The organism is Streptomyces sp. DH41, from assembly GCF_029813785.1.
Lineage (GTDB): Bacteria > Actinomycetota > Actinomycetes > Streptomycetales > Streptomycetaceae > Streptomyces.
In genome coordinates this window covers 57,672-172,343 of sequence record NZ_JARVKY010000002.1, presented here as the reverse complement: position 1 = coordinate 172,343, position 114,672 = coordinate 57,672, and the positions used below count along the sequence as shown (strand labels likewise).

102 protein-coding genes, 2 tRNA genes, 1 pseudogene and 1 riboswitch (2 of these 106 running past the window's edge) are annotated in these 114,672 nt (G+C 71.3%); of the genes and pseudogenes, 63 read left to right on the top strand and 42 right to left on the bottom strand.

Translation table 11 applies throughout. The annotated features are described in order from the left end of the window. Together QC283_RS03930 and QC283_RS03925 are read right to left on the bottom strand one after the other, a co-directional pair. A protein-coding gene (locus QC283_RS03930) for a TetR/AcrR family transcriptional regulator (RefSeq protein WP_279559910.1) crosses the window boundary here: on the bottom strand, positions 1 to 358 show its 5' portion. 284 nt of this gene lie to the left of the window's left edge; only the first 358 of its 642 coding nucleotides appear in the window; the start codon lies at positions 356 to 358; the stop codon falls past the left edge of the window. A gap of 205 nt (positions 359 to 563) precedes the next feature. Then, entirely contained in the window at positions 564 to 785 is a 222-nt protein-coding gene (locus tag QC283_RS03925) for a hypothetical protein (RefSeq protein WP_279559909.1), read from the bottom strand. Positions 786 to 1,034: 249 nt separating this feature from the next. Here QC283_RS03925 and QC283_RS03920 point away from each other — a divergent pair, with 249 nt between their 5' ends. From QC283_RS03920 to moeZ, 7 genes are all read left to right on the top strand, one after another. Continuing rightward, positions 1,035 to 2,057 carry an alpha/beta fold hydrolase gene (locus QC283_RS03920; protein ID WP_279559908.1) on the top strand — a complete coding sequence of 341 codons (1,023 nt, stop codon included), beginning with the start codon at positions 1,035 to 1,037 and terminating at the stop codon, positions 2,055 to 2,057. 8 nt (positions 2,058 to 2,065) lie between these two features. Beyond that, entirely contained in the window at positions 2,066 to 3,718 is a 1,653-nt protein-coding gene (locus QC283_RS03915; protein WP_279559907.1) for a DUF3152 domain-containing protein, read from the top strand. A 214-nt stretch (positions 3,719 to 3,932) separates the two neighbouring features. Beyond that, positions 3,933 to 5,645, top strand: a complete 1,713-nt coding sequence (locus QC283_RS03910) for a DUF3492 domain-containing protein (protein WP_279559906.1) — start codon at positions 3,933 to 3,935, stop codon at positions 5,643 to 5,645. Continuing rightward, the gene (locus QC283_RS03905) at positions 5,642 to 6,928 is read left to right on the top strand and encodes a hypothetical protein (RefSeq protein WP_279559905.1); all 1,287 of its coding nucleotides are present in this window, start codon (positions 5,642 to 5,644) and stop codon (positions 6,926 to 6,928) included. The genes QC283_RS03910 and QC283_RS03905 overlap by 4 nt, the downstream gene beginning before the upstream one ends. A gap of 99 nt (positions 6,929 to 7,027) precedes the next feature. Next, the gene (locus QC283_RS03900) at positions 7,028 to 8,086 is read left to right on the top strand and encodes an NAD-dependent epimerase/dehydratase family protein (protein WP_279559904.1); all 1,059 of its coding nucleotides are present in this window, start codon (positions 7,028 to 7,030) and stop codon (positions 8,084 to 8,086) included. Next, positions 8,074 to 8,823, top strand: coding sequence for a spherulation-specific family 4 protein (locus QC283_RS03895; RefSeq protein WP_279559903.1), 750 nt, complete (start codon positions 8,074 to 8,076; stop codon positions 8,821 to 8,823). The genes QC283_RS03900 and QC283_RS03895 overlap by 13 nt, the downstream gene beginning before the upstream one ends. Before the next feature lie 63 nt (positions 8,824 to 8,886). Next, positions 8,887 to 10,065, top strand: coding sequence for an adenylyltransferase/sulfurtransferase MoeZ (gene moeZ, locus QC283_RS03890; RefSeq protein WP_279559902.1), 1,179 nt, complete (start codon positions 8,887 to 8,889; stop codon positions 10,063 to 10,065). A 71-nt stretch (positions 10,066 to 10,136) separates the two neighbouring features. On the opposite strand, the gene QC283_RS03885 is transcribed toward moeZ, so the two are convergent. The 3 genes from QC283_RS03885 to QC283_RS03875 form a co-directional block, all read right to left on the bottom strand. Then, positions 10,137 to 11,681 (bottom strand): alpha/beta hydrolase, encoded by a 1,545-nt coding sequence (locus QC283_RS03885; RefSeq protein ID WP_279559901.1) that lies wholly within the window; start codon positions 11,679 to 11,681, stop codon positions 10,137 to 10,139. Between the two features lie 154 nt (positions 11,682 to 11,835). Then, positions 11,836 to 13,386, bottom strand: coding sequence for an alpha/beta hydrolase (locus tag QC283_RS03880; RefSeq protein WP_279559900.1), 1,551 nt, complete (start codon positions 13,384 to 13,386; stop codon positions 11,836 to 11,838). Positions 13,387 to 13,619: 233 nt separating this feature from the next. Further along, entirely contained in the window at positions 13,620 to 16,406 is a 2,787-nt protein-coding gene (locus QC283_RS03875) for a lysylphosphatidylglycerol synthase transmembrane domain-containing protein (protein ID WP_279559899.1), read from the bottom strand. A gap of 185 nt (positions 16,407 to 16,591) precedes the next feature. Here QC283_RS03875 and QC283_RS03870 point away from each other — a divergent pair, with 185 nt between their 5' ends. The 5 genes from QC283_RS03870 to nudC all read left to right on the top strand — a co-directional run bounded on the left by QC283_RS03870 (position 16,592) and on the right by nudC (position 26,955). Next, positions 16,592 to 16,978, top strand: coding sequence for an MGMT family protein (locus QC283_RS03870; protein ID WP_279559898.1), 387 nt, complete (start codon positions 16,592 to 16,594; stop codon positions 16,976 to 16,978). 257 nt (positions 16,979 to 17,235) lie between these two features. Next, positions 17,236 to 20,748: an ATP-dependent helicase gene (locus QC283_RS03865; RefSeq protein ID WP_279559897.1), complete on the top strand. Its 3,513-nt coding sequence runs from the start codon at positions 17,236 to 17,238 to the stop codon at positions 20,746 to 20,748. A 122-nt stretch (positions 20,749 to 20,870) separates the two neighbouring features. Then, a complete protein-coding gene (locus tag QC283_RS03860) occupies positions 20,871 to 24,422 on the top strand; it encodes an ATP-dependent DNA helicase (RefSeq protein ID WP_279559896.1) in 3,552 nt (1,183 codons plus the stop codon). A 10-nt stretch (positions 24,423 to 24,432) separates the two neighbouring features. Then, a complete protein-coding gene (locus tag QC283_RS03855) occupies positions 24,433 to 25,845 on the top strand; it encodes a dipeptidase (protein ID WP_279559895.1) in 1,413 nt (470 codons plus the stop codon). A 165-nt stretch (positions 25,846 to 26,010) separates the two neighbouring features. Then, the gene (gene nudC / locus QC283_RS03850) at positions 26,011 to 26,955 is read left to right on the top strand and encodes an NAD(+) diphosphatase (protein ID WP_279559894.1); all 945 of its coding nucleotides are present in this window, start codon (positions 26,011 to 26,013) and stop codon (positions 26,953 to 26,955) included. An 83-nt stretch (positions 26,956 to 27,038) separates the two neighbouring features. Here the strand turns inward: nudC and QC283_RS03845 are convergent, their stop codons facing one another. After that, positions 27,039 to 27,281 carry a mycoredoxin gene (locus QC283_RS03845; RefSeq protein ID WP_279559893.1) on the bottom strand — a complete coding sequence of 81 codons (243 nt, stop codon included), beginning with the start codon at positions 27,279 to 27,281 and terminating at the stop codon, positions 27,039 to 27,041. 187 nt (positions 27,282 to 27,468) lie between these two features. Between QC283_RS03845 and QC283_RS03840 the strand changes: the two genes are divergently transcribed. The 4 genes from QC283_RS03840 (at position 27,469) to QC283_RS03825 (ending at position 31,032) form a co-directional block, all read left to right on the top strand. Continuing rightward, the gene (locus QC283_RS03840) at positions 27,469 to 29,670 is read left to right on the top strand and encodes an ATP-dependent DNA helicase UvrD2 (protein WP_279559892.1); all 2,202 of its coding nucleotides are present in this window, start codon (positions 27,469 to 27,471) and stop codon (positions 29,668 to 29,670) included. A 165-nt stretch (positions 29,671 to 29,835) separates the two neighbouring features. After that, entirely contained in the window at positions 29,836 to 30,168 is a 333-nt protein-coding gene (locus tag QC283_RS03835; protein WP_279559891.1) for a hypothetical protein, read from the top strand. Between the two features lie 175 nt (positions 30,169 to 30,343). Beyond that, positions 30,344 to 30,712, top strand: a complete 369-nt coding sequence (locus QC283_RS03830) for a WhiB family transcriptional regulator (protein ID WP_279559890.1) — start codon at positions 30,344 to 30,346, stop codon at positions 30,710 to 30,712. Beyond that, positions 30,709 to 31,032 (top strand): hypothetical protein, encoded by a 324-nt coding sequence (locus QC283_RS03825; protein ID WP_279559889.1) that lies wholly within the window; start codon positions 30,709 to 30,711, stop codon positions 31,030 to 31,032. The genes QC283_RS03830 and QC283_RS03825 overlap by 4 nt, the downstream gene beginning before the upstream one ends. A 111-nt stretch (positions 31,033 to 31,143) precedes the next feature. On the opposite strand, the gene QC283_RS03820 is transcribed toward QC283_RS03825, so the two are convergent. Continuing rightward, the gene (locus tag QC283_RS03820) at positions 31,144 to 32,538 is read right to left on the bottom strand and encodes an ABC1 kinase family protein (protein WP_279559888.1); all 1,395 of its coding nucleotides are present in this window, start codon (positions 32,536 to 32,538) and stop codon (positions 31,144 to 31,146) included. Further along, the gene (locus QC283_RS03815) at positions 32,531 to 33,745 is read right to left on the bottom strand and encodes a TOMM precursor leader peptide-binding protein (protein WP_279559887.1); all 1,215 of its coding nucleotides are present in this window, start codon (positions 33,743 to 33,745) and stop codon (positions 32,531 to 32,533) included. Before QC283_RS03815 ends, QC283_RS03820 begins: the two co-directional genes overlap by 8 nt. A 290-nt stretch (positions 33,746 to 34,035) precedes the next feature. On the opposite strand from QC283_RS03815, the gene QC283_RS03810 reads away from it, so the two are divergent. The 4 genes from QC283_RS03810 (at position 34,036) to QC283_RS03795 (ending at position 38,084) form a co-directional block, all read left to right on the top strand. After that, positions 34,036 to 34,632 (top strand): M48 metallopeptidase family protein, encoded by a 597-nt coding sequence (locus QC283_RS03810; RefSeq protein ID WP_279559886.1) that lies wholly within the window; start codon positions 34,036 to 34,038, stop codon positions 34,630 to 34,632. Positions 34,633 to 34,778: 146 nt separating this feature from the next. Next, entirely contained in the window at positions 34,779 to 36,617 is a 1,839-nt protein-coding gene (locus tag QC283_RS03805; RefSeq protein ID WP_279559885.1) for a TerD family protein, read from the top strand. A gap of 13 nt (positions 36,618 to 36,630) precedes the next feature. Beyond that, positions 36,631 to 37,311 carry an AIM24 family protein gene (locus QC283_RS03800; protein WP_217246527.1) on the top strand — a complete coding sequence of 227 codons (681 nt, stop codon included), beginning with the start codon at positions 36,631 to 36,633 and terminating at the stop codon, positions 37,309 to 37,311. A 17-nt stretch (positions 37,312 to 37,328) separates the two neighbouring features. Continuing rightward, positions 37,329 to 38,084 carry an AIM24 family protein gene (locus QC283_RS03795; RefSeq protein ID WP_279559884.1) on the top strand — a complete coding sequence of 252 codons (756 nt, stop codon included), beginning with the start codon at positions 37,329 to 37,331 and terminating at the stop codon, positions 38,082 to 38,084. 62 nt (positions 38,085 to 38,146) lie between these two features. On the opposite strand, the gene QC283_RS03790 is transcribed toward QC283_RS03795, so the two are convergent. Together QC283_RS03790 and QC283_RS03785 are read right to left on the bottom strand one after the other, a co-directional pair. Then, on the bottom strand, positions 38,147 to 38,662 hold the full coding sequence (locus QC283_RS03790) for an NUDIX hydrolase (protein ID WP_279559883.1): 516 nt from the start codon (positions 38,660 to 38,662) through the stop codon (positions 38,147 to 38,149). Next, positions 38,659 to 40,128 carry a zinc-dependent metalloprotease gene (locus QC283_RS03785; RefSeq protein ID WP_279559882.1) on the bottom strand — a complete coding sequence of 490 codons (1,470 nt, stop codon included), beginning with the start codon at positions 40,126 to 40,128 and terminating at the stop codon, positions 38,659 to 38,661. The genes QC283_RS03790 and QC283_RS03785 overlap by 4 nt, the downstream gene beginning before the upstream one ends. 192 nt (positions 40,129 to 40,320) lie before the next feature. On the opposite strand from QC283_RS03785, the gene QC283_RS03780 reads away from it, so the two are divergent. The 4 genes from QC283_RS03780 to QC283_RS03765 all read left to right on the top strand — a co-directional run bounded on the left by QC283_RS03780 (position 40,321) and on the right by QC283_RS03765 (position 43,463). Further along, positions 40,321 to 41,442 (top strand): SDR family oxidoreductase, encoded by a 1,122-nt coding sequence (locus tag QC283_RS03780; RefSeq protein ID WP_279559881.1) that lies wholly within the window; start codon positions 40,321 to 40,323, stop codon positions 41,440 to 41,442. A 123-nt stretch (positions 41,443 to 41,565) separates the two neighbouring features. Beyond that, on the top strand, positions 41,566 to 42,027 hold the full coding sequence (locus tag QC283_RS03775; protein ID WP_279559880.1) for a molybdenum cofactor biosynthesis protein MoaE: 462 nt from the start codon (positions 41,566 to 41,568) through the stop codon (positions 42,025 to 42,027). Between the two features lie 121 nt (positions 42,028 to 42,148). Further along, entirely contained in the window at positions 42,149 to 42,313 is a 165-nt protein-coding gene (locus tag QC283_RS03770) for a hypothetical protein (RefSeq protein WP_007444545.1), read from the top strand. 55 nt (positions 42,314 to 42,368) lie between these two features. Beyond that, positions 42,369 to 43,463, top strand: a complete 1,095-nt coding sequence (locus QC283_RS03765) for a YlbL family protein (RefSeq protein WP_279559879.1) — start codon at positions 42,369 to 42,371, stop codon at positions 43,461 to 43,463. 56 nt (positions 43,464 to 43,519) lie between these two features. On the opposite strand, the gene QC283_RS03760 is transcribed toward QC283_RS03765, so the two are convergent. Further along, positions 43,520 to 44,062, bottom strand: coding sequence for a PPA1309 family protein (locus QC283_RS03760; RefSeq protein WP_279559878.1), 543 nt, complete (start codon positions 44,060 to 44,062; stop codon positions 43,520 to 43,522). Between the two features lie 164 nt (positions 44,063 to 44,226). Here QC283_RS03760 and QC283_RS03755 point away from each other — a divergent pair, with 164 nt between their 5' ends. From QC283_RS03755 to QC283_RS03740, 4 genes are all read left to right on the top strand, one after another. Further along, a complete protein-coding gene (locus tag QC283_RS03755; RefSeq protein WP_279560384.1) occupies positions 44,227 to 47,244 on the top strand; it encodes a UPF0182 family membrane protein in 3,018 nt (1,005 codons plus the stop codon). Between the two features lie 75 nt (positions 47,245 to 47,319). Beyond that, positions 47,320 to 47,393: transfer RNA gene (locus QC283_RS03750), tRNA-Met, on the top strand. Between the two features lie 238 nt (positions 47,394 to 47,631). Continuing rightward, entirely contained in the window at positions 47,632 to 49,458 is a 1,827-nt protein-coding gene (locus QC283_RS03745) for a tetratricopeptide repeat protein (RefSeq protein ID WP_279559877.1), read from the top strand. A 269-nt stretch (positions 49,459 to 49,727) separates the two neighbouring features. Continuing rightward, a tRNA-Met gene (locus QC283_RS03740) sits at positions 49,728 to 49,801 on the top strand. Positions 49,802 to 49,955: 154 nt separating this feature from the next. Here the strand turns inward: QC283_RS03740 and QC283_RS03735 are convergent. Beyond that, positions 49,956 to 50,372 (bottom strand): Fur family transcriptional regulator, encoded by a 417-nt coding sequence (locus QC283_RS03735; RefSeq protein ID WP_279559876.1) that lies wholly within the window; start codon positions 50,370 to 50,372, stop codon positions 49,956 to 49,958. 144 nt (positions 50,373 to 50,516) lie between these two features. On the opposite strand from QC283_RS03735, the gene QC283_RS03730 reads away from it, so the two are divergent. Further along, entirely contained in the window at positions 50,517 to 51,968 is a 1,452-nt protein-coding gene (locus QC283_RS03730) for a catalase (protein WP_279559875.1), read from the top strand. 174 nt (positions 51,969 to 52,142) lie between these two features. On the opposite strand, the gene QC283_RS03725 is transcribed toward QC283_RS03730, so the two are convergent. Then, positions 52,143 to 52,550: a CBS domain-containing protein gene (locus QC283_RS03725; RefSeq protein ID WP_279559874.1), complete on the bottom strand. Its 408-nt coding sequence runs from the start codon at positions 52,548 to 52,550 to the stop codon at positions 52,143 to 52,145. Positions 52,551 to 52,694: 144 nt separating this feature from the next. Continuing rightward, positions 52,695 to 53,495 carry a histidinol-phosphatase gene (gene hisN, locus QC283_RS03720; protein ID WP_279559873.1) on the bottom strand — a complete coding sequence of 267 codons (801 nt, stop codon included), beginning with the start codon at positions 53,493 to 53,495 and terminating at the stop codon, positions 52,695 to 52,697. A 281-nt stretch (positions 53,496 to 53,776) separates the two neighbouring features. Here hisN and QC283_RS03715 point away from each other — a divergent pair, with 281 nt between their 5' ends. After that, complete coding sequence (locus QC283_RS03715; RefSeq protein ID WP_279559872.1) at positions 53,777 to 54,385, top strand: TetR/AcrR family transcriptional regulator; 609 nt, start codon at positions 53,777 to 53,779, stop codon at positions 54,383 to 54,385. A gap of 110 nt (positions 54,386 to 54,495) precedes the next feature. Here the strand turns inward: QC283_RS03715 and QC283_RS03710 are convergent, their stop codons facing one another. The 4 genes from QC283_RS03710 to QC283_RS03695 form a co-directional block, all read right to left on the bottom strand. Next, positions 54,496 to 54,819 (bottom strand): DMT family transporter, encoded by a 324-nt coding sequence (locus tag QC283_RS03710; protein WP_279559871.1) that lies wholly within the window; start codon positions 54,817 to 54,819, stop codon positions 54,496 to 54,498. A gap of 148 nt (positions 54,820 to 54,967) precedes the next feature. Further along, complete coding sequence (rsgA, locus tag QC283_RS03705) at positions 54,968 to 55,981, bottom strand: ribosome small subunit-dependent GTPase A (RefSeq protein WP_279559870.1); 1,014 nt, start codon at positions 55,979 to 55,981, stop codon at positions 54,968 to 54,970. 12 nt (positions 55,982 to 55,993) lie between these two features. Then, a complete protein-coding gene (gene aroA, locus QC283_RS03700) occupies positions 55,994 to 57,310 on the bottom strand; it encodes a 3-phosphoshikimate 1-carboxyvinyltransferase (protein ID WP_279559869.1) in 1,317 nt (438 codons plus the stop codon). A 137-nt stretch (positions 57,311 to 57,447) separates the two neighbouring features. Continuing rightward, on the bottom strand, positions 57,448 to 58,170 hold the full coding sequence (locus QC283_RS03695) for a M50 family metallopeptidase (RefSeq protein WP_279559868.1): 723 nt from the start codon (positions 58,168 to 58,170) through the stop codon (positions 57,448 to 57,450). 111 nt (positions 58,171 to 58,281) lie between these two features. Between QC283_RS03695 and QC283_RS03690 the strand changes: the two genes are divergently transcribed. From QC283_RS03690 to QC283_RS03645, 10 genes and pseudogenes are all read left to right on the top strand, one after another. Then, entirely contained in the window at positions 58,282 to 59,097 is an 816-nt protein-coding gene (locus QC283_RS03690; RefSeq protein WP_279559867.1) for an SOS response-associated peptidase, read from the top strand. 1 nt (position 59,098) lies between these two features. Continuing rightward, the gene (locus QC283_RS03685) at positions 59,099 to 59,809 is read left to right on the top strand and encodes an alpha/beta hydrolase family protein (protein ID WP_383527246.1); all 711 of its coding nucleotides are present in this window, start codon (positions 59,099 to 59,101) and stop codon (positions 59,807 to 59,809) included. A gap of 257 nt (positions 59,810 to 60,066) precedes the next feature. Continuing rightward, positions 60,067 to 60,750 (top strand): RNA polymerase sigma factor SigR, encoded by a 684-nt coding sequence (gene sigR / locus QC283_RS03680; RefSeq protein ID WP_003973756.1) that lies wholly within the window; start codon positions 60,067 to 60,069, stop codon positions 60,748 to 60,750. Further along, complete coding sequence (gene rsrA / locus QC283_RS03675) at positions 60,747 to 61,058, top strand: mycothiol system anti-sigma-R factor (RefSeq protein ID WP_053136860.1); 312 nt, start codon at positions 60,747 to 60,749, stop codon at positions 61,056 to 61,058. Before sigR ends, rsrA begins: the two co-directional genes overlap by 4 nt. A gap of 133 nt (positions 61,059 to 61,191) precedes the next feature. Beyond that, the gene (locus tag QC283_RS03670) at positions 61,192 to 62,517 is read left to right on the top strand and encodes an HD-GYP domain-containing protein (protein ID WP_279559866.1); all 1,326 of its coding nucleotides are present in this window, start codon (positions 61,192 to 61,194) and stop codon (positions 62,515 to 62,517) included. A 268-nt stretch (positions 62,518 to 62,785) separates the two neighbouring features. Then, positions 62,786 to 64,011, top strand: a pseudogene (locus tag QC283_RS03665) (HD-GYP domain-containing protein); the annotation flags it as partial. A gap of 114 nt (positions 64,012 to 64,125) precedes the next feature. Next, entirely contained in the window at positions 64,126 to 65,106 is a 981-nt protein-coding gene (locus tag QC283_RS03660) for a tetratricopeptide repeat protein (RefSeq protein ID WP_279559865.1), read from the top strand. Between the two features lie 104 nt (positions 65,107 to 65,210). Beyond that, on the top strand, positions 65,211 to 65,861 hold the full coding sequence (gene def / locus QC283_RS03655; protein WP_279559864.1) for a peptide deformylase: 651 nt from the start codon (positions 65,211 to 65,213) through the stop codon (positions 65,859 to 65,861). A gap of 288 nt (positions 65,862 to 66,149) precedes the next feature. Continuing rightward, positions 66,150 to 67,241, top strand: a complete 1,092-nt coding sequence (gene cyc1 / locus QC283_RS03650; protein WP_279559863.1) for an epi-isozizaene synthase — start codon at positions 66,150 to 66,152, stop codon at positions 67,239 to 67,241. After that, the gene (locus QC283_RS03645; protein WP_279559862.1) at positions 67,238 to 68,614 is read left to right on the top strand and encodes a bifunctional albaflavenone monooxygenase/terpene synthase; all 1,377 of its coding nucleotides are present in this window, start codon (positions 67,238 to 67,240) and stop codon (positions 68,612 to 68,614) included. The genes cyc1 and QC283_RS03645 overlap by 4 nt, the downstream gene beginning before the upstream one ends. Here the strand turns inward: QC283_RS03645 and QC283_RS03640 are convergent. Next, positions 68,595 to 69,617, bottom strand: a complete 1,023-nt coding sequence (locus QC283_RS03640) for a GlxA family transcriptional regulator (protein WP_279559861.1) — start codon at positions 69,615 to 69,617, stop codon at positions 68,595 to 68,597. The two genes, QC283_RS03645 and QC283_RS03640, sit on opposite strands and share 20 nt — an antisense overlap. A 92-nt stretch (positions 69,618 to 69,709) precedes the next feature. Between QC283_RS03640 and QC283_RS03635 the strand changes: the two genes are divergently transcribed. Continuing rightward, positions 69,710 to 69,955 (top strand): hypothetical protein, encoded by a 246-nt coding sequence (locus QC283_RS03635; protein ID WP_279559860.1) that lies wholly within the window; start codon positions 69,710 to 69,712, stop codon positions 69,953 to 69,955. Here the strand turns inward: QC283_RS03635 and QC283_RS03630 are convergent. The 6 genes from QC283_RS03630 to QC283_RS03605 form a co-directional block, all read right to left on the bottom strand. Beyond that, positions 69,868 to 70,881: a ribonucleotide-diphosphate reductase subunit beta gene (locus tag QC283_RS03630; RefSeq protein ID WP_279559859.1), complete on the bottom strand. Its 1,014-nt coding sequence runs from the start codon at positions 70,879 to 70,881 to the stop codon at positions 69,868 to 69,870. The genes QC283_RS03635 and QC283_RS03630 overlap by 88 nt on opposite strands. After that, positions 70,881 to 73,286 carry a ribonucleoside-diphosphate reductase subunit alpha gene (locus QC283_RS03625; protein WP_279559858.1) on the bottom strand — a complete coding sequence of 802 codons (2,406 nt, stop codon included), beginning with the start codon at positions 73,284 to 73,286 and terminating at the stop codon, positions 70,881 to 70,883. Before QC283_RS03625 ends, QC283_RS03630 begins: the two co-directional genes overlap by 1 nt. A 125-nt stretch (positions 73,287 to 73,411) precedes the next feature. Beyond that, positions 73,412 to 73,535, bottom strand: a riboswitch (cobalamin riboswitch). Positions 73,536 to 73,609: 74 nt separating this feature from the next. After that, positions 73,610 to 74,116, bottom strand: a complete 507-nt coding sequence (locus QC283_RS03620; protein ID WP_279559857.1) for a GNAT family N-acetyltransferase — start codon at positions 74,114 to 74,116, stop codon at positions 73,610 to 73,612. A gap of 95 nt (positions 74,117 to 74,211) precedes the next feature. Beyond that, positions 74,212 to 75,822, bottom strand: coding sequence for a monocarboxylate uptake permease MctP (gene mctP / locus QC283_RS03615; RefSeq protein ID WP_279559856.1), 1,611 nt, complete (start codon positions 75,820 to 75,822; stop codon positions 74,212 to 74,214). Further along, a complete protein-coding gene (locus tag QC283_RS03610; RefSeq protein ID WP_279559855.1) occupies positions 75,819 to 76,076 on the bottom strand; it encodes a DUF3311 domain-containing protein in 258 nt (85 codons plus the stop codon). The genes mctP and QC283_RS03610 overlap by 4 nt, the downstream gene beginning before the upstream one ends. A 159-nt stretch (positions 76,077 to 76,235) precedes the next feature. Continuing rightward, positions 76,236 to 77,000: a GntR family transcriptional regulator gene (locus QC283_RS03605; RefSeq protein ID WP_279559854.1), complete on the bottom strand. Its 765-nt coding sequence runs from the start codon at positions 76,998 to 77,000 to the stop codon at positions 76,236 to 76,238. Positions 77,001 to 77,454: 454 nt separating this feature from the next. On the opposite strand from QC283_RS03605, the gene dasA reads away from it, so the two are divergent. The 4 genes from dasA (at position 77,455) to QC283_RS03585 (ending at position 82,217) form a co-directional block, all read left to right on the top strand. Continuing rightward, on the top strand, positions 77,455 to 78,732 hold the full coding sequence (gene dasA / locus QC283_RS03600) for a N,N'-diacetylchitobiose ABC transporter substrate-binding protein DasA (protein ID WP_279559853.1): 1,278 nt from the start codon (positions 77,455 to 77,457) through the stop codon (positions 78,730 to 78,732). A gap of 88 nt (positions 78,733 to 78,820) precedes the next feature. Next, positions 78,821 to 79,807 carry a carbohydrate ABC transporter permease gene (locus QC283_RS03595; protein WP_279559852.1) on the top strand — a complete coding sequence of 329 codons (987 nt, stop codon included), beginning with the start codon at positions 78,821 to 78,823 and terminating at the stop codon, positions 79,805 to 79,807. Beyond that, entirely contained in the window at positions 79,804 to 80,634 is an 831-nt protein-coding gene (locus QC283_RS03590) for a carbohydrate ABC transporter permease (protein ID WP_279559851.1), read from the top strand. Before QC283_RS03595 ends, QC283_RS03590 begins: the two co-directional genes overlap by 4 nt. A gap of 8 nt (positions 80,635 to 80,642) precedes the next feature. Further along, entirely contained in the window at positions 80,643 to 82,217 is a 1,575-nt protein-coding gene (locus QC283_RS03585) for a glycoside hydrolase family 3 protein (protein WP_279559850.1), read from the top strand. 295 nt (positions 82,218 to 82,512) lie between these two features. On the opposite strand, the gene nagB is transcribed toward QC283_RS03585, so the two are convergent. Further along, on the bottom strand, positions 82,513 to 83,298 hold the full coding sequence (gene nagB / locus QC283_RS03580; RefSeq protein WP_279559849.1) for a glucosamine-6-phosphate deaminase: 786 nt from the start codon (positions 83,296 to 83,298) through the stop codon (positions 82,513 to 82,515). 164 nt (positions 83,299 to 83,462) lie between these two features. Further along, entirely contained in the window at positions 83,463 to 84,224 is a 762-nt protein-coding gene (locus QC283_RS03575) for an SDR family oxidoreductase (RefSeq protein ID WP_279559848.1), read from the bottom strand. Positions 84,225 to 84,321: 97 nt separating this feature from the next. On the opposite strand from QC283_RS03575, the gene QC283_RS03570 reads away from it, so the two are divergent. Then, positions 84,322 to 84,981: a TetR/AcrR family transcriptional regulator gene (locus tag QC283_RS03570; protein WP_279559847.1), complete on the top strand. Its 660-nt coding sequence runs from the start codon at positions 84,322 to 84,324 to the stop codon at positions 84,979 to 84,981. A gap of 416 nt (positions 84,982 to 85,397) precedes the next feature. Continuing rightward, on the top strand, positions 85,398 to 86,873 hold the full coding sequence (locus QC283_RS03565) for a sensor histidine kinase (protein ID WP_279559846.1): 1,476 nt from the start codon (positions 85,398 to 85,400) through the stop codon (positions 86,871 to 86,873). A 190-nt stretch (positions 86,874 to 87,063) separates the two neighbouring features. On the opposite strand, the gene QC283_RS03560 is transcribed toward QC283_RS03565, so the two are convergent. Both QC283_RS03560 and QC283_RS03555 read right to left on the bottom strand, forming a co-directional pair. Continuing rightward, positions 87,064 to 87,321: a WhiB family transcriptional regulator gene (locus tag QC283_RS03560; protein WP_003973730.1), complete on the bottom strand. Its 258-nt coding sequence runs from the start codon at positions 87,319 to 87,321 to the stop codon at positions 87,064 to 87,066. A 320-nt stretch (positions 87,322 to 87,641) separates the two neighbouring features. Continuing rightward, entirely contained in the window at positions 87,642 to 88,610 is a 969-nt protein-coding gene (locus QC283_RS03555) for a diacylglycerol/lipid kinase family protein (protein ID WP_279559845.1), read from the bottom strand. Between the two features lie 206 nt (positions 88,611 to 88,816). Between QC283_RS03555 and QC283_RS03550 the strand changes: the two genes are divergently transcribed. Next, positions 88,817 to 89,263, top strand: a complete 447-nt coding sequence (locus QC283_RS03550) for a hypothetical protein (RefSeq protein WP_279559844.1) — start codon at positions 88,817 to 88,819, stop codon at positions 89,261 to 89,263. Between the two features lie 72 nt (positions 89,264 to 89,335). Here QC283_RS03550 and QC283_RS03545 read toward each other — a convergent pair whose 3' ends face one another. From QC283_RS03545 to QC283_RS03535, 3 genes are all read right to left on the bottom strand, one after another. Further along, entirely contained in the window at positions 89,336 to 90,400 is a 1,065-nt protein-coding gene (locus tag QC283_RS03545) for an RNA polymerase sigma factor SigF (protein ID WP_279559843.1), read from the bottom strand. A gap of 17 nt (positions 90,401 to 90,417) precedes the next feature. Further along, a complete protein-coding gene (locus QC283_RS03540; protein WP_279559842.1) occupies positions 90,418 to 90,831 on the bottom strand; it encodes an anti-sigma regulatory factor in 414 nt (137 codons plus the stop codon). 250 nt (positions 90,832 to 91,081) lie between these two features. Then, the gene (locus QC283_RS03535) at positions 91,082 to 91,342 is read right to left on the bottom strand and encodes a UBP-type zinc finger domain-containing protein (RefSeq protein WP_279559841.1); all 261 of its coding nucleotides are present in this window, start codon (positions 91,340 to 91,342) and stop codon (positions 91,082 to 91,084) included. A 59-nt stretch (positions 91,343 to 91,401) separates the two neighbouring features. Between QC283_RS03535 and QC283_RS03530 the strand changes: the two genes are divergently transcribed. Beyond that, complete coding sequence (locus QC283_RS03530; protein WP_279559840.1) at positions 91,402 to 92,994, top strand: Na+/H+ antiporter; 1,593 nt, start codon at positions 91,402 to 91,404, stop codon at positions 92,992 to 92,994. A gap of 177 nt (positions 92,995 to 93,171) precedes the next feature. On the opposite strand, the gene QC283_RS03525 is transcribed toward QC283_RS03530, so the two are convergent. Both QC283_RS03525 and QC283_RS03520 read right to left on the bottom strand, forming a co-directional pair. Further along, entirely contained in the window at positions 93,172 to 94,080 is a 909-nt protein-coding gene (locus QC283_RS03525) for a 1-aminocyclopropane-1-carboxylate deaminase/D-cysteine desulfhydrase (protein ID WP_279559839.1), read from the bottom strand. A gap of 37 nt (positions 94,081 to 94,117) precedes the next feature. After that, complete coding sequence (locus tag QC283_RS03520; protein WP_279560382.1) at positions 94,118 to 94,696, bottom strand: N-acetylmuramoyl-L-alanine amidase; 579 nt, start codon at positions 94,694 to 94,696, stop codon at positions 94,118 to 94,120. A 327-nt stretch (positions 94,697 to 95,023) separates the two neighbouring features. Here QC283_RS03520 and QC283_RS03515 point away from each other — a divergent pair, with 327 nt between their 5' ends. The 6 genes from QC283_RS03515 (at position 95,024) to QC283_RS03490 (ending at position 101,597) form a co-directional block, all read left to right on the top strand. Then, entirely contained in the window at positions 95,024 to 96,430 is a 1,407-nt protein-coding gene (locus tag QC283_RS03515) for a family 2B encapsulin nanocompartment shell protein (protein ID WP_279559838.1), read from the top strand. Between the two features lie 87 nt (positions 96,431 to 96,517). Continuing rightward, a complete protein-coding gene (locus QC283_RS03510) occupies positions 96,518 to 97,726 on the top strand; it encodes a family 2 encapsulin nanocompartment cargo protein polyprenyl transferase (protein ID WP_279559837.1) in 1,209 nt (402 codons plus the stop codon). Between the two features lie 239 nt (positions 97,727 to 97,965). Then, complete coding sequence (locus QC283_RS03505) at positions 97,966 to 98,601, top strand: GNAT family N-acetyltransferase (protein ID WP_279559836.1); 636 nt, start codon at positions 97,966 to 97,968, stop codon at positions 98,599 to 98,601. A 79-nt stretch (positions 98,602 to 98,680) separates the two neighbouring features. Then, entirely contained in the window at positions 98,681 to 99,265 is a 585-nt protein-coding gene (locus QC283_RS03500) for a dihydrofolate reductase family protein (protein ID WP_279559835.1), read from the top strand. Between the two features lie 158 nt (positions 99,266 to 99,423). Then, positions 99,424 to 100,056, top strand: a complete 633-nt coding sequence (locus QC283_RS03495; RefSeq protein WP_279559834.1) for an ABC transporter ATP-binding protein — start codon at positions 99,424 to 99,426, stop codon at positions 100,054 to 100,056. Continuing rightward, complete coding sequence (locus QC283_RS03490; protein ID WP_279559833.1) at positions 100,053 to 101,597, top strand: hypothetical protein; 1,545 nt, start codon at positions 100,053 to 100,055, stop codon at positions 101,595 to 101,597. Before QC283_RS03495 ends, QC283_RS03490 begins: the two co-directional genes overlap by 4 nt. Before the next feature lie 187 nt (positions 101,598 to 101,784). Here the strand turns inward: QC283_RS03490 and sodN are convergent, their stop codons facing one another. Then, positions 101,785 to 102,180 carry a superoxide dismutase, Ni gene (gene sodN / locus QC283_RS03485; RefSeq protein WP_064729779.1) on the bottom strand — a complete coding sequence of 132 codons (396 nt, stop codon included), beginning with the start codon at positions 102,178 to 102,180 and terminating at the stop codon, positions 101,785 to 101,787. A 146-nt stretch (positions 102,181 to 102,326) separates the two neighbouring features. On the opposite strand from sodN, the gene sodX reads away from it, so the two are divergent. After that, a complete protein-coding gene (gene sodX, locus QC283_RS03480; RefSeq protein WP_279559832.1) occupies positions 102,327 to 102,761 on the top strand; it encodes a nickel-type superoxide dismutase maturation protease in 435 nt (144 codons plus the stop codon). Here the strand turns inward: sodX and QC283_RS03475 are convergent. Further along, positions 102,668 to 103,294: a CGNR zinc finger domain-containing protein gene (locus QC283_RS03475; protein ID WP_279559831.1), complete on the bottom strand. Its 627-nt coding sequence runs from the start codon at positions 103,292 to 103,294 to the stop codon at positions 102,668 to 102,670. The genes sodX and QC283_RS03475 overlap by 94 nt on opposite strands. 100 nt (positions 103,295 to 103,394) lie before the next feature. Between QC283_RS03475 and QC283_RS03470 the strand changes: the two genes are divergently transcribed. Continuing rightward, positions 103,395 to 104,171, top strand: a complete 777-nt coding sequence (locus QC283_RS03470; RefSeq protein WP_279559830.1) for a class I SAM-dependent methyltransferase — start codon at positions 103,395 to 103,397, stop codon at positions 104,169 to 104,171. Positions 104,172 to 104,258: 87 nt separating this feature from the next. Here the strand turns inward: QC283_RS03470 and QC283_RS03465 are convergent, their stop codons facing one another. The 3 genes from QC283_RS03465 to QC283_RS03455 are packed head-to-tail and all read right to left on the bottom strand — an operon-like array spanning position 104,259 to position 106,960. Beyond that, positions 104,259 to 105,020: an amino acid ABC transporter ATP-binding protein gene (locus QC283_RS03465; protein WP_279559829.1), complete on the bottom strand. Its 762-nt coding sequence runs from the start codon at positions 105,018 to 105,020 to the stop codon at positions 104,259 to 104,261. Beyond that, entirely contained in the window at positions 105,017 to 105,967 is a 951-nt protein-coding gene (locus QC283_RS03460; RefSeq protein ID WP_279559828.1) for an amino acid ABC transporter permease, read from the bottom strand. Before QC283_RS03460 ends, QC283_RS03465 begins: the two co-directional genes overlap by 4 nt. A gap of 30 nt (positions 105,968 to 105,997) precedes the next feature. Beyond that, positions 105,998 to 106,960 carry an ABC transporter substrate-binding protein gene (locus QC283_RS03455; RefSeq protein ID WP_279559827.1) on the bottom strand — a complete coding sequence of 321 codons (963 nt, stop codon included), beginning with the start codon at positions 106,958 to 106,960 and terminating at the stop codon, positions 105,998 to 106,000. A gap of 641 nt (positions 106,961 to 107,601) precedes the next feature. On the opposite strand from QC283_RS03455, the gene QC283_RS03450 reads away from it, so the two are divergent. From QC283_RS03450 to QC283_RS03435, 4 genes are all read left to right on the top strand, one after another. Next, the gene (locus QC283_RS03450) at positions 107,602 to 108,831 is read left to right on the top strand and encodes an NAD(P)-dependent malic enzyme (RefSeq protein ID WP_279559826.1); all 1,230 of its coding nucleotides are present in this window, start codon (positions 107,602 to 107,604) and stop codon (positions 108,829 to 108,831) included. Between the two features lie 194 nt (positions 108,832 to 109,025). Next, positions 109,026 to 109,991: a zinc-binding dehydrogenase gene (locus QC283_RS03445; RefSeq protein WP_279559825.1), complete on the top strand. Its 966-nt coding sequence runs from the start codon at positions 109,026 to 109,028 to the stop codon at positions 109,989 to 109,991. Between the two features lie 123 nt (positions 109,992 to 110,114). Further along, entirely contained in the window at positions 110,115 to 110,324 is a 210-nt protein-coding gene (locus tag QC283_RS03440; protein ID WP_121749540.1) for a helix-turn-helix domain-containing protein, read from the top strand. Then, a complete protein-coding gene (locus QC283_RS03435) occupies positions 110,324 to 110,887 on the top strand; it encodes a Clp protease N-terminal domain-containing protein (protein ID WP_279559824.1) in 564 nt (187 codons plus the stop codon). Before QC283_RS03440 ends, QC283_RS03435 begins: the two co-directional genes overlap by 1 nt. A 56-nt stretch (positions 110,888 to 110,943) precedes the next feature. Here the strand turns inward: QC283_RS03435 and QC283_RS03430 are convergent, their stop codons facing one another. Both QC283_RS03430 and QC283_RS03425 read right to left on the bottom strand, forming a co-directional pair. Then, a complete protein-coding gene (locus QC283_RS03430) occupies positions 110,944 to 112,026 on the bottom strand; it encodes a PadR family transcriptional regulator (protein WP_279559823.1) in 1,083 nt (360 codons plus the stop codon). Position 112,027: 1 nt separating this feature from the next. Then, complete coding sequence (locus tag QC283_RS03425; RefSeq protein ID WP_279559822.1) at positions 112,028 to 112,978, bottom strand: DUF4097 family beta strand repeat-containing protein; 951 nt, start codon at positions 112,976 to 112,978, stop codon at positions 112,028 to 112,030. Between the two features lie 137 nt (positions 112,979 to 113,115). Here QC283_RS03425 and QC283_RS03420 point away from each other — a divergent pair, with 137 nt between their 5' ends. Continuing rightward, the gene (locus tag QC283_RS03420; RefSeq protein WP_279559821.1) at positions 113,116 to 113,925 is read left to right on the top strand and encodes a hypothetical protein; all 810 of its coding nucleotides are present in this window, start codon (positions 113,116 to 113,118) and stop codon (positions 113,923 to 113,925) included. A 112-nt stretch (positions 113,926 to 114,037) separates the two neighbouring features. On the opposite strand, the gene QC283_RS03415 is transcribed toward QC283_RS03420, so the two are convergent. Further along, a complete protein-coding gene (locus QC283_RS03415; RefSeq protein ID WP_003961784.1) occupies positions 114,038 to 114,220 on the bottom strand; it encodes a DUF6104 family protein in 183 nt (60 codons plus the stop codon). 171 nt (positions 114,221 to 114,391) lie between these two features. Here QC283_RS03415 and QC283_RS03410 point away from each other — a divergent pair, with 171 nt between their 5' ends. Further along, positions 114,392 to 114,672, top strand: partial view of a CU044_2847 family protein gene (locus QC283_RS03410; protein WP_279559820.1) — the 5' portion only. The gene runs 79 nt beyond the window's last position; 281 of the gene's 360 nt are visible here — the first part of the coding sequence; its start codon is at positions 114,392 to 114,394; the stop codon falls past the right edge of the window.

The window sequence follows — 114,672 nt, the reverse complement described above, 5'->3', positions numbered from 1 at the left end:
AGACCAGGCGGAAGGCGCCACCGTCGTCCTCGACGTACGCGAAGTAGGCGTCCATCGTCGCGCGGACGCGCTGCTTGTTGTCGGTCGTCGACGCGAGCGCGCTCCGTACGGACTGGATCAGGGACTCGCAGTGCTGGTCCAGCAGGGCGAGGTAGAGGTCGAGCTTGCCCGGGAAGTGCTGGTAGAGCACCGGCTTGCTCACGCCGGCGCGCTCGGCGATGTCGTCCATCGCGGCCGCGTGGTACCCCTGGGCCACGAACACTTCCTGTGCGGCGCCCAGCAACTGGTTGCGTCGGGCTCGGCGGGGAAGGCGTGTGCCCCGCGGGCGTACCGCCTCTGTCTGCTCGATGGCTGTCACGCCGCCTCCCATGTTCGTCCTCGTGCGGTGTGCGCCGCGTCGCCATCGTACTTTTCGGTAACCGTGGTGTGTGCGCTGCGAGCGTAGAATTTCACGGACCGGACGGTGGCGAAAGCCGCACAACAGGTTTCAAAAGGGTTCAGGTCGGGCAGAAATCGACCTCCGCTCTGCTCGGCGAGTTTCCGTCGCCTTCTGGCGCCCCGTCTCAGCGGTAGTCGTCCTCGTCGTGCGAGACGACCCGGGCCTGCTCCGCCAGGTCGGCCTCGTTGGCGCGGTCCGGTTCGATGCCGGTCAGCGGATCGTCGCGCTCCGGCGCGATGTCCGCCTGCTGCTCGGCGGCGTCGGCGGCGGGTGCCTCGACGTCGAATTCCTCCGGTTCCTGGGCCTCGTCGTCGAAGGTCTCGGGGTCGGTCGGGTCGACGGTCATGCTGGGCTCCCTTCCTACGAACGTCCCTGAAGATGCAGGGGCCACACGCGGGTGCCCACTCCACGAGCCTAGGAGACACCCGATCCGGACGCCATGCGTCGGCTCGCCCCCGCCCGTGCGCTGTCCCGTGTGTGTCGCGGCCCGTCCCCCTGTGCTGTGGGCATCCGTACCCGGCTGCCCACGCGCCGTACCGGCGCTTGTGACGGCGAACACATGAACCACTGCGTGATCGTCTCGTAACATTGCCGCATGCCTTCGACCGATCCGCCGTCCGTGCCGCCCGCCAACGTGCTGCCGAAGGTCGCAGCCGTCAAGGTCGCGGACGGCGAGCGGCTCAGGTCGGTACACGTGCCCGGCGCCACCCTGACGGTGCGCTCGAGGCCACCGGCCCGAGCGGGACTGCCGCCGGCGCTCTACGTCCACGGCCTCGGCGGCTCCTCGCAGAACTGGTCGGCGCTGATGCCGCTGCTGGACGGCCTCGTCGCCAGTGAGGCCGTCGACCTGCCGGGCTTCGGCGACTCCCCGCCGCCGGACGACGGCGACTACTCGATCACTGGTCACGCGCGCTCGGTCATCCGCTACCTCGACGCGGCCGGGCACGGCCCCGTGCACCTCTTCGGCAACTCGCTCGGCGGCGCCGTCGTCACCCGCGTGGCAGCGGCCCGGCCCGACCTGGTGCGGACGCTGACCCTCGTGTCGCCCGCGCTGCCGGAGATCCGTGTGCAGCGCAGCGCCGTGCCGACGGGGCTGCTGGCGTTGCCGGGGGTGGTGTCGCTGTTCACCCGGCTCACCCGGGAGTGGACCGCGGAGCAGCGGGTCCGCGGCGTGACGGCGCTCTGCTACGGCGACCCGGGGAGGGTGTCGCCGGAAGGCTTCCGCAACGCCGTGGAGGAGATGGAGCGGCGGCTGCGACTGCCGTACTTCTGGGACGCGATGGCCCGCTCCGCGCGCGGAATCGTCGACGCGTACACGCTGGGCGGCCAGCACGGACTGTGGCGGCAGGCCGAACGGGTTCTCGCACCGACGCTGCTGGTCTACGGTGGACGGGACCAACTCGTCGGATACCGCATGGCCCAGCGGGCTGCCCGCGCCTTCCGTGACTCCCGGCTGCTGACCCTGCCGGACGCGGGACACGTGGCGATGATGGAATATCCGGAGACCGTGGCCACGGCGTTCCGTGAACTCCTCGCGGACACCGGGGACCCGGTGACCGACGAGAGAACCGAAGAGGCCGTCGACGACGAGCCCGCCAACCAGAGCACAGGAGGCTGAGGCGCGACGTGGGACGCCACAGCCGCCGCGGGCCCGCCCCCAAGGCCGACGCCGCGGACACCGCCGCGGCGCGGGAGGACCGGCACGGCCTGCTGGGCCGCCGCCGGGCACCCGGTCCTCCGGCGGGGGAGCAGGCACCACCGGAGAGTGGAACGCCCGGCGCGACGCCCGGCCCTCAGGGACCTGAAGCCCCCCGAGGCTCCCGAGGCCCGCAAGCCCCTCAGAGAAGCGCGGGCCCGGGCCCGCGCTTCCCGGACGGGACACCGGCCCAGGGGTTTCCGAGGGTCGCGGACGGCACCCCGGCGCACGGTTTTCCGCGAGTGGCGGACGGTACGCCGAGCCGCGGTGTCCCCAGGTTTCCCGACGGCACCCCGGCGCACGGTGTGCCGCGTGCCCGCGGTGGCCATCCCGAGCAGCGTGAACCCGGCGGCGGCTGGGGCGAGCTGAGCGGGCGGACCGGTTCCGGGCCCGGCGCTCCGGCCGGGCCGCGCGCGGGGGGCCCCTCGCCTTCCGCTCCTCCTTCGCCCCCCTCCCATCCTTCGCACTCGGGGCCTCCCGGCCGGTCCGCGAGGCCCGGCCCGCCCTTCCCGCGGCAGCGGCAGCCGGAATCGGGAGCGCCGCGGCAGGAGTACCTGGACGCCTTCGGCGGGCACGACGACGTCTTCACGGCCCCTTCCCCGCGCCGTGCCCCCCTCTCCCCGCAGCCCGCCGACCCGTACTCCTCCGTGACCGACTGGAGCGCCACCGACTGGAGCGCCACCGACAGGGGCGGCGGCATCGCGGGTGGCGGCGGCATCGCGTCCGGCGCCGATTTCGACGACGCGTCGCCCACAGGTGAGCCCGCACCGGTCAAGGGCGGCAAGGGCAGGACCTTCACCGGCATCGCCGCGGCCGCCGTCACCACCGTGCTGGCGGTCGTCGTGGCCGGTCAGGTCGCCGACGGGGCGGACGGCGACGGCGCGCGTTCGCAGTCCGCCGCAGACCAGGCCCGCGACGTCGATGACTCCGCGTCGCGGAGGGACGGACGGCCGACGCCCTCCCCGTCGGAGACGGCGGCGCCGCTGACGTACGAGCAGAAGATGGAGAAGCTGTACCCGCTGAGCGCCACGCTCGAGGGTTCGGGGAAGTTCGACGCGATCCCCGGCATCGCCAAGGGGTCTGGCAAGGGGCAGCGGTACACCTACCGCGTGGACGTGGAACAAGGACTCGGCCTCGACGGAGAACTCTTCGCCGAGGCGGTGCGCAAGACGCTCAACGACGACCGGAGCTGGGCCCACAACGGCGCCCGCACCTTCGAGCGCATCCATTCCGGGAAGCCCGACTTCGTGATCACCCTGGCCAGCCCCGGCACCACCGCGGTCTGGTGCGCCAAGTCCGGCCTGGACACCACCGAGGACAACGTGTCCTGCGACTCGGCCGCCACCGAGCGCGTGATGATCAACGCCTACCGGTGGGCACAGGGCGCGGAAGCGTACGGCGACGACATCCACGGGTACCGGCAGATGCTGATCAACCACGAGATCGGCCACCGCATCGGCTTCAACCACGTCACCTGCGACAAGGACGGCGAACTCGCCCCGGTCATGCAGCAGCAGACCAAGTTCGTCGACCATGACGGAATCGACTGCCGCCCCAACCCCTGGGCCTACCCCAACAGCTGACCGCGAGGCATGGCCGTCGCGTCACACGTGGTGATGGCGTGATCCCTTAGCGCGACGGAACGCGCCCCGCACGAGAAAGTTACGCCCGTTCACCCCTTTTGGTGGCGCGACGGACAACCGTCCATCGCGCCACCGCCTTGTCCGCATACGTTCGTCCCGCTGCGAGCCGCCGGGCCAACGACGGCTCCCCAAACGGGAGATCGGGGGTGCGCGCGTGCGCATCGGACTGCTTACGGAGGGTGGTTATCCGTATGTGAGCGCTGAGGCCGGGCTCTGGTGCGACCGGCTTGTGCGCGGGCTCGAACAGCACGAGTTCGACGTCTACGCGCTCAGCCGCGGCGAGCGCCAGGAGGCCGAGGGGTGGGTCCCGCTGCCGCCGCAGGTCAGCCGGGTACGCACCGCGTCGCCGTGGGACGCCGTCGATGACGGGGTCGCCCACGGACGGCGCGCTCGCCGGCGCTTCGCCGAGTCCTACGGCGAACTGGCCGCGGCCCTGTGCGCGACGGCCCCCGGAGACCCGTCCGGGTTCTCCGAGGAGGCGTCGGCCGTTGAGGCGGACCGTTTCGCCAGCGCGCTGTACGGGCTCGCCGAACTCGCCCGCGACGAGGGCGGACTGCCCGGCGCGCTGCGCTCGGAGACCGCCGTACGCGCCCTGGAACGCGCCTGTCGTGCGCCCGGCGCCCACCGCTCCGCGCACGAGGCGCGCGTCCCCGATCTGCTCGCGGTCGCCGCACGCCTCGAACGCGCCCTGCGCCCCCTGTCGCTCGACTGGTACGAGGACGACGGCCTCGGCGCGGTCGACCTGTGCCACGCCGCCTCCGGGGGCGCGGCGGCGCTTGTGGGCCTGCTCGCCCGGCACTTCTGCGACGTGCCCCTGCTGGTGACCGAATACGGGGTACGGCTGCGGACGCACTACCTCACGGAGCCCGACTCGACACCCGCGATACGGTCCCTGCTGGCCGCCTTCCACGGCCGGCTGGCCGCCGAGACCTACCGGCGCGCGGCCGTGATCACGCCCGGCAACGCGCACGCGCGCCGGTGGCAGGAGCGCTGCGGTGCCGACCGCGCCAAACTCCGCACCGTCCACCCGGGCATGGACCCGGCCCCCTTCGCCGAGACGGGGGAGGCGCCGGAGTGCGCCGACCCGCACACCCTCGTCTGGACAGGCCGCGTCGAGCCCGCCAAGGACCTGGTCTCGCTGCTCCACGCCTTCGCGGAGATCCGCAAGGAGGTGCCGGGGGCGCGCCTTAGGATCGCCGGTGGCCCCTCGGGTCCCGAAGGCGCGGCCTACCTCGCCCACTGCAAGGGCCTGGCCGCCCAGCTGTTCCCCGACGAAGCCGACGGTCCGCACGCCGTCGGCCGCAATCCGGTGTCCTTCGAGGAGACCGGCGGTCCGGGACTGCCGTCCCGCGCCGACGTGTATGCCTCGGGCGCCCTGGTGGTCCTCTCCAGTGTCGTCGAGGGATTCCCGGTCGGCCTGGTCGAGGCCATGCTCTCCGGTCGCGCGACGGTGTCCACGGACGTCGGCGCGGTGGTGGAGGCCATCGGTGGCACCGGGCTCGTAGTGCCCCCGCGCAATCCCCGGGCGCTCGCCGAGGCGTGCGTCGCACTGTTGCGGGACCCCGAGCGCCGTGCGCGCCTGGGTGCCGCCGCGCGCGCCCGCGCACTGGAGCTGTTCACCGTCGAGCAGAATGTCGCGGCATTTCACGGCATTTACCTGGAGATCCTTTCGAGGACGCCCGTACGTCGCGTCGTCCTCGACGGCACCGGCGAGCCCCTGCCGTTCGCCGTTCCCGCCGAGGCGCACGTTCCCGGCCGCTGGGCCGACCCCGCGACTCGGGTCGTGGCTCGGGGCGGCCCCCGCTGGGCGACGGACGCCCCCGTCCGGGCCACGACCCCGGTCACCGCGACCGAGGCGGCCCGATGAGCGGCCTCGACGACCTGGACCGTCCCGAGACCCCGGGCGGCAACGCGGCTGCCGTCGGCAAGGTGGCCACTGTCGGCAAGGCGGCCTCATTCGGCAAGGCGGCTACTGTCGGCAAGGCGGCCTCACTCGGCAAGGCGGCTACTGTCGGCAACGCGGCCGAGCACGGTGGAGCGGGCGTCGCCGGTGATCGGCCGTCGTCCGCTGCTCGCCGCGCCGCAGCGGATCCGGTGAAGGCCCTGCTCCACCGGCACCGCGCCCTGTGCGAACGCGCCGTGGACCCGCTGGAGATCGCCGCGGGCCTGGAGGCGCACGGTGTCACCGACCGGACCGCCGCACGCTTCCGCCACCGGGACGTCTTCTCCCTCGCGGAGGAGATGTACGCCCGCGTCCCGCGCGACGCCGACGCCTCCCCTGGCCCCACGGACCAGCCGGCCCCCCGGGGCCACACCACCTGGATCCTCCTCGCCCTGCTGCCCGGCACGCTGTGCGCCACCGCCGTGGCCGGCCTGCGCCTCACCGACGGCCGACCGCGCCTGATCGCGGCCGTCGTCGGCGTCCTCGCGGTGACCCTGGCCCTGCGCGCGGCCCTGCGCCGGGGCCCGTTGAGCGCCGCGGCACGCGTCACCGGCGTCTGGACCTGCTGGCTCGTCGGCTACGCCCTTTTCGGTGACGGACTGCTCCACGCCGCGCTCGCCGGCGGCCCGGACGGCCTGCCCGACGGCACCGCCGACGGACCGTGGCCCGTCTCAGTCGCTCCTGTACTGGCCCTCGCCCTGGCCTGCGCGCCCGCGGCCGGAATCACCCACCTCTTCACCGTGCGAGCCCGCCGCAAACTGGCGGCCAGCCGGGGCCTGTCCGACTTCTCCGCCTCCGTACGCCCCCTTCTGCTGGGCACGTTCGCCCTCTTCATGGGCGTCCTGACAGCCCTGGTCGCGCTGACCGGCGCGGTCCTCGGGGAGCCCGCCGCTCACCCCCAGGCACTCACCCTGGGCGCCCTGCTCATGCTCGCCCGTCTGCTCACCGTGCATGGCTGTACCCGCGCCCCCACGCTGATCCTCGCCGCTTCGGCCGCCGCCCAGGCGGCCGCCCTGGCCACGCTCTTCGCCTGCCGCCTCCCCGGCTGCGGCTTCCTGGCCGCCCCCGTGGAGGCCGTGATCGCCGCCTGCGGCCCGGCCGGCGTTCCGACGGCGGTCTGCGGCATCGGTGCCCTGACCCTCCTGGCCCACGCGGCTCGCCGCCTGACCAGGGCCTCGGCCCACGCGTCGACGGAGCGGTCGCCATGACCGCGCCCCCGGGCAGCCCCCACCCGTCTACCCCACCCTCTGAAGGAGCCCCCAGATGACCACCTCCCGACCCGACGCCTCGGCACCGGGAGCCGCCCGATGAGAGTCCTGCTGATCGGAGCCAACGGCTACATCGGCCGCTTCGTCGCCGACCGTCTGCTCGCGGACCCGGCCGTCCAGCTCACCGCTCTCGGCCGTGGCGACGACGCCGACGTGCGCTTCGACCTCGCCACCGGCAGCCCCGGCGCCCTCACCCGCTTCCTCGACGCGGTCCACCCCGGCGTCGTCGTCAACTGCGCCGGTGCCACCCGGGGCGGCGCCCGCGAACTCACCCGGCACAACACCGTCGCCGTCGCCACCGTCTGCGAGGCCCTGCGCCGCAGCGGCTGCGGCGCCCGCCTGGTGCAGGTCGGCTGCAGCGCGGAGTACGGCCCCAGCCAGCCCGGCTCCTCCACCGCGGAGGACGCCGTGCCCCGCCCCGGCGGTCCCTACGGCGTCAGCAAACTCGCCGCGACCGAACTGGTCCTCGGCGCCGGTCTCGACGCCGTCGTCCTCCGCGTCTTCTCGCCCGCCGGCCCAGGCACCCCCGCCGGCTCACCGCTGGGCCGCCTCGCCGAGGCCATGCGCCGCGCGATGCAGTCCGGCGACGGCGAACTCCGGCTCGGCGGCCTCGGCGCCCAGCGCGACTTCATCGACGTCCGCGACGTCGCCCGCGCCGTCCACGCCGCCTCGCTCTCGGCGGCCCAGGGCGTCATCAACATCGGCTCCGGCCGCGCCGTGCGCCTTCGCGACGCCGCCGCCACCCTCGCCCGCGTCGCCGGCTACGGCGGCGCACTGCACGAACTCGACGGACCGCCCGGCGCACTGCGGCCCACCATCGGCCACCCCCGGACCGAATCCGTCGGCCACCGCGTCGACTCCCTCGGCCACCACCGCACCGACGGCCTCGGCCACCACCGCCCGGACCCCCTCGGGCACCGCGGCGACCGCGCCGACGCCGAGCACGCGCCCCCGGCCGCCCACCCCTACCCGGACGGCTGCGGCAGCTGGCAGCAGGCCGACGTGCGCACCGCGCGCGACCGGCTCGGCTGGCGGCCCCGGATCGGCCTCGAAGAGTCCCTCGCCGATATCTGGATGGAGGCGGCATGCCGTATCTGACCGGCACCGCGGCGGGCGCCGCGAGCACCGACGTCCGCACCGGTCTCGGTGTCCCGGGGCTGGCCCACCCCCTCGTCGCCCCCGCCGAGTGGGCCGACCTCACCTGTCCGGGCACACCCCTGCACTGGGTCGTCCTCAACGTCGCCGACGGCCCCGGTGCCCATCCCGACCCGCGCTGCCTGGAGGCCGCCGGCCACCTGCGCAACGCGGGCGTCCGCGTCCTCGGCCACCTCGACGCCGCTCACGGGGCACGGAGCTTCGGCGCACTGATCTCCGACGCGCACCGGTACCTCGACTGGTACCGGGTCGACGGCTTCGTCCTCGGCCGCTGCCCGTCCGAACGTGCGGACCTTCCCGAGGTCCGTCGCACCGTCACCACTCTCCGGGTGATCCGTGACGACGCCCACATCGTCCTCGGCCATGGCACCCACCCCCACCCCGGGTATGCCGAGAACGCCGACCAACTCGTCACCTTCTCGGGCTCCTGGAGCGACTACCGCTGGTCCCAGGCGGCCGAGTGGAGCGCCGACCATCCGCCCGAGCGCTTCTGCCACTTCGTCCACGGCGTCCCCCGCGGGCACCTGGAGGAGGCGCTGCGCATCGCCCGCTGGCAGGGCGCCGGCACGATCTACTTCACCGACCGTACGGACCGGGGCGGCCGAGTCGACCCCTGGGAGACGATGCCCGGCTACTGGGACGAGATTGTCTCGCGAGTCGGGACGGGTGTCTCGGAATGAAAAAGGCCGTGGCAGTGTTACGAGCAGAACAACCGTAATCACTGACCGACCAACGGAGTCCCCGTGTCGCTGCCACCCCTGGTCGAGCCGGCCCCCGAGCTCACCGTAGACGAGGTCCGCAGGTACTCCCGCCACCTGATCATCCCCGACGTGGGGATGGACGGGCAGAAGCGGCTGAAGAACGCGAAGGTGCTCGCCGTGGGCGCGGGCGGTCTCGGCTCGCCGGCCCTGATGTACATGGCGGCAGCCGGTGTCGGCACGCTCGGCATCGTGGAGTTCGACGAGGTCGACGAGTCGAACCTGCAGCGGCAGGTCATCCACAGCCAGTCCGACATCGGCCGCTCCAAGGCCGAGTCCGCCCGCGACACCATCAAGGGCATCAACCCGTACGTGGACGTGGTCCTTCACCAGGAGCGGCTCGAGGCCGACAACGTGATGGACATCTTCAGCCAGTACGACCTGATCGTCGACGGCACGGACAACTTCGCGACCCGCTACCTGGTCAACGACGCCTGCGTGCTGCTGAACAAGCCCTACGTCTGGGGCTCGATCTACCGATTCGACGGCCAGGCCTCCGTCTTCTGGTCCGAGCACGGTCCCTGCTACCGCTGCCTCTACCCGGAGCCCCCGCCCCCCGGCATGGTCCCCTCCTGCGCCGAGGGCGGCGTCCTGGGTGTGCTGTGCGCGTCCATCGGCTCCATCCAGACCAACGAGGCCATCAAGCTCCTCGCGGGCATCGGCGAGCCGCTGGTCGGCCGCCTGATGATCTACGACGCCCTGGAGATGCAGTACCGCCAGGTCAAGGTCCGCAAGGACCCCGACTGCGCGGTCTGCGGTGAGAACCCGACCGTCACCGAGCTCATCGACTACGAGGCCTTCTGCGGCGTCGTGTCCGAGGAGGCCCAGGCGGCGGCGGCCGACTCCACGATCACTCCCAAGCAGCTCAAGGAGTGGATCGACGACGGCGAGAGCATCGAGCTCATCGACGTCCGAGAGCCGAACGAGTTCGAGATCGTCTCCATTCCGGGCGCCCGGCTGATCCCGAAGAACGAGTTCCTCATGGGCTCGGCCCTGGAGAGCCTCCCGCAGGACAAGAAGATCGTCTTGAACTGCAAGACGGGTGTCCGCAGTGCGGAAGTCCTGGCGGTCCTGAAGTCCGCCGGCTTCTCGGACGCCGTCCACGTCGGCGGCGGCGTGATCGGCTGGGTCAACCAGATCGAGCCGGAGAAGCCCGTCTACTGACCAGGCCTCGGCCCCGCTTCCCGGACGGCGGGGGTTTCGCGCACCGCGGGTGCCCGAAACCCCCGCCGCCGTCATGAGCAGACCTTGCCGTCCTCGGGCACCGTCCCCTTCAGCAGGTAGGCGTCCACCGCGGAGTCGACACAGTCGCTCCCGCTCCCGTACGCCCCGTGCCCCTCGCCCTTCCAAGTGAGCATCACACCGACGTCCTTGCCCAGCTCGTCCGCCATCCTGCGGGCACCTTCGTAGGGCGTGGCCGGGTCGCCGGTGTTGCCGACCACCAGGATCGGAGCCGCGCCGGGAGCGCTCACCTCCGGGGTCTGGTGCTGACCGGCCACCGGCCATTCGTGGCACCACCCGGCCGTGTCCCAGCCGAGGAAGGCCCCGAACACGGGTGAGACCTTCTCGAACCTCGGCAGCAGCTTCCTCGTCTCCTCCAGGGTCGGCCGCTGCTTGTCGTCCAGGCACGAAATGACCCGCTGGGAGTGGGTCGTCGTGCCGTAGCGCCCCGAGGGGTCACGCTCGTTGTAGCCGTCCGCGAGCGCCAGCAGCTCCGAGCCGTCGCCCTCCTCGGCCGCCGCCAGCGCGCTGGTCAGGGCCGGCCACCCGTCCTTGCTGTAGAGCGGCAGCACGATGCCGGTGAGCGCCAGTGTCTGCGTCAGCTTCCGCCCGGGCGACGACGTCGGCAGTGGCTCCGCGTCGAGCCGCTCCAGCAGGTCCGCGATCTCCCGCGATCCCTGTTCCGGGTCCTTGCCGGTGGATTCCAGGTAGTCGTCCAGCGCGCGCTGGAAGCCCCTGGCCTGGTTCTCGGCGTGGCCCATCGTGTCGGCGCTCGGGTCCACGACCGCGTCGAGGATCACGCGCCCCACGCGCTGGGGGAACAGGTGGGCGTAGACGCCACCGAGCTCGGTGCCGTAGGAGATGCCGAAGTAGTGCGTCTTCTCGTCGCCCAGCACATGCCGCATCAGGTCCATGTCGCGGGCGGTGTCCGTGGTCGAGACGTGCGCCATCAGCTTTCCGGCGGCCTTCTCGCAGCCCTTGCCGAAGTCGGAGGCGTCCTTCAGGTACGCCTGTTCCTCGGTCGCGGTGTCCGGCGTGGAGTCCACCGACTCGGCGTCCTCGATCGCCTCGTCGCCGCGGCAGCGGATGCCCTCGCTGGCGGCCACTCCGCGCGGGTCCCAGCTCACCAGGTCGTACCGCTCGTGCAGGGAGGAGACGGTGCCGGCGTAGGAGGGCATCATGGAGACGCCCGAGCCGCCGGGGCCGCCGAAGTTGAACAGCAGGGAGCCGATGCGCTCGTCGCCGGTGGCCTTGGCGCGGATCAGCGCGAGGTCGATCGTCTCGCCGCCCGGCTCGGCCCAGTCGAGCGGCGCCTCGAGCGTGGCGCACTGCCAGTCGCCGTCCGGGGCGGGGGAGTCGGCGGTGCCCTTGCAGCGGTCCCAGTCGAGCGTCTGGGAGGCCAGCGACTCGGGCACCCCGGAGGGTGCCGCCGCCGACGGCCGCCCGCTGCCCGTCCTCCCGGCGTCCTTGTCCTCACCGGACGAGCCGCTGCTGCAGCCTGCCGTAGTCAGCAGTGCGGCGGCGGCCGTCAGAGCCGTCCACCGTACGAGACGCGCCATGTGCTCTCCCCCCTCGCAAGCCGTCCGCGCCGTGCGGCGGAAGGCGGTCATGCCATGGTAGGCGGATCACGTAAAGCCCGCCGAGCCCTGTGGATAACGCTCTGACCTGTGGGTTCGGTCGAGCTGTGGAGTTGTCGGAGGGGACGGGGGAGGGTCAGGAACAGACGGTTCCGGCTGCCGGTACCTTCCCGTCCAGCAGGTAGCCGTGCACCGCGTCCCGCACGCATTCGTTCTTGCTGTCGTAGGCACCGTGCCCCTGGCCCTTGTAGGTCAGCTCCACACCGACGCCCTTCCCCAGCGCGGCCGCCATCCTCCCCGCGCCCTCGTAGGGCGTCGCCGGGTCGCCGGTGTTGCCGATCACCAGGATCGGCGGAGCGCCCGGCGCGCGGACGTCGGGATGGTCGGCGGCACCGGGGACCGGCCAGTCGGCGCAGCTGAGCATGGACCAGGCGAGGTAGTCCCCGAACAGCGCGGAGGCGTCCCTGAACTCCGGCAGCCTGCGCTCCACGTACGCGGGGTCGTACCGCGGCTTGTCGTCGGCGCAGTTGATGGCGACGTTGGCCGCGGTGATGTTGCTGTACTGGCCGTTCTCGTTACGCCCGTTCAACGCGTCCGACAGCACCATGAGAACCCTGCCGTCACCGTCGTACGCCTGCTCCAGGCCTTCGGTGAGGTACTCCCAGAAGTCCTTCGAGTACAGCGACTGCGCGATGCCCCCGGTCGCGGCGGTCTGGGTCAGCTCGCGAGGGAAGACGCCGGGGATCGGTGTGCGGTCGAGGTCTTTCAGGAGCCGCGCGATACGGTCCTTGACGTTCTGGGCGCTGTCCCCGACGGGGCAGTCCTCGACCTTCGACACACAGTCCTCGGCGAAGTTGTCGAGCGCGAGCTGGAAGCCCTTCGCCTGCGCGAGCGAGCCCTCCTCCGGCGTCTGCGTCGGGTCGACGACCGCGTCGAAGACGGCCCGGCCCACCTTGTCGGGGAACAGGTGGGCGTAGACGCCGCCGAGTTCGGTGCCGTAGGAGACGCCGAAGTAACGCAGCTTGTCGTCGCCCAGTACCTGGCGCATCAGATCCATGTCGCGGGCCGCGTCGGTGGTGCGCACGTGCGGCAGGATCCTCTTCGAGTTCTTCTCGCAGGCCGCGTTGAACTCCTCGGTGTTGTCCAGCAACTCGGTGCGCTCGGCCGCGTCGTCGGGGGTGGCGTCCTGCTGGAAGTAGGTGTCGAGCCGCTTGTCGTCCAGGCACTCCACGGGGGCGCTGCGGCCGACGCCGCGCGGGTCGAAGCTGACCAGGTCGTAGCGGGTGCGCAGTTTCGCGTAGTCCTGGCCGAAGGCGGGCAGCGTGGTGACACCCGATCCGCCGGGGCCGCCGAAGTTGAAGAGGAGTGAGCCGATCCGCCGGTCCGCCTCCCCGCTGGCCTCGGCCCGGATCAGCGCCAGGCCGATCGTGTCGCCCTCGGGGTCGTCCCAGTCGAGCGGCGCCTTCATGGTGGCGCACTGCCACTCGTCGCCGTCCGGCAGCGGTGACGGGGCCGCGCCGCCGCCTTCGGCCTCGGACGGCGCCGGGCAGTCCTTCCATCCGAGCTTCTGAGCCGTCAGGTCCTCGTCGCCGCCGGAGTCGTCGCTGCAGCCGGTCAGCAGAGCGGACATGGCTACGGCGGTCGCGGCGGCCAGGGCGGCGGCGCGCAGCCGGAAGGAGTTCGGCATGTGACCATCGTGCGGGCGCGCGGGGCCGTGCGCTCGGGGCAGGGGCCGTACGAGGTACGGGGCTAGCAGCCGCCGGGACGTACGCGCGCGGGGCGACGCGTACGGACCCACGCGCGCGAGGCGGTGCGTACGGACCCACGCGCGCGAGGCGGTGCGTACGGACCCACGCGCGCGCGAGGCGACGCGTACGGGGCAACCTCGGTGTATGAGGCTGACCCCGGCGTACGACGTCGTTACAGCGCTTCTTTCCGTGTCAGGTGGTTGAAGACCAACCATCCCGGCAGCACCGGCAGCCACAGCGTGAGCAGCCGGTACAGCAGCACCGCGGGGGCGGCGACCTCCTTGGGCAGGCCGACGGCGATCAGGCCGACCGTCAGGGTCGCCTCCACCGCGCCCACACCACCCGGGGTCGGCGCCGCCGATCCCAGCGCGTTGCCGGCGAGGAAGACGACCGCGACGCTCGCCAGGCTGATCGACGTCGACTCGTCGCCGAAGGCGCGGATCGAAGCGTCCAGGCACATCACGAAGCATGCGGTGAGCAGCAGCATGCCGCCGATGCCGGTGACCAGCTTCTGCGGTCGTTGCAGCACGTCCAGCATGCGCGGCACGACACCGGCGAAGAGCGACCGCACGCGCGTGACGACGAATTTCCGCAGGAACGGCACCGACGTCACCACGAGCACGAGCACCGCCACCGTCAGCAGACCCGCGATGACCGTCCGGGACGGCGACAACGACGGTGTCTTCTCGGTGCCGGTCAGATAGCCGAAGGACAGCAGCATCAGGATGTGACAGCCGAGACCGAACAGCTGCGACGCGCCGACACTCGCCACCGCGAGCCCCGGCCGTACTCCCGCGCGCTGCAGGAAGCGGGTGTTCAGGGCGACGCCGCCGACCGCCGCGGGGGCGACGATCTTCACGAACGATCCGGCGACCTGCGCGGCCACGGTTCGCAGGAACGGCACCTTCTCGGGCACGAACCCCAGCAGGGCCATTGCCGCAGCGACATAACTCGCCGCCGAGAACAGCACCGCCGCGGCCACCCAGCCCCACTGGGCGTTCGAGATCAGCGGCCCGAACTCGATGTGGGTGAGCTGCGTCAGCAGGAAGTAGGCGCCGATCGCACCCGCGATGAAGCTGATCAGCGTGCGCGGTCGCACTCGCTCCAGGCGGGCCGGCTCGACGGGAGCCTGCGGTCGGATCCGCAGCACCGCGTGCCGGATCTGCGTGAGCAGGTCCTCCTCGCGCGCCTCCTCCAACGCCTCGTCCACGGCCCGCTTCTCCGCCCGCTGCTCGGCGCGTACGGCCTTCTTGTCGGGCTTCTCGGGCTTCTCGGGCTTGTCGGGCTTCTCGGCTGGCTCGGGTGCGGGGCCTGTGTCCTCGCCCGCGGCCGCCTCCGAGCGGGCCAGCTTGGCCTGCCGGGACGACTCCAGGACCGCCTCCCGCTCGCGCTCGGCCCGCTCCCGGGCCAGCTTGCGCAGCGTCGCGCGCGTGGAGCGGCTGAGCGCGATGGGCTGGAGCATCGGCAGGCAGTCCGCCACGGCGTCGGGGCCGAGCACCTCTACCGCCGAGGCGACCGCGCGTTCGGCGCCCACCCGCAGGCCCAGCGTCACCAGGAGCTGGGAGATGTCCATGCGCAGCAGCAGGTCACCGGCGGCGATCTCGCCGATGCGCAGGTCGGTGAGGATCACCGTGCCGGAACGATCCACCAGGATCGCGTCGCCCACCAGCCGGCGGTGCGCGATGCGCCGGGACTGCAGGGCCTGTACCTGCTCCCAGGTGCCGCGCAGCAGGTCGTCGGTGATCTCCTCGTCCGGCAGCGAGTCGAGAGTGCGCCCGCCGGTGTGCTCGTAGACGAGCATCACGGCGTCGGGGCCCAGCTCGGACGTCGCGATCAGCTTGGGGGCGTTGGCGCCGGCCCCGATCGCGGCGTAGGCGAGCAGCGCCTCCTGCTCCAGGGCCTGCCGCAGTGACGGGAGGCTGCTGCGGGTGGCGAAGCCGCGCAGCGTCAGATTGCGCCACGCGCGATAGAAGAAGCCCTGCGCCTGCTGCTCCCGGTCCACCACCGTCACGTCCAGCGGCCGGCCGTCCTCCAGGGTGACGAAGTAGCGGCGGCCGCGGTCACCGGTCTCCGCTGTGTCCGACGGCGCCTCCTCGCGGGCGGCGGTCACCGGGCGGAAGCCGACGTGCCGCAGTCCCGCCATCAGCGTCTGCCCGGTGGGGCGGACGTTGGGGGAGCCGACCGCGTACAGCGTTCCGTAGGCGACGGACCAGCCGATGAGTACCGTCAGGATGATCGAGAACGGCGTCGTGTAGCCGGTGACCAGCATCGAGAAGGCGTCGAGGAGCAGCACGATCCACAGCACCGCGCGCCAGCGGGGCCTGCGCGACATGCCGACGGCCGTCATGTAGGCGATGACCGGCGCCAGGTAGCCGTGCACTGGGTCGGTGAGAGCGTGGAGGTCGCCCGGCGACGGCTGGGTGAGCGCCTCCTGGATGGAGCCGGGGGCGGCCTTGGCGACCCACAGGTCGGTGGCGAGGGTCACGCCGTGCGCCAGGACCGCCGCCAGTACGCCGTCGGCGATCCGCAGGCCGTCCCGTTTGATCAGCCGCTCGATCGCGAACGCGACCGGCACCAGAAGGATCGCGATGCTGGAGGCCAGCCCCGCGATCTTGATCAGCAGGTCGGGCGCCTGCCCGGTGCCCTTGCTGATGTCCTGTTCGAGGCCCGAGGTGGTGCCGTGCGCGAAGGCGGCGATGGCGAGCAGAACGGCGACGGCGAGCACACCCACCAGGAGCCGCATCAGGTCGGACGGACGGTGCACGCGCGCGGGGAGCAGCGGTTCGTCGCCCTCCACCTCGTCGATGTGCGCGACGTCGTCGGGGTCGGCGGCGGTCGCCGTCCTGCCCGCGGCCGCCTGTCGGGTGGCCTTGTCGCCGTTTCCGTCCGCGGTGTCCGGGCGCGACGAAGAGTCAGAGGTGCCTTCGGCGTCCCCGGGGTGCGCACCCTGCTGCTTCATCGCCTCTTCTTGCTCTCGTATCACTGGTCACCGCCCGCACGATGGTGGCATGCCGCGTCGGCATCGGCGGGCATCAGGGTGCCTGTGCGGGCCGCACAGTCTGCCCGAAGCGCCGTTTCCGGGCGAGCCACGCGCACCGTCGGAAGCGCGTCGCGTTGTCGGTGGGGTGGGGCAGGATGGGTCGGATGAGCGAGCAGAGCTTTCCGGACGACGCGCGCCCGGAGTACGCGGACGCGCTGCCGGAGTATGCCGAGCGGGTCCTCGACGTGACCGAACTGATCCCGCCGGGCCGCGTCATGACGTATGGGGACATCGCCGAGTACCTGGGCGAGGGGGGACCCCGCCAGGTCGGACGGGTGATGTCCCTCTACGGGGGAGGCGTTCCGTGGTGGCGCGTCGTCCGCGCGGACGGCGCTCTCCTCGCCGGCCAGGAGCTGGAGGCGCTCGACCGCTACCGGGAAGAGGGCACCCCCTTGAAGGAGGCGAGCAGAGCCGCGGAGGGCCATCTGCCCCGCCTCGACCTGAAGCGGGCGCGGTGGGACGGCGGCGAACGCGCGCAGGATCACACCTGACAGCTTCCGCCATCGGGCCGACCGACGTGTGACCCGTACTCCGTATGAGGAAAAAGGGACACTTCGGGTACGTCCGTGACATGACGTACGTTCGTGGGGCGGGGGACACCGGCGCCACGCGTGACCCGAGGGAAGAAGAGGAAGCCCTGCTTCCGCCCTATTCGTCGGCGTAGCGTCGGCCGCACGTGTCCCCCTCACCCCGCGGCCCCCGCAGCGCGGACGGCCCACCAGCACACCCACCAGGACCGGCGAACCACGTGAGCTCCTTCTCCTCCACCAGACACCCGTCGCACCCCCAGGCGCGACGGGGGAGCCGTGGCGCTTACCGACTGGTGCGTACCCCGCCGGAGCGAATGGATCCCCCTCGTCTGGACGCCGCGCAACGCGCCGTGGTTGACCACGGGACCGGACCGCTGCTCGTCCTCGCGGGCCCGGGCACCGGCAAGACCACCACACTCGTCGAGTCCGTGGCGGACCGGATCGCCCGGGGCGGGGACCCCGAGCGCATCCTGGTGCTGACCTTCAGCCGCAAGGCGGCCCTCGAACTGCGCGACCGGATGGCGCTGCGCATGGGAGCCACCCGTGCTCCCCGGGCGACGACCTTTCACTCCTTCGGTTACGCCTTGGTCCGCGCCCACCAGGACAGCGACCTGTTCGTGGAACCCCTGCGGCTGCTGTCCGGCCCGGAGCAGGACGTGACGGTACGCGAGCTGCTCGCCGGGCAGGTCGACCTGGAGCGGCTCGGCCTGGCCCATGTGCGCTGGCCCGACGAGCTGCGCGCCTGCCTGACCACCCGGGGCTTCGCCGACGAGGTCCGCGCGGTCCTCGCCCGCAGCCGGGAACTGGGTCTCGGCCCGGACGCCCTGGGGGCCTTCGCCCGGCGCATCGGCCGCCCCGACTGGCGGGCCGCCGCCGTCTTCCTCGCCGAGTACCTCGACGTGCTCGACCTCCAGGGAGTGCTCGACTACGCGGAACTCGTCCACCGCGCGGTGCTCCTCGCCCGCCGCCCCGAGGTCGCCGCACACCTGGCCGCGCAGTACGACGCGGTCTACGTCGACGAGTACCAGGACACCGACCCGGCCCAGGTACGGCTGCTGCAGGCCCTGGCCGGGGGCGGGCGCTGCCTTGTCGCCTTCGGCGACCCCGACCAGTCGATCTACGCCTTCCGGGGCGCGGACGTGAACGGCATCCTCGACTTCCCCACCGCCTTCCCGCGCGCGGACGGCCGCCCGGCGCCGGTCGAGGTGCTGCGGACCTCACGCCGGTCCGGGGCCGCCCTGCTGGCCGCGACCCGGCTGGTGACCCAGCGCATGCCGCTGACCCGGCTCCCGGTCGGCAAGGTGCGTGCTCACCGTGAGCTCGCTCCGGTGCGGGACGGGGGGCGCGTCGAGGTGTTCACGTACCCGACGTCCGGCACCGAGCTGGACAACATCGCCGACATCCTGCGCAGGGCCCACCTGGAGGACGGTGTCCCCTGGGGCGACATGGCCGTCCTGGTGCGCGCCGGCTCACGCACCATTCCCACGGCCCGCCGGGCCCTCACCGCGGCCGGCGTTCCCCTGGACATCGACGGCGACGACCTTCCCCTGCGCCACGAGCCGGCGGTGGCGCCCTTGCTGACGGCACTGCGAGCGGTGGCGGAGGCGGAGGCGGGGGAGCGGTCCGCGACGGGCCCTGGCGATGTTGCGGAGGCGGAGGGGCGGTCCGCGACGGGCCCTGGCGCTGTTGCGGAGGCGGGGGAGCGGCTCGCGGCGAACCCCGACGCTGTTGCGGAGGGGCGGTCCGCGGCGGGCCCTGGTGATGTCCCGGAGGCGGAGGGCGGGGCGGCCGGCGATACGTCGGTGAAGCCCGCGCCCGGTGAACGCGCGGACCGCGCGGAGGGGCCGTGCTGGCTCCCTACCGAGACCGCCCTCACCCTGCTCACCTCTCCGCTCGCCGGCATGGACGCCGCCGACCTGCGCCGCCTCGGCCGTGCCCTGCGTGAGGAGGAGCGCGCCGCGGGCGACCCGCTGCCGCCGCCCTCGGACGAACTGCTCGCACGGGCGCTGGCCGAGCCGGAGCGGCTGGCGGTGCACGACCCCGCGTACGCGCGTGGCGCCCAGCGACTCGGCGCGCTGCTCCGCAAGGCCCGCGAGCGCCTGGCGGGCGGCGGCAGCGCCGAGGAGGCGCTGTGGGACCTGTGGGAGGGCACGCCGTGGCCCACCCGTCTGGAACGCTCCGCCCGGCGCGGCGGCGCGGCCGGCCGCAACGCCGACCGCGACCTCGACGCCGTGTGCGCGCTCTTCGCGACGGCCGCCCGCGCGGAGGAGCGCACCGGCGGCCGGGGTGCCCTGAACTTCCTGGAGGAGATCGACGCCGAGGACATCGCCGCCGACACCCTCACGCGGCGTGCCGCCCGCCCCGACGCCGTCCGCCTGATGACCGCCCACCGTTCCAAGGGGCTGGAATGGCGGCTGGTCGTCGTCGCGGGCGTCCAGGAGGGGCTGTGGCCGGACCTGCGCCGCCGCGGCTCCCTGCTGGAGGCCGACCGGATCGGCCGGGACGGCCTCGCCGAACCGCTCACGCCCGGCGCGCTGCTCGCCGAGGAGCGCCGCCTGTTCTACGTGGCAGCCACGCGCGCCCGGGAACGGCTCGTCGTGACCGCCGTGAAGGCGCCGGCCGACGACGGCGACCAGCCCTCCCGGTTCCTGACCGAACTCGGCGTCGAACCCGCCGACGTCACGGGCCGCCCGCGTCGCCCGCTGGCCGTCTCGGCGCTCGTCGCCGAGCTGCGCGCCACCACGGTCGATCCCCGCGTCTCCGAACCGCTGAGGGAGGCCGCCGCCCGCCGCCTGGCCCGCCTCGCCGCCCTCGCCGACGAGGACGGCCGCCCCCTGGTGCCGTCCGCCCACCCCTACCGGTGGTGGGGCATGTGGGACCCGACCGAGAGCAAGGTGCCCCTGCGCGACCGCGACCAGCCCGTCACGCTCTCCGGCAGCGCCCTGGACCAGCTGGCCAACACCTGCGCCCTGCAATGGTTCCTCGGCCGTGAGGTGAAGGCCGACGCGCCCGCGACCGCCGCCCAGGGCTTCGGCAACGTGGTGCACGTCCTCGCCGACGAGGTCGCCTCCGGGCACACCCCGGCCGACCTCGCCGTCCTCATGGAGCGCCTGGAATCGGTGTGGAACGCGCTCGCCTTCGACGCCCCGTGGAAGTCGGCGCAGGAGAAGGCCAACGCGCGCGTGGCGCTCGAACGCTTCCTGAAGTGGCACGTCATGGACCGCGCCGGACGCACACCGGTGGCCAGCGAGCACGACTTCGACGTGACCCTGGGCGCGGGCGACTACGAGGTGCGCATCCGTGGCCAGATGGACCGGGTCGAGACCGACGGCGACGGCCGCGCCTACGTCGTCGACTTCAAGACCGGCAAACAGGCGCCCACCTCCGCCGAGGTGGCCCGCCACCCCCAGCTCGCCGTCTACCAGCTCGCCGTCCGCGAGGGCGCCGTCGACGACGCCTTCGACGGCGCCCGCCCCGAACCGGGCGGCGCGGAACTCGTCCAGCTGAGGCAGGGCGCTCCCAAGCGGGACGGCGGCGAGAGCCTCCCCAAGGTGCAGGCACAGGACTCCCTGGAAGGGCCGGCGGGCGAGTGGGTCGGGGACCTGCTCGCCACGGCCGCCGGCAAGGTCCTCGACGAACGGTTCACGCCGACCGCGGGCCAGCACTGCGCCCACTGCGCCTTCCGCGCGTCGTGCAGCGCACGACCCGAGGGCCGGCACGTCGTGGAGTGACTGGCCAAAGCCGACCGGCCGCCCGGTGTGATGAGACGCACCACAGGTGCTGACCTGCGCCTTCCTCCACTCCGAAGGCGATCCGGCGCCCGCTGTCAGTACCCGCCGCTAGCCTCTGAGACGTGCCCGCCCATCTCACCGATCCCGAGCAGCTCAAGGAGCTCCTCGGCATCCCCTTCACCCCGGAGCAGACGGCCTGCATCATCGCGCCGCCCGCCCCGCAGGTGATCGTGGCCGGAGCCGGGTCGGGCAAGACGACGGTGATGGCCGCGCGCGTGGTGTGGCTGGTCGGCACCGGCCAGGTCGCCCCGGAACAGGTCCTCGGTCTCACCTTCACCAACAAGGCGGCCGGAGAACTCGCCGAACGCGTCCGCAAGGCACTGATCAGGGCCGGCGTCACCGACCCGGACGTGATCGACCCGGACAACCCGCCGGGTGAACCGGTGATCTCGACCTACCACGCCTTCGCGGGCCGTCTCCTGACCGACCACGGCCTGCGCCTCGGCCTGGAACCGACCTCCCGTCTGCTCGCCGACGCCACCCGCTACCAGCTCGCCGCGCGCGTGCTGCGCGAGGCCCCCGGCCCCTACCCGGCGCTCACCCGCTCCTTCGCCGACCTGGTCAGCGACCTCCTCGCCCTCGACGCCGAGCTCGCCGAGCACCTCGTACAACCCGAGGAACTGCGCGCCTGGGACGCCGGCCTCCTGGACTCCCTGCAGAGCGTCAAGCTCTCCAACGCCGATCTGCGCAAGGTCCCCGAGGCCGCCACCGCGCGCCGGGCCCTCGCCGACCTGGTGACCCGCTACCGGGCCGCCAAGCGCGAACGCGACCTGCTCGACTTCGGCGACCAGATCGCCCTGTCCGCACAGCTCGCCGGGCTCCCGGAGGTGGGCCGCGTCCTGCGCGACGAGTTCCGGGTGGTGCTGCTCGACGAGTACCAGGACACCTCGGTGGCGCAGCGCATCCTCCTGGCGGGCCTGTTCGGCGGTGGCACCGGCCACCCCGTGACCGCCGTGGGCGACCCCTGCCAGGCCATCTACGGCTGGCGCGGAGCCTCCGTCGCCAACCTCGACGACTTCCCGGAGCACTTCGCACACGCGGACGGCCGCTCCGCCACCCGACAGGCGCTCAGCGAGAACCGCCGCAGCGGCGGCCGCCTCCTCGACCTCGCCAACGGCCTCGCCGACCCACTGCGCGCCATGCACGCGGGCGTGGAGGCCCTGCGCCCCGCCCCCGGCGCCGAACGCGACGGCATGGTCCGCTGCGCCCTGCTGCGCACCCACGCCGAGGAGATCGACTGGATCGCCGACTCCGTCGCCCACCTCGTGCGCACGGGCAAGGCGCCCGGTGAGATCGCCGTCCTGTGCCGCACGGCGACCGACTTCGGCGAGATCCAGGGTGCGCTGGTGGCCCGCGACGTCCCCGTGGAGGTGGTGGGCCTTTCCGGACTGCTCCACCTGCCCGAGGTGGCCGACCTGGTCGCCGTCTGCGAAGTCCTCCAGGACCCCGGCGCCAACGCCTCCCTGGTCCGCCTGCTCACCGGCCCGCGCTGGCGCGTCGGCCCGCGCGACCTCGCCCTCCTCGGCCGCCGCGCCCGGAACCTGGTGAGCCACGCGCGCGTGGACGGCGACGACGACCCCGACCGACGACTCGCCGAGGCCGTCGAGGGCGTCGACCCGTCCGAGGTGATATCGCTCGCGGACGCCCTCGACACCTTCCTGGAGACGCCGCTGGACGGCACCGGGGACGACGACGGACTGCCCTTCTCGCCGGACGCGCGCGTGCGGTTCGCACGGCTGGCCACCGAACTGCGCGACCTACGGCGAGCCCTGGCCGACCCGCTCATGGACGTCCTGCACCGGGTCCTCGCGGTCACCGGTCTGGAGGTCGAGCTGTCGGCGTCCCCGCACGCCCTGGCAGCCCGCCGCCGCGAGACCCTGTCGAACTTCCTGGACGTCGCCGCGTCCTTCGCCGCGAGCGACGGCGAGGCCTCCCTGCTCGCCTTCCTCGGCTTCCTGCGCACCGCCGCCCAGTACGAGAAGGGCCTCGACAACGCCCTGCCCGGCGGCGAGAACACCGTCAAGGTGCTCACCGCGCACAAGTCCAAGGGCCTGGAGTGGGACGTCGTCGCCGTACCCGGTCTGGTCACCGGCACCTTCCCCAGCGGGCAGGGCCGGGAGAAGTGGACCGCCCAGGGCAAGGTGCTGCCGCACGGCCTGCGCGGCGACGCGGACACCCTGCCCGACGTCGGGTCCTGGGACTCCCGGGGCCTGAAGGCCTTCCACGAGTCCATGAAGGACCACCAGCACACCGAGGAACTCCGCCTCGGCTACGTCACCTTCACCCGCCCCCGGTCCCTGCTGCTGGGCTCCGGTCACTGGTGGGGGCCCAGCCAGAAGAAGCCCCGCGGACCGTCCGACTTCCTCACGGCACTCCACGAGCACTGCGCCGCCGGCTACGGCGAGACCGAGGTCTGGGCGGACGAACCCGCCGAGGACGAGGAGAACCCCGCCCTGCACCTGGCGACCGCCGAGCAGGCCTGGCCCCTGCCTCTGGACGACGAGGCACTCGCCCGACGCCGGGCCGCCGCCGAGACGGTCCTCGCCCATCTGGACAGCCTCGCCTCCCACGAGGCCGCCCACCCGGCCGCCGCGCACGACCCGGACACCTACGACGACCCGGACTGGCCGCCGCCCCCTGAAGACGACGAGGCACTCGGGGAGCAAGAGATCCTCGGCGACCCCGGCTGGACGGACGAAGACCCGGCCGACTGGGACTCCTGGGCCGGGGGCCGGCCAACCGCCCCGCCGGACCTCACCGTCCCACCGGACAGCAGCCCCACCATCCCGCACCAGGCGACGCCTCCGGGACAGCCCGGCAACACCGACCGGCCCCGCCCTCACTACGAGGAACCACGGTCCGGGCAGACCGGCCCCGCCCGCCTCAGCCCGGAGGAGGCCCGCACCGTCGCCTCCTGGGACCGCGACCTCGACGCCCTCACCGGGGAGCTCCTGCGCGCCCGCGAGAGCGTCACCGAGGTGCGTCTACCGGCGTCGCTGACCGCCACCCAGTTGCTGAGCCTGGCCGCCGACCCGGACGGCTTCGCGCAGGAGCTGGCCCGGCCCATGCCCCGCCCGCCCCAGCCCGCCGCGCGCCGGGGCACCCGTTTCCACGCCTGGGTCGAGGCCCGTTTCGAGCCACTGACGCTGCCCCTGCTCGAACCCGAGGAGCTTCCCGGCAGTGAGGCCGAGATCGCCGACGAACGCGATCTGGAACTCCTCAAGGACGCCTTCGAACGCACCGAGTACGCCCGGCGCACCCCGTACCGCGTCGAGGCCCCCTTCCAGCTCCCGCTCGCCGGCCGTGTCGTACGCGGCCGCATCGACGCCGTCTACAAGGAGGGCGACGGGAAGACGGCGACGTACGAGATCGTCGACTGGAAGACGAACCGATCCGGCACCGCCGACCCGCTCCAGCTCGCGCTCTACCGTCTCGCCTGGGCCGAGCAGCAGCACGTACCGCTGGAGTCGGTGACGGCCGCCTTCCTGTACGTACGCACCGGCGAGGTCGTACGGCCCGAAGGGCTGCCGGACCGCCCCGCGCTGGAGAAGTTGCTGCTGGCCGAGCCGGTCGGTGACGAACCGCACGATCAGGGTGCCCGTGCGGGCCGATAGGCTCGTGAGTATGAGCCACCCCGTTGACAATGCTGTCAGCGCTGTCCGTACGTACATCGAGCAGCACCGCGCCGCCTTCCTCGACGACCTCGTCGAATGGCTGCGTATCCCGTCCGTGTCGGCCCAGCCCGACCACGCGACCGATGTGCGCCGCAGCGCCGACTGGCTCGCAGCCAAGCTGAAGGAGACCGGTTTCCCGACGGCCGAGGTCTGGCCGACCCCGGGCGCCCCCGCCGTCTACGCGGAGTGGCCCTCCGGCGACCCGGAAGCACCGACGGTCCTCGTCTACGGCCACCACGACGTGCAGCCCGCCGCCCGCGAGGACGGCTGGAGCAGCGAGCCCTTCGACCCCGTCGTCCGCGGGAACCGCCTCTACGCGCGCGGTGCGGCCGACGACAAGGGACAGGTGTTCTTCCACACACTCGGCGTCCGTGCCCACCTCGCCGCCACCGGCCGCACGGCCCCCGCGGTGAACCTCAAGCTGCTGATCGAGGGCGAGGAGGAATCCGGCTCCCCGCACTTCCGCGCCCTGGTCGAGGAGCGCGCCGAGCGGCTCACCGCCGACGCGGTGGTCGTCTCCGACACCGGTATGTGGTCCGAGGACACCCCCACGGTCTGCACCGGCATGCGCGGTCTCGCCGAGTGCGAGATCCGGCTGCACGGACCCGACCAGGACATCCACTCGGGCTCCTTCGGCGGCGCGGTCCCCAACCCGGCCACCGCCGTCGCCCGCCTCGTCGCCGCCCTGCACGACGAGCACGCGCGCGTGGCGATCCCGGGCTTCTACGACGGCGTGATCGAACTCACCGACCACGAGCGTGACCTCTTCGCCGAACTCCCCTTCGACGAGCGGCAGTGGCTGCGTACGGCCAAGTCGTACGCGGCCCACGGCGAAGCCGGGCTCACCACCCTGGAGCGCGTCTGGGCCCGCCCCACCGCCGAGGTCAACGGCATCGGCGGCGGCTACCAGGGCCCGGGCAGCAAGACGATCATCCCGTCGTCCGCCATGGTGAAGCTCTCCTTCCGGCTGGTCGCCGGCCAGGACCCCGGCCACGTCGAGAAGGCCGTCCGCGCCTGGGCCGCCGAGCAGGTGCCCGCCGGGATCCGCTGCGAGATCACCTTCGGCGCGGCCACCCGCCCGTGCCTGACACCGCTGGACCACCCGGCGCTGCGGTCCGTGGTCCGCGCCATGGGCCGGGCCTTCGAGAAACCCGTCCGCTTCACCCGAGAGGGCGGCTCCGGACCGGCCGCCGACCTCCAGGAGGTCCTTGGCACACCGGTGCTCTTCCTCGGCATCTCCGTCCCGTCCGACGGCTGGCACGCCCCCGACGAGAAGGTCGAACTGGACCTGCTCCTCAAGGGCGTCGAAACCTCCGCCCACCTGTGGGGCGACCTGGCGGAGCACTGGCGCCACGCGCCCTGAACGCCCCGCACGCTCGCGGTCCGGACCGGCATCGTGCGCGCGGCACACTGGAAAGGCCGCCCCGCACCGCCGAGCCCTCCCGGACCCGGTCGCCACCCGCCCGCCGTACGACCCGCCGAACCGCCTGCCGCACCGAACCGCTCACCGGGGGAGTTGGAAGCACCCGTGACCACCTGGACCGACCACACAGCCGACCGTCCCATCTCGCTCACCGCCCCGAGCGGCATCGACCGTGCCGCCCACCATCGCCTCGACGAGGCCTGGCTCGCGGCGGCGTGGAGCCACCCCTCGACGCGCTGCTTCGTGGTCTCCGGCGGCCAGGCCCTCATCGACGAGACGCCCGACGGGCGCACCGAACTCGTCATGACCCCGTCCTTCGAGGCCCCGCTCACCGAGGCACACCGCTACTTCCTGGGCACCGACGAGGACGGCATCAGCTACTTCGCCCTCCAGAAGGACTCCCTGCCCGGCCGCATGGACCAGTCGGCCCGCGCGGCGGGCCTGCGCGAGGCCGGCCTGCTCCTGTCGCCCCGCGACGCGGGCCTGCTCGCCCACGCGGTCGCCCTGGAGAACTGGCAGCGCCTGCACCGGTTCTGCTCCCGCTGCGGCGAGCGCACCGTCATCGCCGCGGCCGGCCACATCCGCCGCTGCCCCGCCTGCGGCGCCGAGCACTACCCGCGCACCGACCCCGCGGTGATCATGGCGGTCACGGACGGGGAGGACCGCATCCTGCTCGGCCGCCAGGTCCACTGGCCCGAGGGCCGCTTCTCGACGCTCGCCGGTTTCGTGGAGCCCGGCGAGTCCATCGAGCAGTCGGTCCGCCGCGAGGTCTACGAGGAAGCCGGCATCACCATCGGCTCCGTCGAGTACGTCGCCAGCCAGCCCTGGCCCTTCCCGTCCAGCCTCATGCTGGGCTTCATGGCCCAGGCCACCTCGACCGACATCAACGTCGACGGCGACGAGATCCACGAGGCCCGCTGGTTCTCCCGCGACGATCTGGGCGCGGCCTTCGAGTCCGGTGAGGTGCTCCCGCCCTACGGCATCTCGATCGCGGCCCGCCTCATCGAGCTCTGGTACGGCAAGCCCCTGCCGACGCGCGGCTCCTTCTGACACCGGACGCCGTAGAGGGGTGGCCCTTCCCCGCGGGGAAGGGCCACCCCTCTACAGCGTTCTGAGCGCTTCCGCGCTATCGCTTACGCGCCGACCTTCTGCTTCACCTGCGCCAGCGACGGATTCGTCAGCGTCGAGCCGTCCGGGAAGAGCACAGTCGGCACCGTCTGGTTTCCGCCATTCGCCTTCTCCACGAACGCGGCGGACTCCGGGTCCTGCTCGATGTTGATCTCGGTGTACGCGATGCCCTCGCGGTCCATCTGGCCCTTCAGCCGACGGCAGTAGCCGCACCATGTGGTGCTGTACATCGTCACAGTGCCCGGCATGTCTATCGCGCTCCTTAGGCGGCTCGGGGATGAGGTCGCATCGAGGCAACGTCCGCGAAGGCGGCACCATTCCCGGCGAGCACAGACGCGACCGCGACGCGTGATACCTGTCGCATCGGTACGACTATCGGTGCGTGCCTGTGGACAACCGACTCACGCGTCTCCCACGACCTGGCAGCATGGCAGTGTGACAGCAGCAACGCACTCCACCCTCTTCCCGCAGGTACCGGACTCGGCCGACGCGGTGCTCGACGGGCTCGACCCCGAGCAGCGCGAGGTGGCGACCGCCCTGCGCGGCCCGGTGTGCGTGCTGGCCGGTGCCGGTACCGGCAAGACCCGGGCGATCACCCACCGCATCGCCTACGGGGTACGCGCCGGGATCCTCCAGCCCTCCAGCGTGCTCGCCGTCACCTTCACCAACCGTGCCGCCGGGGAGATGAGAGGCCGGCTGCGCCAGCTCGGGGCCGCGGGCGTCCAGGCCCGCACCTTCCACTCGGCGGCGCTGCGCCAGCTCCAGTACTTCTGGCCGAAAGCGATCGGCGGCTCCCTGCCCCGGCTCGTCGACCGCAAGATCCAACTCGTCGCCGACGCGGCCGCCGCCTGCCGCATCCGCCTCGACCGGGGCGAGCTGCGCGACGCCACCGCCGAGATCGAGTGGTCCAAGGTGACCCAGACCGTCCCCGCCGACTACGCCCTGGCGGCGGCCAGGGCCGGCCGTGAGGTGCCCCGCGACCCGGCCGAGATCGCCCAGCTCTACGCCGCCTACGAGGACCTCAAGCGCGGGCGGGGTGTCATCGACTTCGAGGACGTGCTGCTGCTGACGGTGGCCGTCCTCCAGGACCGCCACGATGTCGCCGAGCAGGTCCGGGCCCAGTACCAGCACTTCGTGGTCGACGAGTACCAGGACGTCAGCCCCTTGCAGCAGCGACTGCTGGAGCTGTGGCTCGGCGACCGCGACGACCTGTGCGTGGTCGGCGACGCCAGCCAGACGATCTACTCGTTCACGGGAGCAACCCCCGACCATCTGCTCGACTTCCGCGGTCGTCACCCCGGCGCCACTGTCGTCAAGCTGGTCCGCGACTACCGCTCCACCCCGCAGGTGGTCCACCTCGCCAACGGTCTGCTCGCCCAGGCCCGGGGCCGGGCCGCCGACCACCGGCTGGAACTCGTCTCCCAGCGTTCCGCGGGCCCCGAGCCCGTCTACACCGAGTACTCGGACGAACCGGCCGAGGCCGAGGGCGCCGCCCGCCACATCCGCGAGCTCATGGACTCGGGCGTCCCGGCCGCCGAGATCGCGGTCCTGTTCCGCACGAATTCCCAGTCGGAGACCTACGAACAGGCCCTCGCCGACGCCGGCGTCCCCTACCAGCTGCGGGGCGCGGAGCGCTTCTTCGACCGCCCGGAGGTGCGCAAGGCCATCAGTTCCCTGAGGGCCGCGGCGCGCTTCGGCGGCAACGACTCCCTGCTCGACGACGTCGTCGACCTGCCCTCCCAGGTGCGCGCGGTGCTGTCCGGGGAGGGGTGGACCACGCAGCCCCCGGCCGGTTCGGGAGCGGTCCGCGAGCGCTGGGAGTCGCTGGCCGCCCTGGCCAACCTCGCCCAGGACTTCGCCGCCGCCCGAGCGGGCGCCACGCTGAGCGACCTCGTCACGGAGCTCGACGAGCGGGCGGGCGCCCAGCACGCCCCGACGGTGCAGGGCGTCACCCTCGCCTCCCTGCACTCGGCCAAGGGCCTGGAGTGGGACGTCGTCTTCCTGGTGGGCGTCACCGAGGGCATGATGCCGATCGCCTACGCAAAGACCGACGAGCAGATCGAGGAGGAACGCCGCCTCCTCTACGTCGGCGTCACCCGTGCGCGCGAACGGCTCCATCTTTCCTGGGCGCTCGCCCGCTCGCCCGGCGGACGGCCGAACCGCCGTCCCAGTCGCTTCCTGAAGGGGCTGCGGCCCGGTTCGGGGACGACAGGCGGGCGTACGGCCGCGGGTGGCTCGGGCGGCGTCGAGCGCGGCTTCGGGGGCGGCGGCACAGCGGCCGCCGTATCCAGACGGACGCAGCGGACCCCGGCCCGCTGCCGGGTCTGCGGACGCACGCTCACCGACGCCGGTGAGATGAAGCTGATGCGCTGCGAGGACTGCCCGTCCGACATGGACGAGGGTGTCTACGAGCGGCTGCGCGAGTGGCGGGCGATCCAGGCGGGAAGCAGCGGGCAGCCCGCGTTCTGCGTCTTCACCGACAAGACGCTGATGGCGATCGCCGAGTCCGTCCCGGAGGACGAGCGCGAGCTGGCACGGATCCCGGGTGTCGGGGCGCGGAAGCTCAACCGTTACGGGGCGGACGTCCTGGCCATCTGCGCAGGCCGGGACGGAGCGCGGCTTGACGGAGACGGCTGAAACGAACTCGTCGAAAAAATAGTTTGCGCATGCCCCAGGAATCCCCATAGGTTCTTGGTCACGGGAGCAGCGGCCTTCCCGAAGGCCCTGAATCCGTGTTGTACTTGCATATCCGCGGACTGGTTCGTCCCAGTCCCCCCGAGACGCCGAGAGGAGGCGAGTTCAGTGATCAGCATCGACTTCAGCTCCACCATCAGCTCCACCGCCAAAATGACCGATCGCTCGGCCGTCTCCCTGTGCATGCTCGGCGCTTCCAACCCGGGCACCGGTCTGTCCGGCATTCGTGCCGTGCGTCCGGCCGCCGCCTCCGTTGCTCCCGCCGGCCTTCCCGTCCGCGAGCGCAATGAGCGACCGACCAAGGCACTGGAAGCAGCAGTAGAGGCACAGGCGCATGCCTATGCCTTTACCGCGACCGGTGCCGGATTCCGGAAGCAGACGACGCAGCACCACCTGATGTGGGCCTTCCGTGGGCCAGAACCCTGGAGTGATCCAGCCTGATCGCCGATCAGGCAGGCGCCTTCAGGGCCGCGGAACCCCATCCGGGATCCGCGGCCCTTTTGTTTGTCCCCGAACGGGGGCGACAGCACGAAGGAGCCTCGGGACAAGAAAAGAACCCGGTACCAAGCCGCCACCCGGCCGACCGGCCGGAACGACCAGACGAGGAAGAAACCCCGTGCAACTCGAAGCGCACGCCCCGTCCGTACCGCCTTCCGACACGATCCCCAAGCCCGTCCCCACGGAGGACCCCACCTTGACCCCGCTCACCGCGCTCACCGCGCTCGACGACGCCATCGAGAACCTCGGCGTGCCCGTTCCCTGCCGCTCCTACGACCCGGAGGTCTTCTTCGCCGAGTCGCCGGCGGACGTCGAGTACGCCAAGTCCCTCTGCCGCACCTGCCCGCTGATCGAGGCCTGCCTCGCCGGTGCCAAGGAGCGGCGTGAGCCCTGGGGCGTCTGGGGTGGCGAGCTGTTCGTGCAGGGTGTCGTCGTCGCCCGGAAGCGGCCCCGTGGCCGCCCGCGCAAGAACCCGGTCTCGGCATGAACACCGCAGGAACGATCGATCGCCCCCTCACGTACGACCCCAAGAAGCAGGCCCCGATGAAGCCGTCCACCCACGACATCGCAGGCTCCACGCCTGAGGACTTCACCACCAGCGACGCGAAGGACTCGCGTCAGAACAGGACCCGCGAGATGCAACTCATCCCAGAAGCCCTGGCTCGTGCGCATATGCACGACCGCCTGCAGGAGGCGGAGCGGGAACGCCGGGCGCTGCGCCTGGCGACCGCTCGCCGGATGCAGCGCCGGGCCGAGCGCGCCTCGATGCGTGCCCGGCGCGCGCTCGCCATGGCGGTCATGCAGTAACAGGCCACACCCGAAGCGATGGCCTCCCGGTCGGGGAGGCGACGCTCTGCCCGTGGGGGCCGGTCCGTCCGAACGGGCCGGCCCCCACGGCGCGTTCAGCGCGCCGGAGGCTCACGCCTCCGCCGCCGTCTCCTCCACCTCGTACCCGTCCTCCGCTTCGTACCCGTCCTCCTCCTCGGGGAGGAACCCGACCAGCCAGTCCTCCAGCTCGTCACGCAGCCGCACCGTCGCTCCCAACTGGCACAGCACCCCGATGGTGCTCAAGGTCACCCGGTGGATCAGGAGGTAGGCCGGCGGCAGGTTGAGCTGCTTGGCCAGCTGGTACGCGGGGGAGCGTGGATCGCCGATGCGGGCCGCCTGGCTCCGCATCCAGCCGCGGGTGAAGGTGAACTCGTCCACCCGGGCCGGTTCGATGATCGGCAGGAGGTAGTCGAGGACGGCGTCGGGGTCCAGCTCTATCGACTCCTTGACGAAGCCCTCCGAGCAGAGCATCTCGTAGACGGCGTCCGCCTCGCCGTCCAGCGTCATGCGCAGGGCCGCCCCGATGGGCTCGGGCAGGCCGCCCGGGAGACGGTCGACCGTGCCGAAGTCCAGGACGCCCAGACGCCAGTCGTCCTCGCCGTCCGGCCCGCCGGGCAGCAGACGGAAATTGCCCGGGTGCGGGTCGGCGTGCAGAAGGCCGGTGCGGGCCGGGCCCGAGAAGAGGAAGTGGGCCAGGAGCTGGCCCGCACGATCGCGCTGCCCCGGTGTGCCGTCCGCGATGATCTCCGCCATCGGAATGCCGTCGATCCACTCGGTGACCAGTACCTGCTCGCACTGGTGGACGACGTCCGGCACCACGATGTCCGGGTCGTCCGCGAACTCCTCGGCGTGGGTTTGCTGGGCCTGTGCCTCCAGGTCGTAGTCCAGTTCCTCCGAGACCCGGTCCTTCAGCTCTGTGATCAGCGGTTTGATGTCCATGCCGGGGACCAGCGGGCCCAGCAGGCGGGCGAAACGGCTGAGCTGGTTCAGGTCGGACAGCAGGGCCTCGCCGGCGCCCGGGTACTGCACCTTGACCGCCACTTCGCGGCCGTCGTGCCACACCGCCCGGTGCACCTGACCGATGGAGGCGGCCGCGGCGGGCTTGTCCTCGAATTCCAGGAACAGGTCGTGCCAGTCCTCGCCGAGCCGCTCCGCGAGCACGGAGTGCACCGTGCGTGTCGGCATCGGCGGTGCCGCTTCCTGCAGCTTGGTCAGCGCTGCCCGATAGGGGCCGGCGACCTCCTCGGGCAGCGCCGACTCGAAGACGGACAGGGCCTGCCCGAATTTCATCGCCCCGCCCTTGAGCTCGCCCAGCACCTTGAACAGCTGCTCCGCGGTGCGCTGCTGCAGCTGCTGGCCGACGATCTCCGCGGACTCGCCCACGATTCGCTTGCCGAGCCCCCAGGTCGCCCGCCCGGCGAAGCCGAGCGGGAGCGCGGCGAGCTTGGCGGTTCGGGTGACCGCCTTGCGCGGAAGATCAGACATGCGCCCTCCAAGTCCCAGCCGGCCGCGCCGGTTCTGCCTCATGGCGTACGTCCGTCGACGGCCCTTGCCCAGCCATTGTCGCGCGCCGCTCCCCATACTCGGGGGTGTGTTCCTGCCCACCTTTTCCGGCGGCTCCGCACGGGCACGCGGGGTGCGCTCGGACCGGCCGTGTGTGCCACCGCAGTCCGGGCAGCGAGACCTCCCAGCGTGCGCCGACGCTCGAGGGTGTCCGGCCGTCCAGGAAAGCGAGCGCGTGGGCGGCGGCCAGGCCGGCGACTGTCGTGGCCAGGGTGAGGTCACAGGGCCGTACCTGCCGCTGCCTGCCGGAGCGCCACTGTGCGACCAGACGGGGCCAGGCCGGGTCCCGGTCGGCGCGGTCGGCGTACAGACATCCCGCGCACCCCGTCTCGCCGGGCAGGACGAGAGGGCCGACGACACCGGTCCCCTCCACGACACCGGCGTACAGGTGGGGCGTGCCGGACGCCATGAGGGATTCCGCGGAGGCGGGGTCGGGGGTGTGCACCGCGACGTCGTCGCGCGGGGCGACGACCACCAGGGAGAAGCCCGGTGCGCCCTCCTCGGGCGGCGTGGTGGGACCGCGGCGCGGCGGACGGTCCGGCGCGGCCCGGCGGACGACACGACGGGCCGTCTCGTCCCGGCGGTCACCGACGGACTCGGCGGGGAGCCCGCCCGGGGCGACGTCCCACGGTTCGACACGTCCGCCGTCGAGCACGTCGATCTCGCCGACGCCCGCGCCCGACAGGAGGCCGGACAGCACCGCGCCCACCCGCCCCGCACCCCTCACACGCACCCGCAGGGCACGCCGGGCGGCCAGCTGCCTCATCGCGGCCCCCGGTTCGGAGGTGGTCAGGGACAGGGAGGCCAGGTCGGGGCGGAGCCGGTCGAGGACGTCCTTCTTCTCCCGCAGCGCGTCGGTGTCCGGTCCGCCGCCCCGGGAGTCGTCGAGGAGCCCGGCCCGCGCCAGCCCTTCCACGACCCGGTCGACATGTCCTTCCGGCAGGTCCATGCGATGCCCCTCCTCGCGCAGGAGCGCCGGCCCGCGGGTGCCGTTGAGCAGCTCGAGGAAGCTGCCCGTGGCCGTGTCCACCGGTCCGAGCGTCAGCGCATGCGCCGGCGTCATTCCGAACTGCACGGTGTTCAGATCACGCCAGCCGCGCCTGAGCGCGGGTTTCACCATCGGATGCATGCCAGATCCCCCGTAAGAATCCGAAAGTCGTCGAACGTCCTCTGTGTCCGGCGGTGGTCGGTCGCGTGCTGATTCATGTGGTCGGCCGCGAATCCGCCGGCGAGTGCCAGCATGCCCGGATATACGACCGGGCGTCGAAAGTTGTCCACAGGCGGTGGGTATTCGTCGTACCGGTCAGTCATACAAACCAGTCGTACACATCAGTCGGGGATCGAAAGGTGTGGTGGCGGATCGGCACCGAACCATCCCGGAGCCGGGACTTCCCCGTGTGCAACGGGTAACGTCGTGGCGTGTCCGCCGACCCACTGCACCGCGCCGGGGCGCCCCAGCACGCACCGACGAATCCGCCGCCGAACGGCTCGGGGACGAGCGCGATCGAGGTCCGCAGGAGCAGCCGGCGACGCCGGACGGTCTCCGCGTACCGCGAGGGCGATCGCACCGTCGTACTGATCCCCGCCCGGATGTCCGAGGCGGAGGAGCAACGCTGGGTGAGCGTCATGCTGGACAAGCTGGCCGCCCAGGAGAGCAAGCGAGTCCTCGGCGACGCCGAGCTGGCCGAGCGCGCGGAGCGCCTGTCGGGCCAGTACTTCGACGGGCGGGCACGGCCCACCTCGGTCCGCTGGGTCACCAACCAGAACACGCGCTGGGGCTCGTGCACGCCGTCCGAGGGAAGCATCCGGCTGTCGCACCGCCTCCAGGGCATGCCCGAGTACGTCGTCGACTACGTCCTCCTCCACGAACTGGCGCATCTGCTCGTCCCCGGGCACGGGCCCCGGTTCTGGCGGCTGCTGGAGGCGTACCCGAGGACCGAGCGGGCCCGGGGCTACCTCGAGGGCGTGGTCGCCGCCGACCGGCTGCCCCACGTGCCCGGCGCCCGCAGCGAGTAGCGCGCCCCCGAGTGTGCCCCGGTGGGGTGTTCGGCACAGCCGCGCACGGGTTCTGTACCGGGTCGGTACCGACTTCCTCCGGTGTCCGGGTTAGCCGTTAGCCTGACGCGACGCACTCGTATTCGGATGGGGGACGGTCGTAACGCATGGCCAGGGAATTCCAACGCGGCCACAAGGCCAGGATCAGTGACCTCACCTCGGGCACGGATCTGTACGTAGGCGTGCAGATCTCCGGCCCCGGGCTGAGCTTCGACATCAGCTGCTTCGGTCTCGACGCCGACGAGCGGCTCTCCGACGACCAGTACTTCGTGTTCTTCAACCAACCGAAGACCCCTGAGGAGTCCATCCAGCTCCTGGGTGCGCAGGCGGGTGACACGGAGTCCTTCCGGGTCACCCTCGACAGGATCCCGTCGCGGATCCAGAAGCTTTCCTTCACGGCCACGATCGACGGCGCCGGGCAGATGTCGCAGGTCGGCCCCGGGTACATCAGGATCGTCGCGGGCGGCGAGGAGGTGGCCCGGTACCCGTTCAACGGCTCCGAGTTCTCCACCGAGCGCGCTGTGATGCTGGGTGACTTCTATCTGAAGGACGTGTGGCGGTTCGCCGCCATCGGGCAGGGCTTCGACGGCGGGCTGGACGCGCTGCTGAGGAACTTCGGCGGCGAGGTCGCCGAAGAGGAGGCGCCCGAGGCGCAGCAGCCGCAGACCGGCGCCGCCCCCGGCTTCGCCCCGCCCGCCCAGGCCTCGGCGCCGCCGGCGTTCGGCGCCCCGGCTCCAGCTCCCGCCCCCGCGCCGCAGCACGCGCAGCCGGCCCCGCAGGGCTTCGCCCCTCCGCCCGGCGCCACGCCACCCCAGGCTCCCGCCCCGGCGCCCGAGCCCGACGTGCACGCCGCGCAGACCATCGTCGCGCCCGTGAACACGCCGCCCGGCGGCTCCCCGGTGCCGCCCCCGGCCCCGGCGCCCGCGCCGTACGGCCAGCCGGGCCAGCCCGGGCAGCAGCCGCCGTACGGGCAGATCCCCGGCCAGACCGCCCCGCCGCCTCCCGGCTACGGCCAGCCCCAGACCCCCCAGGCCCCGGTCCCGCCGCCCGGTTACGGCCAGCCGACTCCGCCGCCCGGTTACGGCCAGCCGACTCCGCCGCCCGGTTACGGCCAGCCGACCCCGCCCCAGGGCTACGGCCAGCCCACTGCGCCGCAGGGTTACGGGCAGCCCGCCCCGCCTCCCGGCTACGGCCAGCCCCAGGCGCCCCACGGCGCCCCGCAGGGCATGCCCCAAGGGGCTCCGCAGGGCATGCCCCAAGGGGCTCCGCAGGGCGCGCCGCAGGGCGCCGGGGTCATGGCCGCGCTCCAGCAGTTCAAGGAGACGGCGACCGGACAGCGCTGGACGCAGCAGAACAAGAAGATGGTCCGCGTCGACCTCGGCGCGGAAGGCCAGCCCGTACTCGCCCGGCAGGGCAGCATGGTGCTCTACCAGGGCAAGGTCGACTTCAGCTACAAGGGCGCCGGATTCGCCGGCCGGGTCGTGGGCAACGCCACCGGCCAGGAGATGCAGCTGATGCGCTGCACCGGCAAGGGGCAGGTGTTCCTCGCCGACAACAGCGCGATGCTGCACCCCATCGAGCTCCAGGGCGACGCCGTGTGCGTCTCCGCGGAGAACGTCCTGGCCTTCGACGAGAGCCTCCAGTACGAGGTCCGCCGCATCGAGGGGCACGGCATCCCCGGTGGCGCGCTGTTCACGATGCAGTTCCAGGGCACCGGCACGATCGTCGTCAAGACGCACGGCGTGCCCGTGGTGCTGCCGGTCACGCCCACCACGTTCGCCGACTGCAACGCCGTGGTCGCCTGGTCGGCCGCCGCCCAGGTGGTCGTCTCCAGCCAGGTGCGGATGCGCCGCAACTCCTACGCGGGTGACACGGGCGAGAGCGTCAACCTGCAGTTCCGGGCGGCGCCCGGCAACTTCGTCGTCGTCCAGCCGTACGAGATCTGAGGGAGAGCCCGACATGAACCAGCCGCTCGCGGGCTACGCTCCCGCACCGGTCACCGCCCGCATGGAGAACCACGGCAACCACATGCTGAAGGTCGCCATGCAGACCGGAAACGACCTCCTCGCGCGCGTGGGCTCGATGACCGCCTACGAGGGCTTTGTCCAGTACGAGCCCAACCCGCCGGCCGTCCGCCAGATCGCCAAGGACTGGATGACCGGCGAGGGCGCGCCCCTGATGAAGTGCTCCGGCGACGGCCTGCTCTACCTCGCCGACTACGGCGCGAACGTCGTCGTCATCAACCTCAACGGCGACGGAATCTCCGTCAACGCCACCAACCTGCTCGCCTTCGACGCCCATCTCACCTGGGGCGTGGAGCGGGTCAAGGGCCTGGCGAAGTTCGCCGGGCAGGGTCTGTGGAACACCAAGATCTCCGGCCAGGGCTGGGTCGCGCTGACCTCCCGGGGCAAGCCGATCGTGGTCGACTGCGGCGGTGGCGAGGACGAGACGTACGTCGACCCGGACGCGCTCGTCGCCTGGTCGCCGAACCTGAAGGTGAAGGGCAAGCGCAGCTTCAAGGCGCAGTCGCTGATCGGCCGCGGGAGCGGCGAGGCCTACCAGATGGCCTTCTCCGGTCAGGGCATCGTCGTCGTCCAGCCCAGTGAGGACAGCACCGACCGCCTCCGGGTCCGGGGCTGAGGGGGAGCCAGAACATCATGCAGAGCCCGCTTTTCGCCTACAACGACCAGCAGACCCAGGAAGCCTGGAGTCTGCAGAACAAGCACATGCTCCGCGTCGCCCTGGAAGGCCACGACGACGTGCTCGCCCGCAAGGGCACGATGGTCGCCTACCAGGGGCTCGTCGAGTTCGACGCCGAGTACCAGAGCAACAACCAGTCACGCTCGCGCGCGCACACGGGTGAGGGCCTCGACCTGATGCGCTGCCACGGGCAGGGCACGGTCTTCTTCGCCAACCTCGCCCAGCACATCCACGTGATGGAGGTCGACCAGGACGGTCTCACTGTCGACAGCAGCTACGTGCTGGCGATGGACTCGTCCCTGCACCACGAGGTCATCGCGGTCGACAGCCTGTACGGCATCTCCGGCTCGGGGAAGTACCAGCTCAACATCACCGGCCGGGGCAAGGTCGCCCTGATGACCTCGGGCGCCCCGCTGCTGATGCAGGTGACACCCGACAAGTACGTCAACTGCGACGCCGACGCGATCGTGGCCTGGTCCACCGGCCTGCGCGTGCAGATGCAGGCCCAGACGCACTCCTCCGGTGTGTGGCGGCGCCGCGGCAGCACCGGCGAGGGCTGGGAGCTCAGCTTCATGGGCAGCGGCTTCGCGCTCGTCCAGCCCAGCGAGCTGCTGCCGCCGCAGAACGCCCAGATCGGCCAGGGCGTCGCCGCGCAGTACGGCATGGGTCAGCAGGGAGCCCGCGGTCAGAACCAGGGGAACGTCTGGAGCTGAGCGCGGCCCGGTGGGCACGGTCCGGTAAGGGGTGATCGCACAGGCGGTCACCCCTTACGGGTTCAGAGCCGGGCCCGAGTTGCCTCGAGCAGGCGTACGACCGAGTCGTCGGCCACGTCCGCGACCTCCGCGTACGGGAACCAGCGCAGGTCGAGGGACTCGTCACTGATCGCCTCCACGGCCCCCTCGGGAGCCACCGCCGCGTACTGGACGTCCAGGTGCCAGGCGCACGGCGTGTGGTGGCGGTCCAGCCGCACGGGGCCGCCGGGCAGCAGGGTGAGTCCGGCGACGCCCGACTCCTCCGTGCCCTCGCGCAGGGCCGCCCTCGCCAGGGTCTCGTCGACCGGCTCGCAGTGGCCGCCCATCTGCAGCCACATGCGCAGCTTCTTGTGGAGGGTCAGCAGGACCCGCTCGCGCGACGGGTCGATCACGAGGGCGCTCGCCGTGAGGTGCCCGTCCCCGCAGGCCTTCCACAGGCCGTCCGGGTGCGCGGCGAGGTGGTCCAGGTAGACCTGGCGCAGCTCGTCCTGGCCCTCGTAGCCCTTCAGGACCAGGACCGCGTCGTCGTGGAGGCTCACTCGGCGTCGTCGCCCTTGCCCTCGCCCTTGCCGTCGGTCTCGTCCTGCCCCTTCCCGTCCTTCTCCTTCGGATCGGGCTTCTTCAGGTCGGGCTTGCCCGCCGCCTCGCCGAGCATCTTGTCCAGCTCGGAGAAGTCGAGCTGCTCACGGTGTACGAAACCGTCCGGGTCGTCCAGGTCGGACGCGGTCGGCAGCATGTCCGGGTGGGCCCACAGGCCGTCCCGGCCGTCGACGCCGTGCGCGTCCGTCAGGGACGCCCACAGACGCGAGGCGTCGCGCAGGCGGCGTGGACGCAGCTCCAGGCCGATCAGCGTGGCGAACGTCTGCTCCGCCGGGCCGCCCGAGGCGCGTCGGCGACGCAGCGTCTCGCGCAGCGCGTCGGCGGAGGACAGGCGCGGCTTGGCGGCGGCGTGCACCACCGCGTCCACCCAGCCCTCGACGAGCGCCAGAGCCGTCTCCAGACGGGCCAGGGCGGTCTTCTGTTCCGGGGTGTCCTCCGGCTGGAACATGCCCTGCTGGAGAGCTTCCTGCAGCTGCTCGGGATTCTGCGGGTCGAACTGGCCGACCACGTCCTCCAGCTTGGCGGTGTCGACCTTGATCCCGCGGGCGTAGCCGTCGACCGCGCCGAACAGGTGCGAGCGCAGCCACGGCACGTGCGCGAAGAGGCGCTGGTGGGCGGCCTCGCGCAGGGCGAGATACAGCCGCACCTCCTCCTGGGACACGCCGAGGTCCTTGCCGAACGCCTCGATGTTCGCCGGCAGCAGCGCGGCCTTGCCGGCCGGGCCGAGCGGCAGGCCCACGTCGGTCGAGCCGACGACCTCGCCGGCGAGCACGCCGACGGCCTGCCCGATCTGCGTGCCGAACATGGCGCCGCCCATGGAGCGCATCATGCCGATCAGCGGGCCGGCCATGGCCTGCATCTCCTCGGGCAGCACGTCGCCCATGGCGGTGCCGACGCGCTCGGCGACCGGGTCGACGAGCTCCCGCCAGGCGGGCAGGGTCGCCTCGACCCACTCCGCCCGGCTCCAGGCCACCGCGGTGCCCGCGCCGGAGGGCAGGGCGGTCGCGTCGTCCAGCCACAGGTCGGCCAGGCGTACGGCCTCCTGGACGGCGGTGCGCTCGGCGGGACCGATGCTGGCGTCCTTCGTGCCGTCCGGCGTGCCCTGGGAGACCGTCTGGCGGGCGATCTGCTTGGCCATGTCCCAGTTCACCGGGCCGCCCTCGTAGGAGAGCATCTGGCCCAGCTGCTGGAACGCGGCGCCCAGGTCGTTGGGGTTCATGGAACCGAACATGGCAGCGAACGGGTTGTCCGCACCGGGGCCGCCGAGGCCGCCGGCTCCGGGCCCGAATCCGAACGGGTTGGCCGGTCCCTGACCACCGCCGCCCTGCTGGTCCTTCTTCTTGCCCTCGTCGCCGTCGTCCGGCTCCTCCGGCGGAAGGCCGAATCCGAATGGGGTGTCACTCACGGGGTTCCTCGGCTGGTAGGGCCGCCGGTTCTTTCCGGCGGCACGGCTGCCCGACTTCACCACCCAGCGTAGACACCCGGGGCGGTTCGGGCCTCGGTGCTTCGCCGACTGACGGCCTGCGGCAGGATGGATGCCACCTGGTACGTACGCGTCGCTCGCGCCCGTACTGAAGACAACCGCTGGAGACGCCCGGTGAGTTCCCCAGATCCGCAGGTTCGCGCAGCGCGAAACCAGTCAACCAGTTCCCCCCGCCCCGGCGCGCGCGGACCCGTCGTCGCGGTCACCGGTGCCGCGTCCGGTGTCGGGGCACTGCTCGCCGCGCGGCTCGCCGCGTCCGACGAGGTCAGACAGGTCGTGGCCATCGATGAACGGCGTGGTGAGTGCACGGCGGCACAGTGGCAGATCCTGGACGTACGGGACCCTGCCATCGCCGAGAAACTGCGCGGCGTGGACGTGGTCGTGCACCTGGCGCTCGACCTCGATCTGGAGACCGACGCGGCCGCCCGGACGGCTTACAACGTCCGGGGGACACAGACCGTCCTGACCGCCGCGGCGGCGGCCGGCGTACGCCGTGTCGTGCTGTGCACCTCCGCGATGGTCTACGGCGCCCTGCCGGAGAACGAGCTGCCGCTGTCCGAGGACGCGGAGCTGCGCGCCACGGCCGAGGCCACCGGGGTCGGGGACCTGCTGGAGATCGAGCGGCTCGCACGTCGCGCACCGCGCGCGCACCCCGGCCTCAATGTGACCGTCGTCCGGCCGGCGGTGCTGGTCGGAGGTATGGACACTGCGCTGACCAGGTATTTCGAGTCTCCTCGGCTGCTTGTCGTGGCCGGGTCGCGGCCGGCCTGGCAGTTCTGCCACATCGACGACCTGTGCAGTGCGCTGGAGTACGCCGTGCTGGAGAAGGCCGACGGGGAACTGGCCGTCGGCTGCGACGGCTGGCTGGAGCAGGAGGAGGTCGAGGAGCTCAGCGGCATCCGGCGGATGGAGCTGCCGTCGGCGGTCGCGCTGGGCGCGGCGGCCCGGCTGCACCGCATCGGCCTGACCCCGTCCCCGGCCGGGGACCTGGCGTACACGATGTACCCCTGGGTGGTGAGCGGCAGCCGGCTGCACGACGCCGGATGGCGGCCGAAGTACACCAACGAGGAGGTGCTCGCGGAGCTGCTGGAGGAGGTCGCCGGGCGGCACACGGTCGCCGGGCGGCGGCTCGGGCGCAAGGACGCGACCGCGGCGGGAGCCGCCGGAGCGACCGTGGCGCTGCTGGGCGCGGCCGCGGTGGTGCGGCGGGCGCGAAAGGTCCGGCGACGGATCTGAGGCCCGGCGACGGATCTGAGGCGGGCGACCGCGAGGCCCTGTAGGAGGCTCCAAAGCGGTACGCGTGCGTGCGGGGCGATAGCGCTATTCCGCGCCGTCCGTGGCGTGGGGCACGATGGGCGTATGGCAACCACGAACGACCACCCCGGTGAGCTGGCCGCCCCGGATCCCGTCAAGCTGATCGGCATCCGGGAGACGCGCCTGTCCGTGGACGAGGTGTTCCGGGCCGTAGGAGACGACGCGGCCGGCGGGACCGCGCTGTTCGTCGGGACGGTCCGCGACCACGACGGGGGGAGTGACGTCGACCGGCTGGGGTACTCGTGCCACCCCAGTGCCGAGGCCGAGATGCGGCGGATCGCCGAGAAGGTCGTCGCGGAGTACCCCGTACGGGCGCTCGCGGCGGTGCACCGGGTGGGGGACCTCGAGGTCGGGGATCTCGCCGTGGTCGTCGCCGTGTCCTGCCCGCACCGGGGCGAGGCCTTCGACGCCTGCCGGAAGCTGATCGACGACCTGAAGCACGAGGTGCCCATCTGGAAGCACCAGTCCTTCTCGGACGGGACCGAGGAGTGGGTCGGCGCGTGCTGACGACCGCGCCGCTCCCGTGACTCCGGTTGCGTAACCGACCCCCCGGCGTGAGCGTTGTCACTGCGGATGGTTAATCTGCTGATCAGTCAGTCGCGGACGCTCATGGGGTTGGGAGGTCGGCATGGCAGCGCTTGCCTGGTTGCTGATTCCGCTTGTGGCCGCCGTCGGCGCGGGTCTGTGGGGCAGTTGGGCCAACCGGACCCGCAAGGCACGGAGCGACGGGCCCGAGCTGGACGGCTACGCCCGCTTCCGTGAGGCCATGGAGAAGCCCCGCACCGGAGCCTGATCGTACGGCGCATCCCTGACGGTGTTCTGACAGCCCCGTCCCGTACTGTCGTGCCATGCCACGCCGCACCGCGACGATGCTCGCCTCCACCCTGATGCTGATCGCGCTCCTGTGCGCGGGTGTGTTCATCCCCGTGCCGTACGCGGAGATGTCCCCGGGGCCGACGGTGAACACCCTTGGCGACCACGACGGCGAGCCGGTGCTGCGGATCGACGGGCGCGAGACCTATGAGGCGAGCGGCCATCTGAACATGACCACCGTCCGGGTCACCAGCGCCGAGTACAAGATGAACCTCGTGGAGGCCGTCTACGGCTGGCTGGCGCACGACAACCGCGTGGTGCCGCACGAGACCCTCTACCCGGACGGAAAGACCGAGGAAGAGGCCACCCAGGAGAACGCCGAGGAGTTCAGCCAGTCCCAGGAGAGCGCCAAGGTCGCCGCCCTCAAGGCACTCGACATCCCGGTGAAGTCCTGGGTGGTCGTCTCCACGGTCGTCAAGGACTCACCGTCCGAGGGCAGGCTGCACGCCGGAGACGTGATCAAAGCGGTGGACGGCAAGACCGTCAAGAAGCCGGCGGACGTCGCCGAGCTGGTGACCGAGCACAAGCCCGGACAGGACGTCGTCTTCACGATCGTGCCCGCCAAGGAGCAGGCCGCCGCGGAGAAGGAGGGCCGGACGCCCACCGACACGCAGGAGGTCACGATCGCCACCGCGGCCTCGGACGACGCCGGTGAGAAGCGCGCCATCGTGGGGATCGCCGCCGGGACCGATCACACGTTCCCGTTCTCCATCGACATCAAGCTGGCCGACGTCGGCGGCCCGAGCGCCGGTCTGATGTTCGCCCTCGGCATCTACGACAAGCTCACGCCGGGCGACCTGACCGGCGGCAAGTTCGTCGCCGGCACCGGAACGATCGACGACAACGGCAAGGTCGGCCCGATCGGCGGCATCGGGATGAAGACCATCGGCGCACGCGAGAAGGGCGCCCAGTACTTCCTGACGCCCGCCGACAACTGCGCGGCCGCCGCCGAGGACATCCCCGACGGGCTCACCCTCGTGAAGGTGGACACCATCGACGACGCCCTCGGCGCGCTGGAGGACATCCGCTCGGGAAAGACCTCGGACCTGCCGAAGTGCACGACCGGATGACGGACGCGGTGACGGACCCGGTGACGGACCGGGCAGCCGCGTAGCGCCCCGCGGAGCTACTCCTCGAAGGTAGCCGTCAGCGCCTGGGCCAGCCCCGGCACCAGGTCGGAGCCCGTGAGGACCTCCGTGGCGGCGTCCTTCTCCCGCAGCCGCAGGGCCGAGTCGCGGGCGCCGTCGCGCAGGACCGCGACCGTCATGCGGACCTCCTGGCGCTCGGGGTGCTCCGCCACCCACTGCGCCAGCTTCGTCTCGTTCAGGCCCTCGGGGACCTGGGCCTCGGCGGACGGCGGCAGCATCAGGCGCTCCACGGCGAGGGCGCAGCCGACCACCGCGTCGGGCCAGGCGATGGTGCCCAGGAACTCGTCGAGCGGCTGGTCCGTTGGAATCTCGTCCTGCTCGATCGGGGTCAGGCCGGAGCTCTCCGACTCGTCCCGCAGACCGAGCCGGTCCGCGAGCGAGGGCTGGTCGGCCCTCAGACGTGCGGTGTCGACAAGTGCGAAGAGGCGTGCGGGCTGGTCCCAGCCGAGGCCGGAGACGTACTCGTCGATCTCGAGTACGGCCCGGGTGAGGGGGTTCGCTGCCATGGGGGTGTTGGACATGGTCACAATCCTGCCTCGTTGGTAGCCCGAATCGGGAACCGAGTAAACGATGAGTAAGTTGCATAGGTGTGGGCCCACGATCACGGGGGCGCACGGGGGGCCCACGAACCCGAGGGCCTGACGGATCAACAGCGAACTTCGAGGTGCGCACCTTGGCTTTCCAGATGCCGGACCGCGGCGGAGGCCCCCCGACGGGGCCGCGGATCAGAGTGGGCCGCCCGTCCCGGCGTGTCCGAACCCTGCTGATGACACTTGGTGTCCTCGCCGTGCTCGCCATGGCGTTCACCATGTTCGCGGGATTCTGGACGGACTGGTTGTGGTATCGGTCGGTCCACTACTCGTCGGTGTTCACGACGACCCTGTGGACCAAGATCGGACTCTTCTTCGTCTTCGGTCTGCTGATGGCACTCGCCGTCGGGTTCAACATCTGGCTGGCCCACCGGCTGCGGCCGCCGCTGAGCGCCATGTCGATGGAGCAGCAGAACCTCGACCGGTACCGGATGGGCATCGCCCCGTACAAGAAGTGGCTGCTGCTCGGTATCACCGCCCTGGTCGGTCTGATCGCGGGCGCCTCGGCGTCCGGTCAGTGGCGGACCTGGCTGATGTGGGTCAACGGCGTGCCCTTCGGGCAGAAGGACCCCCAGTTCAAGCTGGACGTCGCCTTCTACGCCTTCGACCTGCCCTGGTACCGGTTCCTGCTGGGCTTCGGCTTCGCCGCCGTGGTCATCTCCGTGATCGCCGCCGCGCTCACCCACTACCTGTACGGCGGGCTCCGCGTCACCAGCCCGGGTGCGCGCGCCACGGCCGCGGCCACCGGGCACCTGTCGGTGCTCATCGGCGTCTTCGTCGCCCTCAAGGCGGTCGCCTACTGGCTCGACCGGTACGGGCTGGCGGTGAAGTCCAGCGACTTCAAGGCGACCGACAGCTGGACGGGCCTGAGGTACGTCGACGCCAACGCCTACCTGCCGGCCAAGACGATCCTGTTCTGCATCGCCGTCATCTGCGCGCTGCTGTTCTTCGCCACCCTGTGGCGTCGCACCTGGCAGCTGCCCGTGATCGGCTTCGGCCTGATGGTGCTCTCCGCGATCCTCATCGGCGGCCTGTACCCGGCGCTGGTCCAGAAGTTCCAGGTCCAGCCGAACGAGCAGGCCAAGGAGGCGCCGTACGTCCAGAAGAACCTCAAGGCGACGCGCGAGGCCTACGGCATCGAGGGCACCCAGGTCACCGAGTACCCGGGTGTGAGCGAGACCAAGGACAAGACCAAGCTCCGTGACGACGTGGATGCCGCGGCGTCCATCCGGATCATGGACCCGAACGTCATCTCGCCGACGTTCCAGCAGCTCCAGCAGATGCGGAACTACTACGCGTTCCCGAACAACCTGGACGTCGACCGCTACGCCAAGGACGGCAAGGACCAGGACACGGTCATCGGCCTGCGCGAGCTGAACCTGGCCGGCATCCCGAAGAAGAACTGGATCAACAACCACTTCCGCTACACCCACGGCTACGGCGTGGTCGCGGCCAAGGGCACCGAGGTCGACTCCGAGGGCCGCCCGGTCTTCACCGAGTCCAACCTGCCGTCCGAGGGCGACCTCGGCACGTACGAGCAGCGGATCTACTACGGCGAGAAGACCACCACGTACTCGATCGTCGGCGGTCCCCAGAAGGAGATCGACTACTCCGACGACACCGGGGAGAAGACGTTCAGCTACAAGGGTGACGGCGGGGTCGACCTGTCCAACCCGGTCAACCGGGCGGCATACGCGGCCGCGTTCGGCGAGCCGCAGATCCTCTACTCCGGCGCGATCGGAGAGGGCTCGCGGATCCTGTACAACCGCACGCCCAAGGAGCGACTCGAGGCCGTCGCCCCGTGGCTGACCATCGACGGCGACGCCTACCCGGCGGTGGTGGACGGCCGTATCCAGTGGATCGTCGACGCGTACACGACGACGAACGGCTACCCGTACGCCTCCCGTACGACGCTGGGCGACACGACCGCCGACTCCCTGACCGCGGCCAACGACCAGCGCGCGGTGGTGGCCCAGCAGAACCAGGTCAACTACATCCGCAACTCCGTGAAGGCGACCGTCGACGCGTACAGCGGTGACGTGAAGCTCTACCAGTGGGACACCAAGGATCCGGTCCTCAAGACCTGGATGAAGGCGTTCCCGGACACGGTGCAGGACAAGGACGAGATCTCCGACGAGCTGATGGCGCATCTGCGCTATCCGCAGGACCTGTTCAAGGTCCAGCGCGAGCTGCTCACGCGCTACCACGTGAAGGACGCCAACACGTTCCTCAGCGGCAGCGAGGTGTGGCAGGTTCCGGACGACCCGACCAACAAGTCGGGCGACGCGGTACCGCCGTACTACCTGAGCATGAAGATGCCCGACCAGGACAAGCAGGCGTTCTCGCTCACGACGACGTTCACACCCAACGGACGTGACAACCTCAGCGCGTTCATGGCGGTCGACGCCGAGGCGGGGACAGACGGCTACGGCAAGATCAGAATCCTGAAACTGCCCACCAGTACGACCGTCGACGGGCCCAAACAGGTCCAGAGCCAGTTCAACTCCGAACAGGACATCGCCGAGTCCATCAGGCTGCTGAGAGGCGGCGACTCGGAGGTCGAGTACGGCAACCTGCTGACGGTGCCGTTGGACGGCGGGCTGCTGTACGTGGAGCCGGTCTACGTGCGCGGTGGCGACCTCAAGTACCCGCTGCTGCGCAAGGTGCTGGTCAGCTACGGGGGTGCCACAGCCTTCGAGAACACCCTCGACGAGGCGCTCGCCAAGGTCTTCGGGGAGGCGACGGGGGAGGGCACGACCGAGCCACCACCGGACGAGGGCGAGGACACGACCAAGCCGCCACCGACGTCCACCAACCCGACGGTGCGGGAAGCGCTGGGCGACGCGCAGGAGGCCTTCGACGCCGGCCAGAAGGCCCTGGAACAGAAGGACCTGGCCGCGTACGCGGAGGCCCAGAAGGACCTGGAGGAGGCCCTGCGGCGCGCCGAGGATGCGCAGGCCAAGGTCGACGAGAGCGCCGGCGGCAAGAACGGGGACGGTAAGAACGGGGACGGCAAGACCGGGGAACAGGCCGGGGACAAGGCCGGGGACGGCAAGTCCGGTCCGAGTCCCACCCCGACCGGAGACTCCGGTGGAGGTTCGGACAGCGGCTGACCCTGCTGCTTCGAGCCGGGCGTTCGAGCTGGTCAAAGCCCATCCCGCGCCGTGCTAGGGTTGTGAACACAACGGCGCGGGGTGGAGCAGCTCGGTAGCTCGCTGGGCTCATAACCCAGAGGTCGCAGGTTCAAATCCTGTCCCCGCTACTGAAGTCGTGAGCTACGTGCGAACGACCACAAAGGCCCGGATTCCAAAAGGAATCCGGGCCTTTGTGATGTGCGAACGCATGTGCCGGTGAGGCTACGGCCGCGCCGCCAGGGGGAGTTGGGCAGATCTGTGTTTGACTTGTCTCCCTGTGGGCATGTCGACAAAACGCTGAAGTGACCTCACTGGCTGCGGTATACCGGATGTACCCAGGTTGCAGGTGGTGCGACGATGGACGTTATGGGGGACATGGCAAATCTGTTCGGGACAGGGCGTTTTGCCCAGCCGTCCGGTCAGGAGGAAAGCGCGGACGAGGCCCAGGAAGCCGCCGACGAGGCCGCCGAGGAAGTACGCCGGCGACTCGCCGCGGACGCCGGTGACGTCGAGGCGATGAGCGTCCTCGGCGCGATGCTGCTGCGCCGTGGCGACTTCGACGGGGCCGAATCCCACCTGCGTGCCGCCACCGCGGCCGGCGACCGGGCCGCCGCCAACAACCTGGGCGTCCTGCTGCACCAGCGCGGGTACGCCGACGACGCCGCCGGATGGTGGCGGATCGCCGCCGTCGCCGGATCCGCCGCGGCCGCCCACGCCCTGGGACGGCACTTCCGCGAGCGCGGGGACGAGCCCGCCGCCGAGTACTGGCTGTGCCAGTCCGCGGAGCAGGGCCATGTGCTGGGCGCCTACGCGCTCGCCGACCTGCTGGAGCACCGCGGGGACGGTGCCGGGGCCGAGCGGTGGATGCGGGCCGCGGCCGAGCGCGGGCACCGGGAGGCCGCGTACCGGCTGGCACGGGCCCTGGACCGGGGCGCCGGGCCCGACCGTGTCGGCCGCGACCGTGCGGCGGCCCCCGCGGCCCCCGCGGCCGACGAGGCCGAACAGTGGTACCGGCAGGCCGCCGCGCGCGGCCACCGGCGGGCCGCACTGCACCTCGGGACGATCCTGGAGAGGCGGGGCGAGCTGAAGGAGGCAGGCCGCTGGTACCTCACGTCCGCCAAGGACGGCGAGGCCCGCGCGGCCTGCGCGCTCGGCTTCCTGCTGCGCGACGCCGGGGACACGGAGAGCGCCGCCGTGTGGTGGTTGCGGGCCGCGCAGGACGGCGACGGCAACGCCGCCAACGCGCTGGGCGCGCTGCACGCCGAGCGCGGCGAGACCCAGACCGCCGAGCGCTGGTACCGGGCGGCGATGGACGCCGGGGACGACAACGGGGCGTACAACCTCGGGCTGCTCTGCGCCGAGCAGGGGCGCACCGCGCAGGCCGAGCAGTGGTACCGGCGGGCCGCGTACGCCGGGCACCGGGAGGCCTCCAACGCGCTGGCCATCCTGCTGCTGCGCGGCGGAGACGAGAGCGGCGCCGAGCCGTGGTTCTCCAAGGCCGCCGAGGCGGGCAGCGTCGACGCCGCGTTCAACCTCGGGATCCTGCACGCCGGACGGGGTGAGGAGCGGGCGGCGCTGCGCTGGTACGAGGGGGCCGCCGCCGCCGGGCACACCGAGGCGGCGCTGCAGGTCGGAATGGCGCGCCTGCGCGACGGGGACGAGCGCGAGGCCGAGCGGTTCCTGCGGTGCGCGGCGGGGGGCGGCAGCGCGGAGGCCGCGTACCGCCTGGCGACGGTGCTCGACGCGCGCCGGCCGCCCGCGCCCGCGCACGAACTGGGCGAGACGGCGCAGGAGAAGTCCGAGTGCGAGGAGTGGTACGAGCGGGCGGCCTCCCAGGGGCACCGGCGGGCCCAGGTGCGGGTCGGGATGCTGGCCGCCGCGCGGGGCGACGTGGTGGAGGCGGCGCGGTGGTACCGGGAGGCGGCCGAGGCCGGGTCCCGCAACGGCGCGTTCAACCTGGGGCTGTTGCTCGCCCGGGAGGGGAGCGAGCCGGAGGCCGTCGTGTGGTGGCGCCGGGCGGCCGACGCCGGGCACGGACGGGCGGCGCTGCGGCTGGCGCTGGTCTGCGCGCGGCGGGGGGAGCTGGCCGAGGGACAGCGGTGGGCCGACCGGGCGGTGTCGCTGGGCCCGGCGGAGGTGGGGGAGCGGGCGGCCCGGCTGCGGGACGCGTTGCGGCAGGAACTGTCGGCGTGACGCGTGACGCGTGACGCTGCGCGGGGCTGGGGTGCCTTGAGGGCGTCGGCGTTGCCGCCGGGCGGGGGTGGGTCGCGCGGCCCGGTGCGGGCGGGGTGCCTCCCTCGCTCTCGGCTTCGCTTGAGCGGGGGACCCCCATCGTCCACCCGTGCCGCCCTGGGGGTACCTCCCAGGCCGTTCAGGCACTGGGGGAGGCACGACTGCCCGCGGTGGCGCAGCTGCGGGATTTGCTTCTCGTCGTGGGATTGACGTAATGTTCCATTCATCGACGCGGGGTGGAGCAGCTCGGTAGCTCGCTGGGCTCATAACCCAGAGGTCGCAGGTTCAAATCCTGTCCCCGCTACTGAAGGCCGAGGGCCGGAATCCGAAAGGGTTCCGGCCCTCGGTGCGTTCGCCGTTCGCCGTTCGCCGTTCCCCGTTCACCGCGTTCGCGCCGCGCGGCGACGCGAAAGCCCCGGCACTCATCGGTGCCGGGGCTCTCGTACGGGTGGAGGGGCTTACGCCGCCGCGCAGTTCGGGCAGGTGCCGCGGTACGTCACCTCGACGTCCGAGACGGAGAAGCCGAAGCGCTCCGAGTCGGGAAGGTCGGCCAGCGGATTGCCGACGGGGTGGACGTCGCGGATCGCGCCGCACTGGGCGCAGACGAGGTGGTGGTGCGGCTGGTGCGCGTTCGGGTCGTACCGCTTGGCGCGCTTGTCCGTCGCGACTTCCAGGACCTCACCGAGCGAGACCAGCTCACCGAGGGTGTTGTAGACGGTCGCCCGGGAGATCTCGGGGAGCTTGCCCACGGCCCTGGCATGCACCTCGTCGGCCGTCAGGTGGACGTGTTCGCCGTCGAGGACCTCGGCCACGACGCGCCGCTGCGCGGTCATGCGCCAGCCGCGTCCACGCAGCCGTTCCAGTAGGTCACTCATACAGACCAGCCTAACAGCAAGGGGGACCAGGTCCCGAACGTGTGTGACTTTGGAGTCTTACTTGACTTAGACATTGTCCATTGTAGGATCGGTAGCGGCATTAGCCAAGGGACAGGTTTTGCAGGATTGGCGCAGGAGGCGTACGTGACTCAGGGACCGCTCACTACGGAGGCCGGGGCTCCGGTAGCCGACAACCAGAACAGTGAGACCGCGGGCGTCGGCGGCCCCGTGCTCGTCCAGGACCAGCTCCTGCTGGAGAAGCTGGCTCACTTCAACCGCGAGCGCATTCCGGAGCGTGTCGTGCACGCCCGCGGTGCCGGCGCCTACGGCACCTTCACGGTCACCGCCGATGTCACCAAGTACACCCGGGCGAAGTTCCTGTCCGAGGTCGGCAAGGAGACGGAGACCTTCCTCCGCTTCTCGACCGTGGCCGGCAACCTGGGTGCGGCGGACGCCGTCCGTGACCCGCGCGGCTTCGCGCTGAAGTTCTACACCGAAGAGGGCAACTACGACCTCGTCGGCAACAACACCCCGGTGTTCTTCATCCGGGACGCCATCAAGTTCCCGGACTTCATCCACACCCAGAAGCGCGACCCCTACACGGGCTCGACGGAGATGGACAACGTCTGGGACTTCTGGAGCCTGTCGCCCGAGTCGACGCACCAGGTGACCTGGCTGTTCGGTGACCGCGGCATCCCGGCGTCGTACCGCCACATGGACGGCTTCGGCTCGCACACCTTCCAGTGGAACAACGAGGCCGGCGAGGCCTTCTGGGTCAAGTACCACTTCAAGACCGACCAGGGCATCAAGACCCTCACGCAGGCCGAGGCCGACAAGCTCGCCGGTGCGGACCCCGACTCCCACCAGCGCGACCTGCGTCAGGCCATCGAGCGCGGGGACTTCCCGTCCTGGACCGTCGGCGTGCAGATCATGCCCGTCGCCGAGGCCGCGAAGTACCGCTTCAACCCGTTCGACCTGACCAAGGTGTGGCCGCACGCGGACTACCCGGTCATCGAGTTCGGCAAGCTGGAGCTCAACCGCAACCCGGAGAACGTCTTCGCCGAGGTCGAGCAGTCGATCTTCTCCCCGGCGCACTTCGTGCCCGGCATCGGCCCGTCCCCGGACAAGATGCTCCAGGGCCGCCTGTTCGGCTACGGCGACGCCCACCGCTACCGCGTCGGCATCAACGCCGACCACCTGCCGGTGAACCGTCCGCACGCCACCGAGGCGCGCACCAACTCCCGTGACGGCTACCTGTACGACGGCCGCCACAAGGGTGCGAAGAACTACGAGCCGAACAGCTTCGGCGGCCCGTTCCAGACGGACAAGCCCCTGTGGCAGCCGTCCGCCGTCTCGGGTGTCACCGGCGAGACCGCGACTCCGTCGCACGCCGAGGACAACGACTTCGTCCAGGCGGGCAACCTCTACCGGCTCATGACGGACGAGGAGAAGGAGCGGCTGATCAACAACCTGGCCGGAGCCCTCTCCGACGTGTCGCGCGACGACATCATCGAGCGCGCGATCAACAACTTCCGTCAGGCCGACGGTGACTTCGGCAAGCGGCTGGAGGCCGCGGTCCAGGCCCTGCGCGGCTGACGTCCAGCACTGGACCGCTTGTCGTAGCGGCGGGCCGGATCCCCGGGGACGGGGGTCCGGCCCGTTCGTCGTGTCGGCGGAAGTGTCACCCGGTGCGCCACCGGTAGCGCCGTGGACCGCGTCGCAGGGCGTGCCGCCGGTGTTTCACCGAGCGTGTCGCCGGGTGTGACGGCGTCAGGAGGTCACCGCCGGCACCTCGTGCCGCGACCGCTCCGGCGCCCAGCAGCGGATGATGTCGCGGACCGAGACGATGCCCGCGGCCTCGCCGCGGTCGAGGACGATGAGGTGGCGGAAGCCGCCGTGCGCCATGGCCCGGGCCGCCTCCTCCACGGTCCAGGCCGGCGTGGCGAACACGACGTCGGTGGTGGTGTGGGCGTGGGCGCGTTCGGTGTCCGGGTCCTGGCCCAGGCCTACGGAGACCAGGATGTCGCGTTCGGTGAGGATGCCGATGCCGCCGGCGTCGGGGTCGTACACCACCGCCGCGCCGACGCGGCGCGCGGACATCAGGGCGGCGGCCTGGCGGAGGGTGTGGGTGGGGCCGATGGTGAGGACGACCGTACTCATGGCTTCGCGGACGAGCATGGGTGGAGCCACCTCCTGCCGGTGATCCATGAGTTGGTTCATGGATTCACAAGCTCACAAGTGGGGGGACTCTCAGAGTGGCAGGCAAAGCCCGGGTCAACAAGGGGCGCGCAGGGGGCAAGTACGGGGGCGCCAGGAAGGCGCTCAGTAGCGCTGGTTGAGGTACCCGAGGAGCTCGTCGTGGAGCCGGCCGTTCGACGCGGCCGCGTTGCCGCTGTTCGGGCCGGGGCGGCCGTCGAGGCCGGTGAAGGTGCCACCGGCCTCCGTGACGATGATCGCGTTGGCGGCCATGTCCCAGAGGGAGAGCTCCGGTTCGGCGCAGATGTCGACCGAGCCCTCGGCGACCATCATGTACGGCCAGAAGTCGCCGTACGCGCGCGTGCGCCACACCTCGCGGGTCAGGTCGAGGAAGCCGTCGAGGCGGCCCTGCTCCTCCCAGCCCTGGAGAGAGGAGTACGCGAAGGAGGCATCGGAGAGCTCCGAGACCTGGGAGACGCGCAGCCGGGACGCCGAGGTCAGGCTGCGGCCGGTGAAGGCGCCGTGGTCCTTCACCGCCCACCAACGGCGGCCGAGCGCCGGGGCGGAGACGAGGCCGACGACGGGATGGTAGCCGCCCTCACCCGCCTCCGTGAGGGCGATGAGGGTCGCCCAGACGGGGACGCCCCGCACGTAGTTCTTGGTGCCGTCGATCGGGTCGATGATCCATCGGCGGGGGCCGGTGCCCTCGACGCCGTACTCCTCGCCGAGGACCGCGTCGCGGGGGCGGGCGCGGGCGAGGTGGCCGCGGATGAGTTCCTCGGCGGCCTTGTCCGCCTCGCTCACCGGGGTCATGTCCGGCTTGGTCTCGACCTTCAGGTCGAGGGCCTTGAAGCGTTCCATCGTCGCGGCGTCGGCGGCGTCCGCGAGGACGTGGGCGAGGCGGAGGTCGTCAAGGTAGTCGGGCATGCCGTCACGGTATCTGTCGGAGATGGGGTGGGGCTACCAGGGGTTTGGCGGGCCGGAGCGTGGTCCCGGGGGTGGGTGGTGGTGACGGGCGGGCGTGTGGGCCGGTGTTGGCGTGGTGGGCGGGTCTGCCGGTGCCGGGCGGAGGTGGGGCCGCGGACCGGCGTGGCGGGGCGCCGCCACGCCGACCGCCCGCGCCCGCGACGGCGTGCGCGAGGGCTCTTGACAGTGCCCCCATACCCGTCAAATCTGGCACCAAGTCGCTTGGCCCGAGGGAGGCGCTGGTGCCTGCAGCCCGGGAATCCCTGCTCGACGCCGCCTGTACGGCGTTGGCGCGCCGGCCGTGGTCCGCTGTGCGGATGGTGGACGTGGCGGCGGCCGCCGGGGTGTCCCGGCAGACGCTGTACAACGAGTTCGGGAGCAAGGAGGGCCTCGCCCGGGCGCTCGTCCGCAGGGAGGCGGACGGGTATCTGGCCGGCGTGGAGCGTGCGCTCGCCGACGGCCCCGGTGACTTCCGCGAGCAGCTCGCCGCGACCGCCGAGTGGACCGCGTCCGCCGCCCGCGAGAACGTGCTGGTGCGGGCCATGCTCACCGGCTGCTGGAGCGAACGCCTGCCTTCACCGGCCCTGGCGGCGGTGCCGTCCTCCTCGGCCGTGCCGGCCCAGCGCCGCGCCGACGGTCCGCTGCCCACGCCCGGCGACTTCGTCGCCCTGGTCCGAGACCGTGCCGTGGCCGTCCTGACGGTCTCGGACACGCTTCCGGACGCCACCGAGCTGGCCCGCTCCTGTGAACTGGCCGTGCGTCTCGCCCTGTCCTGCGTCGCGGCGCCGCCCGCCGAGGGCGGGGTGGCGGAACTCGTACGCACCGCCCTGCCGCGCCGGTTGACGGCCTAGCGGCGAACACGGCGAACCGTCGGAACGCGGCGAACCGTCGGAACGCGTCGAACCGTCGAACCATCGGAACGCGGACAACGCGTCGGAACCCGGCGAGCGCGTCGACCGCCTCAGTGCGCCGAGCCCGACAGCTGCAGCCCGATCACACCGATGATGACGAAGCTGATCGAGACGATCTTCAGGGTCGAGACCAGGTCGCCGAGGAACACCATGCCGTAGATGGCGGTGCCCGCCGCGCCGATGCCGGTCCACACCGCGTACGCGGGACCGACGTCGAGCTTCTTCAGGGCCATGGTCAGCAGGCCGAAACTGCCCAGCGCGAAGGCGCAGAAGGCGATGGTGGGCCAGAGCCGGGTGAACCCGTGCGAGAGCTTCAGACAGACGGCGAAGCCGGTTTCGAGCACCCCGGCCACTATGACCAGCAGCCACGCCATGTGTTGTCCTCCCGTAGTCCCGTACCGTGACCGCCGCCTCGCCCGGTCTTCGTCACCTGGTCGTTCTGTCCGGCTTTGCTCAGGCTTGGATCCGGCTTGGTGCGATTATGCACTTACCGGTACCACGGCACGGCAAACAACGCGGAGGTCAGTCGCCTTCCTTCGCTTCCCGCGTCGACAGCAGCCGGCGCAGCGAGTACAGCCGCGCGGGGTCGGCATGCCCCTCGGCGACCCACGCGTCCAGCGCGCAGTCGGGCTCGTCGTGACCGCACGCGCGCGGGCAGCCCTCCGTGCCGGGCACCAGGTCGGGGAAGGCGTTGATCACCCGGGACGGATCGATGTGCGCCAGTCCGAACGACCGTACGCCCGGGGTGTCGACGACCCAGCCGCCCTCCTCCGAGGACAGCGGCAGGGCGAGGGCCGAGGTCGTCGTGTGCCGGCCACGTCCCGTCACCGCGTTGACGTGGCCCGTCACGCGGCGTCGGTCCTCGGGCACCAGGGTGTTGACGAGTGTCGTCTTGCCGACGCCGGAGTGGCCGACGAAGGCCGTGATCTTGCCGTCCAGGTGCTCGCGTACGAGGCCGGCCGCCGCGCCGTTCTCCAGCTCCTCGCGGCTGGTCACGACGTACGGGATGTCCAACGCGCCGTACAGCTCGAGCAGTTCGTCGGGCGGCGCGAGGTCCGACTTGGTCATCACCAGGAGCGGGGTGAGGCCGCCGTCGAACGCCGCGACCAGGCAGCGGTCGATCAGGCGGGGGCGTGGCTCGGGGTCGGCGAGGGCGGTGACGATGGCGAGCTGGTCGGCGTTGGCGACGACCACGCGCTCGTAGGGGTCGTCGTCGTCCGCGGTACGGCGCAGGAGCGAGGTGCGCTCCCCGATGCGCACGATCCGCGCGAGCGTGTCCTTCTTGCCGGTCAGGTCACCGACCAGCGCCACCCGGTCGCCGACGACCGCCGCCTTGCGGCCCAGTTCGCGGGCCTTCATCGCCATGACGATCCGGTCCTCGACGAGGCAGGTCAGCCGGCCGCGGTCCACGGTCAGGACCAGGCCGTCGGCGGCGTCCTCGTGCTTGGGCCGGATGTGGGTGCGCGGCCGGTTGCCCTTGCGGTTGGGGCGGGAACGGATGTCGTCCTCGTCGGTGTGCTTGCCGTAGCGACGCATGATGAACCGTCCCTATGCCCCGAGCATCCCGGCCCACAGGTCGGGGAAGTCGGGCAGGGTCTTGGCCGTCGTCGCCACGTTCTCGATCTGCACCCCCTCCACCGCGAGACCGATGACCGCGCCGGCGGTGGCCATGCGGTGGTCCTCGTAGGTGTGGAAGATCCCGCCGTGCAGGCGGCGCGGGCGGATGTGCAGACCGTCGGCGGTCTCGGTGACGTCGCCGCCGAGTTCGTTGATCTCCTTGGTGAGCGCGGCCAGGCGGTCCGTCTCGTGCAGGCGCAGGTGCGCCACCCCGCGCAGGGTCGAGGGGGAGTCGGCCAGGGCGGCGACGGCCGCGATGCCCGGGGTGAGCTCGCCGACCTCGCTCAGGTCGACGTCGATGCCGTGCACGGCACCCGATCCGGTGAAGACGAGCCCGTAGTCGGTCAGTTCGCAGGAACCGCCCATTTCGGTGAAGATCTCGCGGAGCCGGTCACCGGGCTGGGTGGTGCGGGACGGCCAGTCGGGGACGACGACCTTGCCGCCGGTCACCAGCGCCGCCGCCAGGAACGGCTGGGCGTTGGACAGGTCCGGCTCGACCGTCAGGTCCCGGCCGAGCAGCGCGCCCGGCGTGACCCGCCAGACGTTCGGCTCGCCGCCGGACTCCGGGGTGTCGACCTGGGCGCCGACCGAGCGCAGCATGTCGACGGTCATGCGGATGTGCGGCATGGACGGCAGCGCGGAGCCGGTGTGGCGGACCTCGACGCCCTGGTTGAAGCGGGGCCCGGACAGCAGCAGGGCGCTGACGAACTGGGAGGACGACGACGCGTCGATCGCGACCGGGCCGCCCTCCAGGGCGCCGCCGCCCTGCACGGTCAACGGCAGGGCGCCGCGCCCGTCGTCGTCGATGCGGGCGCCGAGCGCGCGCAGCGCGTCGATCACTCCGTGCAGGGGACGCTCGTACGCACGAGGGTCGCCGTCGAAGCGGATGGCGCCGTCGGCGAGCGTGGCGACCGGCGGCAGGAAGCGCATGACCGTGCCGGCGTTGCCCACGTCGACCGTGGCCGGGCCGCGCAGGCCGGCCGGGATGACGCGCCAGAACTCGCCGGTGCCGTCCGGGCCGACGCCCTCCTCGATCTCGACGCCCATCGCGCGCAGCGCGCCGGCCATCAGCAGGGTGTCGCGGGAGCGCAGCGGGCGGCGCAGCCAGCCGGGCTCGGAGGCGAGGGCGGCCAGTACCAGGGCGCGGTTGGTGACCGACTTGGATCCGGGCACGTGGACGGTCGCGTCGACGGCTCCGCTCGCGTGCGGGGCGGGCCAGAGGGCGGTGTGCGCGGGGTTCACGGTCATGGGCCCCACTTTAATGGCTGAGGACCGCCGGAGATCTTGATCAAAAGCGGCGAAACCTGACCGAAAACGCGACAGTGCACTTGCCGTGCATATATGCGGAGCGCAGGGGAGAGCGTGTACCCGGGGTCACCCCGGCTTCACAGCTCCAGCAGCCAGCGCCCCCCGCCGATCAGCGAGCACAGCGACACCGCGTGGAACAGGAAGAACCACACCCCCGCCGGCGCGTGGGTCAGCCGGGCCAGCTGGTCCGCGTCCGAGTCGCCGGCCCCGCCCCGCGCCCGCTTGGCCTGCAGCTCGAACGCCGGCCGCACCCCGCCGAGCAGCAGGAACCACACCACCGCGTACGCGAAAGCCGCCTGCACCTGCGGTCCGGCCAGCCAGGACACCAGGACGAACGTGGCCCCGGTGACCACCACCGTCAGCACCCCGTACGCGTTGCGGACCATCACCAGCAGCGCGAAGAGCAGTGCCGTGGCCAGCCACAGCAGGAGGGTGATGCGTCCCGAGGCCAGCAGCGCGGCCCCGCCGAGGCCGAGCAGCGGGGGAGCGGTGTAGCCGGAGACCGCGGTGAGGATCATCCCGAGCCCGTGCGGCTTGCCGCGGCTGACGGTCAGACCGCTGGTGTCGGAGTGCAGGGTGATGCCGGTCAGCGTGCGCCCGGTGACCAGCGCCACCAGCCCGTGGCCGCCCTCGTGCGCGATGGTGATGGCGTTGCGCGCTATCCGCCACGGCCCGCGCGGCACGACTACGGCGAGCGCTGCGACCAGGGTCGCGATCACCACCCACAGGTCGGGATCGGGCTGGGTGCCGGAGACCTCGTCCCAGAGTGAGGTGAGTGAGGCCGTTGCGAGGTGGTCCATGTTCGGTGCGGGCTCCTCGTGGGTGCGGACTGGCGGGTGGGGCGCGCGGCGCCTCGTCGAGAGGTGAGGGGTGGTGGTCGGGAGGCGGGCGGGCCTGGCAGTGTGGCACGTATGTGCGGACGGTATGCGGCGAGTCGTCGACCCGAGGATCTCGCGGGAATCTTTGAGATCGAGAAGTGGGAGCCGGAGGAGACCCTGGAACCCGACTACAACGTGGCCCCCACCAAGGAGGTCTACGCCGTCCTGGACCGTCCACTGAAAGACGTCGAGGACCCGAAGCCGGTTCGCCAGCTGCGCAAGCTGAAGTGGGGACTGGTCCCCTCCTGGTCCAAGACGCCCGAGGGCGGCGCCCGGATGATCAACGCGCGCGCGGAGACCGTCCACGAGAAGCCGTCCTTCCGCCGCGCCTTCGCCACCCGGCGCTGCATCCTGCCCGCCGACGGCTACTACGAGTGGGTCACCGGCAAGCAGGAGCGCGACCTGGAGGTCGAGGGGCGCCGGAAGCGGCCCCGCAAGCAGCCGTACTTCGTGACCCCGGCCGACGGGTCGGTGTTCGCCATGGCGGGGCTGTACGAGTTCTGGCGGGACCGGACGCTGCCGGACGACCACCCGCGGACCTGGTGGGTGACATGCTCGGTGATCACCACGGAGGCGGAGGCCGCACCGCTCGCGGACGCCCCGGCCGACGGCCCGCACGCGCTGGCCGACATCCACCCCCGGATGCCGCTGATGCTGACGCCGGACCGCTGGGACCACTGGCTGGACCCGGCGCGCACCGACCCCGACGAGCTGGCCTCCCTGCTCACTCCGCCGCCCACCGGGCTGATGCGCGCGTTCCCCGTCTCCACGGCCGTGAGCAGCGTCCGCAACAACGGTCCGGAGCTGCTGAAGGAGCTGGACGGGCCGGAAGAAGGCACACTCTTCTGACATGACGGACGGGACAACGGACGCGGCGGCGGATGCGGCGACGACGGCGGCGGATGTGACGGAGACGGCGGCGGTTGTGACGGAGACCGTCGAGACGGACGCGGGCCCCGCCCGCATCACCTGGCACCCGGCGAAGCGGCCGCGCCTCGTCCTCGCCGTGAGCCACGGCGCCGGCGGTGGCATCGAGGCGCCCGACCTGCGGGCGCTGGCGGCCGCGCTGCCCGCGCACGGGGTGAGCGTCGCCCTCGTCGAGCAGCCCTGGCGGGTGGCCGGCAAGAAGCTGGCGCCCGCGCCGAAGACCCTGGACACCGGCTGGCGGGGCCTGTGGCCCGCGCTGACCGCACCGGGGCTGCCGGTGATCTCCGGCGGACGCAGCGCCGGCGCCCGCGTCGCCTGCCGTACCGCCACCGAACTGGGCGCCCACGCCGTCCTCGCCCTGAGCTTCCCGCTGCACCCACCGGGCAAGCCCGAGAAGTCCCGCGCCGACGAACTGCTCGGCGCCAAGGTGCCCACCCTCGTCGTCCAGGGCGGCAACGACCCCTTCGGCAGGCCCGCGGAGTTCCCCGAGGCCTCGGAAGGGACGTACGACATGGTGGAGGTGCCGTACGGCGACCACGGTTTCGCCGTTCCCAAGCGGGCGGAGATCACGCGGCAGCAGGCCCTCGACCTGATCACCGAGGGCGTCGTGAAGTGGGTCGGCTCACTCGGGTGAACGCCCGGGAATGACCGGCGGGCGACCACTGTTGTGGCGGACATACGTTGCTGAGAATCAGCACCGACGCCGTAGGAGAGGAAGTCCGCCGCATGGGTTCAGCCTTCTGCCCCAGTCGCAGCAGCCGGTCAGACCTGGACTGGACAGTGCTGCATGCGGCGAAGACCGCCCCCGTTCGGGCGGCGGGCGGACCGGATCGTCGTCTATCCTCCGATTCGAGCGGGGCCGCATTCGGCTCCGTGACATCACTGGAGGAGGTGGGTCCGGTCACTGGGACCGACGCAGGGACCGAACACGGCCAGGCGGAGCAGCCCGAGGGCCGGGGCACGGGCGCGGAGTCGACCGCGGAGCGCAGCGCGCGCTTCGAGCGGGACGCGCTCGAGTTCCTCGACCAGATGTACTCGGCCGCGCTGCGCATGACACGTAATCCGGCCGACGCCGAGGACCTGGTGCAGGAGACCTACGCCAAGGCGTACGCGTCCTTCCACCAGTTCCGCGAGGGCACCAACCTCAAGGCGTGGCTGTACCGCATCCTCACCAACACCTTCATCAACTCGTACCGCAAGAAGCAGCGCGAACCACAGCGCAGCGCGGCCGAGGAGATCGAGGACTGGCAGCTCGCGCGTGCCGAGTCGCACATGTCGACGGGTCTGCGCTCCGCGGAGTCGCAGGCGCTCGACCACCTGCCCGACTCGGACGTGAAGCAGGCGCTCCAGGCGATCCCCGAGGAGTTCCGCATCGCCGTGTATCTGGCGGATGTCGAGGGCTTTGCCTACAAGGAGATCGCGGACATCATGGGGACACCCATCGGTACGGTGATGTCCCGGCTGCACCGTGGACGCCGTCAGCTGCGCGGCATGCTGGAGGACTACGCCCGCGACCGCGGCCTGGTCCCGGCCGGCGCCGGAGAGTCGAACGAAGCGAAAGGCTCGGGGTCATGAGCTGCGGAGAGCCGCACGAGACGGATTGCAGCGAAATCCTCGATCATCTCTACGAGTTCCTCGACAAAGAGATGCCGGACTCGGACTGCGTGAAGTTCGAGCACCACTTCGAGGAGTGCTCGCCCTGCCTGGAGAAGTACGGGCTGGAGCAGGCCGTGAAGAAGCTGGTCAAGAGGTGTTGCGGACAGGACGACGTGCCGGGTGACCTGCGTTCCAAGGTCATGGGCCGGATCGACCTGATCCGCTCCGGGCAGTCCGTGCCCGAGCACGACGTCACGGCCGCGCCGCCGGCTCCGCAGGAGTCCTGACGTCAGCGGGCCGGACCGCGCACGCGACACGTCACGTCACTCGTACGTGCTAATCCGCGGGTTATCTGCCCGCCTTCCCCCTGCCGCCGCCCTAGGCTCCGGAGCCTGACAGGCATGGCCGGGGGAGGGGCTCATGGACGCGGTACCGGCGCGGGCGCGTGTGTACGTCGCCGGTGTCGCCCTCGCCGCCCTGGTCTGCCTGCGCCCGCTGCCCGAACTGCACGCGCCCTGGTGGGCGGTGCTGCTGCTGGCCGGCCTGTACGCGGGCTCGGAACTCCTCGCCCGGTCCCGTTCCGTCGGGACCTGCTACCCCGTACTGCTCGCCGGGGCCTTCCTGCTGCCGCCGCCCGCCGCCGCGCTCGTGGCACTGCCCGGGGCCCTGCTGTCCCCGGTGGCGCAGCGGCCGTTCGTGCTGCGGCGCGTCTGGCGGGCCGCGCAGTTGACGCTCGCCGTGGCGGCCGCGGCGCGGGTGCACTGGGAGCTGGGCGGGCGGGACGCCGTCGTCGCGCCCGACTTCCCGTACGCGCTCGGGCCGGCCGGGGCCGCGGTACTGGCGTTCTGCCTGGTGCTGACCCTGCTGGACGGCGGCATCCTGGCGCTCGCCGACCGTGTGCCGGCGAGCCGGGCCTGGCGGGGGCTGTTCTCCCGGTCGCTCGCGCCGATCGCCGTGCACGGGCTCGCCGGGCTGATGATGGCCGTCCTGTGGCGCAGCCCGTACGGTCCCGTCGCCGCGCTGCTCGTGCTGCTGCCGATGTGCGTGGCGTGGTGGGCGTTCGCCCAGTACCACCGGGAACAGGCCGCGCACCAGGCGACCATCCGCGCGCTGGTGCAGGCCGTCGACATCAAGGACGGCTACACGCGCGGGCACAGTGAGCGCGTCGGCCAGGCCACGATGATGATCGCCCGTGAGCTGGGCATGGACGACGAGCGCGTCGAGACGCTCCGCTTCGCCGGGATCCTGCACGACGTGGGCAAGCTCGGGGTGCCCACCCGGCTGCTGCGCAAGGACGGGCCGCTGACGCCCGAGGAACGCCGGGTGATCGAACTGCACCCCGAGTACGGGCACGAGATGGTGCGCGGCATCCGCTTCCTGGGCGAGGCCCGGGCCGCCGTCCTCCACCATCACGAACGGCTGGACGGCAGCGGCTACCCCTACGGACTGGCCGGCGACCGGATCCCGGAATCGGCCCGCGTGGTGGCCGTCGCCGACGCCTTCGACGCGATGACGTCCACGCGCTCGTACCGCCGGGCCCGACCCGTCGCGGCGGCCGTGGAGGAGCTCCAGCGGTGCGCCGGGGCGCAGTTCGACCCACGGGTGGTCGGGGCGCTGCTCCGCGCCCTGGGCCACCACGGCTGGCGCCCGGCGGTGACGGCGGACGGCGCCCCCTCCGTCCGGGCCAGGGTGGCCGCGGGGCGTGGAGAAGAGGCGCGCGACAGTGTGGGCGGGGGGACGCTGTGACGAGACTCGTGGCCGGCGGCGGGACGATTCTGCTCCTGTCCTCCGGGAGCGCCGCCGGTGGCCGTCCGGACCGGTCCCCGGCTGCCGACCGCGCGGCAGGGGCCCGGAGCTGTGACGGGGGGAGCCCGCCATGACGTCGTTGCGGTCCCGGTCCTGGCGCCGACCCCGGTTCCGGTCCTGGCCCCGACCTCGGCTCCGGTCCTGGCCCCGACCTCGGCTCCGGTCCTGGCCCCGGTTCCGGTCCCGGTCCCGGCCCGGGTCTCCCCTCGTCCTCGGCCTCGTCCCCGGCTGCGCCGGGCTTCTCGCTCTTCCCTGTCTCGTGTCCGTGCTGTGGTCGGGGCCGGCGGAGCGGCCCGTCGCGCTCGCGTTCGGTGCCCTCGTCGTCCTCGGTGAGAGCTCACCCGTCGGTCCGGGGCCGAGGTCCGGGAGGCCGCGCCGCTCGCTGCCGCCGGGGCACTGGCGTACGCGCTGCTCGGGGACGTCGCCGGGCGGCCCACACACCACGGCGTCGCCCAGACCGTCACCGTCGTGCTCGCCGCCTCGCTGCTCGGCAGCGTGCCCTACGTCGCCCGGGGCGGCGGGCCGGTGCTGGAACACCTGGCGCGGCGCGTGCTCACCGTCGCCTTCGCCGCCGTGTGCTTCCAGCCGCTGTCCAACCAGGGCGTCTTCCGCGACTGGAGCGGCCCCGCGTACGCGCTGCTGCTGATCGCGCTGCTCGCCCTGACCACCCTGTGCGACGCCGTACTCGCCGCGGCACCCGAACACGCGCGCACCGGATGGCCCTTCGGTCCGCTGCTGCGCGAGGAACTGCGCGGCATGGTCGGGATCACCTCCGCGGTGTGCGCGACCGGCGTGGTGATGGCGCTCGCGGTGGCCGTCGCGGGCCTGTGGGCGCTCCCCGTCTTCTGCGTGCCGCTGTTGCTCACCCAGCTGTCCTACCGGCGTTACGCGGCCGTCCGGGCCACCTACCGGCAGACCATCGCCTCCCTGGCCCGGGCCACCGAGATCGCCGGGTGCACCCCGGCCGGGCACGCCCGCCGCGTCGCCGAACTCAGCGGCGCCGTCGGGCGGGACCTCGGGCTGTCCGCGGCCGAGCTGAGCGTGCTGGAGTACGCGGCCCTCATGCACGACATCGGCCAGCTGAGCCTGGTCGACCCGGTCCCGGACGGGGCCACGGCCGCCCTGCCCGCTGCCGAGCAGCGGCGGATCGCGCTTCTCGGCGGGGCCGTCGTCCGCCAGACCGGGGTCGACGCGGCCGTCGCCGTGGTGGTGGAGCGGCAGGCCGACCCCTGCCGGGAGCAACCGGTCGCCGCGCGGATCGTACGGGCCGTGAACGCCTACGAGGAGAAAGCGCGGGACGCCGGGCCCGGTGGCGGCCTCACGGCGCTGGAGCAGCTGCGGCTGGCCACCGCGGGCGACTACGCTCCCGACGTCGTGGAAGCACTGGCCCGAGTGCTTTCCCGCGGCAGTCTTACCACGCCCGCGGCTGGGTAACCCATGGGTAATGAGCGCCCCTCCAGGCGTACGTGGTTGGATGCGAAGGAGAAGGTGTCCGGGGGCGCGGGAAGGCACAGCCAGCCCACAGAACGGAACTGGCAGGCGGGAATCGTGAGGATCTTCGGCAAGGGACGGCACCGGCCCTCCGCCTCCTGGCGGCAGGCCACCGACCGTGCGTTCACGCTGATCGGCGACGGTCGCTACGAGGACGCGGGCGCGCTGCTGACGCGCGCCGCCGACCTGGAACCCTGGCTGTCGGAGTCATGGTTCAACCTCGCCCTGCTGCACAAGTTCCGGCACGACTGGGAACAGGCCAGAGCGGCGGGGCTCAGGGCCGTCGCGCTGCTCGACCGGGACATCGGCGCACCCGACTGGTGGAACGTCGGCATCGCCGCGACCGCCCTGCAGGACTGGCCGCTGGCCCGCCGGGCCTGGCAGGCCTACGGACTGCGCACCCCGGGAGACCCGACGGACGCCGGTGAGCCGCTCGGCATGGACCTCGGCAGCGCGGCCGTACGGCTGTCCCCGGAGGGGGAGGCCGAGGTCGTGTGGGGGCGGCGGCTGGACCCCGCCCGCATCGAGGTGCTGTCCATCCCGCTGCCGTCCTCCGGCCGGCGCTGGGGCGAGGTCGTCCTGCACGACGGGGTGCCGCACGGGGAGCGGACCACCACCGCCGGGCACGCCTACCCCGTCTTCGACGAGATCGAGCTGTGGGCGCCCTCGCCCGTGCCCACCTGGGTGGTCCTCCTGGAGGCGGCCACCGAGTCCGACCGGGACGCCCTGGAGCAGCTCGCCGCCGACGCCGGGTTCGCCGCCGAGGACTGGTCGTCGTCGGTCCGGCTGCTGTGCCGGATGTGCTCGGAGTCACGGATGCCGTCCGACGAGGGCGAGGGTGAGCACCTCGACCCGCACGATCACAGCGAACCGGGGCACCCGGGGCCCCTGGGCCACCGGACCGACGGGCAGCTGTGGGTGCCGGAGCGGGAGTGCGGGGTGGCCGCGCCGGCCGCGCTGGTGAAGGGGCTGCTGGACGGGTGGGTCGCCGACAGTCCCGACTCCCGGGACTGGCGGGACCTGGAAGAGGTCTGCTGAGCGGCCCCGTAGTCTTTACCGGGACCTCCGCGGCAGCGGTCGCCCGGCACCACCCCCCCCAGTCGCATCACCCCTTAGTTGTTCGAGGAAGGCATACGTCGGTCATGGCCCAGCAGGACACCGATCAGCAGCACGCGGGCGTGCTCCCCGTGGACGACGAGGGGTTCGTCGTCGACACCGAGGACTGCGAGGAGCGCGAGGCGTCCTGGCGTGAACGCGGCACCTCGCGTCCGATCACGGTGGTCGGCAACCCGGTGCTGCACAAGGAGTGCGAGGACGTCACCGACTTCGGCGAGGAGTTCCAGCAGCTGGTCGCGGACATGTTCGCCAGCCAGCGCACCGCCGAGGGCGTGGGCCTGGCCGCCAACCAGATCGGTGTCGGCAAGAAGGTCTTCGTGTACGACTGCCCCGACGACGAGGGCGTCCGCCACGTCGGCGTGGTCTGCAACCCGGTCCTGGTCGAACTGCCCGCCGACCGGCGCAGCCTGGACGACAGCAACGAGGGCTGCCTGTCCGTGCCGACCGCCTACGCGCCGCTCGCCCGCCCCGACTACGCCGAGGTGACCGGGCAGGACGAGAAGGGCAACCCGGTCAGGGTGCGCGGCACCGGCTACTTCGCACGGTGTTTGCAGCACGAGACGGACCACCTGTACGGGTACCTCTACATCGACCGGCTCTCCAAGCGTGAACGCAAGGAGGCGCTGAGGCAGATGGCCGAGAACGAGCCGCGCTACCCCGTGGTCGCGAACGACTGACACCGCGACACCGACCACACAACCACCGCGCGCACGGCGCCCGTTCGGGTCTCACCCCGAGCGGGCGCCGTTCGTCTGTCCGTCATGCGTTCGATCCCCGCCGCTCGCCAGAAGATCCGAAACCTGCCACACACCAGGAGAATTCCGGCACCAGGGGGTGGCGAATGAAGCAAATCCGTTCCCAGAACGGTCAGTTGTGGTGCTGAATAGGAAGCGCGGGGATACGCAACGGCGCACGCCCCGTTCGGCGAGAGGGGTGCGCCACCGGCGGCTGAGAGGGGTTTGTTCGTGCATGCTTTCTCACACGGCACCACAGCGACACCGACCGCGATCGCGGTACCGCCATCACTGCGCCTTCCGGTGATCGAGGCGGCATTTCCTCGGCGACTGCACCCGTATTGGCCGAAGCTCCAGGAGACAACCCGCACCTGGCTGCTGGAAAAACGGCTCATGCCGGCGGACAAGGTCGAGGAATATGCCGATGGCCTGTGCTACACGGACCTCATGGCGGGGTACTACCTGGGCGCCCCCGACGAGGTCATGCAGGCGATAGCGGACTACAGCGCGTGGTTCTTCGTCTGGGACGACCGGCACGACCGGGACATCGTCCACGGCCGTCCGACCGCCTGGCGACGGCTGCGGGACCAGCTGCACACGGCACTCGACTCACCGGAGGACCATCTGCACCACGAGGACACGCTGGTCGCCGGGTTCGCCGACAGCGTGCGGAGGCTGTACGCCTTCCTGCCGCCGCCGGCGACCTGGAACACCCGGTTCGCCCGGCACTTCCACGCGGTGATCGAGGCGTACGACCGCGAATTCCACAACCGGACCCGAGGCATCGTGCCCGGCGTGGCGGAGTACCTCGAGCTGCGCCGGCTCACGTTCGCCCACTGGATCTGGACCGACCTGCTGGAGCCGAGCGCGGGCTGTGAACTCCCGGACGCCGTCCGAAAGCATCCGGCATATCGCCGGGCTGCGCTGCTGAGCCAGGAATTCGCCGCCTGGTACAACGACCTCTGCTCACTCCCGAAGGAAATAGCGGGTGACGAGGTCCACAATCTCGGAATCAGTCTCATCACCCATCACGGGCTGACCCTGGAAGAAGCAATCGGAGAAGTCCGTCGACGCGTCGAGGAATGCATCACCGAATTCCTCGCCGTGGAACAGGACGCGTTACGGTTCGCCGACGAACTCGACGACGGCACCGTGCGCGGAAAGGAACTGAGCGGCGCCGTACGGGCCAACGTCGGCAATATGCGGAACTGGTTCAGTTCCGTCTACTGGTTCCACCACGAGTCCGGCCGGTACATGGTCGACAGCTGGGACGACCGGTCCACGCCCCCGTACGTCAACAACGAAGCGGCAGGTGAGAAATGACCGTCGAGTCCGTCAATCCCGAGACCCGGACCGAAGAGGCACCGGAGCTGCGTGAGCCGCCCGTGGCGGGTGGTGGCGTCCCGCTCCTCGGCCACGGCTGGAAGCTGGCCCGCGACCCGCTGGCGTACATGTCCCAGCTGCGCGACCACGGCGACATCGTGCGCATCAAGCTCGGCCCGAAGACCGTGTACGCGGTCACCACCCCGGAGCTCACCGGCGCCCTGGCCCTGAGCCCCGACTACCACATAGCCGGTCCGCTGTGGGAGTCGCTGGAGGGCCTGCTCGGCAAGGAGGGCGTGGCGACCGCCAACGGCCCGCTCCACCGCCGCCAGCGACGCACCATCCAGCCGGCGTTCAAGCTCGACGCGATCCCCGCCTACGGGCCGATCATGGAGGAGGAGGCGCACGCGCTCGCCGAGCGCTGGCAGCCCGGGCGGACCGTCGACGCCACCTCCGAGTCCTTCCGCGTCGCCGTGCGCGTCGCGGCCCGCTGCCTGCTGCGCGGCCAGTACATGGACGAGCGGGCCGAGCGGCTGTGCGTGGCGCTCGCCACCGTCTTCCGGGGCATGTACCGGCGGATGGTGGTCCCGCTGGGTCCGCTCTACCGGCTGCCGCTGCCGGCCAACCGCGAATTCAACAACGCGCTGGCCGATTTGCACCTCCTGGTCGACGAGATCATCGCCGAGCGCCGCGCATCCGGTCAAAAGCCGGACGATTTGCTGACGGCATTGCTGGAGGCGAAGGACGACAATGGCGACCCGATCGGGGAACAGGAGATCCACGACCAGGTGGTCGCGATACTCACCCCCGGCAGTGAAACCATCGCCTCCACGATCATGTGGTTGCTGCAGGCACTTGCCGACCATCCGGTACATGCCGACCGCATACGCGACGAAGTCGAAGCGGTCACCGGCGGACGCCCCGTGGCATTCGAGGACGTCCGCAAGCTCACGCACACCGGCAATGTCATCGTGGAAGCCATGCGTTTGCGTCCCGCCGTATGGGTATTGACGCGGCGCGCGGTCGTCGAGACCGAACTCGGTGGCTATCGCATTCCGGCCGGGGCGGACATCATCTACAGTCCGTACGCAATCCAACGCGATCCGAAGTCGTACGACGGCAACCTGGAGTTCGATCCGGACCGCTGGCTGCCGGAACGCGCGGCGAATGTGCCGAAACACGCCATGAAGCCGTTCAGCGCGGGCAAGCGGAAGTGCCCCAGTGATCACTTCTCCATGGCGCAGCTGACGCTGATCACGGCGGCGCTGGCCACGAAGTACCGCTTCGAGCAGGTGGCCGGCTCGAACGACGCGGTCCGCGTGGGCATCACGCTCCGTCCGCACGACCTGCTGGTCAGGCCCGTGGCGCGGTGATCCGTGGCGCGGGCGAGGATCGTGGTGCCCCGGACCGGGTGACGGCCTCCGGGCCGCGGAAGGTGCGCCGGTAGGCGTGCGGAGTGGTGTCCAGGGCCCTGACGAACTGGTGCCGCAGGGCCGCCGCCGTGCCGAAGCCGGTGCGCCACGCGATCGCGTCCATCGTCTCGTCCGTCGCCTCCAGCAGCCGCTGGGCCAGCAGCACGCGCTGGCGCAGGATCCAGCGGTAGGGAGTGGTGCCCGTCTCCTGCTGGAAGCGGCGGGCGAAGGTGCGCGGTGACATGTGCGCCCGGGCCGCGAGCTGCTCGACGGTGACCTCCTCGTCGAGGTGCTGTTCCATCCAGGCCAGCACCTCGCCGACCGTGTCGCAGGAGGAGCGCGGCAGCGGCCGCTCGATGTACTGCGCCTGACCGCCGTCCCGGTGCGGCGGCACGACCATGCGCCGGGCGATCCTGTTGGCGACGTCCGTGCCCTGCTCCTTGCGGACGATGTGCAGACAGGCGTCGATGCCGGCGGCGGTGCCGGCGCTGGTGATCACCGGGTCCTCGTCCACGTACAGCACGTCGGGCGTCACGGCCACCCGCGGGTACTGCCGGGCCAGCTCGGCCGCGTGGTGCCAGTGCACCGCGCACCGCCGCCCGTCCAGCAGACCGGCGGCGCCCAGCACGAACACCCCGGAGCACACGCTCAGAACCCGAGCGCCCCGGTCCACCGCCCGCCGCAGGGCGTCCAGCAGCTCGGGCGGGTACTCCCGGCGGGCGTAGTCGCTCCCCGCCGGGACGGCGATCAGGTCGGCCTCCTCCAGCCGGTCCAGCCCGTACGGCGTGGAGACGGAGAGGCCGCCGACATGGGTGCTCAGCTCGGGGCCCTCCGCCGACACCACCGCGAAGTCGTACCGCGGCAGGCCCTCGTCGCTCCGGTCGATGCCGAAGACCTCGCAGAGCACGCCGAGTTCGAAGGGATGCGCGCCGTCCAGCAGGACGGCGGCCACGTTCCGCAGCATGCCGCCAGTGTGCCTCGGAAGTGGCAGGAAATCGAGGCCCTACGGCAGTCCTGCCACTCCCGGTAAGGAGCATCCGGCGCGACAGTGGTGTCATGACCGGAGACCAGACAGAAGCCCTGATCGGAATGCTCGTGACCTTCGGACTCCTCGTCCTCATGGTCCTCCCCTCGGTGATCGGCATCGTGCGCGAGAAGCGCGTCGACCGTCAGCTCAGGGAGGCCCAGGAGTCGGAGGGGGCGCGGAAGGAGACTCAGAAGTCCTCGTCGAGGTCGACGGTGCCCTCCACCGCCACCTGGTACGCCGAGGGACGCCGCTCGAAGAAGTTGGTCAACTCCTGAACACCCTGCAGCTCCATGAAGGAGAAGGGGTTCTCGGAGCCGTACACCGGGGCGAAGCCGAGGCGCGTCAGGCGCTGATCGGCGACGCACTCCAGGTACTGCCGCATCGAGTCGGTGTTCATGCCCGGGAGGCCGTCACCGCACAGGTCGCGCGCGAACTGCAGCTCGGCCTCGACGGCCTCCCCCAGCATGTCGGTGACCTCCTGCCGGAGCGCGTCGTCGAACAGCTCCGGCTCCTCCTTGCGCACGGTGTCGACGACGTCGAAGGCGAAGGACATGTGCATCGTCTCGTCCCGGAACACCCAGTTGGTACCGGTGGCCAGGCCGTGCAGCAGGCCCCGGCTGCGGAACCAGTAGACGTAGGCGAAGGCACCGTAGAAGAACAGTCCCTCGATGCACGCGGCGAAGCAGATGAGGTTCAGCAGGAAACGGCGCCGGTCGGCCTTGGTCTCCAGACGGTCGATCGACTCGACCGAGTCCATCCACCTGAAGCAGAACTCGGCCTTCTCCCGGATGGAGGGGATGTTCTCGACCGCGGCGAAGGCCGCGTTGCGGTCCTGAGGGTCGGGCAGGTAGGTGTCCAGCAGCGTCAGGTAGAACTGGACGTGCACGGCCTCCTCGAACAGCTGCCGGCTCAGGTACAGCCGCGCCTCCGGGGAGTTGATGTGCTTGTAGAGGGTGAGCACCAGGTTGTTCGCGACGATCGAGTCGCCGGTGGCGAAGAAGGCCACCAGCCGGCCGATCAGATGCTGTTCCTCGGGGCTGAGCTTCTCCAGGTCGGCGACGTCCGAGTGGAGGTCGACCTCCTCCACGTGCCAGGTGTTCTTGATGGCGTCCCGGTAGCGCTCGTAGAAGTCCGGGTAGCGCATGGGGCGGAGCGTCAGTTCGAAGCCCGGGTCGAGCAGGTTCTTCGTGTTGTCGTTCATTACTGGCAGGCCTCGCAGGACTCGGGGTTCTCCAGGGAGCAGGCGACCGCGTCGGGGTCGGGGGTGGCCCGCACGGGGACGGTGGCTCTGGCGGCGGCGCGGGCGATGCGGGTCGCCGGGCGGGAGCGCAGGTAGTACGTGGTCTTCAGGCCCCGCTTCCAGGCGTACGCGTACATCGAGGAGAGCTTCCCGATGGTCGGCGTCTCCAGGAACAGGTTCAGCGACTGGGCCTGGTCGAGGTACGGGGTGCGGGCCGCGGCCATGTCGATCAGGCCGCGCTGCGGGATCTCCCAGGCGGTGCGGTACAGCGCGCGGACCTCCTCGGGGATCCAGCCGAAGTCCCGCACCGAGCCGTTCGCCTCGCGCAGCGCCTCGCGGGTGCGGGCGTCCCACACGCCGAGCCGCTTGAGGTCGTCCACCAGGTACGAGTTGACCTGGAGGAATTCTCCGGACAGCGTCTCGCGCTTGAACAGGTTGGACACCTGCGGCTCGATGCACTCGTAGACGCCCGCGATGGAGGCGATGGTGGCGGTCGGCGCGATGGCCAGGAGCAGGGAGTTCCGCAGGCCGGTCGTGGCGATGCGCTCGCGCAGGGCCGCCCAGCGCTCGGGCCAGGTGTGCCGGGCGCCGTAGTGGTCGGGGTGCAGCACGCCCCGGGCGGTACGGGTCTTCTCCCAGGCCGGCGCGGGACCGCCGCGCTCGGCGAGGCCGGCGGAGGTCTCGTACGCGGCGAGCATGATCCGCTCGGCGATACGGGTGGAGAGGGCCTTCGCCTCGGGCGAGTCGAAGGGCAGGCGCAACTGGAAGAAGACGTCCTGGAGACCCATCGCGCCCAGGCCCACCGGGCGCCAGCGGGCGTTGGAACGCCCCGCCTGCTCGGTCGGGTAGAAGTTGATGTCGACGACCCGGTCCAGGAAGGTGACGGCGGTGCGGACGGTGGCGTCCAGGCGCTCCCAGTCCATGTCCTGGGAGACCGGGTCCACGAAGGCGCCCAGGTTCACCGAGCCCAGGTTGCAGACCGCCGTCTCCCCGTCGTCGGTGACCTCCAGGATCTCTGTGCACAGGTTGGAGGAGTGGACGACGTGGCCCGGCTCGGCGGTCTGGTTGGCGGTGCGGTTGGCGGTGTCCTTGAAGGTCATCCAGCCGTTGCCGGTCTGCGCGAGGGTGCGCATCATGCGGCCGTACAGCTCGCGGGCGGGGAGGATCCTGCGGGCCAGACCCGCGGCTTCGGCCTCGCGGTAGGCGGTGTCGAACTCCTCGCCCCACAGGTCGGTCAGCCCGGGAACATCGGCGGGGGAGAACAGCGACCAGGGCCCGTCGGTGTCCACCCGGCGCATGAACTCGTCGGGGATCCAGTGCGCCAGGTTCAGGTTGTGCGTGCGGCGGGCGTCCTCGCCGGTGTTGTCCCGCAGCTCCAGGAACTCCTCGATGTCCGCGTGCCAGGTCTCCAGGTACACCGCCGCCGCGCCCTTGCGCCGGCCGCCCTGGTTCACGGCGGCGACCGAGGCGTCCAGCGTCTTCAGGAACGGCACGATGCCGTTGGAGTGCCCGTTGGTACCGCGGATCAGTGAACCCCGGGCGCGGACCCGGGAGTAGGCGATGCCGATGCCGCCGGCGTGCTTGGAGAGGCGGGCAACCTGGTGGAGACGGTCGTAGAGGGAGTCCAGCTCGTCCTTGGGGGAGTCCAGGAGGTAGCAGGACGACATCTGGGCGTGCCGGGTGCCGGAGTTGAACAGGGTGGGGGAGGAGGGCAGGTAGTCCAGGCGGCTCATCAGCGCGTAGAGCGCGGCCACTTCGTCGAAGGACCGTACGGTGTCGTCCTCGGCGAGTCCGGCGGCGACGCGCAGCAGGAAGTGCTGGGGCGTCTCGACGGGCTTGCGGGTGATCGGGTGCCGGAGCAGGTAGCGGCTGTACAGCGTGCGCAGCCCGAAGTAGCCGAAGCGGTCGTCGGCGGCCGGGTCGATCAGCGCGTCCAGGCGGTCCGCGTGCGACCGGACGAACTCGGCGGTGCGGTCGGCGATCAGGCCCTCGCGGTGGCCGGTGGCGACCGACTCGGTGAAGCTGGTGACGCCCTGGGAGGCGGCCTCGGCGCGGATGCCGATGGTCAGCAGCCGGGCGGCCAGCCGGGAGTAGACCGGGTCCTCGGAGATCAGGCCGGCTGCCGCCTCGGTGGCGAGCTCGCGCAGCTCGGACTCGTCCGCGTGGGCGGACCGGCCGCGCAGCGCTGCGGCGGCGACCCGGCCGGGGTCGGCGTCGGGGAGGTCGGCGGTCAGCCCGGTCAGGGTCCGCAGCAGGGCGGCACCGGGGCCGTCGGGCTCACCGGTCGCCGGGGCCGCCGGGGCCACTGAGGTTGCTGAGGTCGTCACCGGGGTCGCTGAAACCGGGTCGGCTGGCGCGATGGTCACGTGGGGGCACTCCCTCGCTCGGCACGGGGCCTGGGGGAGGGCAGGGGGCAGCTCACGAGCGCACGCGGCGTCGCGTCCACCGGCCCACTCCACGAGGCCCGGACGTCATGGCACCCGGACCGGGACGGCCGGGCGCACTGTCGACAGGTCCTCGGACTGAACTCGCGCACATAAGCGCACAAGTACACCGTTGCGGGACAGTTCCGGATTCGCACCGGATTCCCCTGCGGCGACAGCGAGCACGAGCATACATCTTGTGCCGGGTTCGGTGAGCACCCCCAGATGTTGTGTCCTGGGTGAGGGGCGGAGGGGTCGCTCCTGTGTCAGAGCGTCAGTTCGTAGGTGAGGAGAGTGATGTCGTCGAGCTCCGGCAGCGGGTTCCAGTCGCGGCCGGGTGTGCGGGTGAAGCCCAGTCGTTCGTAGAGGCGGTGGGCGGTGCGCATGGTCCGCTGGGTCGACAGCACGACGCGCGCACAGCCCTCGACGGCCCGGGCGCGGTCGACGCAGGTCCGTACGAGGGCCTCACCGGCCCCGCGTCCGCGTGCCTCACGGGCGACGGCGAGCATGCGTATCTCGGCCTCGCCGGGCCGGGCGATGTCGGCCATGGGGCCGCCGGACGGCACGAAGGTCACGCCGCCGAGCACCCGGCCGTCCGCCACCGCGACCAGCACCTCGGCGGCCGCCGCGCGCTTGGCCACGTTCCTCAGCTCACCGAGGTACGCGTCGGCCTCCCCGAAGTCGAGGAGGCCGTCCCGCAGATAGGCCTGAGCGGTGATCTCACCGAGGATGCCGTGCTCATCGGGCGCCGCCTGTCGGATCACGAAGTCCATGACGCCGAGTGTGCCCGACGGGTACGACAGCGGGCCGCCGGATTTCTCCGACGGCCCGCCGCGTACCAGCCGCATGACCAGCCACGTACCAGAGATCAGTGCGAGGTGCCCGCCGTGGCCGGCGGCAGCTCCGTCTCGACACCCGGGTCGCCGGCGTCCGCCGTGTAGTCGCCGGGCTTGGTCTCGTCGACGCCGTCGGGCGCCTTGAGTGCCCTCATGACGAAGGTCAGGACCACGGTGACCAGGACGTTCAGCACGAAGGCGGTGAGGCCGATGTAGCCGATCTCGCCGATGCCGGGGATCTCCTTCGAGGAGCCGCCGAAGTGCTTCTGCGTCGGGGAGGCGACACCGTACGCGGCGACCGTGCCGTAGACCATGCCGACCGCCCAGCCGCCGAGCAGCGCCCAGCGGTGGAACCAGCGGGTGAACAGGCCGCCGACCAGGGCCGGGAAGGTCTGCAGGATCCAGATGCCGCCGAGCAGCTGGAAGTTGATCGCGACCGTCTTGTCCATGCCGAGGACGAAGACCAGCGCGCCCACCTTCACCAGCAGGGACACCAGCTTGGAGACCTTCGTCTCCTGCGCCGGGGTGGCGTCCGGCTTGATGAAGTCCTTGTAGATGTTGCGGGTGAAGAGGTTCGCGGCCGCGATCGACATGATCGCCGCCGGGACCAGGGCGCCGATGCCGATCGCCGCGAAGGCCACGCCGGCGAACCAGTCCGGGAACATGTTCTCGAACAGCTGCGGGATCGCCAGCTGCCCGTTCTCCACCTTCACCCCCGCCGCGATCGCCATGAAGCCCAGCAGCGCGAGCAGGCCCAGCATCAGCGAGTACAGCGGCAGGATGGTGGTGTTGCGCCGGATCACCTCACGGCTGCGCGAGGACAGTGTCGCGGTGATCGAGTGCGGGTACATGAAGAGCGCGAGCGCCGAGCCGAGCGCCAGGGTGGCGTACGTCCACTGGCCGCCGTGGTCCGGCACCAGTCCGCCGTTGCCCGACTCGGTGAACTTGTCGTTCGCCGCGGCGAAGATGTCGTCGAAGCCGCCGAGCTTGATCGGGATGTAGATGATGGCCACCGCGATCACGATGTAGATCAGCGTGTCCTTGACGAACGCGATCAGCGCGGGCGCGCGCAGCCCCGACGAGTAGGTGTACGCCGCCAGCACGCCGAAGGCGATCAGCAGGGGCAGGTCCTTGATGAACCAGTTGGTGTCCTCGCCGCCGCCGACGCCCATCACGTCCAGCACGGCCTGGATGCCGACCAGCTGGAGCGCGATGTACGGCATCGTGGCCAGGATGCCGGTCACGGCGACCGCCAGCGACAGCCCCTTCGAGCCGAACCGGCCTCGCACGAAGTCCGAGGTCGTCACGTACCCGTGCTTGTGGGAGACCGACCACAGCCGCGGCAGGAAGGTGAAGATCAGCGGGTAGACCAGGATCGTGTACGGCACCGCGAAGAAGCCGGCCGCGCCCGCCGCGTAGATCGCCGCCGGTACGGCCACGAAGGTGTACGCGGTGTACAGGTCACCGCCCAGCAGGAACCAGGTGACCCAGGTGCCGAACGAGCGGCCGCCCAGGCCCCACTCGTCGAGGCTCTGGTCGTTCGCGGCCCGGCGCCAGCGGGCGGCCAGGAAGCCCATGGCGGTGACGAGGACGAAGAAGAAGATGAAGACGGCGAGTGCGACGCCGTTCACGCCGTCGTTCACTTGGCCCCGCCTTCCCGGCGGGCGCGCTGGTCACGCTGCCACAGCTTGTAGGCGATCACCGTGAGCACGGTGGAGATGAGCACCCACGCCATCTGGTACCAGTAGAAGAAGGGGATGCCGATGAAGGCCGGGTCCGTCTTCGCGTACGAACCCACCCACAGCATGGCGACGAACGGTGCGGCAAGGCAGAGGCCGATGACGACGCGCACCGGCGTCACCATCGGCCCTCTGCTCACTTCTGGGGCTTGTGACATGCGGTGGCTCCGTCCCCTCGCTGATCACCTCGTGCAGTGCGCACGAAATGTAGGGGACGGTGTCGAGACAGCGGAAGGCCTCGTCCGTATATCGGTCCTCAACTGCAACTTCGCGGTCACGCGTGCGGGGATTTGCCTGAAACGACCCTGCGGTCGGCGTCAGTCCTGGGGCCGCTTCAGCCGGGCCACGAACTTGTAGCGGTCGCCCCGGTACACCGAGCGCACCCACTCCACCGGCTGGCCCGTGCGGTCCCGCGAGTGCCGGGAGAGCATCAGCATGGGCAGGCCGACGTCGGTGCCGAGCAGGCCGGCCTCGCGCGGGGTGGCCAGGGAGGTCTCGATGGTCTCCTCGGCCTCGGCGAGATGGACGTCGTACACCTCGGCGAGCGCGGTGTAGAGGGACGTGTACTTCACCAGGGAGCGGCGCAGGGCCGGGAAACGCTTGGCCGAGAGGTGGGTGGTCTCGATGGCCATGGGTTCGCTGTTGGCCATGCGCAGCCGCTCGATGCGCAGTACCCGCCCGCCGGCCGTGATGTCCAGCAGCCCGGCGAGCCGGTCGTCGGCGGTGATGTAGCCGATGTCCAGCAGCTGTGAGGTGGGTTCGAGGCCCTGCGCCCGCATGTCCTCGGTGTACGAGGTGAGTTGCAGGGCCTGCGACACCTTCGGTTTGGCGACGAAGGTGCCCTTGCCCTGGATGCGTTCCAGGCGGCCTTCGACGACCAGTTCCTGCAGGGCCTGGCGCACCGTCGTGCGCGAGGTGTCGAACTCCGCGGCCAGCGTGCGCTCGGGCGGGACGGGGGTGCCCGGTGTCTGTGTCCGGGTCATGTCGAGCAGATGCTTCTTCAGGCGGTAGTACTTGGGCACGCGCGCGGTACGGACGGTCGCCCCACCCTCGTTCTCCGCACTGCTGACGTCGGTGCTCATGCTCTGCCTTCCCGGCTCCGGGTGCCGAAGCGACCGCTATCCCTGTCGGCCACGGCTCACATCGTGGCACGGCTCCGTGCCGGGATGGTCCCGCACGCTCCGTGATCCCTTCTGTATACCTCCGCGACCCCTGTTGGTCTAGTCCATAGCGCCGCCGGGAGTCGCTGGTACGCGCGCTCAGAACCGTACCGGCACGTCATTGGGTGGGCGGTGGTACACCCGGTCCCGGTCCGTCCGATCTGTCGCTTGCGCAATGAAAGGTCCCTGCATATCTCGGTCGCATCACGGACGCGGGGAGCGTGGTTGAACACCCTTGACAGCCCTATTGGTCTGGGCCAAGCTCCCCCTACTGGTCTACACCATTGGTCCAGGTCCCGGCCCCATGGGCGGTCCGCGTCGACGAGCAACCGCGGGGAGGCAGGGGGGTTGTGTGGCATCCCTGAGGAGGGTTGGCGTGAAGCGCAAGCTGATAGCCGCGATCGGTATCGCGGGCATGATGGTCTCGGTCGCGGCGTGCGGGGGCGACAGCGGCGACGACGGCAAGAAGGCCGGGGCGGACGGTTACGCCGGCGAGACGCTCACCGTGTGGGTGATGGACGGTTCCTCGCCCGACGACTGGCAGGCTGACCTCGCCAAGGAGTTCGAGGCGAAGACCAAGGCCAAGGTCAAGTTCGAGATCCAGAAGTGGAACGGTATCCAGCAGAAGCTGACCACCGCTCTCTCCGAGGAGAACCCCCCCGACGTCTTCGAGATCGGCAACACCCAGACCCCTGCCTACGCCAAGACCGGCGGCCTGGCGGACCTGAGTGACCTCAAGAGCGAGATCGGCACCGACTGGTCCGAGTCCCTCAACAAGTCCGCCGTCTTCGACGGCAAGCAGTACGCCGCCCCGTGGTTCGTGGTCAACCGCGTGGTCGTCTACAACAAGAAGATCTGGGCGGACGCGGGCATCAAGGAACTGCCCAAGACCCGCGACGAGTTCTACAACAACCTCAAGACCATCGGCGAGAAGACCGACGCCGAGCCGATCTACCTGCCCGGCCAGAACTGGTACCACTTCGTGGGCCTGGTCATCGGCGAGGGCGGCGAGCTGGTCAAGAAGGACGGCGACAAGTACGTCTCCAACCTGGACGACCCGAAGGTCGCCGCCGCCACCGAGACCTACAAGAAGTTCCAGGCCCTCTCCAAGGCCCCCAAGGACAAGGACGAGGCCACCCCCCAGCAGGGTGAGATCTTCTCCAAGGGCAAGACCGGCGCGATCATCGGCATGGGCTGGGAGGGCGCCACGGCGATCACCACCAACCCGGCGATCGAGAAGGACCTCGGCTACTTCACCATCCCGGGTGCCACGGCGGACAAGCCCGAGGGCGTCTTCCTCGGCGGCTCCAACCTGGCCGTCGCCACGGGCAGCAAGAAGCAGGAGCTGGCCAAGGAGTTCCTGAAGCTCGCGCTGTCCGACAAGTACGAGGGTGCGCTGGCCAAGGCCAACGGCGTCATCCCGAACAAGGAGTCGCTGCAGAGCAACCTGGCGGGCAACGCCGCCGCCGAGGCCGCCGCGCCGGCCGCGAAGTTCGGTGACACCACGCCGCTGATCCCGGAGTGGGCCGCGGTCGAGAACGACCCCAACCCGATCAAGACGTACCTGACGGCCGTCCTGAAGGGCAAGTCCCCGGCGGATGCCGCCAAGCAGGTCGAGGACGAGTTCAACAAGCGCCTGGCGCAGCAGCAGTAACACCGGGGGAGCCGGGGCGGGGGCTGACACACGACGGCCCCCGCCCCGGCGTCGACGTGGACAGGTCGAGAAGAGAGAGACCGCGAGCATGACCGTGCAGACCGAACGGCCGCCCTCAGGCCCGGCGGACGTCCGCAAGTCGGACGGCGGGGAGACCGGCGGGCCGAAACAGAGAGCAGCGTCGCGGTTCGGCGCGCTCGCCCCGTACCTGCTGCTGCTGCCCGCCTGCGCGGCCACCGTGCTGCTGCTCGGCTGGCCGCTGCTGAAGGACCTCCTGCTGTCCTTCCAGAACCTCAACATGACGCAGCTGATCCAGCACGTCACCGAGTGGAACGGCATCGACAACTACAAGGAGGTCCTCACCGGCGAGGACTTCTGGCGGGTCACCGTCCGCTCGATCGCCTTCACCGCGGTCAACGTCGTCCTCACCATGGTGGTGGGCGCCCTGATCGGCCTGCTGCTCGCCCGGCTCGGCAAGGTGATGCGGTTCGTGCTGCTGACCGGCCTGGTGCTGGCATGGGCCATGCCGGTGGTCGCCGCGACCACCGTCTACCAGTGGCTCTTCGCCCAGCGCTTCGGCGTCGTCAACTGGGTACTGGACAAGCTCGGCTGGCACTCCATGGCCGACTTCAGCTGGACCGGCAGCCAGATGTCGACCTTCTTCGTCGTCACCGTGCTGATCGTCTGGATGTCCGTCCCGTTCGTCGCGATCAACATGTACGCGGCGACCACCACCATCCCCGGCGAGCTGTACGAGGCCGCCTCCCTCGACGGAGCCGGCGCCTGGCGCAGCTTCACCACGGTCACCATGCCGTTCCTGCGGCCGTTCCTCTACGCGACGACCTTCCTGGAGATCATCTGGATCTTCAAGGCGTTCGTCCAGGTCTACACCTTCAACGGCGGCGGCCCCGACCGCTCCACCGAGATCCTGCCCGTCTACGCCTACGTCGAGGGTGTCGGCAACCAGCACTACGGCATGGGTGCGGCGATCGCGGTCCTGACCATCCTGATCATGCTCGGCCTGACCGCCTACTACCTCAGGATCGTGCTCAAGCAAGAGGAGGACGAGCTGTGAAGCGCTCGCTCTTCGGCCGCCTGTGGCCCAACGTCACGGCCGCCGTCCTGTTCATCGGCCTCGTCTTCCCCGTCTACTGGATGTTCTCCACGGCCTTCAAGCCGGCCGGCGACATCATCTCGGAGGACCCGGTCTGGTTCCCGACCGACATCACCTTCGAGCACTTCAAGACCGCGACCGAAGCCGACCACTTCTGGACGTACGTCACCAACTCGCTCACCGTCACCATCCTCGCGGTGGTCTTCTCGCTGATCATCGCGCTGGCCGGGTCCTTCGCCCTGGCGCGGATGCGGTTCAAGGGGCGGCGCGGCTTCATCGTCGGCTTCATGCTGGCCCAGATGGCGCCCTGGGAAGTCATGGTCATCGCGATCTACATGATCGTGCGCGACGGGTCGATGCTGAACAGCCTCGTGCCGCTCACCCTCTTCTACATGATGATGATCCTCCCCTTCACCATCCTGACGCTGCGCGGCTTCGTCGCCGCCGTGCCGAAGGAACTGGAGGAGTCGGCGATGGTCGACGGCTGCACCCGTGTCCAGGCGTTCCGCCGGGTCATCCTGCCGCTGCTCGCGCCGGGCCTGATGTCCACCTCGATGTTCGGCTTCATCACCGCCTGGAACGAGTTCGCCCTGATCCTGGTGCTCAACAAGGACGCCGAGGCCCAGACCCTGCCACTGTGGCTGTCCAGCTTCCAGACCCAGTTCGGCGACAACTGGGGCGCGACCATGGCGGCCTCCTCCCTCTTCGCCGTCCCGATCCTGATCCTCTTCGTCTACCTCCAGCGCAAGGCCGTCAGCGGCCTGACCGCCGGCGCCGTGAAGGGATAACGCGACCGATGACAACCATCGCCAGGGCCACCGACACCCTCACCCGCGACGCGCTCACCGTCCTCCAGCCCGGATTCACCGGCACCACCGCCCCCGACTGGCTGCTGCGCCGCCTCGGCGAGGGCCTGGCCTCCGTCGGCCTCTTCGGACGCAACATCGCCTCGGCCGAGCAGGTGGCCGCGCTGACCGCACAGCTGCGTGCCGAACGCGAGGACGTCCTCGTCGCCATCGACGAGGAGAGCGGCGACGTCACCCGGCTGGAGGTGCGCACCGGTTCCTCCTTCCCCGGCAACCTCGCCCTCGGCGCGGTGGACGACGTCGGGCTCACCCGGGAGGTGGCCGCCGAGCTGGGCCGACGGCTCGCGGCCTGCGGCGTCAACCTCAACTGGGCCCCGTCCGCCGACGTGAACTCCAACCCCGACAACCCGGTCATCGGCGTGCGCTCCTTCGGCGCCGGCACCGACCTGGTCGCCCGGCACACCGCCGCCTACGTCACCGGCATGCAGTCGGCGGGCGTCGCCGCCTGCACCAAGCACTTCCCGGGACACGGGGACACGGGCGTCGACTCGCACCACGCCATGCCGCTCATCGACGTGGACGCCACGGTGCTCGCCGAACGCGACCTGGTCCCGTTCCGCGCGGCCATCGCCGCCGGCAGCCGCGCCGTGATGAGCGCCCACATCCTGGTCCCGGCGCTGGACCCGGACCGTCCGGCAACGTTGTCCCGCCGCATCCTGACCGACCTGCTCCGCGGCGAACTGGGCTACGACGGCCTGATCGTCACCGACGGCATGGAGATGCGGGCCATCGCGGGCACGTACGGCATCGAACGCGGCAGCGTCCTGGCCATCGCGGCCGGCGCCGACGCCATCTGCGTGGGCGGCGGACTGGCCGACGAGGACACCGTGCGGCGGCTGCGCGACGCCCTCGTCGAGGCGGTCCGCTCGGGCGAGCTGCCCGAGGACCGCCTGGCCGACGCGGCGGAACGCGTCCGCGCCCTGGCCCGCTGGACCGCGACGCACCGGACGGACACCCCGAGCCCGGAGACGGCCCACCGCGACGGTGACGGGAGCCGGCGCGGTGACGAGATCCAGGACGGTGACGGCAGCGAGGTCCGGGACGTGAGCGGGAACGAAGGCGGAGACGTGGGCCTGCGGGCCGCCCGCCGCGCCGTACGGGTCACCGTCGCCGAGGACTTCACCCCCCTCACCGACCCCCCGTATGTCGCCGCTCTCACTCCCGTCGCGAACATCGCGGTCGGCGACGAGACCCCCTGGGGCATCGCCGCCGAGCTCTTCCGCCTGCTCCCCGGCACGGAGACCGGCAGCTTCACCGGCCCGGACGCCGGGAACGAGGTGCTGGCCGCGGCCGGCCCGCGCCGTGTCGTGGCCGTCGTCCGCGACGAGCACCGCCATCCCTGGATGGCGGCGGCCCTCGACACCCTGCTCGCGGCCCGTCCCGACACGATCGTCGTCGAGATGGGCGTCCCGCGGGCCCGGCCCCGCGGCGCCCTCCACCTGGCCACCCACGGCGCGGCCCGCGTCTGCGGCCGGGCGGCGGCGGAGGCCATCGCGGGCGTGTAGCGGGTACGCCCGCCGGTACGCCGAAGGCGCCGGCTCCCTCGATGGGGGCCGGCGCCTTCGGCGTGCGGTGGGTCCGGTGCGGCGCCGCGGCCCGCGGGCGCCTCGCCGCCTTGCCTCGCCCAGGGGACTGCCGGACAGGAGAGGCCCGCCCCCACGTGCCGTGGCGCCGACCGTCTTCGTGGCGTCCGCGAGCGCACCCGTCGGTACGACGAAGGGCGCCGCCCCCGGTGGTGGGGGACCGGCGCCCTTCCCGCACGCGCTGCGCGGACCTTCGGGCCTGAGCGGGCTCGCAGGCTCAGACGCCCTGCCAGTCGGGCTTGTGGGCGTAGGTGTGCCGGAAGTAGTCGGCGAGCTTCAGCTTGGAGGCGGCGGCCTCGTCGACGACGACCGTGGCGTGCGGGTGGAGCTGGAGCGCGGAGGCCGGGCACACGGCCGCGAGCGGTCCCTCGACGCTCGCGGCGACCGCGTCCGCCTTGCTCTCGCCGGTGGCGAGCAGCACCACGTGCCGGGCCTCCAGGATGGTGCCGATGCCCTGCGTCATCACGTGGTGTGGCACCTGCTCGATGTCGCCGTCGAAGAAGCGCGCGTTGTCGACGCGGGTCTGCTCGGTGAGCGTCTTGATCCGGGTCCGCGAGGCGAGCGAGGAGCACGGCTCGTTGAAGCCGATGTGCCCGTCGGTCCCGATCCCCAGCAGCTGGAGGTCGACCCCGCCGGCCTCGCCCAGCGCCTTGTCGTACGCCTCGCAGGCTCCCTGCACGTCGGCGGCCGTGCCGTCGGGACCCATGAACGCGTCCATGCCGATCCCGAGCGGCTCGAGCACCTCGCGCCGCAGCACCGAGCGGTACGACTCGGGGTGCTCCGCGGGGAGTCCCACGTACTCGTCGAGCTGGGCTATCCGTGCTCGCGCGGTCTCCACCGCGCCCGAGCGCGCCTTGGCCGCCAGCGCCTCGTACACGGGCAGGGGCGTCGAGCCGGTGGCCACCCCGAGCAGGGCGTCTGGCTTGCGCCGGAGCAACTGCGCCATGGCCTCGGCTATGAGCTCGCCGCCCGCCTTGGCATCCGCAACGATGACAACTTCCACGCTTGCCCGCCGTTTCGAAGAGAGGACTCACCCGGGGTCCGGGACTGGCTGTGACTGACCCTATGTGGTTTAGACCAATCTAACAGAGCCGGACCCCGCGGGCGCGTTGAAACCGGCCGGGGAAGCGCTGAACCGGTCGGGCGAAGCGCGCCGTTGCACCGGGGTCACGTCAGCGATCCGCCCGTCGCGTCCACCCAGCTCCCCGTGACCCACCGCCCCCCGTACGAGGCGAGGAAAGCGACCACGTCGGCCACCTCGGCCGGCGCCCCCACCCCGCCCAGCGCGGAGAGTGCCGCCGCCCGGTCCCAGCCGTCCGCGCTCCCGTGCAGCAGCTCGGCCGTGTTGTCGGTGTCGATGATCCCGGGGGCCACCGAGTTCACCGTGATGCCTCGGGTGCCCAGCACCTTGGAGAGGTCACGTGAGAACACGTCGAGCGCGCCCTTCGTCATCGCGTACGCCATGTTGTCCGGCATCACCGCGGTGCGGGCCAGTCCCGACGAGATGTTGATGACCCGGCCACCGTCGCGCAGCCGCCCCATGCCGTGCTTGAGGATGAAGAACGGCGCCTTCACGTTGACCGCGAAGACCGCGTCGTACTCCTTCTCCCCTATGTCCCCGATAGGGGGTGTGCTGCCGATCCCCGCGTTGTTCACCAGGATGTCCACCCCGTCGGCGTGCCGGTCGAACTCCTCCCACAGTGCCTCGGCGGCCCCGGGGGCGCCCAGGTCGGCCCTGATCGCGAACGCCGAGCCCCCCGCCGCCTCGATCGTGGCGACCGTCTCCTTCGCCGCCGCCTCGTTCCTGCCGTAGTGCACCGCCACCCGGGCGCCGTCGCGTCCCAGGCGCTCCGCGATCCCACGCCCGATGCCCCTGCTCGCCCCCGTGACGAGAGCTGTCCTGCCCGTGAGAACTCCCTGCACGCCCATGCCGGCGCCCCCTTCGCATTTCTCTAGCGGTCGCTACAGAAAAGACCGTACAGTACCCCGGCGACACTTCTCTAGTGCCCGCTATAAAATGCACTCCATGGTGAGCAGCGAGAAGAGCGGACAGGCAGGGGCGCAGGCTCGGGGTGCCGCGGCCAGGACCCGTGGCCGGCCCCGCTCCTTCGACCGGGCGACGGCCCTGGAGAAGGCGCTGATGGCGTTCTGGGAGCGTGGGTACGAGGCCACCTCCGTCTCCGACCTCACCCGGATCATGGACATCGGCGCCCCGAGCCTGTACGCCGCCTTCGGCGACAAGCGCGCGCTCTTCGAGGAGGTCGTCCAGGAGTACGGCGTGCGGTACGGCTCCTTCGGTACCCGCGCCCTCACCGAGGAGCCGACCGCCCGCGCGGGGATAGAGCGGATGCTGCGCGAGGCCGCCGCCGAGTACACGGTCCCCGGCCGGCCCCACGGGTGCCTCGTCATCCACGCGGCCGCCAACTGTTCGACCGCCGAGGTCGAGGAATCCCTGCGGCAACGGCGCAACGCCAACATCGCCGGGATCGAGGACCGGATCCGCGCCGACGTGGCCGCGGGCACGTTGCCGCCGGACACCGACGCGACCGCGCTCGCCCGGTACACCGGCGCCATGATCCAGGGCATGTCCCAGCAGGCGCGCGACGGTGCGAGCCGGGCGGAGCTGGAGGCGCTCGCGGAAATTGCCCTGGCCGTCTGGCCCCCGTGTGTGAGCCAACAGGGTTAGGCTTTGGCCGGGCGCCCGGGTGTCCGAGCAGTCGACGGAACGCGACAACGACAAACATCGTCCTTCACATGGACACGATGAGTGGTCTAGTCCACAATGGCCATGGAGACCCTTGTAGTGGGACACGTGCCGTGACCTTCGCGCAAGGTGATCGTCAGACTTCCGCCCTCCCCGCACAGGAGGGCGGACCGAGGAACCGGAGCTCTCTGCCCTGACTGCCCCGGCTCCTCATCCTTCGGCCGACCGGGACCGCACACCCCACGGCCGATGTTGCTCCGGGCTGCGGTGCCGGGAGGGCTGAGGGTCCCTCTCAGGCGCCGCGGCCCGCGGGTGTCTCCAGGGCCGGACCCGGACCGGCGGCGGTGGAATCCGGACGGTTTCGAGCGCTGTCCGTACCGCCAGGTACGCTCAGCCACGTGCCCTCCATGAACGAACTCGTACGCCAGCACACAGCACTCGACGACTCCGACCTCGAGTGGCTCCACCTGCTGGTCTCGGAGTGGCAGCTCCTCTCCGACCTCTCCTTCGCCGACCTGGTCCTGTGGGTACCCACCCGCGACGGCACGCGCTACGTCTCCGTCGCCCAGATGCGGCCCAACACCGGACCGACCTCGTACCAGGACGACATGGTCGGCCACCTGGTCCCACGCGGCCGGCGCCCCATGCTGGACGCCGCCCTGGACGAGGGCCGGATCGTGCGCGAGGGCGACCCGGAGTGGCGTGAGGAGGTCCCGGTCCGCGTCGAGTCCATCCCCGTACGACGTCAGGGGCGCGTGCTCGGTGTCATCGCCCGCAATACCAACCTGCTCACCGTGCGTACCCCGAGCCGGCTGGAACTCACGTATCTGCAGAGCGCGTCGGACCTCGCGCAGATGATCGCGGCAGGCGCCTTCCCGTTCGAGAACCAGCAGGTCGACATGGACGCCTCGCCCCGCGTCGGTGACGGTCTGATCCGGCTCGACGCGGACGGCATCGTCCAGTACGCCTCCCCGAACGCGCTGTCGGCCTACCACCGCATGGGCCTCGCCGCCGACCTGGTCGGCCATCACCTCGGCCGGACCACCGCCGAACTCGCCCCCTCCCGCGGCCCGGTGGACGAGGCGCTCGCCAAGGTGGCCAGCGGCTGGGCGCCGCGCGAGTTCGAGATCGAGGCGCACGACGGCGTGATCCAGTTCCGCGCCATCCCCCTCAAGCCGAAGGGCACGCGCATCGGCTCGCTGGTACTCCTGCGCGACGTGACGGAACTACGCCGCCGTGAGCGGGAGTTGATCACCAAGGACGCCACCATCCGGGAGATCCACCACCGGGTGAAGAACAACCTCCAGACGGTGGCGGCACTGCTGCGCCTCCAGGCCCGGCGCATCGAGTCCGACCGGGGGCGCGAGGCGCTCGAAGAGGCCGTACGCCGGGTCGGTTCGATCGCGATCGTGCACGAGACGCTGTCTCAGAACCTGGACGAGCGGGTGGAGTTCGACGAGATCGCCGACCGCGTGCTGGCGATGGTGGCCGAGATCTCGCCGGGCAAGGTCACCGGCCGGCGCACCGGTCGCTTCGGCATCCTGGACGCCGAGGTCGCGACCCCCCTGTCGATGGTGCTGACCGAGATTCTGCAGAACGCGCTGGAGCACGGTTTCCGGGAGGGTGACACCGGCACGGTCGAGGTCTCCGCGGTCCGTGGCGGTACGACGAAGGAGATCCGGCTGCTGGTCACCGTCCAGGACGACGGCGTCGGTCTGCCCGAGGACTTCGATCCGCACCGTTCCGGCAACCTCGGCCTGCAGATCGTCCGCACCCTGGTGGAGGGCGAGCTGGGCGGCACCTTCGACATGGTGCCTGGCCCGGAGCGCGGCACCCGGGTGATCCTGGACATCCCGGTGCCCACGGAGAAGTAGACAGCGAAGCAGACCCTGCGGGCCGCGGGCCGGCCGGACAGCCCGGACAGCAAAAAGCCCCGGACCGGTGAGGGTCCGAGGCCAGTGCTCGTGCGATCGCATCGGGGTACTGCGCGCTGCGGCTCGGGAGCGGGGGTTGTGTACTCGCTGTACACGCCGCCAAGCTCAGGCTGTCAGCAGGGGTGGATGGTCAGGCGGAAGCCTGACGAGCCCGGTTGCGGGCGGCACGGCGCTTCATTGCGCGGCGCTCGTCCTCGCTGAGACCACCCCAGACGCCGGAGTCCTGGCCGGACTCGAGCGCCCACTGCAGGCACTGCTCCATGACAGGGCAGCGACGGCAGACGGCCTTGGCTTCCTCGATCTGCAGCAGCGCGGGACCGGTGTTGCCGATGGGGAAGAAGAGCTCGGGGTCTTCCTCGCGGCAAACGGCGCGGTGACGCCAGTCCATGGCTGCTACCTCTCCTTGGTATTACATGCGGGATGCTTGTGAATGTGAACGCTTTCACGAATCCCTCAACAAGGGAAGGGCCTACCGCCAGGTTGCCCTGACGTGGTCCTGTGGTTTGAAGAGGGGTTCTGGCGATCTGTGGATGCCGGTCTTGCGGGCCGTCCCGATCGCCAAGTAGAGACTCGCAAACCTCGGCGGCGGATACAACCCCTTCCGGAAAGTTTTTTTAGATTCTGCGGTGTCGACTAGGTCACAGCCGTACTTCTATGGGGTGGACCCTGGTCTAAACGTTCGAGTGAAAGGACTTTCGCCCCTTCTGCTCACACAATCACACGCAGTGCACGGCGAACGCCTGTGAACGTCACGCTGGTCCGCAGCCCCAGGTGGTCACCGTCCATCTGGAGGGGGAGTGGCACCTTCGATTGCAAGGTGAACTCGGTCATATCGTGCAGGGAGACGGCGTGTCGGCCCCGGGGTCCGCGCTCGGGGGACGAAGTGAGCAACTGGGTGCCATACCGGGCAACCGCCGCCGTGGACAGGCGGTGGAGGCCGAAGACGTCGAGCCCGGTATCGAACGAGGCCTGGGGTGACGCGTAGATCGGACGGTTGCCCAGAAACGTCCAGGGACACGTGTTCGAGACTATGGACAGCACCAGATCGGTGACCGGGTCCTCGCCGGGCCGCTCCAGGGTGATCGTTCCGCTGCGGCGGTGCGGCTCGCCGATGAGCGCGCGCATCACCTGACGGACGTAGAGGGCGTGTGTCGACTTCTTGCCGCGCTCGCGGTGCTGCTCGACGCGGCCGACCACGCCGGCGTCGAAGCCCAGTCCCGCGTTGAACGTGAACCAGCGGGCCGGGACCGCCTCGTCCTCCGACCCTGGCGTGCCCGACGCCAGGCCGAGTCCGACGGTCCGCTCACTGCCCTCGCGCAGCGCGTCCAGCAGGGCGCCGGTGGCCTCCACCGCGTGGTTGGGCAGGCCGAGGGCGCGGGCGAAGACGTTGGTGGAACCGCCGGGGACCACCGCGAGACCGGGCAGGTGCTCCGGGTCGGGGCCGGCGTGCAGCAGACCGTTGACGACCTCGTTCACCGTGCCGTCGCCGCCGAGGGCGACCACCAGGTCGACGTCGTCGCTCTGTGCCGCCTGCCGGCCGAGGTCGCGCGCATGGCCGCGGTACTCGGTGGTGACCGCCTCGAGCTTCATCTCGCTCGCGAGGGCGTGGATCAACACGTCGCGCGTACGCGCACTCGTGGTGGTTGCCGCCGGATTGACCACGAGAAGTGCACGCATGGTCTGCAGGGTACCTACTGGGTGGTACTCGGCCCAGTCCGAGCCCGAGCCCGAGGCCGGGGTGAGGATCGCCGCGGGGGCGGGGTGCGCGCCGTTTCGCCGCGGCCGCGGGGCGCGCGGTACGTCGTTGTCGGCGGTACGCCCTTGTGCGGCGGTACGACGGACGCGCTCGCGGGCGCCGGTGCGCCGAGGGCTACCCTTCAGGGGTGAGCAGTGAGCAGACCCCCACCCCCGAAGCCGCCGAAAAGGCGGGCCCCCGTCCTGGGCGGCTGACCGCAGCGGCCGCGCTCGCCGCACTGGAGGGGCTGGCGCTCGTCGTCGGCGGCGCCTGGATGCTCGTGGTAGGCCTCACCGGCCACCCCGACGACCGGACCTCGGCCATCACCGGCGGTATCACCCTGATCGTCCTCGCGCTGCTGCCGCTGCTCGCCGCGCGCGGACTGATCGGCCGGCGGGGCTGGAGCCGTGGGCCCGCCGTCATCACGCAGATCATGGCGCTGCCCGTGGCGTACAACCTGCTGCAGGCCGACAGCGTGGCCATCCCGGCGGGCATCGTGCTCGGCGTCGTGGCCGTCACGGCGCTGGTACTGCTCGTGAACCCCGCGACCACCCAGGCCCTCGGCATCCGGGGACCCAGCAGCGCCCAGAAGTGACCGCCGGGAAGTGACGGCGGCCCGGCGGCGACCGGGCGCGGCAGTCGTCCCGCGGTCTCCGGGCGCCGACGGCTACTCCTCGACCAGCAGCTTCTCCCGCAGCTGCGCCAGCGTGCGCGCCAGCAGCCGCGACACGTGCATCTGCGAGATCCCGACCTCCTGCGCGATCTGCGACTGGGTCATGTTGCCGAAGAAGCGCAGCAGCAGGATCCGCTTCTCGCGCGGCGGCAGATCCTCCAGCAGCGGCTTGAGCGACTCCCGGTACTCGACGCCCTCCAGGGCCTCGTCCTCGGCGCCGAGAGTGTCGGCGACCGCCGGGGACTCGTCGTCGGTGTCCGGGACGTCCAGGGACAGCGTGGAGTACGCGTTGGCCGACTCCAGGCCCTCCAGGACCTCCTCCTCCGAGATCGCCAGCTTCTCGGCGAGCTCGTGGACCGTGGGGGAGCGCCCGTGCAGTTGCGAAAGCTCCGCCGTGGCCGTCGTCAGGGCCAGCCGCAGCTCCTGCAGCCGGCGCGGGACACGCACCGCCCAGCCCTTGTCCCGGAAGTGCCGCTTGATCTCGCCGACGACCGTGGGGGTCGCGTACGTGGAGAACTCCACCCCGCGCTCCGGGTCGAACCGGTCGACCGACTTGATCAGTCCGATGGTGGCGACCTGGGTGAGGTCGTCCAGGGGCTCGCCGCGGTTGCGGAAACGGCGCGCGAGGTGCTCGACGAGCGGCAGATGCATGCGGACCAGCCGATTGCGCAGCTCCGCGTACTCGGGGCTGTCCTTCGTCAGCGTGCGCAGCTCGGCGAACAGGAGACGGGCCCCGCTGCGGTCCTGCGGGTCGTGCCGCGTGCCCTGCGTGCCCCGTGCACCCGGCGCGCCGTCCTCGGAGTGTCGCTCGTGCTCGCTCATCGTCCCGCCCGTTGCCCTTTCCCGAGCCCTCGCCTCCGCGCGGACGGGGTGGACGGGGGTGTCCCCGGTCCGCTGCCCGTCGCCCGGGACGACGGCCTCGGGCGAGGCCTCGTCCTCCGGATGAGGCCGGGCCTGCTCGGGAATGCCGTCGATGCCGTCCGCCATGCGCCGGGCCTCGTTCTCCGAACGTGTGCCCTCGGCCGGCAGCTCCCCTGTGCCGCGCTCTTCGTCCCGCACCGGCCCGTCCCCGTTCCTCACGTCGGCCCGGGTCCCGCGCCGCGCTGTTTGTAGAGGCTGATCGAAACGGTTCTGTCCTCGTCCACGGCGGAGGAGACCTTGCCGGCGAGCGCGGACAGCACGGTCCAGGCGAAGGTGTCCCGCGCCGGGGCGTGGCCGTCCGTGGTCGGCGCCGAGACGGTGACCTCGAGCGAGTCGTCGACGAGGCGGAAGACACAACTGAGCACCGAGCCGGGCACGGCCTGCTGAAGCAGGATCGCGCAGGCCTCGTCCACTGCGATGCGCAGGTCCTCGATCTCGTCGAGGGTGAAGTCCAAACGGGCTGCGAGGCCGGCCGTCGCCGTACGCAGCACCGACAGGTAGGCACCCGCGGCCGGCAGCCGGACTTCGACGAAGTCCTGGGTCGCGGGCTCGCCTGCGATCTGGGACACCCTCACCTCCAAGGTGGTACAAGCGTTACAGGGCCGAGGGTCGCCCCTCGGGGTAACGCGATACATGGTTCAGCGGTGACGTTATCGCGCTCCGAACTTTCCTGTCCCCGAGACCCCAACCCCCCGCTGTCACTCATAGTAAACACATGAACACGCACAGTGGCTAGGGGTTCGGCGGGCCCAAATCGGAAGAGCGCGCGCCGGGTTGACGTACCCAGGCGTCAGACGGTCGAACCGTCCCGGGCGCAGGTCACACGAGGACGTGGTCGACGAAGCACCAGCGCCAGTTCTCCCCGGGCTCGAAGGTCCGCATGACCGGGTGGCCGGTGTCCTCGTGGTGCGCCGTCGCGTGCCGCCTGGGCGAGGAGTCGCAGCAGCCGACATGACCGCAGACGAGGCACAGCCTCAGCTGCACCGGGTCCGTGCCCTCGGCCAGACACTCCGGACAGGTCTCGCTCCGCGGTTCCGGTTCCGGGTGCGGCAGCGCGTCGGCGTGCGTGCACTGTCTCATGATTGCCAGGTTACGTCGGGTGTGCGGAGGGCCGCGCGGAGAGAGAGCGGGCGAGGACGATGGACGTGATGCCGCTGCTGTTGCTGGTGGCGGGCAGCGCCGCGATCGCCGCGGCGGGACGGCGGGTGCCCGTGCCGGCGCCGCTGCTGCTGGTCGCGGTGGGCCTGGCGGTGAGCTATGTACCCGGCGTGCCCGACTACACCCTCGACCCGCACATCGTCCTGCCGCTGCTGCTGCCCCCGCTGCTCCATACGGCGGCCACCGACAGCTCCTACCTCGACCTGCGGGCCCAGCTGCGGCCCGTGGCGCTGCTGTCCGTGGGCTACGTGCTCTTCGCGACCTTCGTCGTAGGCTGCGCCGCGTACCTGATCGTGCCCGGTCTGCCGCTGACCGCGGCCCTGGTGCTCGGCGCGGTGGTGGCGCCGCCGGACGCGGTCGCGGCCACGGCGGTCGCCCGCCGCGTGGGGCTGCCCTCCCGCATCACCACGATCCTCCAGGGAGAGTCCCTGGTGAACGACGCCACCGCGATCACCGCCTTCAGGGTGGCGCTCGCCGCGGCGGTCGGCGAGGGCGCCACCTGGGCCGGGGGCATCACGGAGTTCCTGATCGCGGCGATCGGCGGCGTCGGCGTCGGACTGGTGCTGATGGTGCCGCTCCAGTGGCTGCGCATCCGCCTGAGGGAGGCGCTGCTGCAGAACACGCTCTCGTTGCTGATCCCCTTCGTCGCCTACGCGGTCGCCGAGCAGCTGCACGCCTCCGGGGTGCTCGCGGTGGTGGTCGTCGCGCTCTGTCTCGGCCACCGCGCGTGGCAGGTCGACTTCGCCACCCGTCTCCAGGAGGACGCGGTGTGGAAGATGGTCGCGTTCGTCCTGGAGTCGGCGGTGTTCGCCCTGATCGGACTCCAGCTGCCCGTCGTCCTGAAGGGTCTCGGCGGGTACGAGGGTGCCGAGGTCGCCTGGTATGCGGTCGCCGTCTTCCTGGTGGTCGCCGTGGCGAGATTCGTGTGGGTGTATCCGGCGACCTTCCTGCCGCGGCTGTCGGCACGCGTCCGCGCGCGCGAGGGGGACCTCTCCTGGAGGGGGCCGTTCGTGATCGGCTGGGCCGGGATGCGGGGCGTGGTCTCACTGGCGATCGCCTTCTCCATTCCGCTCACCATGCACGACGGCGAGCCCTTCCCCGAGCGCGATCTCATCCTGTTCCTCACCTTCACCACGGTCATCGGCACGCTCGTCGTCCAGGGCGTCACCCTGCCGCCGCTGATCCGCCTGCTGAAGTTCCCCGCACGCGACGTACAGGCCGAGACCCTGGCGGAGGCCAACGCGCAGGCGCAGGCCTCCCGCGCCGCCGAGCAGCGCCTGGACGAACTCCTCGCCGACGAGCGCAACGCCCTGCCGGCTCCGCTGGCCGACCGCCTCCGAACGGTCCTGGAGCGTCGCCGCAACGCCGTCTGGGAACGGCTCGGGCAGGCCAACCCCGTCACCGGCGAGACCGTCGACGACACCTACCGGCGGCTGTCCCGGGAGATGATCGGCGCCGAGCGGGAGGTCTTCGTCCGGCTGCGGGACGGCCGCTACATCGACGACGAGATGCTGCGGACGCTGCTGCGCCGGCTGGACCTGGAGGAGGCGGCGGCGTACCGGGAGACGGCGTAGCGGCCCGGCCGGCCGGGTCGCCGGCGGTGCGCCGTGGATCCGGCGGTGTGGGGGCGGTCCGACGCGGCCCGCGGTGCGGGCGGTCCGACACGGTCTGGCGAGGCGGGACGCCACGCGCGCGTGCGGCGCCGGGCGCCGGAGCGAGCCCCCCGGACAGCCCCGGCCGGGCGGGCCCGTTCAGGGAAAGGGGCGGCCCGTGACGACCGCCGTCAGGGTGGTCCCGCGGGGGAAGGCGCCCTCCTCGGTGAGGGTGAGCAGGGCGTGGAGCATCTTGGCGACATAGACGCGCTCCACGGGGAGGCCGTGGCGGTGTTCGAAGTCCTCGGCGAAGGAGTCGAGTTCGGGAGTGGTGCGGGCGTAGCCGCCGCAGTGGAAGCGGTCGTCGAGGCTCCAGGAGCCGCGGAGCCCGCCGAAGGCGCGCTCCTGGAGGCGCCGTATGTCGTCGGCCAGGAAGCCGCCCTTGAGCACCGGTATGCCCAGCGTGCGACGGCCCGGAGGGAGGCCGGCGGCCAGCCCGGCGAGCGTGCCGCCGGTGCCGCAGGCGAGGGCGGCCACGTCGGTGTGCTCGCCCAGTTCCTTCCCGAGGGCCCGGCAGCCGCGGACGGCCTCCGCGTTGCTGCCGCCCTCGGGGACGACGATCGCGTCCTCGGCGTCCGCCGAGCGCAGGAGGGCCGCCAGGGTCGCCGGTTCCGTCTTGCGGCGGTACGTCGAGCGGTCGACGAAGTGCAGCCGCATGCCGTCGGCCGCGCACCGGGCCAGGGAGGGGTTGAGCGGCCGGCCGGCCAGTTCCTGACCGCGCACCACGCCCACCGTGGGCAGCCCGAGCAGTCGGCCCGCGGCGGCCGTGGCACGCAGGTGGTTGGAGTAGGCGCCGCCGAACGTGACGACGGCACGCCCGCCCGCCATGGCGAGATTCGGCGCGAGTTTGCGCCACTTGTTGCCGACCAGTTCGGGGTGGATCAGATCGTCCCGCTTGAGCAGCAACCGGACACCGCGACGCTCGAACCGCCCGTCGGCGATCTCCTGCAACGGTGAGGGCAGGCGAGGTCGCAGGATGGCGAGGCCGGAGGTGTCGGTGCCGTTCACCCTGCCATTGTCACGCCGCCGGCGCGCGGCGCGCGGGTCACTTCAGCCGGTCCCGGATCCGCCCCCGCATCGACGCCATCGTGAACCCCCGGGGGTCGACCTTCCCCGGCTGCCATTCGAGGTGGCCGATGACGGATCGTTCATTCCACCCGTGGTGGCGGCAGACGGCGGCCGCGGCCCGCTCGATCGCCTCCAGCTGTGCCGCCGGCCACGGATCGTCGCCGTCGCCCAGGTTCTCGCACTCGAAGCCGTAGAAGTGCCGGTTGCCGTCGGTTTTCGTCTCGTTGTCCCGGGGCAGCCCCTTCTCCGCGATCACCGCGCGCAGGACGTCGTCGTCGCCGAGCCCGGCGTGGTTGGCCCGGCCGTACCCGACCAGGTGGACTTTGCCGTCCTTGGTGATGACCCCGTGGCACAGGGGCCCGGGCAGGCCCTCGTAGCCCTTGCGGCAGATCTCCACGGTCCGTTTGCTGCCTTTGGTGACCGTGTGGTGGATCATCACGCCGTGCACGGGCCCCCACGGGCCCTTGTGGTTGCGGTTGTGGTCCCGCCAGTCGCCGACCTGGACGACGGTGAGGCCCTCTGCTTTCAGTGCCTTGAGGAAACTGCTCGCGGACATGGGTGAGGCCACGGCCGACTCCTTCACGCTGCGCGACGACCGCCCGGCGCGACCGCCTCGTACGGTGCTTCTACCGAAACGGAGCGCTCCCTAGTACTTGTTCGGTCCGTGTGCGATCCGATCCGGACAATCCTGTCCCGGCCAACAGCCCGGACGGAACCGGACAAGACGCCGATCCACCGAACAAGCTCTCCTGTCTGCCCCGGTCGCCGGTGATCCATTCCCGCTCGTTCGGGTAATAGCACCGGCACGCTCCGTGAGGAAGGCTGGTGCTCGCACATCGATGCCGGGCACAGCCGCCCGGCACGACCGGAGGGGCAATTCCTTATGTCGGTAGGCGAAGAGGTCCGCACCGAGCAGACCAGGCCGCAGCAGAGTCTTGGCACGGCGGCCGCGCGGAACCTGGCCACCACGACCAAGTCCGTACCTCAGATGCAGGAGATCAGCTCCCGCTGGTTGCTGCGCACGCTTCCCTGGATCGACGTCCAGGGCGGCACGTACCGGGTGAACCGGCGCATGACCTTCGCCGTGGGCGACGGCCGGGTGACGTTCGTGAAGACCGGCGACCGCGTCGAGGTCATCCCCGCCGAGCTGGGCGAGCTGCCGGCCCTGCGGTCGTACGAGGACGAGGAGGTGCTCTCGGAGCTGGCGCAGCGCTGTGTGCAGCGGGAGTTCGGCCCCGGCGAGGTGATCGCCTCGTTCGGTGGCCAGGCCGACGAGGTCTACCTGCTGGCGCACGGCAAGGTGGAGAAGGTCGGCACCGGCCCCTACGGCGACGACGCGGTGCTCGGCGTCCTCGCCGACGGCGCCTACTTCGGCGACCAGGCGCTGCTCGACGGGGACGCCATCTGGGAGTACACCGCCCGCACGGTCACCGCCTGCACGGTGCTGGTGCTGCCCCGCCAGGAGGTGGAGCAGATCGCGGAGCGCGCGGACTCCCTGCGTACGCACCTCGAGGAGCGGCGCTCGATCCCCGAGCAGCGCACCAACAAGCTCGGCGAGAAGGCCATCGACCTCTCCGCCGGTCACAGCGGCGAGCCGGACATCCCGCACACCTTCGTCGACTACGAGGCCCGGCCCCGTGAATACGAGTTGAGCGTCGCCCAGACCGTGCTGCGCATCCACTCGCGCGTGGCCGACCTCTACAACCAGCCGATGAACCAGACCGAGCAGCAGATCCGGCTGACGGTCGAGGCGCTGAAGGAGCGCCAGGAGCACGAGCTCGTCAACAACCGCGAGTTCGGCCTGCTGCACAACTGCGAGTACGACCAGCGGATCCAGCCGCACGACGGCGTGCCCGGCCCGGACGACCTGGACGAGCTGCTCAGCCGCCGGCGCGGTACCAAGCTGCTCCTCGCCCACCCGCGTGCGATCGCCGCCATCGGACGCGAGCTCAACAGGCGCGGGCTCGTCCCCGAGACCATCGACATCGCCGGCAACCGCATCCCGACCTGGCGCGGTGTGCCGATCTACCCGTGCAACAAGATTCCGGTCACCGAGGCCCGCACGTCCTCGATCATCGCGATGCGTACCGGCGAGCAGGACCAGGGCGTCATCGGTCTGCGTGCCACCGGCATCCCGGACGAGATCGAGCCGAGTCTGTCGGTGCGCTTCATGGGCATCAACGAGCAGGCCATCATCAAGTACCTGGTCACGGCCTACTACTCGGCCGCGGTCCTCGTACCGGACGCGCTCGGCGTCCTGGAGAACGTCGAGATCGGCCGCTGGCAGTGACGCCAGTCTCCCGAACGCCGTGTTCCCGCCCTTCGGGGCGGGTACACCCCGGGGGTACGGAGGCGGGCGTATGGGGGAGGTGAGTCCATGACAGAGGCTCGGCGCAGCGCCACCGAGACGCGTCACCCCACCGGGACGCTGGAAAGGCACGGGCCCATCGGCACGCAGCGGGAGAAGGAGCCGGGAACGCCATCCGACGGGCATGGGCCGGTCGTGTCCGACGGGCGGGAGCCGATGGCGTCCGACGGGCACGAGGCGGTGATGTCCGAGGGGCACGAGGCGGTGGCGCTCCTCCGGGAGTCGCGGGCGTCGGTCGACCCGGAACTGCGGTCCGCCATGGCGTCACTGCCCGCTTCGATGCGCCGTACCGCGCTCTACCACTTCGGCTGGCAGCACGCGGACGGCACACGCGCGGCGGGCAACGCGGGCAAGGCGATCCGTCCCGCGCTCGTCCTCACCTCGGCCGCCGCGCTCGGCGGCCCCGGGGCCCGGGCGGCGGCGGTACGGGCCGCGGCGGCGGTGGAACTGGTCCACAACTTCACGTTGCTGCACGACGATGTGATGGACCGAGACGCCACCCGACGCCACCGGCCGACCGCGTGGACCGTGTTCGGCGACGCCGACGCGATCCTCGCGGGGGACGCCCTCCAGGCGCTGGCGCTGCGGCTGCTCGCCGCGGATCCGCACCCGGCGTCCGCGGCGGCGGCCACCCGGCTCGCCGACTGCGTCATGGAGCTGTGCGAGGGGCAGCACGCGGACACGGCCATGGAGGGGCGCGCCCCGGGCGACGTCACCCTCGACGAGACGCTCGCCATGGCCGAGGCCAAGACGGGCGCCCTGCTGGGATGCGCCTGTGCCCTCGGCGCGCTGTACGCCGGTGCCGCCGACGAGGACGTCGAGGCCATGGACGCCTTCGGCCGAGAGGCGGGCCTCGCCTTCCAGCTCATCGACGACGTCATCGGCATATGGGGCGACCCGCGCCGTACCGGCAAGCCGGCCGGCGCGGACCTGGCCGCCCGCAAGAAGTCGCTGCCGGTGGTCGCCGCCCTCACCTCCGGTACCCCGGCCGCCGCCGGACTCGCCGAGCTGTACGCGACGCCTTACGACGAGGGCAAGGAGGACCTGGAGCGCACCGCACTGGCCGTGGAGCGGGCGGGCGGCCGGGACTGGGCACAGGCCCAGGCGGCCGACCGGATGGCCAGGGCCATGCAGGAACTGGCCCGCGCCGTGCCCGACCCGGAGGCGGCGGGCGGACTGCTCGCGCTGGCCGAGTTCGTGACCCGTCGCAGCACCTGACGGTCGCCCGGCCGGCCACGCAAGACCCCGGAGCCCGTGCAGGGCCGTACGGACCTGACCGACGTACGGCCGCACCGCCAAGGGCTCCGGTTCGGCGGGTCCCGCACTTCCCCACGGTGTGCGGGGCCCGCCCCCCTTCCCGGCGTGCGGCCGGAACATCCACCACCGTCCGCCGTTGTCGGCGACTAGGCTCAACCGCCGTACGCACAAGCGGTGTTGAGTCGAAGGGCGGGCGGGACATGGGTGTGGAGATCCGGACGGCGGGGCAGGGCGACCGGGAGTCGGTCGTCCGGCTGCTGGACGAGGCCTTCCAGGACGACCCGGTGAGCGGCTGGGTCTTCCCCGGCGAGGAGTACCGCCGTCGGACCCACCACCGGCTCATGGCCGCCTTCACCGACGCCGTGCTCGCCGACGGGCGTATCGATCTCACCGAGGACGGCGCGGCCTGCGCGCTGTGGCTGTCCGTACCGGCGGACGGGCATACCGGCGACGGGCCGGGCGGCGACCCCTGTGACGCGTCCGGCGACGTCCCCGTCCAGGTGCGCGAGGCCGTCGACCCGGGAAACGAGCGCATCGAGCTGATCGCCCGGCTGACGGACGGCATCCACCCGTCCGGCCGGGCCCACGCGTACCTGTGGATGATCGGCGTGGCCCCCGAGCGGCAGGGCGAAGGCCTGGGCACCGTGCTCATCGAGTCGGTCCTCGACCGTTGCGACCGCGAGGGACTGCCCGCCTATCTGGAGGCGAGCAGCGCTCGCAGCCGGGTGCTGTACGAACGCCTCGGCTTCGAGTTCACCGGCCGGGCCCTGGACCTGCCGGACGGCCCCCGGATGTGGCCGATGTGGCGCGAGCCGCAGACCGCGGTGGCCGTCTGACAGCGGAAAGCGGGAAAACACTTGAGCCACTACGAGTAGAGTACTATAACTGGAGTGGTTAACGCGGAAGGAGACCACTTTGCGCAAGCTCACGTACTTCATCGCCTGCTCGATCGACGGCTTCATCGGTGGCCCGGACGGCGACGCGTCCTTCATGGTCCCGTTCGTCGACGAGGAGTTCTTCGCGTTCCTGGCGGCGGAGTATCCGGAGACGCTGCCGACCCATGGCCGCCGGCCCCTCGGGATCGACGACCTGCCCAACAAACGGTTCGACACGATCATCCAGGGCAGGGCCAGCTACGACCTGGCTCTGAAAGAGGGCATCACCAGCCCCTATGCCCATCTGCGTGAGTACGTGGCCTCGCGCACGCTCACGGAGTCGCCCGATCCGAACGTCGAGATCATCTCGGCGGACCTGGTCGGCAGGGTCCGCGCGTTGAAGGCGGAGGACAGCGCCCTCGACATCTACCTGTGCGGCGGCTCGGCCGTGGCCGGCGAGCTGATCGACGAGATCGACGAGCTGGTCGTCAAGACGTACCCGGTGGTGCTGGGCACGGGCATGCCGATGTTCGGCTCGGGCTTTCAGGTTTCCGAGTTCGTCCAGGAGGGAGTGCGGTCCTTCGGCAACGGCATCGTGGTACGGACGTACGACAGGAAGCGCTGAACGCCTGCCACGCGAGAAGGCCACTTGAGCGACGCTCCCGGAGAGAGGCCGATGGCGCGGATGACGGCCGGCCTCGAGGCGACGGGCGTCAACAGGTCGTATACGGGCGACGAGTAGAGTGCGCGGTCACGAGAAACGTGTGTGGTCCTGGAGTGTGAGTGACCGGAGTTCCTGTGATAGCGGCGGACGGCGCGACGGTCACGCTGGGTGACACCATGCTGCTCGCCCCTACGACGTTCGATGCGTCGCCGGGCGAGCTCTGGTGTGTCACGGGCGGCAACGGGACGGGCAAGACGACGCTCCTGCGTGCCTTCCTGGGCAGTCGGGGCCTCACGGCCGGGTCGGTCTCGGTGATGGGTGAGCCCGCGGACATGACGAAGCCCCGGCACCGGCGGCACGTGGCTTCGCTCGTCGAGCCGATCCCGGTCGCCCGTGACATGACGTTGCGCGAGCAGGTGACACTGGTCGCCGCCTCCTGGTACGGCAACACCCCGGCGACCACCGAGCGGGCCGACCGGGTCGTCGAACGGCTGGGGCTGTCCTCACTGGGTGAACGCTTTCCCCACCAGGTGTCGTCCGGCCAGTCCCAACTCTTCAGCCTCGCGCTGACGCTGGTCCGTCCCGCCGATGTCGTACTGCTCGACGAGCCCGAGCGGCACCTCGACGGACACCGCGTCGAGCTGGTGGCCGCACTGCTCGCGGAGCGGGCGAAGCAGGGCACGGCGTTCCTGGTCGCCACCCACGAACCCGCCCTCGTGGATGTGTGCGACGGCCGCGTGGAGCTGGGATGACGACGCGGGACATCGTGGCACCCGACGCCGGAGCCGGCGACCGCGTCCACGCCGTCCGGCACCGCTACGCCCGCCGTGGTGACCGGGCCACGGTGCGTGGCCGCGCGTACACCGTCTACCTCGTCGCTCTCTTCGGCGTCTTCTTCCTGCTGCCGGCCCTCCACGCCGCCAGTAGGTCGCCGGGGCTCGTCTCGCTGGGAACTCCCGCCGACGCGACGCCGGTGGCCTGCGCTCTCGCGGTGACGGCGTGCTGGGGCGCCCAACTCGCCGGCCGGTTCTGGGGGCCGCTGGTGCTCCAGCCCTTCCTGCTGCACGTGTTCATGTCCACGGACCTGTCCCCGACGGGCTACCTCGGCACGATCGCCCGGCGCCGACTGGCGTACGCCGGTGCCGCCCTGCTGCTGTCGGTGTGCACGGCGGCGTATCTCACGACCGACCTGTTCGACCACCCTGGCACCGCGACGCAGGGTATGGCGGTCGCGGTCGGGCTCAGTGCTTCTACTGCGGCCGTCTGGTTGTGGGCCCAGGTCCGACCGGTGTCCGACAACCTGGTGTTCGCTTCCGCCGTAGGCGCCGCGGCGTCGGCCGTGACGGTGGGCGGCCCCGCGGCCACGAACGGCACAGGGGCCCTGTGGTTCCTCGCCGGGCTGCTGACGGCCACCGCCGCGGCCCTCGGACGTGCGGCCTTCCGGGCGATCCGGACGGTCGACCTGGCCAGACTCGCCCGCGAGTCGGCACGCGCGTCCCAGGCTCAGGCGTACGTGTTGACGGGTACGCTCCATCACGCGCTCGACCTGTACCGGCCGGAGCCGCGCGGACTCACCTCGGCTCTGTTCCGTCCGGACGGACGCCTTCGCGGGCATCTCCATCAGGGTGTGGTCCGGGCGCTGCGCACACGCGGTCGCGCGCTCGCGGCCGTGGCTCTCCTGCTGGCCGGCGGTGCGCTGCTGACGCTCGGGGTGGCCGGAGCCGACGGGGACCCGGTACCGCCGCTGTGGGTGGCCGGCTCCGTCTGCGTGTACCTCGGGTCCGGCTGGGTGGGCGAGACCTGGCGTGGTCTGCGCGACGAGCTGACCCTGGCCCCGCTGTTCGGCGAGTGCTGGGGCGGGATGCCGGCCCGCACGCTGACCTGGCCCGTGGCCGCCGTAGCGGTCGGAACGTCCCTGGGGGGCGGCCTCGCCGTCGTGACCCGGTGGCCGCAGCACGGCGGACGCCTGGTCGACACGGTCCTGCTCGTGGCCGGGTCGGTCGTGTCGGCCCTCGGCGCCAGATTCCTGCGTGAGATGAAGACGCGTCTGCCGCTCTCACTGCTTCTCCCCGTCGTCACGCCGTTCGGCGATCTGTCCGGGCTGATGATCGTGGCATGGCAGTTCGACGGATTCGTCGCGGTGGTGACCGGCGTCGCCGTGATGAACGCCGCCCCGTCCGCGCCCGGTGCGGCGGCGCTCGCGCTGGCCGTGGCCGCCTGCTGCGTCTGGATGGGCCTGCGCCGGACGGGATGGGCGCACCGGGGCCTGCTCACCCGCCTCAGACGGGTCTGAGGGGCGGCGGCCTCACGCCGCGGGCCCACGGCCACGCGCGCGGCCGGCGAAAAGAAGACCGGGAGAAGCCCGAAAGAAGACCGCACCCGGTCCGGCAGGGACGCCGTGCTCGGCGTACCGCGGAACGGGTGCGGACCGAAGGACCGTGCGACCAGTTGAAACGCGGGCCGAACGGCATGACCGGTGATCAGGCCTTCTTGGTCTCCCAGAAGATCTTGTCGATCTGGGCGATGTAGTCCAGGGCCTTCTGGCCGGTCGCCGGGTCGGTCGAGCCCTTGGCGGCCGAGAGGGCCTTCAGGGTGTCGTTGACCAGCTGGTGCAGCTCCGGGTACTTCTCGAAGTGCGGGGGCTTGAAGTAGTCGCTCCACAGCACGGAGACGTGGTGCTTCGCGAGCTCGGCGCGCTGCTCCTTGATGACCGTGGCGCGAGCCTGGAAGTGCGGGTCGTCGTTGCCGGCCATCTTCTCCTGGACGGCCTTCACCGACTCCGCCTCGATGCGGGCCTGGGCAGGGTCGTACACGCCGCAGGGCAGGTCGCAGTGGGCGCTGACCGTGACCTTGGGGGCAAACAGGCGGGAAAGCATGCAGCCGTTCCTTCCTCGTGATCGTCTTCTCAGGGGGGACATTACTCCCTGGGAGGCCCGATTTCGCGAGTGCCCCCGTGGGCTTAGGACAAAAGTCCGGGGTGAGACTGAGACTGGTGGAGGAAAGACCGGGGAGGTGCCGGGTTATGCCGGAGCAGCTGTCGCAGGAGACCGAACGCGCGAGAGGGGCCTTGCCCTTCGGGCCGGCCGAGGTGACCGGGCCGTCGATGGTGCCCACGCTGCACCACGGGGACGTGCTCCTGGTGCACTGGGGGGCCAGGGTGCGGCCCGGTGACGTGGTCGTGCTGCGGCATCCCTTCCAGCAGGACCTGCTCGTGGTCAAGCGGGCCGTGGAACGGCGCGGGGCCGGCTGGTGGGTGCTCGGGGACAACGCGTTCGCGGGCGGGGACAGCACCGACTACGGGGCCGTCCCCGAGGAGCTCGTACTCGGCAGGGCGCGGCTGCGCTACCGGCCGCTGAGGCCGGGTCAGCGCTCGCCGTTCGCCGTGGCCCGCTGGGCGCTGTCGGCGCTCAGGCCGCTGACCGCCCGGTCCGCCTCCAGGCGCTTGCGGGCGCGGTAGGCCGCCACGTTGGCGCGGGTGGCGCAGCGGTCGGAGCAGTAGCGCCGGGAGCGGTTGGTGGAGGTGTCCAGGTACGCGTTGCGGCAGGGGGCCGCCTCGCACAGGCCCAGGCGGTTCACGCCGTACTCGGTGAGGTGGAAGGCCAGGCCCATCGCCGCGATGGCGGCGAAACCGGCGGTCGCGTTGGACGGGTGGTCCGCCAGGTGCATGTGCCACAGCGGGGTGCCGTCGTCGTCGCGGACGTCGTGGCCGGAGATCTGCGGGCTCACCGGGAACTCCAGGAGCAGGGAGTTCAAGAGGTCCACGGCGAGGGTCTCGTCGCCGCCGTCGGCCGCCTCGAAGACCGCCCGCAGCCGTCCCCGGACCGAGCGGAACCGGGTCACGTCCGCGTCCGTGGCACGCCGGGCCGCCGACTGGTTGGCGCCGAAGAGCTCGCGGACGGCCTCGACCGAGGTCAGGGAGTCCTGTCCCCGTGCCGGTTCCTCGGTGTTGACGAGGCGTACGGCGTAGTCCGAGTAATAGGCCAGTTCCACTTGTAGTCCTTACGAAGGGGCTCTATGGTCATGCCTGCGGTCAGGTAATGGCTGATCGCGGTTCCAGGGTATTACTTCATGTATGCGACGGAGGGGCTCGATGACGGACGCGGACATCACCACTACCACCACGACCGCCGACTGGCACGCCTGGCAGGTCAGCTGGGACCGGCAGCAGGAGTGGTACATGCCGGACCGCGAGGAACGCTTCCGGATCATGCTGGACATGGTCGAGGCACTGGTCGGGCCCGCACCGCGCGTGCTCGACCTCGCCTGCGGCACCGGGACCATCACGGCCCGGCTGCTCGCCCGGTTCCCGGAGGCCACCAGCACCGGCGTGGACCTCGACCCCGCGCTCCTCGCCATCGCCGAGGGCACCTTCGCGGGCGACGAACGGGTCCGTCTGGTCACCGCCGACCTCAAGGACCCCGAGTGGACGGCGAAGCTGCCGCACGACTCCTACGACGCCGTCCTGACCGCCACGGCCCTGCACTGGCTCCACGCCGAACCCCTCGCGGCCCTCTACGGTCGGGTCGCGGAACTGGTCCGCGACGGTGGTGTCTTCATGAACGCGGACCACATGATCGACGAGACGACGCCCCGGATCAACGCGGCCGAACGCGCCCAGCGGCACGAGCGGATGACGGCCGCCCGGTCACAGGGCGCGCTCGACTGGGCCGAGTGGTGGCAGCTCGCCGCCAAGGACCCGGTCCTCGCCGGGCCCACCGCCCGCCGCTTCGAGATCTACGGCGAGCACGCCGACGGTGACATGCCCCCGGCGGCCTGGCACGCGCGCGTGCTGCGCGAGAAGGGCTTCGGCGAGGCGCGACCGGTGTGGTGCTCGCCGTCGGACACGCTGCTGCTGGCGCTCAAGTAGCCCGGGGACAGCCCGAAGGGGGGCGGTACGGATCTCCGTACCGCCCCCCTTCGTCGTACGTACGAGTTCCGTCGTACGTACGGGGGATCAGAGCACCTTGGACAGGAACGCCTTCGTCCGCTCGTGCTGCGGGTCCGTCAGGACGTCGCGCGGGTTGCCCGACTCGACCACCACACCGTCGTCCATGAAGACCAGGCTGTCGCCGACCTCGCGGGCGAAGCCCATCTCGTGGGTGACGACGACCATCGTCATGCCGGACTCGGCGAGGTCGCGCATGACGTCGAGGACGTCGCCGACCAGTTCCGGGTCGAGGGCCGAGGTCGGCTCGTCGAACAGCATCAGCTTCGGGTCCATGGCGAGGGCCCGCGCGATGGCGACGCGCTGCTGCTGGCCGCCGGAGAGCTGCGAGGGGTAGTTGCCGGCCTTGTCGCCCAGGCCCACGCGCTCCAGGAGCTGGCGCGCGCGGTCCCTGGCCTGGGCCTTGCTCACGCCCTTGACCTGGACCGGCGCCTCCATGACGTTCTCCAGGGCCGTCATGTGCGGGAACAGGTTGAAGCGCTGGAAGACCATGCCGATGTCCCGGCGCTTGACCGCGACCTCGCTGTCCTTGAGCTCGTAGAGCTTGTCGCCCTTCTGGCGGTAGCCGACCAGCTCCCCGTCGACGTACAGCCGCCCGGAGTTGATCTTCTCCAGGTGGTTGATGCACCGCAGGAAGGTCGACTTGCCGGAGCCGGAGGGGCCGATGAGGCAGAACACCTCGCCCTGCTTCACCTCCAGGTCGATGCCCTTGAGTACCTCGACGGCGCCGAAGGACTTGTGGACGCCCTCGGCCTTGACCATGGCGGTCATGCCGCACCTCCCGTCGTGCTGGAGCGGTTCGACAGGGACAGCAGGTTCGCCCTGATCTTCTGCATCGGGGTGGCCGGCAGGCTGCGGCTGGAGCCGCGGGCGTAGTAACGCTCCAGGTAGTACTGGCCGACGCTGAAGACCGAGGTCAGCAGCAGGTACCAGGCCGCCGCCAGGAACAGCATCTCGGCCGGGGCGCCGGAGGTCTGCCCGATGTCCTGGGCGACCCGGAACAACTCGGCGTACTGGACGACCGACACCAGTGAGGTCGTCTTCAGCATGTTGATGACCTCGTTGCCGGTCGGCGGCACGATCACGCGCATCGCCTGCGGCACCACGATCCGGCGCAGCGTCTTGGTGTGGCTCATGCCGAGCGCGTGCGCCGCCTCGGTCTGGCCCTCGTCGACCGCCAGCAGACCGGCGCGGCAGATCTCCGCCATGTACGCGGCCTCGTTCAGGCCGAGGCCGAGCAGCGCCGTCAGGAACGGCGTCATGAAGTCCGACCACTCGTCGCGATAGAACGGACCGAGGTTGATGTACTCGAAGACCAGGCCGAGGTTGAACCAGACGACCAGCTGCACCAGGACGGGCGTGCCGCGGAAGAACCAGATGTAGAACCACGCGATGGACGAGGTCACCGGGTTCTTGGACAGCCGCATCACGGCGAGCAGGATGCCGCCGACGACGCCGATCAGCATCGCCAGGACGGTGATCAGGAGGGTCTTGCCCATGCCGGTCAGGACACGGTCGTCGAAGAAGTAGTCCGGGATCGCACCCCAGTTGATCTTGCCCTGGGAGAACGCGTAGACGACGGCGGCCAGCAGCGCGATCGCGACGACCGCGGAGACGTACCGCCCGTAGTGCCGGACCGGGATGGCCTTGATGGCCTCCGGTCCGGCCGGCGGGGTACCGGCCGGGCCGCCCGCCGTTTTGTCGATGTCAACAGTCACGGATGTTGCCTTTCGGTGCCCGCCGCGCGGTCACTTGCCGCCGTTGATGGTGGCCTCCGTGACGGCGCCTTCCGCCACGCCCCACTTGTCCATGATCTTCTTGTACTCGCCGTTGGCGATCACCGCGTCCAGCGCCGCCTTCAGGGCGTCCCGCAGCTGGGTGTTGTCCTTGGCGACCGCGATGCCGTACGGCGCGGCCTCGACCTGCTCGCCGACGAGCTGGAAGTCCTTGCCGCCGCCGGAGGTCTTCACCGCGTACGCCGCGACCGGGAAGTCGGAGGAACCGGCGTCGGCGCCGCCCGCGCGCAGGCGGGTCTGGGCCTGCTGGTCGTTGTCGAAGGCCTCCATGGAGATCTTCTTGCCGGCCGGGCACTTCTCGTTCTCGGCCTTGGCGAGGTCCTCCGAGACCGTGCCGCGCTGCAGCACGAGCTTCTTGCCGCACAGGTCGGCCCAGGTCTTGATGCCCTGGTCGTCACCCTTCTTGGTGTAGATCGAGACACCGGCGGTGAAGTAGTCCACGAAGTCGACGCCCTGGCCGACCTTCTTGCCGGTCTCCGAGTCGATGCCCTCCTGGCGCTCCTTGGTGTCGGTCATCGCGGACATGGCGATGTCGTACCGCTTGGAGCGCAGACCGGTTATCAGGGTGTCGAAGGTGCCGTTCTCGAACTCGAACTCCACGCCGAGCTGCTTGCCCATGGCGTCCGCGAGGTCGGGGTCGATGCCGACCGTCTCGCCGGACTTGTCCTTGAACTCGACCGGCGCGTAGGCGATGTCGGAGCCGACCTTGATGACGCCCTTGTCGCGAACGGACTGCGGCAGCTTGTCGGCCAGCGGAGCACCCGCAGCGGACTGGTTGTCGCTGCCGCCGGAGTCGCTGTTCTCGGTCTGGTCGCCGCATCCGGTGAGCAGCAGGGCGCCTGCGACCGCGATCGCACCGACCGCTGCTAGCCGGGACTGCGCGGCGGTCGTACGACGGGTGGAGCTTGCGGTCATGGTGGTTCCTCCGGCGGATGAAGGGAGATGCCGATGGGGACGGTGGGGTTCCGGTGGGGCGGGGCGCCGGCCGGGGGTCCGGCAGGCGCCGTGAGTCGACGAGAGCACACACTTTCGAGCGTCGCGACCTCGTGTGATTACGGCATCTTGCCATTCGGACTCGGCCATTCAGGGGGGATGCCATGTCAAAATCGGATAACGGGCGACCCCCCGAACCGCACCAGGTCGGTACATCACGACCGAACCTTTACGGGAATCACCCCTTCCGGCCGGAAGATCTTCGGTATTCCTCGATATGCGGACACGGTTCGCTCGTACGTGCGACCTTTGGGGGTCCGTTCTCCTGGCCTGTCAAGGGGTGCCGAGAAGTTGTCCGGATCCCTGGCTATGAGTCATGTCACCGGCATGCGGCGTTCGTGGTCCGACATGTGAGCTTGCGCTTATCGGACTCGTCGCGGTGGGTGTCCGTCGGGTAAGAAGGTTCTTTACACCCCTCATCAGGGGCTCAGGGCGCGTGTGCGGCGCGCCCGTCGCGCAGGGCCCACGTGGTCCCAACGGCCATCTTCCTGCGCGGTGCCCGCCCATTCCTCACCAGGAGTGGACAAACCCTCAAACCATGAACTCTTAAGGGGTAAGACAAAGTGGCAGCGGAGATCGTCAATCCTCGCAGCGACAGCGACGCCAGTACGGAGCAGGAGGCGGGCGTGGAGCCCCTCGACTCCTTCGACCCCGCGTTCGCGCTGCACCGCGGCGGCAAGATGGCCGTGCAGGCCACCGTGCCGGTCCGTGACAAGGACGACCTGTCCCTGGCGTACACGCCCGGCGTCGCGAAAGTGTGCAGCGCGATCGCCGAGCAGCCCGACCTCGTCCACGACTACACCTGGAAGTCCTCGGTCGTGGCGGTCGTGACGGACGGTACGGCCGTGCTCGGACTCGGGGACATCGGACCCGAGGCCTCCCTTCCGGTGATGGAGGGGAAGGCGATCCTGTTCAAGCAGTTCGGCGGTGTGGACGCGGTCCCGATCGCGCTGAACTGCACGGACGCAGACGACATCGTCGAGACGGTGGTGCGGCTCGCACCCTCCTTCGGCGGTGTGAACCTGGAGGACATCTCGGCGCCGCGGTGCTTCGAGATCGAGCGCAAGCTCCAGGAGCGCCTCGACATCCCGGTCTTCCACGACGACCAGCACGGCACGGCGGTCGTGACCCTCGCGGCCCTGCGGAACGCCGCGCGGCTGAGCGGGCGGACGCTGGGTGAGCTGCGGGCGGTGATCTCGGGCGCGGGCGCGGCCGGTGTCGCCATCGCCAAGATGCTGGTGGAGGCCGGCATCGGGGACGTCGCGGTCGCGGACCGCAAGGGCGTCGTCTCGGCCGACCGGGACGACCTGACCCCGGTCAAGCGCGAAGTGGCCTCCTTCACCAACAAGGCTGGGCTGTCCGGCTCGCTGGAGGCCGCCCTGTCCGGCGCCGACGTCTTCATCGGCGTCTCCGGCGGTACGGTGCCGGAGCCGGCGGTCGCCTCGATGGCCAAGGGCGCGTTCGTCTTCGCGATGGCCAACCCGAACCCCGAGGTGCATCCGGAGGTCGCCCACAAGTACGCGGCGGTCGTCGCGACGGGGCGCTCGGACTTCCCGAACCAGATCAACAACGTGCTGGCGTTCCCGGGCATCTTCGCCGGCGCGCTGCAGGTGCGGGCGTCCCGGATCACCGAGGGCATGAAGCTCGCGGCGGCCGAGGCGCTGGCTTCCGTGGTGGGCGACGACCTCGCCGCGGACTACGTCATCCCGTCCCCGTTCGACGAGCGCGTCGCGCCGGCGGTTACGGCGGCGGTGGCGGCGGCGGCCCGGGCGGAGGGGGTTGCGCGCCGGTGACGGTGTGATGCTGTGTGTGGTGTACGGCCTCGTCCTTGGTGGGCGGGGCCGTTCGCTTTTGCCGGTGGGGCGGCACGGGGGTTGGGCGGGGGTGGGTGGCGCGGCCCGGCGCAGCTGGGTCGGTGGGGCAAGAGGGTGTGTGTCACAGGGCGTCGTGGTTCCGGTCGGCGGGTCGGGAACCTATCGTCAAGGTCATGTTCGCTGTCTACGCCGCCCGAATCGACCGCGACCAGCCGCTGACCGGCCTGGAGTTGGGAGAGCTTCCGGCTCCCGAGGCCCGTCCCGGCTGGAGTGTCATCGATGTCAGGGCCGCCTCCCTCAACCACCACGACCTGTGGTCCCTGCGTGGCGTCGGCCTCCCGGAGGACCGGCTGCCGATGATCCTCGGCTGCGACGCCGCCGGTGTCGACGAGGACGGCAACGAGGTCGTCCTGCACTCCGTGATCGGTCAGACCGGCCACGGGGTCGGCCCCAAGGAGCCCCGCTCCATTCTCACCGAGCGCTACCCGGGGACGTTCGCCGAGCAGGTCGCCGTGCCGACCTGGAACGTCCTGCCCAAGCCGAAGGAGCTCTCCTTCGAGGAGGCGGCCTGTCTGCCGACCGCCTGGCTGACGGCGTACCGGATGCTGTTCACCAACGCCGGGGTGCGTCCCGGTGACTCGGTGCTGGTGCAGGGCGCCGGCGGCGGGGTCGCCACGGCCGCGATCGTGCTGGGCAAGGCGGCGGGGCTGCGGGTCTTCGCCACCAGCCGGGACGAGGCCAAGCGGAAGCGGGCCCTGGAACTGGGCGCCGTGGAGGCCGTCGAGCCTGGCGCGCGGCTGCCGCAGCGGGTCGATGCCGTCATCGAGACGGTGGGCGCCGCGACCTGGTCCCACTCGGTGAAGTCGCTGCGGCCGGGCGGCACCCTCGTCATCTCCGGTGCCACCAGCGGCGACCGGCCCTCCCACGCCGAGCTGACCCGGGTCTTCTTCCTGGAGCTCAAAATCGTCGGCTCCACCATGGGCACCAAGGACGAGCTGGAGGACCTGCTGTCCTTCTGCGCGGCGACCGGCGTACGTCCCGTCATCGACGAGGTGCTGTCGATGGACCGGGCCCGCGAGGGATTCGAGCGGATGGCCTCCGGAGGGCAGTTCGGCAAGATCGTGCTCAGCGGTTCCTGACGCGTTTCTCCAGATTGTTCACGGCGGGTTCGGTGGTCCGGACCCGCCGTTCGCGTTCTCCGCGCCACCCTCGGCATGTCAACCAGGGTTGACGGACGGGCGTCGTCAACCTACATTGACAATATGAGTGAAGCAACGGATCTCGCCGCACGTGCGGGTGATCGCGACCCTCGGGTCGGGCTGCGGGCCGTCGCCGCACTGCGGATGCTGCTGGAGCAGCTGGAGGCGGTGCAGGTGCGCAGCGCGCGTAATCAGGGGTGGTCGTGGCAGGAGATCGCCACGGAACTCGGGGTCAGCAGGCAGGCCGTGCACAAGAAGTACGGGAGGCATTGATGTTCGAGCGATTCACGAAGGATGCCCGGGCCGTGGTGCAGGGGGCGGTCGAGCAGGCCGAAGGGGCGCGGGCGCAGACCGTCGACGCCGAGCACCTGCTGCTCGCCCTGCTGGACCGGGAGGGCGGCCGCGCCTCCTTCGCGCTGTCGGCGCTCGGGGCCGGCGAACGCAAGGAGGAGGTGCGGCAGGCCCTGGCGGAGGCGCGGCGCCGTGCCGGGCTGACGCGGGCCGAGACCGACGCCCTCGCCGGGCTGGGTATCGATGTCTCCGAGATCGTCGCCCGTGTGGAGGAGGCCCATGGCGTGGGCGCGATGGCCGGCGACCGGAAGGGCAAGCGGTGGTGGTCCGGGCACCGCAGCTTCAGCAAGGGGGCCAAGGAGGTGCTGGAGCAGGCGCTGCGGGCCGCCGTCGCCCGGCACGACCGGGGCATCGGCGACGAGCACATCCTCCTCGCCCTCACCGTCCGCCCCGGCGTACCTGCCGAGGTGCTCGCCGATCACGGCGTGACTCACGAGTCGCTGACCAGGGTGCTGGGCGGCGGCGCGGGGGAGGCCTGCGCCTGACGTGCGCGGTGTCCCCGGGGACCTTCGGCGGTCGCCGGGGAGCCGTGCCGCCGGGCTCAGGCCTTCGGTGCTCGCAGTACCGCCCCGATGTGCGCCGCGGCGGTCGACAACTGGAGTCGGGCGTCGCGGAGCTGGTCGCTCGTGACTCCGTGGTCCCGGGCCGCGTCGCGGATGTCGTCCCGGAAGCGGTCGAGCAGCCGGTCCAGGTCGCGTGCCGGGTCGCCGGTGGAGTCCGCGGTGTCCTCGTGGGCCCAGGACGGGGCGTAACCGGCCGGGAAGCCCTCGGGGGTGTCGGAGTACTCCGGGGTGGCGGAGTGCTCGGGCCGATGGGCGGTCGGTCCGGTGGTGCGGCCGAAGCCCCAGTCCTTGCCGAACTCCTTCCCGAAGTCCTTTCCGAAGTCCCCGACCTCCTTGGCCAGTTCGCTCAGGCCCTCGCGCAGCCCCGTCGGCCAGTCGCCCCGCGAGAAGTGGTCCTGCACCTGCTCCTGGACCCGCTGGGCGATGCGCTGCACCTCTTCCTGCGCCTGCACCCGGGCCCGCTCCTGGGCCTCCTTGGCCTGGCGCCGGGCCCGCTGTGCCTCGTCACGGGCGCGGCGGCTCTCGTCCTTGGCGCGGCGGGCCTGCTCCTTCCACTCCTGCTTGACGCGGCGCATCTCCTCCTTGGCGGCACGCCACGCCTCCTTCTCGTCCGTGTCCGCGGTGCCGGCGGCCGAGCCGTCGCCCTCGTCGTGCGCGCCCGGGCCGGTGCCTCCGCGGGCGGCGCTGGCCGCGGCCCGCATCTCCCGGCGCAGATCGCCCGCCGCGCCGCGCACGTCGGCCCGGATCTCGGCGGCGAGCTCGGCGACCGACTCCCGGATCTCCAGCTCCAGGTCGGCCAGCTCACCGCTGCGGTCGGACAGCTCCGCCCGGCCGGCGTCGGTGATGGCGTACACCTTGCGGCCGCCCTCGGTGGTGTGGGTGACCAGGCCCTCGGCCTCCAGCTTGGCCAGGCGCGGGTACACCGTGCCCGCCGAAGGCGCGTACAGGCCCTGGAAGCGCTCTTCGAGGAGCCGGATCACCTCGTACCCGTGGCGGGGGGCCTCGTCCAGGAGCTTGAGGAGGTAGAGGCGGAGGCGGCCGTGGGCGAAGACGGGGGACATGTCAGAGCACCTTCTTGTCGGTCGTGCCGTCGGCCGGGGCGCCGGTGGCGCCGGGATCCCGGCCGGAAGCGGAATTGTCCCCCGAGTCGTCCTGCGCGTCGTCCGCCGGGCCGGTGCCCCGGGGCTCGCGCTCCCACGGCGTGTCCTCCGCTGCCGGACGGCGCAGCAGGGCGATCGAGCCGGAGATGGTGGTGGCCTTCAGCCGGCCGTTGCCCGCGCCGAGCCGGCCGGTGATTCGCTTGGCACCCCACTGGCCGCCCACCCGGAGGTCCTCGAAGGCGCTGGAGACCGTGCCACTGGCCGTGTTCGCCTCCACCTCCGCGTCGGCGGGCTGGGGCAGCCGGATGGCGATCTCGCCCGAGACGCTGGTCAGGTTGATGTCGGTGGGCCCGCCGGCCGGGTCCAGGTCGACGATCATCGAACCGCTCACGGAATCGGCCCGGACCGAGGAGCCCGCCTCCACCACCGTCAGATCGCCGGAGACGGAGTGGAAGCTCAGGTCTCCGCCGAGGGCCTGCGCCTCCACGTTCCCCGAGACGGTGTCGGCGCGGACCGGGCCGGTGAGGCTCACCAGCGTCGTGTCCCCGGCGACGCCCTTCACCTCGGCGCGTCCGTCGAGCCCGGTGACCACGGCGGTGGCGCTGACCACGCCCACCTCCACGAGGGTGCCGGCCGGCACGGCCAGGGAGACCACCGCGCTGCGGCGCCAGCCCTTGCGGTCGAGCCACTTGAGGAAGCCCTTCCAGGGCAGGTCCTCGTAGGCCACGGTGAGCACGCCGTCCTGGTGGGTCACGACGAGGGGCGGCCCCTCTATCTCGGAGACCTCCAGGCGGGCGGAACCTTCGTCCGTGCCCACGACGTTCACCGTTCCGTTGACGATGCGTACCTGGAGCTTGCTCACGGACTCGTCGAAGGTGAGTTTCCCGGGTTCCGCGACAGACCACTCGGACATGGTGCAGACCTCCTCGACCGAACGCGCCATATCGCGTCCTCCGTTATTCACGATATATCGCGGACCCGGAAAGTCAAGACACCCGTTCTGGTGATCAACGCTCGGCCGGCAGGGCGGAATTGCCCTAACTTGTGAACATGTCGACGGAAGAGTCCGTATCCGCTCCCGCTTCCGGTGCCCTGCTGCTGTGCCGTGCCGAGCCGGACTCCGTCGACGCCGTAGCCCCCCTGCTGGGTGAACGCATGACGCTGCTCCCGGCCGGCGGGGAATGGAGCGTGCTGGTCCCGGTGGGCGGCCCCTGGCGGCACGGCGGCGAACCGGTCGACCGCGTGCTCACCGGCTGGGCAGCCGCGCTGGCCGTGGGTGCCCCGTGGCCCGCACTCGCCCTGTGGTGGGACGCCGACCGGGCGGGCTACACCCTCGCGTCCGGTTTCCGCCGCCCCGTCGGCTACGTGTGGCTCGCGGACGGCACCCCGGTCGGCGAGGACGAGGCGATGCGCACCTTCGCGAACCGTCTCGGCCTGGATCCCGTACTGGACGTCCAGTCGCTGGACCTGCTGACGAGGCCGGACCCCGAGGCCGACGCCCGTACCAGACTGCGCGGACTGCTCGCGGTGCTCACGCGCGCGGGAGTCGCCCTCCCCGCCGGACTCGACCCCGGCGAACCGGCCGACCGCCTCGGCGCCGCCGCCCGCGCCCTGCCCGGCGCCCGGCGGACCGAGGCCGCCGGGCGGCGCCCCACCGCCGGCGAAAGCCGCCTCGCCCCCTGGATGCCCTGGGTGGGCGGCCCCGGAGCCCGCGCCCTGGCCCTGGCCCAGATGGCGGCGGGCCTGCCACTCACCGTCTGGGGCCTACGGCGCCGCAGCGGGGGCTGGACCACGGCGGGGGCGCTACTGGTCGCGCACGGCGCGCTCGGGACGGCGTACGGCCTCTCCAAACGCTCCTGACGTCGCCGGGAGGTGCGCGGGGGCCCCAAAGGGGTCCTGCGGGGCCCCGTGCCCGGCCGGGCTTCGAGCGGGCTTCGCGAGGACGCCGGTGAAAGCCCGAGGACCCGGGTGCCTACTCGTCCTCGTCCTCGTCGTCCAGCCGCGCCAGCCAGGTGGCCAGCCGCTCCACCGGCACCTCGAAGTCCGGGTTCAGGTCGACGAAGGTCCGCAGCTGCTCGGCGAGCCACTCGAAGGTGACCTCCTCCTCGCCACGCCGCTTCTCCAGTTCCTCGATGCCTCGGTCGGTGAAGTACAACTCATGCTCCTGATGCGGGTGGGTCGGGCCCACGACGTACCCGTCCAGGGTAGTCCGTACGGCCCGGCGGATGGGGGTCGCGGGCGGCCGGGCTGGGTATTAGCCTCATCAAGGTCAAGTGACCGGTGCCCGCGCACGGTTGGGACGCGGCGGGCTCGACGGGGGAGCGGAATGAGCCACATCCAGGACGTGGAGCTGCCGGACGGGACGGTCATCACCGCCCGGATCAGCGAGGCGGACGAGTACGACGGCCAGCAGGACGTCGGTTTCACCGAGGCCGCCGTCGCCAAGGTCGAGCGGCTCCAGGAGCTGATCACCGGGGTCGGCTCCTCGGTGCTGAGCGCGGCCCGCGCGGCCGGGCCCAGCGAGGCCGCCATCACCTTCGGGGTGGAGCTGACCGCCAAGGAGGGGCTGGCCGTGGCGGTGCTCGCCCGGGGTGAGACCAAGGCGTC

Coding starts and splice junctions, on each gene's coding strand:
- QC283_RS03925 (WP_279559909.1), bottom strand. CDS start 785: ATGACCGTCGACCCGACCGACCCCGAGACCTTCGACGACGAGGCCCAG.
- QC283_RS03920 (WP_279559908.1), top strand. CDS start 1,035: ATGCCTTCGACCGATCCGCCGTCCGTGCCGCCCGCCAACGTGCTGCCG.
- QC283_RS03905 (WP_279559905.1), top strand. CDS start 5,642: ATGAGCGGCCTCGACGACCTGGACCGTCCCGAGACCCCGGGCGGCAAC.
- QC283_RS03900 (WP_279559904.1), top strand. CDS start 7,028: ATGAGAGTCCTGCTGATCGGAGCCAACGGCTACATCGGCCGCTTCGTC.
- QC283_RS03895 (WP_279559903.1), top strand. CDS start 8,074: ATGCCGTATCTGACCGGCACCGCGGCGGGCGCCGCGAGCACCGACGTC.
- QC283_RS03885 (WP_279559901.1), bottom strand. CDS start 11,681: ATGGCGCGTCTCGTACGGTGGACGGCTCTGACGGCCGCCGCCGCACTG.
- QC283_RS03880 (WP_279559900.1), bottom strand. CDS start 13,386: ATGCCGAACTCCTTCCGGCTGCGCGCCGCCGCCCTGGCCGCCGCGACC.
- QC283_RS03875 (WP_279559899.1), bottom strand. CDS start 16,406: ATGAAGCAGCAGGGTGCGCACCCCGGGGACGCCGAAGGCACCTCTGAC.
- QC283_RS03870 (WP_279559898.1), top strand. CDS start 16,592: ATGAGCGAGCAGAGCTTTCCGGACGACGCGCGCCCGGAGTACGCGGAC.
- QC283_RS03855 (WP_279559895.1), top strand. CDS start 24,433: ATGAGCCACCCCGTTGACAATGCTGTCAGCGCTGTCCGTACGTACATC.
- QC283_RS03845 (WP_279559893.1), bottom strand. CDS start 27,281: ATGCCGGGCACTGTGACGATGTACAGCACCACATGGTGCGGCTACTGC.
- QC283_RS03825 (WP_279559889.1), top strand. CDS start 30,709: ATGAACACCGCAGGAACGATCGATCGCCCCCTCACGTACGACCCCAAG.
- QC283_RS03820 (WP_279559888.1), bottom strand. CDS start 32,538: ATGTCTGATCTTCCGCGCAAGGCGGTCACCCGAACCGCCAAGCTCGCC.
- QC283_RS03815 (WP_279559887.1), bottom strand. CDS start 33,745: ATGCATCCGATGGTGAAACCCGCGCTCAGGCGCGGCTGGCGTGATCTG.
- QC283_RS03805 (WP_279559885.1), top strand. CDS start 34,779: ATGGCCAGGGAATTCCAACGCGGCCACAAGGCCAGGATCAGTGACCTC.
- QC283_RS03800 (WP_217246527.1), top strand. CDS start 36,631: ATGAACCAGCCGCTCGCGGGCTACGCTCCCGCACCGGTCACCGCCCGC.
- QC283_RS03795 (WP_279559884.1), top strand. CDS start 37,329: ATGCAGAGCCCGCTTTTCGCCTACAACGACCAGCAGACCCAGGAAGCC.
- QC283_RS03775 (WP_279559880.1), top strand. CDS start 41,566: ATGGCAACCACGAACGACCACCCCGGTGAGCTGGCCGCCCCGGATCCC.
- QC283_RS03770 (WP_007444545.1), top strand. CDS start 42,149: ATGGCAGCGCTTGCCTGGTTGCTGATTCCGCTTGTGGCCGCCGTCGGC.
- QC283_RS03765 (WP_279559879.1), top strand. CDS start 42,369: ATGCCACGCCGCACCGCGACGATGCTCGCCTCCACCCTGATGCTGATC.
- QC283_RS03760 (WP_279559878.1), bottom strand. CDS start 44,062: ATGTCCAACACCCCCATGGCAGCGAACCCCCTCACCCGGGCCGTACTC.
- QC283_RS03755 (WP_279560384.1), top strand. CDS start 44,227: ATGCCGGACCGCGGCGGAGGCCCCCCGACGGGGCCGCGGATCAGAGTG.
- QC283_RS03745 (WP_279559877.1), top strand. CDS start 47,632: ATGGGGGACATGGCAAATCTGTTCGGGACAGGGCGTTTTGCCCAGCCG.
- QC283_RS03735 (WP_279559876.1), bottom strand. CDS start 50,372: ATGAGTGACCTACTGGAACGGCTGCGTGGACGCGGCTGGCGCATGACC.
- QC283_RS03725 (WP_279559874.1), bottom strand. CDS start 52,550: ATGCTCGTCCGCGAAGCCATGAGTACGGTCGTCCTCACCATCGGCCCC.
- hisN (WP_279559873.1), bottom strand. CDS start 53,495: ATGCCCGACTACCTTGACGACCTCCGCCTCGCCCACGTCCTCGCGGAC.
- QC283_RS03710 (WP_279559871.1), bottom strand. CDS start 54,819: ATGGCGTGGCTGCTGGTCATAGTGGCCGGGGTGCTCGAAACCGGCTTC.
- rsgA (WP_279559870.1), bottom strand. CDS start 55,981: ATGCGTCGCTACGGCAAGCACACCGACGAGGACGACATCCGTTCCCGC.
- aroA (WP_279559869.1), bottom strand. CDS start 57,310: ATGACCGTGAACCCCGCGCACACCGCCCTCTGGCCCGCCCCGCACGCG.
- QC283_RS03695 (WP_279559868.1), bottom strand. CDS start 58,170: ATGGACCACCTCGCAACGGCCTCACTCACCTCACTCTGGGACGAGGTC.
- QC283_RS03690 (WP_279559867.1), top strand. CDS start 58,282: ATGTGCGGACGGTATGCGGCGAGTCGTCGACCCGAGGATCTCGCGGGA.
- QC283_RS03685 (WP_383527246.1), top strand. CDS start 59,099: ATGACGGACGGGACAACGGACGCGGCGGCGGATGCGGCGACGACGGCG.
- rsrA (WP_053136860.1), top strand. CDS start 60,747: ATGAGCTGCGGAGAGCCGCACGAGACGGATTGCAGCGAAATCCTCGAT.
- QC283_RS03670 (WP_279559866.1), top strand. CDS start 61,192: ATGGACGCGGTACCGGCGCGGGCGCGTGTGTACGTCGCCGGTGTCGCC.
- def (WP_279559864.1), top strand. CDS start 65,211: ATGGCCCAGCAGGACACCGATCAGCAGCACGCGGGCGTGCTCCCCGTG.
- QC283_RS03645 (WP_279559862.1), top strand. CDS start 67,238: ATGACCGTCGAGTCCGTCAATCCCGAGACCCGGACCGAAGAGGCACCG.
- QC283_RS03640 (WP_279559861.1), bottom strand. CDS start 69,617: ATGCTGCGGAACGTGGCCGCCGTCCTGCTGGACGGCGCGCATCCCTTC.
- QC283_RS03635 (WP_279559860.1), top strand. CDS start 69,710: ATGACCGGAGACCAGACAGAAGCCCTGATCGGAATGCTCGTGACCTTC.
- QC283_RS03630 (WP_279559859.1), bottom strand. CDS start 70,881: ATGAACGACAACACGAAGAACCTGCTCGACCCGGGCTTCGAACTGACG.
- QC283_RS03620 (WP_279559857.1), bottom strand. CDS start 74,116: ATGGACTTCGTGATCCGACAGGCGGCGCCCGATGAGCACGGCATCCTC.
- QC283_RS03610 (WP_279559855.1), bottom strand. CDS start 76,076: ATGTCACAAGCCCCAGAAGTGAGCAGAGGGCCGATGGTGACGCCGGTG.
- QC283_RS03605 (WP_279559854.1), bottom strand. CDS start 77,000: ATGAGCACCGACGTCAGCAGTGCGGAGAACGAGGGTGGGGCGACCGTC.
- QC283_RS03595 (WP_279559852.1), top strand. CDS start 78,821: ATGACCGTGCAGACCGAACGGCCGCCCTCAGGCCCGGCGGACGTCCGC.
- QC283_RS03585 (WP_279559850.1), top strand. CDS start 80,643: ATGACAACCATCGCCAGGGCCACCGACACCCTCACCCGCGACGCGCTC.
- QC283_RS03575 (WP_279559848.1), bottom strand. CDS start 84,224: ATGGGCGTGCAGGGAGTTCTCACGGGCAGGACAGCTCTCGTCACGGGG.
- QC283_RS03570 (WP_279559847.1), top strand. CDS start 84,322: ATGGTGAGCAGCGAGAAGAGCGGACAGGCAGGGGCGCAGGCTCGGGGT.
- QC283_RS03560 (WP_003973730.1), bottom strand. CDS start 87,321: ATGGACTGGCGTCACCGCGCCGTTTGCCGCGAGGAAGACCCCGAGCTC.
- QC283_RS03555 (WP_279559845.1), bottom strand. CDS start 88,610: ATGCGTGCACTTCTCGTGGTCAATCCGGCGGCAACCACCACGAGTGCG.
- QC283_RS03535 (WP_279559841.1), bottom strand. CDS start 91,342: ATGAGACAGTGCACGCACGCCGACGCGCTGCCGCACCCGGAACCGGAA.
- QC283_RS03530 (WP_279559840.1), top strand. CDS start 91,402: ATGGACGTGATGCCGCTGCTGTTGCTGGTGGCGGGCAGCGCCGCGATC.
- QC283_RS03520 (WP_279560382.1), bottom strand. CDS start 94,696: ATGTCCGCGAGCAGTTTCCTCAAGGCACTGAAAGCAGAGGGCCTCACC.
- QC283_RS03515 (WP_279559838.1), top strand. CDS start 95,024: ATGTCGGTAGGCGAAGAGGTCCGCACCGAGCAGACCAGGCCGCAGCAG.
- QC283_RS03510 (WP_279559837.1), top strand. CDS start 96,518: ATGACAGAGGCTCGGCGCAGCGCCACCGAGACGCGTCACCCCACCGGG.
- QC283_RS03505 (WP_279559836.1), top strand. CDS start 97,966: ATGGGTGTGGAGATCCGGACGGCGGGGCAGGGCGACCGGGAGTCGGTC.
- QC283_RS03490 (WP_279559833.1), top strand. CDS start 100,053: ATGACGACGCGGGACATCGTGGCACCCGACGCCGGAGCCGGCGACCGC.
- sodN (WP_064729779.1), bottom strand. CDS start 102,180: ATGCTTTCCCGCCTGTTTGCCCCCAAGGTCACGGTCAGCGCCCACTGC.
- sodX (WP_279559832.1), top strand. CDS start 102,327: ATGCCGGAGCAGCTGTCGCAGGAGACCGAACGCGCGAGAGGGGCCTTG.
- QC283_RS03470 (WP_279559830.1), top strand. CDS start 103,395: ATGACGGACGCGGACATCACCACTACCACCACGACCGCCGACTGGCAC.
- QC283_RS03465 (WP_279559829.1), bottom strand. CDS start 105,020: ATGACCGCCATGGTCAAGGCCGAGGGCGTCCACAAGTCCTTCGGCGCC.
- QC283_RS03455 (WP_279559827.1), bottom strand. CDS start 106,960: ATGACCGCAAGCTCCACCCGTCGTACGACCGCCGCGCAGTCCCGGCTA.
- QC283_RS03445 (WP_279559825.1), top strand. CDS start 109,026: ATGTTCGCTGTCTACGCCGCCCGAATCGACCGCGACCAGCCGCTGACC.
- QC283_RS03440 (WP_121749540.1), top strand. CDS start 110,115: ATGAGTGAAGCAACGGATCTCGCCGCACGTGCGGGTGATCGCGACCCT.
- QC283_RS03435 (WP_279559824.1), top strand. CDS start 110,324: ATGTTCGAGCGATTCACGAAGGATGCCCGGGCCGTGGTGCAGGGGGCG.
- QC283_RS03430 (WP_279559823.1), bottom strand. CDS start 112,026: ATGTCCCCCGTCTTCGCCCACGGCCGCCTCCGCCTCTACCTCCTCAAG.
- QC283_RS03425 (WP_279559822.1), bottom strand. CDS start 112,978: ATGTCCGAGTGGTCTGTCGCGGAACCCGGGAAACTCACCTTCGACGAG.
- QC283_RS03420 (WP_279559821.1), top strand. CDS start 113,116: ATGTCGACGGAAGAGTCCGTATCCGCTCCCGCTTCCGGTGCCCTGCTG.